A 114,496-nucleotide genomic window follows, 5' to 3' on the forward strand; every position below is an offset into this window, starting at 1 on the left:
CTCAGAAGTGAAACGATGCATCGCCGATGGTAGTGTGGGGTTTCCCCATGTGAGAGTAGGTCATCGTCAAGCACCTATACCCAAAACCCCCAGGCCTAACCGCCCGGGGGTTTTGCTTTTGCGGCAGAAAATAAAGAGACAGGCTGCTCTTTCCTGCGTGGCCTGCTGACTAATTTGATAAGACGGTATAGCAGCTGTATATACAGCTACTATACAAGGGCTTTCTATGGCTTTTCGGCTATGAATGTGGCGCGCAGTGGGGCTGGAAGACCTTCTATAGTGCGGCTCATATCAGTAGTATCAAGAAAGTCGGGCAAAGATTGAAATTTCATCCATTCAGTAGAGCGCTGCTCCTGAATAGAGGTTCTGCTGATATCCACCAGTCTTATATTTTTGAATCCCGCCCGACGCAGCCATAGTTCTAATGCTGCAGGCGAGGGCAGGAACCAGACATTTCTCATTTGAGCATAACGATCTTCTGGTACCAGTACAGTCTGCTCGTTTCCTTCTACAACTAATGTCTCGAGTACTAATTCACCTGATGAGCGCAGACATTCTTTAAGTGCTAGAAGATGATCAATAGGTGAGCGTCTATGGTAAAGCACGCCCATCGAGAAGACGGTATCGAACCCGTTGAGAGAAGAGGGAAGCTCTTCCAGCGTTAGTGGAAGACTCCAAACTGGCAGGTCAGGCAAATATTTTTTCATGGCCACAAACTGACATAAAAAGAGCCAGTTAGGATCAATCCCGATTACTGTATGAGCGCCGGCGCCTACCATGCGCCATGCGTAATAGCCGTTCCCGCAACCTACATCCAAGACAACCTTATTGTTTAGATCTAAGTATTTAGATACACGCTCCCACTTCCAGTCGGAACGCCATTCTGTGTCGATGTGAATACCGAAAACATCGAAAGGGCCTTTGCGCCATGGTGATAATTGAAGTAGCGCGTTTTTTAAGGTTTGTTGAGTCTCAACGTCTAAAGGCTTTTCTAGACAAAACTTATCCTTTAAAACAATCGAATCGGGCTTTAAGTCAGGCAGAGTCTTGAGAGCTGTTTGCCATCTCGCGAGGTCGCCATGACCTTTTTCAAGCTTTGCTGTGATCGCAGGTGGCAGACTGGCTAACCACTTTTCTAAGGGACCTTCACCCAAGCGATTGGCAAGGCCTTCAATATTTAGTGTATTGATCATGGAAGAGCTATAAACGAAGCGAAGTTTAAGCATTGAAACCAAGGGATAACCGAGCTAAAGCCAGCCTCTTTCAAGCGCGCACGATGTACTTCAATGGAGTCAATCATCATGACATTCTCCAAAGCGCTACGCTTTTGAGCGATTTCCATTTCGCTGTAGCCGTTAGCTCGCTTAAATGCGATGTGAAGGTCGTTAAGCAGTACTTGCTCTTCCTGAGATTCAAATCTGATCTTTTCCGATAGAAGCAAAGCGCCTTTTGGATGAAGGGTGCTGTGAATCTTACGCAATAGGCCTAGACGTTTTTCAGGGGCGATAAACTGCAAAGTGAAATTCAAAGCCACCACTGATGCGGGCTGAAAATCCAGCGAAAGGATATCCGTTTCAACAATATCAATAGGTAGCAGTTGCTCATACATTGAGCTTTGCGCAGTCATGTATTCACGGCAACGCTCAATCATGGCCGCTGAATTATCAACCGCAACAACCTTTGTCGATTCACTCTGAACGTGCCGTCTCAACGATTGGGACACCGCGCCTAGAGAGCAGCCTAGATCATAGAGAATCGTGTTAGGCTGAGCGAATTGTGCAGCAATAACGCCTATATTTTCGACGATAGTGGGATAGCCTGGTACTGAACGCTTGATCATGTCGGGGAAGACCCGAACGACATCTTCGTTAAACGCGAAGTCGGCAACAGTAGCCTGTGGCTTGGCAAATAAACGGTCTTGCTCACTCATTAAGAGGTACCACTAGAAAATGTAAATGGTGTAGCTGAGCGGTGAGTAGCTATTTTACTTCGATACGACAAGTAAAGGCCTTTTCGGGAGTGCTATCTGCGTCCCATGGCTGCTGATATTGCAGCTTAAGCTCAGTCGCTCCTAATTGAGTCGCTTGGAAGCGCCAGGAAGATAATCCTGCCGAGCCTATTCCATCTTCGCTTTCGTCAGAGGATGAAAATACCTCAGGCCCTAAGCTTTTCAACACGGAAGGAACCGTGTTTTCGAGCTTCCATCTATAGCCTGTTGTAGGGTCGCTGGGAAGTGAGAGGTGTAGCTCTTGACCTTGTGTTAGTAAAAGAGGTTTACAGCGCTTGCGCTCGTTGATAGCGACGGTATGCTCGGGGCTGCTTGCACAGCCGGTCATTAGCAGCGTTGTCAATAAAGCGCAAAGCGTAGCTGATTTTAACATTCGTATCTCCAACCAAACTCTTCAACCGGCTGCAAGGATAACGAAGTTAAGATAGGCAAGGGCAAGCTCGTACACAAACTGCCCTTGCTAATGGATTAAAAAAGGATTTTGGCTACATCTGCAAAACGCTTTGCAAAGTGGACAGTCAGCTCCTCCTTCAAGTACTCAGGAAGCTCTTCGAAGTCTCCTTTGTTAGCGTCTGGCAAAATAAGCTCAAATATTTTCTGCCGACGTGCTGCGATAACTTTTTCCCTGACGCCACCAATGGGCAAAACCTGGCCGGTTAAAGTCAGCTCGCCTGTCATGGCTACGTTTTTCTTGGGTGCCTGATTTCGTGCCAAAGATAACAAGGCGCTGGCCATGGTAATACCGGCACTTGGTCCGTCTTTAGGAGTAGCACCTTCTGGAACATGCAGATGTACAAAGGCTTGGTCGAAGAACGTAGGATCTCCCTTGAACTCCTTCAAGTGGGAGGTAACGTAGCTGTATGCAATTTCAGCAGACTCTTTCATGACCTCGCCCAATTGACCGGTCAGTTTGAATCCACGGTTTAAGGTGTGAATGCGCGTAGCTTCTACCGGTAAGGTAGCGCCTCCCATGCTGGTCCAGGCCAAGCCGGTGATAATGCCTACGCCGTTTAGAACCTGTTCTTTACGGAAAACAGGCTTCCCTAGATAACTTTCGATGTCACTCGCACCTACCTTGATCCGGAGCTCAGGTTCCTCAATGAGCCTTAGAACAGCCTTACGTACCAGCTTACCCAACTGTTTTTCAAGTTGGCGTACACCAGCCTCTCGAGCATAGCCTTCAACGATACTTTTCAATGCACTGTCGCTGATGATCAGGCGCTCTTTAGGCACACCGGCTTTTTCCAATTGCTTGGGCCACAAGTGGCGTTTGGCAATCGCTTGCTTTTCTTCCGAGATATAACCTGAGAGGCGAATGACTTCCATACGGTCCAGAAGAGGCCCAGGAATGGAGTCCATGGTATTTGCGGTACATACGAACAATACATTAGACAGATCTAGCCGCAGATCCAGATAGTGATCCAGGAAATCTACATTCTGTTCAGGGTCCAGCGTTTCCAGCAGGGCAGACGCAGGGTCACCTTGGTAGCTAGCTCCCATCTTGTCTATTTCATCTAGCATGATGACTGGATTCATCACTTTCACATCGCGCAAAGCCTGAACAAGCTTACCTGGCATGGCTCCGATATAGGTACGACGGTGCCCCTTGATCTCTGCCTCGTCTCGCATACCGCCCACGCTGAAGCGATAGAAGGGGCGGCCCAGTGATTCGGCAATCGACTTGCCGATACTGGTTTTACCTACGCCGGGAGGACCTACCAACAGCACGATGGAACCAGATACCTCTCCTTTGAACGCGCCAACAGCCAGAAATTCGAGAATGCGGCTTTTGATGTCATCAAGGCCGGCGTGGTGACGGTCTAATACCTTGCGCGCACGTTTCAGATCAAGGTTGTCCTTGCCCTGTATACCCCAGGGTAAATCGGTAGCCCAATCCAGATAATTGCGCGTGACACCATATTCAGGCGAACCGGTTTCAAGAATGGATAACTTATTGAGCTCGTCGTCGATGCGTTTACGTACCGGTTCCGGTAGGACTTTGCCCTCTAGGCGCTGCCTAAAGCTTTCGAGATCGCTGCTGCGGTCATCTTTCGTTATACCCAGCTCCTGCTGGATCAGTTTGAGCTGCTCTCGAAGGAAGAACTCTCGTTGCCGCTCATTGATTTTTCGGTTGACCTCAGCAGACAGTTCTTTTTGCAGGCGTCCGACCTCGACCTCTTTACGCAGCAATGGCAAAACCTTCTCCATGCGCTTAAGGATCGGGACGGTATCCAAAACCTGCTGCAGTTCCTGGCCTGGTGCGGTTGTCAGGGCGGCAGCGAAATCTGTTAAAGGCGAGGGGTCGTTGGGGCTGAAGCGGTTGAGATAGTTCTTTAGCTCTTCGCTATAGAGTGGATTGAGCGGAAGCAGCTCCTTGATGGCATTGATCAGCGCCATGCCATATGCCTTGACCTCATCGCTTGGGTCAGTCGGAGTCTTGGCATGCTCAACTTCAACAAGGTAAGGGTGCTTACGTCTCAGCCAACCGCTGATCCTGACGCGTGAAAGCCCCTGCGCTACGAATTGCAGCTTGCCGTTTTCCCGACTGGCATGATGGATACGAACCAGTGTGCCGTGCTCTGGCAGGTTATCAGGGTCGAAGCTGTTTCCATCCTCGGGAGGATTGTCCATATAGAACAATGCCAGACAGTGATGATCGGTTTTGGCCACCAGCTCCAACGTTTCGGCCCAAGGCTCTTCATTCACAATAACAGGCAATACCTGCGCTGGGAAAAAAGGCCGGTTATGGATGGGAATGATGTAAAGCTTGTCGGGAAGATTTTGTCCAGGCAGTGCAAGGCCGGTCTTTGAACCGTCGCCACTGATGATTTCGGGAGTATGTTCCTGATCGCTCATTGACTTACCTTAGAATGACTATTTGCGACCAACATGGGGAGGGCTTTGAAGCTTTTCAATGTGGTCGATGGCTACTCTAGACTTGACCGCAGATAAATAGGCAAGTGCGCTTCATTTGAGTAAGTGCACATAAACAAACTGGCTCCGTCCTATGTTGTTTGCTTGGCTATTATCTCTGGAAGGGCGAGGTAGAGAGCGTGCCGCCTGCAAGCCTGCACTGCTCTTGGCGAACGTGTTTATGCTTTTGCAAGGTTAGGCGATAACCAGACGTTGATTGTCTATCTTGATGAAGATGACATGACGGAAAACGTTTCTGATGTCATGGAAAGGTTGCGTGTTTTAGCGCGTTATCCTGCGCCGGACCCAGTTTTCAACACTTGGCAAGTCCCGCCAAGCCCTAGTTATTTCCATATCCAGTTTAGGACGTTACAGGCATGACGCCGTATTGATAGCTGTTGAAGGCTCGCCTGGGTTAGACGCTCCATCTGCTGCGCGAGACGGAGATACCCTTCAGGCGAGTAGCGGCCAGATGCGGCGTTTCCTGCCAGAGTACGTAAGGCTATTGGGCTTCGCCTTGGCTAGAGAGCGCTAGATTCCTTTACAAACATCATAGCGTCTCAACTATCCCGACACTGTGCCGATAAGGACGAGTAGGTAATTGCCAAGCCGTGTTCGAAGGATAACCTCATGTCTTCATCTATGATGCGTATAGCGCGGCGGCTAACCGGTGGGCTTATGGCGCTCTCTGTTCCGGTATGGGCCACTCAAGTGCATATCGCAGTTATCGAGGGACAGGATAATCCTTTAGCGGATGCGGTTGTTACGTTAAGCGGAGGCACTAATCTTGCTGTGCTCCAGCCTGCGGTCATGGATCAACGGGAACGTCGTTATGTGCCGCATGTACTGGCGGCTCATACCGGAACGCAGGTCAGTTTCCCTAATAGTGATAATGTTCATCATCAGGTGTATTCCTTTTCACCTGCCAAGCGATTCGACTTGCCTCTTTATCACGGCATTCCAGCTGATCCAGTAACATTCGACAGACCAGGCTTTGTCGTATTGGACTGCAATATTTATGACTGGATGGAGGGTTATATCGTTGTTACCGATGACCCATGGTTTGCTGTCAGTAACGAAAAAGGTGAAATAACGTTCGATTTGCCACCCGGCAAGTACCATGTCTCTTTATGGCATCCCTTTGCAAAGGCCAGACAGCTGACTCATGGAGGGGATCTGAGTGTATCGGTAGCTCGATACACTATTGAGATAACGCCTGGTAATGAATCTTCAGAGCCGGCGCCGAATGCGTTGGAGCAAGCCTTTCGGAGCGCTGCCGATGACGCTGCGAAATAGCTTTCAGGCGCGCATCGCTAGCGCCATGTTTATCCTGGCGTTGCTAACCATTGGAACGGTTTATTTTGCCGTAAAGGCTGCTACCCAATCATCTGTACGGGCCGAGTCGCTTTCACAGCTCAATACCGGCGCTCGGGTATTCGAGCGTCTTGTGGAGATGCGCGGACGGCAACTGCATGACACGGTACAGGTTCTGACATCCGATTTTGCTTTCAAAGGAGCTGTCGCTTCTGGAGATGGGTTAACGATAACTTCAGCGCTAGCTAATTATGGCGCTCGGATCGAGGCGGATGAGGTGTTGCTGCTTGACCTGACGGGAAGGGTAATCAGTAGTACCGTTTCGCTCTATACAGTTGGGTCGATATTTCACGAGGGTAACAAGGTCCAGGTAGACGGTGCGGCTGATCAAACGATGCGTATCGTTTCCCTGCAACGTGTTCCACATCTGATGGTAGAGGCTCCTGTACTTGCTCCTCTACCAGTTGCGCGCGTGGTAATGGGCTTTGCCATGGATCAGAGCCTGGCGAGCGAATTGCGCTCGCTAAGCGGCCTGGATGTGTCTTTTATTGCGCAAGAGGGGGGCGTTCCAGGTGAGCCGATCAGTACCCTTTCGGATCAAGCCGCTGACGAGCTGCTAAGCCATCCGGCCAGTGAAATCAGGCTAGGCAAACCTTTGCCGCTCAGATTGGATGGTCGTAACTATCTGACGGAGCGGCTGACGTTAACTGATGCAGATACCTTCAAGGTATCCGCTTTTCTGCATCGTCCGCTTGACGAAGCCATGAAAGCGTTTTCTCCTCTCATGCATCAGTTGTTCTGGATAGCCGTACTGACGCTTGTCCTGGCGCTGGGTCTGGCTTTACTTATTGCAAGAGGGGTTGCTGAGCCTGTTCGACGATTGGCGGCTGCTACCCAGCGGATCGGTAACGGCGATTACACCACGCCAATTGCCCTGGCGCGAAGTGATGAGTTTGGCCGGTTAGCCAGCACACTTGACACCATGCGGATCGGAATCGCCGAACGAGAACGGCAATTGAGTCATAACGCACTCCATGATGCGCTTACAGGGCTTCCCAATCGGGTGTTGGCCATGGAGCGACTGTCTCACGCCATTGCGGGAGAACAGTCTGTTGCGGTCATGTATCTGGGGCTTGAGCGTTTTCGGGAGGTCAATCAGAGCAGTGGTACTGCGGGTGGAGATGTGGTTCTGCAAACCATTGCAGATCGACTTAAACGTCTTGTAGGAAATGGAGATTGTGTTTCTCGTCTGGTTGGCGATGAGTTCCTGCTCCTGCTCAATCCAGGTACTCCTGATACTGCTCTGGCAGCCGCTGAAGAAATTCAGCAGGCAATTGCTTTGCCTATTGCTGTAGGGCTGAACGAATTCAAGATGAGCTGCCGCGTAGGAGTGGCTTGCTACCCTCAGGATGGTCATGAGGCCCATGAGTTGCTCCTGCGGGCCAGTATTGCAATGCGGGACGCAGGCAGCCAGGCCGGGCGTCTGCAGCTTTACGAGAATGGTCGGGATGATGCTTATTATCGTCAGATCAGTCTTATCAGAGATCTTCAGCATGCAGACTCAAGGGGTGAACTGCTCTTGCATTATCAGCCCAAGCTGAGTCTGGATGGACGGGGGCCTTTCATGGCTGAGGCGCTTCTACGTTGGCAGCATACTCAGTTCGGTATGGTATCGCCTGGGGAATTTATCCCGTTGGCTGAGCGTACCGGCAGCATCACCCTATTGACGATTTGGGTAGTCGAGGAGGTGTTTCGGCAGTTGGAAGAGTGGAACGAGCAAGGCCTTACTGCACGAGTGTCTCTCAATATATCCGCTGCCGACTTGGTTGATGGCGATCTCCCCAATCGTTTGGAGCGACTACTTAAAGGTTCGACTGTACGAGCAGACCAGCTTGTTCTGGAGGTAACGGAAAGTGCCATTATGCAGGATCCTGAGCGGGCAGTAAGCATTCTGCAACGTCTCCGGGATCAGGGTATCAGTCTGTCCGTAGATGACTATGGCACCGGCTATGCCTCATTGGCTCACTTGAAACGTCTGCCGGTAAGCGAGTTGAAGATCGATCAGTCGTTTATTCGCGACCTGAGTGATAACAGCGAGGACGCTGTGATTGTTCGCTCCACTATCGATATGGGGCATAACCTTGATATGAAGGTTGTTGCCGAAGGTGTGGAATATGCTCAGGCGCTGGAGTTGTTGACGCTATGGGGCTGCGACATGGTGCAGGGCTACCTGATCAGTCGTCCGCTGCCGGCGCAGGCGTTTGAACATTGGATGAATGACCGCCGTGTTCAGAACCCTGTTGAGGCGCTAGCACTGTGACGCGCTCATGGATCGCCGTGGTCGCGATACTACTTGTCATGAGCTTCCGACCCGCTTGGACGAATGATGGGTGTCTGCTGGCTACCCTGTTCCGACGTAAAACAGATTACTTGCGCGTCTTTCGCCTATGCGCAAAGACATTATTCATCAATGATAAGCGTGTGAGGCGCAACCAATCGGTTGCACCTGTCTCTTTCGTTGCTCAATCAATCCTGCTGACATAGAAGGTTAAGACCTTGTTTCAGGAAGCGTTTTTGATTGTCAGTGGCTATCCCAACTTGTTTGCCAATTCCGTAGAATGTTCATCCGGCTACGGTTGCACTTCGTCTGATGACGCTTTTGTCGTCTGGTAGCCCAAGGTAATACCTAGTTTGATCCAAACACGCCAGGAAACTGGTAGTTCCAGAAGACAGAATGGAACTCTGTCTGGTGCATACCTGATGGGTTGCCCAACGGTGACGGCATGTGCGTCGCCCTCTGCCAACGTGGGAGCGATGAGTAATTGATCCCACAACAACAAATAATGAGGGAATAATGAGCGTCAATACTCCAACGTTGATCACTTTCCTGATCTATATCGCTGCCATGGTCCTGATCGGCTTTCTGGCATGGCGATCTACAAAAAACTTCGACGATTACATCTTGGGGGGAAGAAGCCTCGGTAGTGTAGTGACAGCGTTGTCCGCCGGTGCTTCGGACATGAGCGGCTGGCTGTTGATGGGCCTGCCAGGCGCTATTTTTCTCGCCGGTATTTCTGAAAGCTGGATTGCCATTGGCCTGATAGCAGGTGCCTGGCTGAATTGGCTTCTGGTTGCAGGTCGGCTACGTGTCCATACCGAGCACAACAATAATGCTCTGACACTGCCAGACTATTTTACGCATCGCTTTGAGGATCACAGTCGTGTCCTGCGTATTTTCTCGGCAATCATCATCCTGGTTTTTTTCACCATCTACTGTGCTTCCGGTATTGTGGCTGGGGCTCGTCTGTTTGAAAGCACCTTTGGCCTCTCGTATGGGACAGCCTTGTGGGCGGGTGCACTGGCGACCATTCTCTATACCTTTGTAGGTGGCTTTCTGGCAGTAAGCTGGACGGATACTGTGCAGGCTACGCTCATGATCTTCGCCTTGATTCTGGCGCCAGTCATGATACTCAATGCCACAGGTGGTCTTGAGCCAGCATTTGCTGCCATCGAAAGCGTAAACCCCGCCCATTTCGACCTTTTCAAAGGGGCTACCTTCGTTGGCGTTATTTCATTACTGGCCTGGGGACTGGGTTATTTTGGCCAGCCTCATATCCTGGCACGCTTCATGGCTGCAGATTCGGTCAAGTCAATGCGCTCAGCACGTCGAATCGGTATGACCTGGATGATTCTGTGTCTGGTGGGTGCGGTGGGTGTAGGCTTCTTTGGAATTGCTTATTTTGCCGCGCATCCTGAGCAGGCTGGCGCAGTGACAGAAAACCCTGAGCGGGTTTTCATCGAGCTGGCGAAGCTGCTGTTCAATCCATGGGTGGCCGGTGTTCTGCTGTCAGCCATTCTGGCAGCTGTCATGAGTACACTAAGCTGTCAGCTGCTGGTCTGCTCAAGTGCGCTGACTGAAGACTTCTATAAGGCCTTCCTTCGCAAGCACGCATCCCAGAAAGAGTTGGTGTGGGTGGGACGTCTTATGGTTCTTCTCATTGCAGTCATTGCGATCGCAATCGCTTCCAATCCTGAAAACCGCGTATTGGGTCTGGTCTCCTACGCCTGGGCAGGTTTTGGTGCAGCCTTTGGTCCGGTTGTTCTCTTCTCGCTCCTATGGAAGGGGATGACACGTAACGGTGCATTGGCCGGCATGATCGTTGGTGCTGTGACTGTGGTGGTCTGGAAGCAGCTGGGATGGCTTGGCCTGTATGAAATTGTGCCTGGCTTTATTCTTGCGAGCCTAGCTATTGTTGTATTCAGCCGACTGGGTAGCGCTCCGAGCGCATCAATGAAGCAGTGCTTCGAGGTCGCGGAGCAGGAATACCGCAATAGCTGAGAGGAATGTCAGCTAAGCGTAAAGAATGGTGAGCTGGGGTAAAGTCGTTCGAGAAAGAACAATGTGCCGGGTAGTGTTGGCTTTACAGGCTCCTTTGAGGAGGAGCTTTTAAATAAGCTGATCGACCCACGAGGTAAACCATGCGTCATCGTGTTTTGCTAGCGACTACTTTAGCGGTCAGTTTGCTACTGAGCGGCTGCTGTGGATGGTGGGGGCCTCATGGAGGTCACCATGGAGGTCCCGGTGGGCCAGGGCCAGGATTTGAACAAGGGCATGGCCGCCCCTAAAAAAGCCGGAGCAATTGCTCCGGCTTTTTTATCGCTGCTTTGTAGCGTCAAACCTGGTACGTCATTTGCTAAACCGATGGTTATCGGTCAAGTATTTATCCAATAGTGTTCGGAGGATAATCATGCTATGGCTTTTTCGACATAGCCGCTGGACAACAGGCTTGTTGCTGATTGTGAGCCTAAGCGTAGCCGCAGCGCCTGCACCTTTCTTCAAATGGCGTAGCAAGTTCAACGGGCAGGTAGTATGTCAGAGGACATCGCCCGGCGATGGATGGGAACGACTGGCAGGGCCGTTTCGAGATATCGGCTGTCAGCAGTCTGGAGAGAAGCCGTTACAGCGATGGGACAGGGTAACTGCTTCCCCACGGTCCTGAGGAAGCAGTATTTATCAGGTCAAGGCGTCTCGTTGGTGTACAGGGCGGCCTTGATCAAGTCCTGCCCGATCTGTTTCTCGAAGTGCTGCCATACAGGTTGCATGGCTGCTCTCCAGCGCTGACGCTGATCATTGGTTAACGTGATGACTTCATTGTTACCAGCACTCACGATCTTGGCCTTGTCTTTCTGATTGAGTGCGTCTGCCTGTCGATTCACCTCATAGGTCACTTCGCCAAGAATAGTTTCCAGCTTGATGCGAACGTTAAAAGGAATCTGGCGCCAGAAGCTGGCGTTGGTAATGAGCATGTAATCCAGAGAGCCATGGTTGCTCTCGGTGATATAGCGCTGCTGCTCGTAAAGATGCTTGCTATAAAGGTTGGTCCAAGGGTTTTCTGCCGCGTTGATGGTCCCGTCAGCAAGTGCCTGGTTTACCTTGCTGAACGACAGCTTGACGGGCGTAGCACCCAACGACTGGAATTGAGACTCAAGGACGTCCGAATCCTGAATGCGAACCTTTAGGCCTCGCATGTCTTCCGGCTCACGCAGCGGCTTCTGAGCGGAAAGCTGCTTCATTCCGTTATGCCAGTAAGCCAGCCCTGCGATGTTCTGCTTTTCCATGGACAGGAGCAGCTGTTGTCCGGTTGGCTTGCTTTGGAACCGATCCAGTGCGGCCTGGCTGTCAAACAGGAAGGGTAGGTCAAACAGCTTCAGTTTGGGTGAATAAGTACCCAGTTTGGCCAACGCCACTGCCAGCATTTCTACCTTGCCATCTTGAAGCGCCTGAATTTCTTCCTTATCGCCATACAAGGATGAGTTAGGGTATACCTCTACCTTGACGGCCCCTCCCAGCTGTTCCTCTACCTTCCTCTGAAACAGTAGCGCACCCTGGCCTTTAGGCGTATCTGGCGCGGCAACATGCGAGAAACGGATAACGATAGGGTCGGCTGCCATGCTTATTACAGGAGAAAGCATGGTGAGCGTGCATACCAGGAGTTTGGAAAGAGAGCGGTACATGTAGAAGTCCTTGAGGCGCATCAAGTAATTGCCAGTTCCAGGTTTGGCGGGGGCGCCACTTTATCAGTGGGATTCGTCTCAATCGAGTGCCGACAGGCAGGCGACGTATGGTCATTCCGACCTTTTGACAGAACGCAAGACAAACACGGCGTCTAAGTTCAATAGACTTCAGGAGGATCGTTCATGACTTCTACCCCTTCGGCGGCACATGGTTTTGCCATTCCCTACCTTCGCTACCACGACGCACCCGCTGCCATTGACTGGTTGCGCCTGACGTTTGGGTTCGAGGTAAAAAGCTTGATCTCGAATGAAGACGGCAGTATCGAATATGCACAGCTTGTTTATGGACAGGGAATGCTCATCGTAACGTCCGTGCTGCATAACGATGTGGATGCTTATATGGTCCAGCCGGAACAGGCCAGAGGGGTGACTCAGGGAGTGTATCTGGTAACCGATGAACCTGATGTCTTATGCGAGCGTGCCAAGGCATCGGGTGCCGATGTGATCATTGATATCCGTGAGGCGCCTTATGGAGGCCGTTCCTTTACTTGCCGGGACCGTGAAGGGCATCTCTGGAGCTTTGGCAGTTTTAATCCGTGGAAGGATGAGCCTGCCAAAACATCGGGTAACGGGTATGCCACCGAAGGGTACACGTCATGAAAACAGTTCGTTTACCTGACGGCACAACTGTCCCTGCGCTTGGCCAAGGTACTTGGCATATGGGTGAGCAGGCATCAGCACGTGAAAGAGAAATACACGCTCTACGCCGTGGGATCGAGCTGGGTATGACCTTGATCGACACGGCTGAAATGTATGCCGAAGGAGGTGCTGAACATGTCGTTGGCGAAGCCATTCAAGGTCAGCGTGACAGTATTTTCCTAGTCAGCAAAGTCTATCCTCACAATGCGAATCGCGAGGGTGTTTTGCAGGCATGCGATCGCAGCCTCAGTCGTCTGCGTACAGATCGTATCGACTTGTATCTTTTGCATTGGCGGGGAAGAACACCGCTGAGCGAAACGGTAGAGGCATTCGAGACGCTGCGAGGACAAGGCAAGATTCTGCATTGGGGCGTGTCGAATTTTGACGTGGACGATATGCTTGACCTTGCGGACGATCGCTGTGCCGCGAATCAGGTCCTGTATAACCTGGAGGAGCGAGGCATTGAGTTTGACCTCCTGCCTTGGTGCCAGCGGCAGCAAATGCCTCTTATCGCTTATTGTCCGGTAGGGCAGGGTGGCGGCATGCTCCAGCATCCAGCTCTTCTGGCCGTCGCGGAGCGACTTGAGGTTACACCGGCTCAGGTAGCGTTGGCTTGGGTGCTTCGACAGCCTGGGGTGATCGCCATACCCAAGGCCGTCGGGCTTGATCATATCGAGCAAAATGCCAAATCTGCGACGCTTGAACTGTCGGAGCACGATCTGGCATTACTTGACGCGGCGTTTCCTCCGCCCCAGCGAAAGCAGCGGTTAGCGATGGTATGAGTATGTCATCAGGTTTGGCCCCTGATAACAGCTCTCAGAGGAAACCGGTTAGGGTGACAGGCCTCTGCTACGGCACGAGGTAATGGCAGTGGCTCATTGTTCAACCAAGCCGCCAACAGCTCGCCGGAAAGTGGCGCGGTGATCAGGCCGCGAGAACCGTGGCCTGCGTTGACAAACAGATTATTCAGCCAAGGTACCGGACTCTCCGGTACTTGCCGAGCATCTTTGCCGAGAATGGAATAAGTATGCGCAAAGGCGGCAGCATCAGCTATCGGGCCCACGACTGGAAGATAGTCAGGGGTCGTACAGCGAAACGCAGCCCGTCCTTCCAGTGTTGCTGGATCCAGTTGTTCGGCACCAAGTGCCTTGGCCAGCACGGGTGAGAGGGCATTAAGTAATGCAAGATTACCTTTATGTTCTTCAGTGCACAGCTCAAGATCGTCACGCTTGAAGTCGAAGCTGGCTCCCAATGTATGGAGATGATTCCGTGAAGGAGCAATGTACCCTTCACCGCAAACTACGCATTGCAGCGCCTGGCTTGCGCGTGTCGCTGGCAAATGAGTTATCTGGCCACGAATACGTTTGAGTGGTAGTTGGGCGTTCTCTATCAGTGTTGCCGTCTCAGTCGCGCTGGCCACCACAACAACAGACGCTTGAGCTAAAAGTGCTTCGTTGCCGTACACCTTCCATTGGGCGTGGTGACGCTCGAGCCGAATAGCCTCCTGATGGGTCATCAGCGTGATATTGGGATGCTGCAGTAAAAATCGACAGAGCGCAGGTGGATGAACCCAGCCCGACTCCGGAAAGTGAACTCCCCCTTGGGAAAGCTCAACCCCAGAAAGCTTTGAGGCTTCATCAGCATTGACTCGGCGCAGTAAAGCTGATGGCAACCGTTCTGCCAGTTGCTGCTGACGTTTGTCCTCGGCAGGGTCAGTAGCCAGTTGTATCGTACCGCACCCATCCCAGTTCAATGTTTTGTCCAGACCCTCCAGCAGACGACGGGTATAGCCAAAACCGCTTAAGGCTAAGCGGGTAAGCGGGGTGAAGTGAGGGGAGAGTTTAAGGTATAGAACGCCTTGCAGATTGCCGGATGCCTCTGCTGCAAAAGTTGCATGGCGCTCCAGAACCGTTACCTGCCAACCACGCGTTGCGAGACTGGCCGCTGTCGAAGCGCCTGCTAGCCCTGCACCTATTACTATGGCTGTTCTAGGGCCAATATGGAGCGGCGGCCGCTCAAACCATGGTTTGACAGAGCCAGGTACCGGCGCCACAAGACTGCCTTTGAGCATTTCCCGCTTATGTCCAAAGCCTTGTACTTTCTTCATTGCAAAGCCGGCCTCTGTCAGGCCGCGACGAACAAATCCGGCACAAGTAAACGTAGCGAGTGTTGCATCATCAGCCGACAGCCGGGATAGTTGTTTAAATAAAGCGCTTGTCCACATATCCGGGTTCTTGGCTGGAGCGAATCCGTCAAGAAACCAAGCATTACACCGAGCATCCAGCTCCGGCAGACAATTGAGTACATCCCCTATCAAAAGCGTTAGCGTAACTCGGCCATCATCTAGGGAGAAACGCTGAAAGCCAGCATGTACGGCAATGTATTGAGCCAACAGCGCGTCGGCGTAATCCACTAATTCAGGCCAAAGGGCCAGAGCTTTTTTCAGGTCCGAAGCACTCAGCGGGAATTTTTCAACACTAACGAAGTGCAGCCGGGCCTCAGCGGGTGCTGTCTGTATAAAGAGCTGCCAGGCACAAAGAAAATTGAGTCCCGTTCCAAACCCTGTCTCACCAATCGTAAAGACCTCACCTGCATGAAGCGCGGCGAAACGACGTGGAAGTTCATTTTGAGCCAGAAAAACGTAACGGGTTTCTTCAAGGCCACTCGCCTTGGAAAAATAGACATCGCCAAAGGAGCGGGAGATCGGTTGACCCTGATCGTCCCAGTCCAACTCGGCGTGAAAGGTATCTGACATCGACTGCACTGCTTATTTGGGCCAAGCAAAACGCAAGTCTAGCCGATCCGAACGCGGGATTTTAGAGGAATTAGCCAGCTCGCTTTTGAATTTCAGCGGCCTGGGTCATTCTAGAGATATACCGTCCGATCTGGTGCTCGGCCTCTTCACGGGTAAAAAAAGGTCCTTCGAGCGTACCTTCTCGCGTTGTGAAGAAATAATTGCCATTAACCCAGCTAATGCGCTCGCTGCGAAAGTGAGTGGCTGAATTACTATCTTCAGTGCGCTTACCAAACATGACTGATCTCCGAACCGATTTACTTTCTGACCACGCAAAACAGCGTTGGTTTGCTTTGCCGTCAACTATTTTGGCTATGGATATATTGCCAAGCGTTTCCAGAATGGCAGGGTTACAGCGCGAGTCGTATCACTAAAGGTGTAGGTGATAATTCGCTACCTGAAAAGCTTGAGGTATAACCGCTGAACATTAGAGTTCAGTTTTTAGGTATCTGTTGCATCCATTCATCCAGACACGGTTGATTGGTAGTCGCCTCGCTGTTATCTGTATATACATCCACCCTGTGTTCGAAAGACCTCCTTCATTCAACTACACAAAAACGGGTTTCTTTTGTTAAGGCCCGTAGCGGTACTGTGACTCTCCATGCACGCTACTCGAATTCTGGAAGATCCGTTTTATTACCTGAATAATTTCCACACGGTACTGGCCTGGACCGGCGAGCGTTACAATGATCTTCTGAATGAGACGGAGAGGGTGTTTCTCCAGGTTTTTCCTTCGCTTCCTAAAGCCTCGCAGGCCCTGTTGGTTAGAATGGTCATGCGCAAAGGGGCGCTGTTCCGAGGCAGCAAGCTGTGCTACCAGGAGATTGGCTGCCCCCATCAAGCAGTGTTGCCACTGGTTGAGCTGGGCTGGGTATCGGATAGGCCGGTACTTTCTCTAGAGCAACTGTTCGGTTTGCTGAAAAAGGCAGAATTGGCTCAGGTCTTTCCTGAGCAGTTATCTCGCTCATCTTTAAAGAAGTCAGAGCAGCTTGAAGTGCTCAAGGCTGACTTTAATGATCCGAGGCTGCTGACGGAATGGTGCAGCTCGCTGGATGACCACGTCTATGAAATTACCGTCACAAACATATGTGACCGATTAAGGCTTATGTTTTTCGGTAATTTACATCAGGACTGGAGCGAGTTCGTCTTATCGGATCTCGGAATTTTCCGTTATGAAAAGGTGGAATTTTCTGATTCATCACGGGGCTTCCGTGTCCGCAAAGACATCGATGATTACGTAGCACTGTATGACTGTCGTGAGCGCTTTCGTGACGGAACTGCATTGGACGACATTCTAGATGTGCTCCCCAGATTACCGTTAGATAATGATTGGCTGGAGGCACGCAGAGGTAAACTGACTTATGAGGTTGCCTACTGCTGTGAACAGCAGGGCAACTTTACTGCCGCCCTGGAGCTTTACCAAAGTTGCCGGCATCCTGGCGCAAGAATTCGCGCTATCCGTGTACTCGAAAAAACCGAGCAGTATAAAGCCGCTTTTGAACTGGCCTGCCAGGCAGAGCGAGCTCCAGAAAGTGACAGTGAAGCCCAGCTATTGGCCCGTATGTTACCCCGGCTGCGGCGTAAGCTGAGTATGCCCAAGTTGCCCAAGCGCATCGAACGCTGCGTTGAGCGTATCGACCTGACGTTACATCGTCTGGATGCTTGTCGTCCTGTTGAGTTATGTGTTCAAGAGCATCTGTCGGAACCTGATGCGCCGGTCTTTTATGTTGAAAATATCCTGATCAATGCGCTACTTGGTCTTTTATGCTGGGACGCAATTTTTGTTCCTTTGCCTGGAGCCTTCTTTCATCCTTTTCATCGCGCTCCTGCCGACATTCATATGCCGCAATTCGCAACCAGGCGTGCACAGCAATTTGAAGCATGCCTGTCTCAGCTCGAAAGTGGCTGTTATAAGGAAACCATCAAACGCAACTTCCTGGAAAAGCAGGGTATCCAGGCCCCTTTTATTGCATGGGGAGCCGTAACGGCAGAAGTATTGGAGCTAGCATTGCAGTGCTTGCCTCCCCAGCATTTACGCGTGTGGTTCGAGCGAATACTTCAAGATGTAAAGGTCAACCGGACAGGATTTCCAGACTTGATCCAGTTCTGGCCCCACGAGCGACGGTACCGCATGATCGAAGTGAAGGGACCGGGCGATCGTCTCCAAGATAATCAGGTTCGCTGGTTGGATTACTGTATGGCTCATGAAATGCCGGTATGTGTGTGTTATGTGCAATGGAAGGAGTCTGTTGCGTGCAGTACAGCGTTGCTGTAAGGGCTCTGTGTGAGTTTGTTGCTAAGCAGGGAGACCTTGATCTGCGTTTCACGCCATCACCGACAGCCCTTGAGGGCATTCAAGGACATGGCATCGTTACCGCGCGTCGAAAGCAGTCTTACCAGCGGGAGGTAGCGCTGGAGGGTGAGTACAGGCATCTTCGCGTCAAAGGGCGGGCCGATGGATACGACCCGGAGCTGAACCGGCTCGAGGAAATAAAAACTTACCGGGGCGACCTGACTCACATGCCGCCCAATCATCGTCACCTGCATTGGGCACAAGCGAAAATATATGGATGGCTGTTCTGCCAAAAATTGTCGCTTCATGAGCTCGAGCTGGCGTTGGTGTATTTTGACGTAGGCAGTCAGAAGGAAACTACTCTGCTTGAGCGGTTTACATCTGGAGTGCTTAAAGAGTACTTCGAACGGCAGTGCAGCCTGTTTCTGGACTGGGCTGAGCAGGAACTGACTCATCGCGAGCACCGCCAGCGTTGCCTGGAGGCGTTACCCTTTCCACATGCCTCCTTTCGTACGGGGCAGCGTGATCTTGCCGAGGCTGTCTATAAAGCGGCCCATGTAGGCTGTAGCCTCATGATCCAGGCGCCCACGGGGATAGGCAAAACCATTGGCACCTTGTTTCCATTGCTCAAGGCTATGTCCCGGCAAAATCTGGACAGAGTCTTTTTTCTTACCGCAAAGAATTCTGGTCGTCAGTTGGCTTTCAATGCGATGGGCGCTATCACCCAGGCCGCACCAGAGCTTTCGCTGCGTATTCTGGAACTGAGGGCACGCGACAAGGCATGTGAGCACACGGATAAAGCATGCCATGGTGAATCCTGTCCTCTGGCCAAGGGGTTCTATGACCGTTTGCCCCAAGCCCGGCAAGCCGCCTTGAGGGAAAAGGTACTGGATTATGACTCGCTACGCACCATAGCGCTTGGATGGCAGGTTTGTCCTTATTACCTGAGTCAGGAGATGGCGCGCTGGTGCGATGTCATTGTAGGGGATTACAACTACTACTTTGACAGCAGCGCTATGCTTTTTGCCTTAAAGGAGCAGAGCCAATGGCGGATCGGAATCCTCGTTGATGAAGCTCATAATCTATTGGAGCGTGCGCGGGGAATGTATACCGCCTCTCTGGATCATGCTGTGGTAGCGTCACTTCGCAAAGAGAGACCTCCAGTGCTGAAGCAACCACTGGATCGGATCAATCGTTGCTGGAATGCCTTAATCAAGGAACAACCTTCAACCTATCAGGCATACAACGAAATTCCCGCGAAGTTGTTATCCGCGCTGCAAAAAGCGATTTCAGCTATAAACGATCTGCTTAGCGAGACGCTGGCTCCACTGGATGCCACGCTTCAGCGTTTCTATTTTGATGCAATTCAATTCGTTCGGATGGCTGAAAGTTTTGGTGAGCACTCACTGTTCGAATTACTGAAAAAAAATGAGCTGGCACGTAAACCAGCCGTGCAACAGTCCGTTGTAACCATACGGAATGTAGTCCCGGCACCTTTTATCGGCCCGCGATTCAACGCAACCCATGCCGCTATTCTTTTTTCCGCGACCTTAAGTCCGCCTCACTTCTTGCGGGATACGCTTGGGCTTGCAGCGGGTACACCTTGGGTTAACGTAAAGTCCCCGTTTGCGGCTGAACAGTTATCGGTTCGCCTCGTAGACAACATTTCGACGCGTTATCAACACCGAGAGCAATCCCTGCGGCCCATTGCAGAGTTAATGGCTTGGCAGTACAGACAGGAGCCAGGAAATTATCTGGCTTTCTTTAGTAGCTTCGACTATCTCGAAAAGACTGCATCGTTATTTTCCAATCTTTTCCCGGATATTCCGCTTTGGCTCCAGGCACGGCAGATGAATGAGGCAGACAAGGCCCAGTTTCTGCAACGGTTTACAAACACCAGCAGCGGTGTTGGTTTCGTAGTGCTAGGGGGGAGTTTTGGCGAGGGTGTCGACCTGCCAGGGCAGCGGCTGATAGGAGCTTTTATCGCAACACTTGGCCTTCCTCAGATCAATCCTGCCAATGAACAGATCAGGACGAAGCTCGACCGACAATTTGGTACTGGTTATGACTATGCCTACTTTTATCCAGGTATGCATAAGGTCATTCAGGCAGCAGGCCGGGTCATAAGGACAACCTCTGATCGTGGTGTGCTGTACCTGATTGATGACCGTTTTGCTCAGTCCAAGGTCAGACGGCTATTGCCTGAGTGGTGGAAGGCGCAGACCTTTCGATGGCCTCACAGCGTTAACCGAAAATAAGTCTGAAGGAAAAAGCGTCGGCTGGAGAGGCGGTAGTAGGGGGAGGGGACTCAGGACCTGAACGAGTTGTCCAGGCCCTGAGGTGAGGCACTGTTAGCGAGCCATCGCTACCAGTACTTCAGAGGCAGGAACATTGAAGTCTACCGACATCATCACGCTCAGCGCAGTGATCGTAACGATGGAGAAGACGAACAATTTTCTTGCCCAGGCATTGTCATCGTTGGTCTTGTAGCCCATTAGAGCCATGCGCAACCAATAAACGCCCATGGCTGCTGCAACCACCAAGTACTTATAACCGGCGTAGCCCCCAATCGTGAGCGCTAGCGTAGCGGCCAGAAAGGCCAGGATATAGACCGTAATATGGCGCTTGGTTACAGGGATACCCTTCATGACTGGCAATACCGGAATTGAAGCTGCCCGATAGTCGTTCAGTCTGAATATTGCAATGGCGTAGGAGTGCGGCATTTGCCAGAGGCAGAAAATCAGCAGAAGGATAGCGGCACCCATATCGAACTCATTGCTAACGGCGCAATAGCCGATTACAGGAGGAGCCGCACCCGACAGGCTACCCACTAAGGTGCCATACACAGATTTACGCTTCAGGCACAGGCTGTATAGACCCACATACACAACGAATCCCATGAGCCCAAAGGCTGCGGATAGCGCATTTACTTTGAAGTAAAGAAGCGCGATACCTGCAATGCCCAAGAGCGTGGCATAGGACAATGTGACACTTGGAGAGATAAGTCCTTGGACGAGGACACGATTTTTCGTCCGTTCCATGACCTTATCAATGTCACGGTCAATATAGTTATTGAAGACGCAGCCGGAAGCGATGACCAGAGACACCCCTACTGCGGTAGCTAAGAAAAGTGCTAAGTCGATGCTTCCTTTCGAAGCAAGGAAAAAACCTCCGGCAACCGAGATCAGGTTGCCGAAGATAATGCCTGGCTTCGTTATAAGTAGGTATTTCTTGATCATCGAAGCGACTCTTAGTGGGCCAGCATGTTGCTATGCATGCCGTGAATGATCCACAGCGAGCCCGCGACCACGATAACAGTAATCAGAATAGTGAAAGCAAAAGCGATCACATTCCAACGCTGCTCGGACGACGTGTTCATGTGCAGGAAGAACACTAAGTGTACAAAGATCTGCACAAGTGCCATCACCCAGATCACTATCAGCGTAGCCGACTGTGATAACACAGGGTTCATGACAATGCCGAATGGGATCACGGTCAGGATGACAGACAGAACGAAGCCGATAATGTAAGACTTCACAGTGCCGTGGCTAGAGCCCGCATGGACGATATGTCCGTGTTCGTGAGCCATTACATAACCCCCATCAGATATACAACGGTAAACACGCAGATCCAGACGATGTCCAGGAAGTGCCAGAAGAGGCTCAGGCACATCAGGCGGGTCTGGTTGGTCGCAGTCAGACCTTTCTGGCTAACCTGAATCATCAGGATTGCCATCCAGATCAGACCGGATGTGACGTGCAGACCGTGAGTACCGACCAGGGTAAAGAACGCAGATAGAAACGCGCTACGCTGAGGGCCAAAGCCTTCAGCAATCAGATGATGGAATTCGTTGATTTCCATCACGATGAAGCCAAGGCCGAGCAGGAAGGTAACAGCCAGCCAGCCCAGCGCCTTGCTCTTTTGCTCCTTGTGTGCAGCGATCATGGCAAAGCCATACGTGATACTACTGAACAGCAGCAGGAAGGTTTCTACCAGAACATAAGGCAGTTCAAAAATTTCTTTACCGGTAGGACCGCCGGCAAAGCTACCGCTTAGGACAGCATAGGATGCGAAGATAGTCGCAAACAGAATGCAGTCCGTCATCAGGTACAGCCAGAAACCGAATACAGTCATGGATCCGGCATCGTGGTGCCCATGCTCCTCAGCATGGGCAACTTGGTTGTGAAGAACTTGACTAGACATAAGTTTAAGCCTGACTCGCTGCTAGTTTCTGGAGATGTTCATTCTCGATACGTGCCACTTCAGCGGCAGGTACGTAGTAGTCGATGTCATCGTCGAAGCTGCGAACGATAAAGGTAGCGATCATGCCGACGAATCCAACAGCAGCTAGCCACCAGATGTGCCAGATAAGAGCAAAGCCGAGGGCTAAGCTGAACATACCCATGATGAATCCAACGCCTGTGTTGCGCGGCATGTGAATGTCTTTGTAGTCAGCAGCTTTACGCTCAGCCAGACCTTTTTCCTTAGCTCCCCAGTACGCGTCGATATCATCAACAACCGGCTGTTCTGCGAAGTTATAGAAAGGTGGCGGAGAAGAAGTAGACCATTCCAGTGTACGGCCACCCCATGGATCACCGGTTACGTCCTGGTTCAGTTTACGGTCACGGATGCTGACATAGTACTGAAGCAACTGGCATAGGACGCCGCACAGGATGATAGCTGTACCAATAGCCGCCACGATTAGCCAAGGATGCCAGTCCGGGTTGTCATAGTGGTTCAGACGACGAGTCATACCCATGAAGCCCAGTACATACAGCGGCATGAAAGCTACATAGAAGCCCACCAACCAGCACCAGAAGGCGTATTTACCCAGTCTTTCATTAAGCGTGAAACCGAAGGCTTTCGGGAACCAGTAGGCAACACCTGCAAAGTAACCGAATACAGCGCCACCAATGATCACGTTGTGGAAGTGAGCGATCAGGAACAGGCTGTTGTGCAGAACGAAGTCGGCACCTGGAACAGCCAGCAGAACGCCGGTCATACCACCGATACTGAAAGTGACAATAAAGCCAATCGTCCACAACATGGGAGTAGTGAAGCGGATACGGCCTTTATACATGGTGAAGAGCCAGGTAAAGATCTTCACACCGGTTGGGATGGCAATAATTGTCGTAGCGATACCGAAGAACGCATTGACGTTAGCGCCGGAGCCCATGGTAAAGAAGTGGTGCAGCCATACAATGAAGGACAGTACAGTAATGGCCAGCGTTGCCCATACCATGGACACGTAGCCGAACATGCGCTTGCCACTGAATGTAGACGCTACCTCAGAGAACACGCCAAAGGCGGGCAGAATGAGGATATATACTTCCGGGTGACCCCACGCCCAAATCAGGTTGACGTACATCATGGGGTTGCCACCAAGCTCATTGGTGAAGAAGTGCATGCCCAGATAACGGTCAAGCGAGAGCATAGCCAATGTGGCGGTCAGAATCGGGAAGGCTGCAACGATCAGAATACTGGTGCACAGGGCGTTCCAGGTGAAGATCGGCATTCTCATTAGAGTCATGCCAGTGGTACGCATTTTTAAAATGGTTACCACAAAGTTCACACCTGTTAACAACGTACCCAGGCCCGAAAGCTGCAATGCCCAGATGTAGTAATCTACCCCTACGCCCGGGCTATATTGAATACCCGATAGTGGTGGATAGGCTACCCAGCCGGTTGCTGCGAATTCACCTATGGCTAGAGACAGGTTGATGAGGATCGCACCTACCGCGAACACCCAGAAGCTGAAGGAGTTCAGGAAGGGGAAGGCAACGTCCCGCGCGCCGATTTGTAGCGGCACGACAAGGTTCATCAGGCCAGTCACCATCGGCATGGCCACGAAGAAGATCATGATCGTGCCGTGTGCGGTAAAGATCTGGTCGTAGTGATGTGGAGGCAGATAGCCTTCTGCACCGCCGGCTGCGATAGCCTGCTGTGCACGCATCATAATGGCGTCGGAGAAGCCGCGGAGCAGCATGATGAGCGCCACCAGGATGTACATCACCCCGATTTTCTTGTGGTCAACTGTCGTGATCCATTCGGACCACAGGTAACCCCATTTCTTGAAATAGGTGAGGCCGATAAATACGGCTATCACACCCAGAATCATGGCACCGACCGCACCTACGATGATCGGTTCATGATAAGGAATGTCTGCGAGACTTAATTTTCCGAACATGATTTACTCCGCCGCACCTTCGTGCGCACTCTTATTCATTGCCTGATCCATTACCTGATCTACACGCTTGCTGTAATCGCCTTTCAAGTATTTATCGATGATGTCCTGGAAAAGGTGAGGAGCCACGGATGAGTAATACTCGATCGGGTGCTTCTCGCTGGGCATGGCCAAGTCTGCATAGACCTCAGAGCTCAGTGTCTTAGGAGAAGCCTTGACCTTGTCAACCCACGCGTTGAACTCTTCAGGTGTCGTAGCGTGTGCGATGAACTTCATATCCGAGAAGCCAGCGCCGCTGTAGTTGGCCGAGCCACCGCCATACTGGCCAGTTTCATGAGCCATCAAATGCAGTTGGGTCTGCATGCCACCCATGGCGTAGACCATGCTGCCCAAGGCCGGAATAAACAGAGTGTTCATGACGGTATCGGAGGTGATGCGAAAGTTAACCGGCGTGTTGGCCGGGAATGCAATCTCGTTGACCGTAGCGATGCCCTGTTCCGGATAAACGAAAACCCACTTCCAATCGGTAGCAATAGCTTCGATGGTAATCGGCTTGACGTCAGAGTCGAGTGGCCTGAAAGGGTCAAGAGAGTGGCTGGTCTTCCAGATGAGCACGGCCAGAATAGCCACGATCACTAGCGGAACACCCCACACCACCACTTCAATCTTGGTCGAGTGCGCCCAATTGGGTGCGTAATCGGCATCCTTATTGGAGGCGCGATATTTGATTGAGAAAAGGATCGCCATGACGATGACTGGGATAACGACAATCAACATCAGGCCAGTGGCAGTCAATATAAGGTGTTTTGATTCTAAACCTACTGGGCCTTTAGGGTCTAAAAGCGTCATGTTACAACCACTGAGTAAACCAGTGGCACCTAAAGCCAATAGGCTAGAAAAAATACTATGTTTCTTTTTTCTCATCTCACGACCTCGGTTGAGGGGCACTCTTCGTTTCAGGGGGATAGCCAGTAATCGGTACCATCACTTATTTAAGTGCGGCGCAGAAATAGGTCAGGCTGATGAAGCTTTGGGTGTCGCGGTCATTACAAACGTGTCGATGACGTCGTGCGTCATTGAGTCACATGTAAGGATATGTTACGACCGAAATCCATTTGAGCCAAGCTGAGCCAGTCTTGGGCCTACGTCTGGATTGCACGTTTCACCAGTCCTCCTTACCTAGCCTGCGTAGAGTGCGGGCTTGTTCGGGCCTTAATGTTGAAATCGATCGCAACTGGAAAACAGGACTCTCCCAGACAGGCTACGCGCTCGTGGTATTACCAAGCATAGCAGGGGATACATTTAAGGCTTGGCCGTGCCATGAATCTTATTCACGTCAGTGCCGTGTACCAAAAAATAACGCTGCAACTTGGGTAGCGTAAGCTGTACCAATAAGCACGAGGCCTATGCGGACGCGCTAATGGGCAGCATCCGGACCAATCTCGCTTGCTTACCAACCCGGTGGACTTGAAGCCATCTGCTTGCGAGCGAGCATATTGTTGCAAGTTGAAAATTCACCCTGCCTTATGTAGGCATATTGCTATCAATCAGGTGTTTTTTCTCTCTCTCAAGAGCGCTTCAAGGCACGCCTTATTGGGCCGTGCGCAGTTTAAGTTCATCTAGGGTTCACGTCTATCATTGAGTCGCTTTTAGGCGATACAAGGAGCTAGCTAAGTCCTTGATTTTTCAATACCTGCTTCAATATGTCGCACCTTGGTTGAGAGATTGTTGATTGTAGGGAATTGACAGCAGGCAAGTACTACAAAAAGAAGCGGAAAAGGAGTCGAAGCGAGAGTGCTAAAAATAAAGATTGTTACATATTATGAAATTATGTTTTGTCATGAAAGTGCGCTTACAAGCATACGCCAGCGCAACTCAAATAAGGTTTGGTTTCTACGAAGTCAGTTTTGTTATGCATATTGGGGCTTTCTTATTTAAAAGACTATTTATTAAGTTCAGGTAATTAATTTAGCAGCATACCTTTCAATAAAGGTTTCTAGTTCAAGTTTGACCCCATTCTTTGCACATCTTGAAGCCATCTCAATCGTTGTTCCTCGCTACTTGCTCTTATTGGTGCGAATTCCAGATGTTCACGAATCTGTATGCCACACACATCCAAGGCCTCTCGCATCATGAGACGATGCGGAGAAAGTCCTCTCAGGCGCTTCCAGGGAGTAGGCAGGCTGTCAGCAGTGACGATAAGGTCAGCGCTTCGGCCTGATAGAAGTTGTTCACCTCCCCAGATCTGATCGCGATAAGCGAATGCAAAGCCTGGCAAGAAAACACGCTCGATAAATCCGCTTAAAAGGGCAGGTAGACCACCCCACCAGATGGGGTAAACAAATAGAAGATGTTCTGCCCAATGAATCAGTCGTTGAGCTTCCAGCAAATCTTCTTCAAGAATCTGGCTCTTATCGTAGCCTTCTCGAAGTACCGGGTCGAAACTAAGCTCTCCCAGTCGTAATTCACGTACTACATGATTATGTTGGCGAGCCCCTTGTATATAGGCTGCGCTCAGCGCATGACAGAAGCTTTCGCTCTTGGGCGAGCCCTGGATAACCAGGACTCGCTTGCCATCGCCCTCTAGAGGTGTTGCGCCCGTTCTTGGCTCAGCCATGGCTGCCTGCTTCCAGCATGGTTTCAGGCCTTACCCACTCATCGAACTGCGCCTCGTTCAGATGACCAAGCTCAAGGGCTGCTGTTCTGAGGGTCTTATTTTCGGCATAAGCCTTCTTCGCAATTTCAGCGGCCTTGTCATAACCAATGTGGGGGTTCAAGGCTGTTACAAGCATCAGACCTTGCTCAAGGTGAGCTGCCATTTTCTCGGCGTCAGGTTCCATGCCGGCTACGCAATGTTTGTTGAAATTGCGGCAGCCGTCGGCCAGTAAACGAATGGATCCAAGAATGTTATAGGCAATGACGGGCTTGAAAACGTTCAGCTGCAGATGCCCCTGGCTGGCAGCGAAAGTGATGGTGGTATCGTTCCCCATTACCTGGCAGGCCAGCATGGTTAAGGCTTCCGCCTGGGTTGGATTGACCTTGCCGGGCATAATGGAGCTGCCAGGTTCATTGGCTGGTAGCTTGACCTCGGCAAAGCCTGCCCTGGGGCCAGAGCCTAGCAAGCGCAGGTCGTTACCAATCTTCATGAGGGCTACGGCCAGCGTTTTCAGTGCGCCTGACAGTGCGGTAAGTGGTTCGTGACCTGCCAGGGCAGCAAACTTGTTGGGTGCAGTGACAAAGGGTAGGCCGGTAAGTGATGCAATTTCTTTTGCAATCGCCTCGTCGAAGCCTTTGGGAGAGTTGAGGCCAGTTCCTACTGCCGTTCCGCCCTGAGCAAGTTCATAAATGGCTGGAAGGGCTGCACGAATGGCGCTCTGAGCGATGTCGAGCTGAGCGACGTAGGCCGACACTTCCTGACCGAAAGTAATAGGTGTTGCGTCCATCATATGGGTACGGCCAGTTTTGACCAGACTCATATGACGTGCGGCCTGCTGGGCCAGACCTCCGGAAAGCTCATCGATAGCAGGCAGCAGATCTCCCAGTACGGCTTGTGCAGTTGCGATGTGCATGGCAGTCGGGAAGCAGTCGTTGGAGCTTTGGCCGCGGTTGACATGGTCGTTAGGGTGCACAGGCTTCTTGCCGCCCTTGCCCTGGCCTGCAAGTTCATTGGCGCGCCCCGCAATCACTTCATTGACGTTCATATTGCTTTGGGTGCCGCTGCCGGTTTGCCAGACAACCAAGGGAAACTGATCATCATGACGCCCTTCAAGCACCTCATTGCTTGATTGCTCAATAAGGTCCGCTATCTCTTGCGGCAATTCGCCTAGCCCTGCATTCACCCGAGCCGCTGCTTTCTTGATCAGCGTAAGTGCATGCACGATCGCCAGCGGCATTTTCTGGCCACCAATGGCGAAGTTTTCCATGGAGCGCTGTGTCTGAGCTCCCCAATAGGCATTTTCGTCGACTTCTACAGGACCTAGGCTGTCGGTTTCGGTACGGCTCATGATGCTCTCCTGCATGCAGATTTGGGTGGTCGGCGCGCTGGCCAATGAAAGGCTTTAAAGCAGTGATGGGAAACCAATAGAGCCAAGGCTAGCGCTTATCGGTGATTAGTCTATTCAGATGTAGGGTGGGTTCCGAAAACATCAGGCGGGTCAGATTTCAGCTAGATTTACCATTGAAGATGCTGAAGCTTGCCTGAACGGAGCCGGAATACGACTTGAGTCATCGGGAAACACGTGGGCAGAATACGGATCTTTTAGCTATCGCTATTCATGTTTAAAGGATGTCCGATGAAGACTTTTCGTGCTGTCTGCACCGCTGTGATGCTCTCTGGTGTCAGTGGCCTGGCCCTGGCTGATGCGGCTAGCCATGCTGCCCAAGCCGAGCGGTTTCTAAAGCTGGCCAACGCCGACAAGCTCACTACACCGGTTTATGCCCAAGTGCATGAATTGTTTGATCAGCATTTCGCCCAAGCCAAGGCTCCGAGCAAGAAGGCTGTTCTTGAAAGCTACGTTGCGCGTGCTAATGCAACACTGGACAAGTCGATTGGCTGGGACAAGGTTAAGCCTGATCTGGTCAAGCTCTATACTCAGAACTTCAGTGAAGCCGAGCTGAAAGACCTGATCGACTTCTACCAGTCTCCACTGGGTAAGAAAATGATGAACACGCTACCGCAGATCTCCATGCAGTCTGCCCAGCTGACCCAGGGCAAGCTCGAGCAGGCCGTTCCTCAGGTCAACAAGCTGCTGAGTGATATGGATAAAGAGCTGGGTGTTAAGCCACAAGCTGCTCCTGACGGTAGCGGTTCTAAGAAATAAGCGAGACCTATCCATGAGTATGCGCGACCGTATTCTTTCAACGTTAAGCATGCTGCAGCCGCAGCATCTTGATGTTGTTGACGAAAGCCACATGCACAGCCGTGGTCAGGAAACCCATTACAAGGCTGTAGTGGTCAGTGAACAATTTGAAGGGTTGAATGCCGTTAAGCGGCATCAGAAGGTCTACGGGGCGCTGGGTGGGCTGATGGGTGAGTTTCATGCCCTGGCGCTTCATACTTACACACCCGAAGAGTGGGCCAGACAAGGAATGGCACCTGAGTCGCCGACATGTCGCGGTGGCAGCAAGCATGACGGACTGCACGACTAGAAATGGCTGTGATCCGCTTGAGGGCTCTGTTCAAGCCCGTCGCGCTTCCTTAGACTTGTCGCTCCAGCGCCGGCCTTTGCCGGCGTTGTGCATTAACCGGTCCGTCCCTTACGAGGACGACCACTGGAGAAGTCGACATGTCTGGTTCTATTGTTGTAGCTGCACTGTATAAATTTGTCACCCTTGAAGATTACGTCGAGCGCCGTGAGCCCTTGCTTACTGTCATGTTGGACAATGAGGTAAAGGGCACCCTGCTACTGGCGGAAGAGGGTATCAATGGCACCATTGCCGGCTCTCGGGCCGGAATTGATGCGGTTCTGGCTTTTTTGAAGGCAGACTCGCGTCTGGTTGATCTTGAGCACAAGGAATCCTATTGCGATGAGCAGCCGTTCTATCGGACTAAGGTCAAGCTCAAGAAGGAAATTGTTACCTTGGGCGTGCCGGGTGTCGATCCCAACAAGAAGGTTGGAACCTACGTAGATCCGAAAGACTGGAATGCGCTTATTTCAGACCCTGATGTTGTATTGATTGATACGCGCAATGATTACGAGGTCGGTATCGGGACCTTTACCAATGCGGTGGATCCCAAGACCAAATCCTTCCGCGAGTTTCCTCAGTATGTCAGGCAGAATTTTGATCCTTCCCGTCATAAAAAAGTGGCCATGTTCTGCACTGGTGGTATCCGCTGCGAGAAAGCATCGAGCTTCATGCTCAATGAGGGCTTTGAAGAGGTCTATCATCTTAAGGGTGGTATTCTGAAATATCTGGAAGAGGTGCCGCAGGAAGACAGTCTTTGGCAGGGCGACTGTTTTGTGTTCGATAACCGTGTAACGGTCAGGCACGATCTGAGTAAAGGGGAGTATGATCAGTGTCATGCTTGCCGGACGCCCATATCAGCTGCAGATCGGGAATCTGAGCACTACGTGCCTGGCATTAGCTGTCCTCATTGCTGGGACTCATTGCCAGAAAAAACACGTATCAGCGCACGTGAGCGTCAGAAGCAAATTGAACTGGCCAGGCAGCGGAATCAGCCGCATCCCATTGGTCGGGATCCCCGACAGGTTTCCAAGCTATCGCAGGAGGCTTGACCTATGAAGGCGCGATTGCTCTATGTGATGGATCCTATGTGTTCCTGGTGCTGGGGGTTCGCGCCTGTCATGGAGGCACTGGCTGAGCAGGCACGTCTCTATGGCGTGCCTATGCATCTTGTTGTAGGTGGGCTGCGTAGAGAGCGAGTCGCCATGGACGCCGCCGCTCGTGTACGTACCCTGTCCTATTGGCAGGCAGTCGAAGAAGCTACAGGTCAACCCTTCACAATTGACAATGCACTGCCTGAAGGCTTTGTCTACGATACAGAGCCAGCCTGTCGTGCGCTGGTTGTAGCCAGAGGATTGGATGAGCAGGCGGTATGGCCGCTGGCAAAGCTTATCCAGCGTGCTTTTTATGTGGAAAACAGCGATGTTACCCAGCCGGCTGTTCTTGTTGAGCTGGCAGAGAAGGCAGGACTGCCTCGCATTGAGTTTGCTCCGGCTTTCGATGCCCCAGAAACAAGAGCCGCAACCCAGGCGGACTTTGACTGGGCTCTCAATTTAGGCATTGCAGGCTTCCCAACCTTGCTGGCGGAGCGTGAGGGTCAGCTAGCGCTTGTCACCAATGGTTATCAGCCCCTCGATAACCTCTCCGAGCTTTTGGGCATGTGGTTGGTGCGCGGTACTGAGTTCTAGTCCGTCTATTGTCTTTAAACCCTCATGATTCCTTGAGGTCTATCAAGGTACGTCCTTGCCTATGGCTGCATATCAATGATTAGTATATCTAATACTGTTTCCCTGCCAGATACTGAAGTGGAATTGACGGCGGTGCGTGCTCAGGGGGCGGGCGGCCAAAATGTAAACAAGGTATCCAGCGCCATTCATTTGCGTTTCGATATCCGGGCTTCGTCGCTCCCGGATTTTTATAAAGAAAGGCTGCTGGCTCTGCAGGACACGCGTATTACGCGTGAAGGTGTTGTGGTACTCAAGGCGCAGCAATACAGAACGCAGGAGCAGAACCGTGAAGATGCATTAACGCGTCTTGCTGAGCTTATTCAGAGTGTTACCCGCGTTCAAAAAACACGTCGTCCAACCAAGCCAACGCTGGCGTCCAAAAAGAGACGACTCGAAGGAAAGACCAAGCGCAGTGCAGTCAAGGCAGGGCGTGGCCGGGTTGATTTTTCATAGAGGAGTTTGTACGGACATTTGATTTGTCTGCAGTGTTTCCTGAGCATGACTCCCTTCTTTTGATGTAAGCCTGCCTTTTTGATGGTAATCAGATTATCTGGCGCCTCGGCTGTCTTTCACCGGGACATCAGCGATTTGCGTTCCTGTCCATGATCAAGCGACATCAGTACTGAGATAGCCGTTAAGACCTTTGTCGAATAGTTACCAAGGCGCTCAGCCAGTAAAACGGAACTACAAAAACAACAAACTTCTCCGTTGAGGTAACCGCCATGAGTGCCGCATCCCTCTATCCCGTACGTCCTGAAGTAGCCGCCCTGACGCTGACTGATGACGCTAGCTATAAGGCTCTATATCAGAAGTCCGTGATTAATCCAGACGGATTCTGGCGGGAGCAGGCCCAGCGGATCAGCTGGACAAAGCCATTTACTCGCGTCAAACAAACTTCATTTGACGATCACCATGTCGATATCAAGTGGTTTGCCGATGGAACGTTGAACGCGTCTTACAATTGCCTTGATCGCCATCTCGAAACGCGGGGTGATCAGTTGGCTATTATCTGGGAGGGCGATGATCCTTCCGAGCATCGTCACATTACCTATCGTGAATTGCACGAAGAGGTCTCCAAGTTTGCCAACGCACTGCGTGGCCAGGATGTACACCGTGGTGACGTAGTCACCATCTATATGCCGATGATTCCAGAAGCAGTGATGGCCATGTTGGCGTGCGCTCGCATCGGTGCGGTGCATTCTGTCGTCTTCGGCGGCTTTTCTCCCGAGTCATTAGCGGGTCGTATCAGTGACTGTCGCTCTAAAGTCATTATCACTGCGGACGAGGGTGTCCGAGGCGGCAAGAAAACACCTCTGAAAGCCAACGTTGACGAGGCCTTGACCAATCCGGATACATGCTGTGTCCGTAAGGTCATTGTATGCAAGCGCACGGGTGCCCCCATTGCCTGGCATGCGCACCGCGACGTCTGGTATCACGACGTAACTCAGGTTGCCTCCGCGCACTGCGAGCCCAAGGAGATGGATGCCGAGGCGCCACTGTTCATCCTGTATACCTCAGGCTCTACCGGTAAACCCAAGGGCGTCATGCATACTACTGGCGGCTATATGGTTTATGCGTCACTCACGCATGAGCGGGTGTTCGACTATAAGCCAGGCGAGGTTTATTGGTGTACGGCTGATGTAGGCTGGATTACCGGTCATAGCTACATTGTCTACGGGCCTTTAGCCAATGGGGCTACCACATTATTGTTCGAAGGGGTCCCCAACTACCCGGACGTAACCCGTGTCGCCCAGGTTATCGACAAGCATCAGGTAAATATTCTGTATACCGCTCCGACAGCTATCCGGGCGATGATGGCCCAGGGGGATGCGGCTGTTCGAGGGGCCGATGGTAAGAGTCTGCGCCTGCTGGGGTCAGTAGGTGAGCCGATCAACCCTGAGGCGTGGCACTGGTACTACAAAACCGTAGGACAAGAGCGCTGCCCGGTTGTTGATACCTGGTGGCAGACCGAGACGGGCGGAATTCTGATCAGTCCATTGCCTGGCGCTACGGCCTTGAAGCCTGGCTCCGCCACACGGCCTTTCTTTGGTGTTCAGCCAGCACTTGTTGATAATGAAGGCAATATCATTGAAGGGGCTGCGGAGGGCAATCTGGTTATTCTGGATTCCTGGCCGGGACAGGCGCGCACGATCTACGGTGACCACGATCGTTTCGTGGATACCTATTTCAAGACATTCAAGGGTATGTATTTCACCGGGGACGGCGCCCGTCGTGACGAGGATGGTTATTATTGGATTACCGGTCGCGTTGATGATGTCCTTAATGTTTCGGGACACCGCATGGGTACGGCAGAGATTGAAAGCTCAATGGTTGCACATCCCAAGGTGGCCGAAGCTGCTGTGGTAGGAATGCCTCACGATCTCAAAGGGCAGGGGATCTATGTTTACGTTACCCTCAACTCAGGTGAAGAGCCTTCGGAAGCGTTACGTCAAGAGCTCAAGCAGTGGGTGCGTAAGGATATAGGGCCTATTGCAACGCCTGACATCATTCAGTGGGCGCCGGGGCTGCCCAAAACACGCTCCGGAAAAATCATGCGTCGGATCCTGCGCAAGATTGCTGTAGGTGAGTATGACGCGTTGGGCGACATTTCAACCTTAGCCGATCCAGGTGTTGTTCAGCAGCTTGTTGATACCCATCGTGGCATGACTCAGGCTGTAGCATGAGTACGTAACAACGGATGCGCCGAAATGAGGCCATGAGTAACATCTAGGCTTCATTTCGGCGCATTCTCTCTTCCCTGGCTCTACACGAATTGAGCTAAGCAGCGGTTTCATAAGGAAATATTGTCCTTGGGCGCGCTTATTGCTTCGTATATCTATTTTTAATTTTTTTCAAGCATGCTATCGTATAGCCTGTCAAGACTGTTTAGGTCTGTCTAAAACCCTTCTGTAATTACTTGTCGCATAGACGAAATAACCCTTACTAGGCTGCCGCTAGAATGCCGCTACCCACGCTGCTGCATTGCTGGTGCCATGCATGTGCATAGAGTATTGCCATGCGTATTGGTAGCCTGGGCTATTAACTAACGTCCGCAGCCCATTCCTTCGTAGGAGCTTGCATGAAAAAGCTGGCATTGCTTGGCGCTCTCGCGCTGTCTGTCCTCACCAACGTATCTGTAGCGGCCGATGGCAAGCCGGTTCGCATCGGAATTGAAGCAGCGTATCCGCCCTTTGCCTCGAAAGCAGCCGACGGCAGCATCGTGGGTTTTGACTATGACATCGGTAACGCGCTGTGTGCTGAAATGAAGGTCAAGTGCCAGTGGGTTGAGCAGGAGTTTGATGGTCTTATCCCTGCACTCAAAGTACGCAAGATCGACATGATCCTGTCATCGATGTCCATCACCGATGAACGTAAGCGTTCCGTTGACTTCACCAATAAGTATTACAATTCGCCAGCCAAGCTGGTGATGAAGGAAGGCGCTCAGGTCAACGATATCAAGACTGACCTGAAGGGTAAGAAGCTAGGTGTACAGCGTGGCAGTATTCATGACCGCTTTGCTACCGAGGTACTGGAGCCTGCCGGCGTGAGCATCACCCGCTATAGCTCTCAGAATGAAATCTATCTTGATCTGACTGCGGGCCGTCTCGACGGCACATTGGCCGATGCTACCTTGCTGGACGACGGCTTCCTGAAAACCGATGCAGGCAAAGGGTTTGCCTTTACCGGGCCTGACTTCAATGATTCCAAGTATTTTGGCGAAGGTATCGGTATCGCTGTACGCAAGAACGACGGTGAGCTGAAAGAAAAGCTGAACACTGCAATCAGCACCATTCGCGAGAACGGTACGTATAAGAAAATTCAGGACAAATACTTTAATTTCAATATTTACGGAAATTAACGAATCCTGATGAGGCGTGGTGGCTTCACTGCCATCGCGCCTGTTTTGTATCTGGGCGCTTGATTTTGTTGCGCTGAGGAGTTGTCCACTATGCTCAACGGCTACGGGGCGAATATTGTCGATGGTGCCTGGCTTACCATACAGCTGGCCCTGATATCCATGGTGTTGGCCTGCGGCTTGGGTCTGGCTGGCGCTGCCTTTCGCCTTTCACCGGTACGCTGGCTGGCTTGGCTGGGCGATCTGTATTCGACAGTCATTCGGGGAATTCCCGACCTGGTATTGATTCTGCTGATCTTCTACGGTGGTCAGGATTTGATCAATCGTCTGGCTCCTATGGTGGGGTATGACGATTACATAGATATCAATCCGTTTGCAGCAGGTGTTTTTACCCTGGGTTTCATCTTCGGCGCATATTTGTCCGAAACCTTTCGAGGCGCTTTTTTGGGTATTCCAAAAGGGCAGGCTGAAGCGGGTGTTGCCTATGGCATGAGCGGCATCCAGGTATTTTTCCGAATTCTTGTCCCGCAAATGATTCGACTGGCCATCCCTGGATTTACCAATAATTGGTTAGTACTGACCAAGGCAACCGCGCTGATCTCTCTGGTGGGACTGCAGGACATGATGTTCAAGGCCAAGCAGGCGGCCGATGCTACCCGCGAGCCCTTCACGTTTTACGTGGCTGTTGCGGCGCTTTATCTGATTATCACCAGCGTATCGCTTCTGTTGTTGAGGCTGGTTGAAAGACGTTATTCCGCAGGCGTTAAGGTGGCTGACCTATGATCTTTGACTACAACGTCATCTGGGAAAATTTGCCGCTTTATTTTAACGGGCTTCTGGTTACCTTGAAGTTGCTGGCCGTTTCTCTGGTCATTGGGCTGGCTGCTGCCATCCCGCTGGCGTTTATGCGGGTATCCAAGCGTATTCTGATCAATTTCCCTGCCTGGCTTTACACGTATGTAATTCGAGGAACACCAGGCTTGGTGCAGCTTTTCCTGATCTATTACGGCTTGGCTCAATTCGAGGTGATAAGGGAAAGCTGGCTCTGGCCTTGGCTCTCGAACGCCACGTTTTGTGCATGCCTGGCCTTTGCCATCAACACGAGCGCTTATACCGCCGAGATCATTGCGGGTAGCTTGAAGGCAACGCCGCACGGTGAGATCGAGGCGGCTCAGGCGATGGGAATGTCCCGTTCGCTCATGTATCGGCGGATCGTATTACCTTCTGCATTGCGTCGCGCACTGCCTCAGTACAGCAATGAGGTCATCATGATGCTGCAGACGACTAGTCTGGCCTCGATCGTAACCCTGGTCGACATTACCGGCGCAGCCCGTACAGTCAATTCCCAGTTTTATCTGCCTTTCGAGGCCTATGTCACCGCCGGCGTGTTCTACCTTGCGCTGACGTTTATTCTGGTCCGGCTATTCAAACTGGCCGAGCGGCACTGGCTCGCCTATCTGGCGCCTCGTAAACATTAAATATCGAGTACGAGCCGGGGCCTGTGCACTGGCTAGACTAATCAAGGCTTTGAAACCATGTTCAAACTTGAAATACAGGATCTACACAAGCGTTACGGTGATCATGAGGTGATCAAGGGGGTTTCGCTTGCGGCCAAGGCCGGCGATGTCATCAGTATCATCGGCTCCAGCGGTTCGGGTAAATCGACGTTGCTACGTTGCATCAATATGCTGGAACAGCCCCATGCGGGCAAAATCCTGCTTAATGGTGAAGAGCTCAAGCTGCAGTCTACCAAGCAGGGTGCGCTCAAGGCGGCAGATCCCAAGCAGCTGCAGAAGATGCGCTCGCGCTTGGCGATGGTGTTTCAGCATTTCAATCTATGGTCACATATGACGGTGATGCAGAACGTGATCGAGGCGCCAATTCATGTATTGGGTGTTCCCAAGGCTAAAGCCATCGAGCGAGCTGAGCGTTATCTGGCCAAGGTCGGGGTATCTCATCGTAAGGATGCATACCCTGCCCATATGTCGGGAGGCGAGCAGCAACGTGTAGCAATAGCTCGCGCGCTGGCCATGGAGCCTGAAGTCATGCTGTTTGATGAACCTACCTCTGCGCTGGATCCTGAGCTGGTAGGAGAGGTGCTCAAGGTGATGCGTGATCTGGCGCTTGAAGGGCGTACCATGGTGGTGGTTACCCATGAGATGGGCTTTGCCAGAGAGGTCTCCAATCAGGTTATCTTTCTGCATCAGGGGCGCGTCGAGGAGTCTGGCAATCCTCGTGAAGTCCTGGCTAATCCGAGCAGTGTGCGACTACAACAATTCCTGTCTGGCAGCTTGAAATAACATATGGCCATTCGTATAGGCTTTTTGATTTGGCCCGAAACCCGCCCTTTGACGGTAGCCCTGGCCGAAGAAGCCTTTCGAGTGGCTAGACGGCAGCAGGCCAGCGCTGAATACGTGCTTGAATTGATACGCATCGATCAGGCCGAGCAGCGCTTGACGCATATCTCCTGGCCCGCTCAACTGGAGCACTTCCAAAGAGTGTTTTTGTTGGCGGATGAGATTCCGCAATCACTCTCGGTCCCGCTGAGTACGGCGCTAAAGCAGTGCGCTCGATCCGGAGTGCAGGTAGGGGCTATTTCAGCAGGCGTATTTCCGCTGGCGCAGTCAGGTCTGCTTGACGGGTACCGCGCTGCGGTGCACTGGCGCTGGCTGGATGATTTCACAGAGCAGTATCCCAAGGTTATCGCAACTAATCATCTGTTTGAGTGGGACCGTGACCGGCTCTCTGCCTGTGGCGGTCTGGCTATCCTGGACATGGTCTTGGCCATGCTGAGCCATGACCATGGGGCGGACCTGGCTGGTGTTGTTTCGGAAGAGCTGGTTGTCGAGCGAATCCGCGAGGGTAATGAACGCCAGCGAATCCCACTGAAAAACCGGCTGGGCTCCAGTCATCCGAAGCTGACCCAGGCAGTGATGCTCATGGAGGCTAATATTGAAGAGCCGCTTACCACTGATGAAATCGCACAGCATGTCTGCGTGTCACGTCGTCAGCTCGAGCGCATTTTCAAGCAGTACCTGTCACGTGTGCCAAGCCAATACTATTTGGAGCTTCGGCTGAATCGGGCACGCAAGATGCTGATGCAGACCAGCAAATCCATTATTCAAATTGGGCTGTCGTGCGGTTTTTCGTCGGGGCCTCATTTCTCCAGCGCCTATCGAAATTTCTTTGGTGTGACGCCGCGTGATGATCGTAATCAGCGGCGTGGTGCAGGACCGGATGTCGCGGTTGTTACCGAACGTTGAACCGGGGCTTGGGCTTGCTCAGACAAACAGTAGAGACAGTTCATGCGCAGGTAATGCCTTGCTGAAATGAAAGCCCTGTACCTCGTCGCAGGCATCGCCACGTAGGTGCTCAAGTTGCTCTGCTGTTTCTACGCCTTCAGCCGTAACCGTCATGCCAAGGGATTGGCCTAACGTAATGATGGCCTGGACGATAGCGCGATCGTCTGGGTTCGTACCGATACCAGCGACAAAGCTGCGGTCTATCTTGATGCCATCAAAGGGGTAGCTGCGCAGGTATCCCAGAGAAGAAAAGCCTGTACCAAAATCGTCCATGTGGAGACGTATCCCGAGGGCCTTCAGGCTGTTGAGTGTCTCCAGCGCTCCGTCAGCATCGTCCAGCATAACGCGCTCGGTAATTTCCAGTTCAAGTCTGGAAGGGTCTAGCCTACTCTCGGTCAGCGCATTTTGTACCTGATTGATCAGATCGTGGCGACCAAACTGCCGGGGCGAGAGATTCACAGAAATACCCACCGGTTGTGGCCAGTTGACAGCTACGTGGCAGGCACGTTTCAGTACCCAGTTTCCGATGGGAACGATAAGGCCGGTGTCTTCTGCCAGTGCAATGAAACTATCGGGTAGCAGCATGCCATGTTCAGGATGCTGCCAGCGTAATAGCGCTTCGAACCCGGTCAGCCGATTTCCCGTAAGCGAATAACGTGGCTGAAAATGGAGGCTCAATTCTTCTCTTTCCAACGCCTGACGGAGATCGTTCTCCAAGCGTCGACGGCTGGTAATCAGCTCGTTCATTTCGTGGGAGTAGAAGCGCCATGTATTACGGCCCGCAGCCTTGGACTGATAAAGCGCAATATCGGCGAGCCGCAGAAGCTCCTCTGCGTTATTTGTATCAGAGGGCGCTAGTGCAACGCCTATGCTTCCTCCGATAAACACGGTCTGGTCATCCACTCGGATAGGCTGATGGAGCTGATCAATGATTCGTGAGCTCAGTGCAGAAATTTCTTCATGGTTCTGAAGGCGGGTCATCACGACAATAAACTCATCACCACCGACCCGCGCGACTAGATCGGCTTCTCGAATGCAATTACGCAGGCGCTTGGCCACTTCCCTGAGCACTCTGTCGCCCGCTGCATGACCCAGCGCATCGTTGACCGGTTTGAAGCGATCCAGATCCACACTTAACAAGGCCACAGGGGCAACGCGTGTTGATGGGCCTACATGCTTTTTTAGAAACTCGTTCAAACGGTTGCGATTGGGCAGATCGGTTAAGGGATCATGCAGAGACAGGTGCCTTACCTGAGCTAGCGCCTTGACCTCGTCGGTAATATCGCTGGCCGTGCCGCGAAACCCTTGCGTGCCGTCTTTTATCGGTCGCGCCGAGACGCGGCAGGTCCGCTGCTTACCTTGTCGGTCATGATAATGACAGACGAGTGGAGTAGATGTAGAGGCGTTCCTTCGATGGTTCAGCCATGTTGTTAATGACTCATGGTCTGCTGTCAGCAGTTCATCAAGGTTTTTACCAAGCCACTGCTCAGGTGTAGTGCCTGTAACTTCCTCGAAGCGCCCTGAAAGATAGGTCAGGCAGTACTGAGCATCGATTTCCCACAGCCAGTCCGACGCGGCTTCTGCTACGTCTCTAAAGCGCTCCTCGCTAACCGCTAAAGCTTCCTTGCTCTGAGTCAATTCAACGTAATGAGCCTCCATGAGTCGTGCGGTAGAAAGTGCATTACGCAGGACTAGCCAGGTTGACGCGATCAGCATGAGGCCCGCGATACCGAAGTAGGGAAGAATCGAGTCAAGCAGCGCCTGGCCATGACGGGGCGGGTCCCAGGCCAAGTAGCTATCAGCGGCAGGTGCTAGACGAAGCGTGGACGAGCCTTCAATCTGAGGCGTCTGTGTAGTCCGCAGATTGATTAATCCATATTGCGTACCCAGCGCCTTGAGCTTGTCTGGTGTAAGGATATCGACGAAGAGAAGTACTGAGCGGGTACCGGGCCGCTCTTTAACGGTTGGGTCTTTTCCTGGCGTGATGGATCCAGCCGCAACGATGGCAGGTACTGAGTCGACTTTCAGGAGCTCACTGACTACCTCTTCCTTATTTTCAGGCGCGCGTGCCTTCTTCAGCAGAGCGTCAAAATCGCCTTGTAGCCATTGCCGGGCATCAAGAGGGGTTTGCTCACCTTCAAACAGTGAATAGACGGTTTTGTCCTGCGCATCTAAAACAAGTAATCCCTGAAAGCCATAGAGCTCATAAATCGATTCGCCCAGGTTTTCTCCGTCATACGCCCAGCTGATGTTGAGCTTAAGGTGCATGTTCTTGTAAAGCTCACCCCATTTGGAATAGTCAGATATGTCCTTTTTTATGCTTGTATTCAGGTCTTCAAGGGCTTTTTGAGCGGCGTATAAGGTGTCTGCCTGAGCCTGTTGATCCTGGCTACGAGCGTTGTGGATCAACAGCCCACATGCGAGCGAAAACATCAGGAACAGCAATACTGTAACCAGAGGGAATACGCGACGGGTAAAAGTAGTACTGAGCATAGTAGGCAAAGGCGGCGCAGAGTGGACTTGAAATATAGGCATTGATGGCAGATGGCCACTCTTGAGGAGGGGAGGCATCCTATAAGATGTCGACTGATGTGTGAAATAATTCAGCTAAAACAGATATTAAACTAGCAGGCCTAGTGAGCTTGGCGAAATAGATATTCGTCTGATGTAAGGCGGGCGCCCATGAGGCAGTAAACGAAGAACCTTGGATAAGAGACTTTCATTGCCAATGCGTGCTGTTTGAGGCTTAGTAACAGCACGCAGGACTGGATTTCTTTAATGGGTGTCAGTAGCACCGCCATAGTGCGCGCAGCCTGACATGCTCTTGCCATTGACACGCAGCTCCGCCTGAAGGGATTGAACCGTACCAGTGCTTTCATCAACACAGCGCTGCGGACTGACCCATAGCTCGACACGCTCGCCGTTGGCTTCGGTAGACAGGCTACGACTACCGTCGGGTAGTTGCTCCTGCAAATATGGAAGAGCCTGCTGGCTGCGATCGGTCGAGGCTATAACCATGCCTTGGCCACTTACTACCACATTCCATTCTGGAGTATGACCGGCTGCGCGAAGCGTCAGGCGCTTGAAATTAGGGTCTGAACAGCCGGGCCCGGTGTACTGCATGCGATACACTTCGGAAACGGCAAATACGCCATCGCTTCCAGCCGGCCCTCCAGATTTCATCTTTCCGCGTAAATCTGCGAATAGGCTGCTGGCACCGCTATCGGCCGTCAACTCATGAGCATCGTTGATAATAGACGTGTTGGCCGCATCGTCTATTTGAAAGTAGCGATGCTCCTGACAGGGGCGAAAGAGTAACTGGTCATTCGCTAACCGCAAATCACCTTGCAGGCGTACGCCTTGAGACGCCTTGGACGAAGCGATGCTATCGCTCGGGGTGCTATGGCAGCCTGCCAGCAACGTGGCCAGCAAGGTCAGGGGCAGCAGCAAGCGTGGCGCTAACATCTAGAGCTCTCCATTGAAACAAGGGTGGCAACGTTACTGAGCTATATCCGTTAGGACAAGGCTGAAATGAACTTGTGCGCTCTTTTTGAACGGAGCGCACAAGCGATCCTTTAGCCTCCCAGGTAGGCCTTGCGTACGTCAGGGTTGGCCAATAGGGCTTCGCCGGTATCCTGCATGACGATATGACCATTTTCTAGAACGTAGCCACGGTCTGCTAGTCTGAGCGCCTGGTTGGCGTTCTGCTCGACCAGAAATACCGTTACGCCATCCTCGCGCAGTTGTTCGATGATATCGAAAATCTGCTGAATGATGATGGGGGCTAAACCCAGTGAGGGCTCGTCAAGCAGCAGGAGATGCGGATGACTCATCATCGCACGACCGATGGCCAGCATCTGTTGCTCCCCACCGGACATCGTGCCTCCGCGCTGGTGATAGCGCTCCTTCAAGCGAGGAAACAGGCCAAGAACCTTTTCAAGCTGACGATCATAGTCATGCTTGTCGGTAAAAAAACCGCCCATGGCGAGGTTTTCCTCGACAGTCAGGCGAGCAAAGACGCGGCGACCCTCAGGAACCACGGCGATACCCTTGCGCATGATTTCGGAGGAGTCTTTCCCGACCAGCTCTTCACCTTCGTAACGAATACTACCGCCAGCTGCCTTAGGAGAGCCGCATAGCGTCATCAGGAGGGTAGATTTGCCAGCGCCATTGGCGCCGATGAGTGTCACGATCTCCCCTTTGTTGACGGACAGGCTGACCCCATGCAGCGCCTGGATCTTGCCATAGAAAGTCGAAACGTTTTCGAACTGCAGCATCACGCTTCTCCCAAATAGGCTTTGATCACGTCAGGGTTATTACGGATTTGCTCCGGCTTACCATCGGCCAGGGGGGTGCCCTGATTGATAACGACAATATGATCCGAGATGCTCATGACCAGGTGCATGTCGTGCTCAATGAGCAGAACAGTTACGCCGTGCTCGTCTCGCAGCAGGGAAATCAGCGCTTTCAGGTCTTCCGTCTCGCGAGGATTAAGGCCGGCGGCAGGTTCATCAAGCATGAGGAGTTGAGGGCGTGTCATCATGCAGCGAGCAATCTCAAGACGGCGCTGTTGGCCATAGGCCAGATTGCCGGCAGGTCGGTTGGCGACCTCGGTGAGGTTGACCTGCTCAAGCCAGTGGCGGGCAAAGTCCATGGCTTCAGATTCTGCGCGGCGAAAGTCGGGAGTTTTGAAAAGGCCAGCTAGAAAATTCGTATTCAGATGGCGGTGTTGAGCAACCAGCAGATTTTCAACCGCGGTCATTTCCTTGAACAACCGAACATTCTGGAAAGTGCGTACGATGCCGCGTCGGGCGATCTGGTGACCCGGCAAGCCATGAATGGGCGTACCTCTAAGTAGAATTTCGCCTCCTGTTGGTTGATAGAAACCGGTCAGGCAGTTGAACACGGTCGTCTTGCCGGCGCCGTTCGGTCCTATCAGGGAAACGACCTGCTTTTCCTCGACGCTGATATTGACGCCATTGACTGCCAAGAGGCCGCCAAAACGCATGGTCAGGTCTTTAGCTTGAAGAATAGGTTGGCTCATTTGCGCAGCTCCAAATGGGGGCGCTGCATCGGGAGCAGGCCTTGCGGCCGCCAGATCATCATCAGGACCATCATGGCGCCAAACATCAACATGCGATATTCACTGAACTCACGCATCAGCTCTGGAAGCAGAATCATGACAATGGCTGCCAGAATGATGCCCAATTGTGAGCCCATTCCACCCAGAACAACGATCGCCAAGATGATGGCTGACTCAATGAAGGTGAACGATTCCGGCGACACCAGCCCTTGGCGAGCCGCAAAGAAGCTGCCCGCGAAACCTGCAAAGCAGGCACCCAGCGTAAAAGCGGAGAGTTTGATAAGGGTCGGATTCAAGCCTAATGCACGGCAGGCGATCTCATCTTCACGTAAGGCTTCCCAGGCGCGACCGATGGGCATGCGCAGTAATCGATTGATCACGAAAAGCGTAAGCAGGACGAGCAGTAACGCAACCAGATAAAGAAATATCACCTTGTAGTTCGAGTTGTAGGCGATGCCAAAAAACTCATGGAATGTCTGCATGCCTTCGGGGGCACGCCGCTCAAACGTCAGGTTGAATAGCGTAGGCTTGTCGATTCCGCTAATGCCGTTGGGGCCGCCGGTGATGCTGGTAAGGTTGCGTAGCAGAATGCGGATGATCTCGCCGAAACCGAGCGTTACGATGGCGAGATAGTCACCTCGCAGGCGCAGCACGGGAAAGCCCAGCAAAAAGCCGAATAGCGCAGCCATCAAACCGGCAATGGGCAGGCAGATCCAGAATCCAAGGCCGTAATAGTGGGAGAGCAGGGCGTAACTGTATGCCCCTACGGCGTAAAAGCCGACGTAGCCCAGATCAAGAAGACCCGCCAGGCCGACCACAATATTCAGACCAAGCCCCAGCATCACATAGATGAGAATCAGCGTAGCGATATCCACGGCTCCCCGTGAGCCGAAGAATGGCCAGACTAGCGCGACAAGAACCAGCCCAAGGATGACCCAGCGTTGAACAGATGGCTCGGTGAGCTGGGTGCCTAGTTTGGTCAGTGGTGAGGTGTGGGTGCCCCTGGTTCGGCGCGGCATGGGAATGCGATCACGTACCAACTGCCATACGAACATAAGGGCGGCCGCCCCAAAAATGATCGTCAGGGTGGTTGGGCTGGCACCATGGACTTCGAGCCCGATACCCACTGTGGTCAGTTTTAGCCCCAAAACAGGGTAGGCCACTGCGAGTACGAGAAGCGCACTGAAAAAAGCCGTTTTAAGCTGTTTGTTGAAAGGGGTACTGCTCATACTTTTTCTACCTCCGGACGGCCCAGAATGCCGGTCGGCCGGAACAACAAAACGAGGACAAGAAGCGTGAACGCCACGACATCCTTGTACTGATCACCAAAAATATCGGCTCCGAACGCTTCGGCTACCCCTAGCACCAGTCCGCCCAGCATGGCGCCTGGAATACTGCCGATCCCGCCCAGTACTGCGGCAGTAAACGCCTTGATACCTGCTAGAAAGCCCAGGCTCGGATTAATGACGCCGTATTGCATACCGAGCAGAACAGCCGCGATGGCTGCTAGGGATGCGCCGATAACAAAGGTCAGGGCGATAATGTTGTTGGTGTTGATGCCAAGCAGGTTGGCCATCTTGATGTCTTCGGCGCAGGCTCGGCAGGCGCGGCCGAGACGCGAACGTGAGATGAACAGTGTCAATCCGAGCATGGCCAGAAACGTGACCACGAAGATCAGAATCTGCATGTACGAAATGACGACTCCACTCATGGCATCATTGCCAAATATGATGTTGCCAGGCAGCAGGCTGGGAATGGCCTTGTCCTTGGAGTCCTGTGCCAATAGCACTTCGTTTTGCAGGAAGATGGACATGCCGATGGCTGAGATCAGCGGAATCAGGCGATTACTGCCACGTAGCGGACGGTAGGCAATACGCTCAATACTGTAGCCATAGGCACTGGCAACAATAATGCTGGCAGCAAAGGCCGCAATCATGATGATCGGCAGACTATGAATGCCCATGAGTGCTAATCCGGCGATGACAATGAAGGCTACATAGGAGCCAATCATGTATACCTCGCCATGGGCGAAGTTGATCATGCCAATAATGCCGTAGACCATGGTGTAACCAATGGCTATCAAGGCGTAGGTGCTGCCAACGGTCAAACCGTTTACCAGCTGTTGAAGATAGTGGTAGAGCTCAGGCATTACTTTCTCCTGAATAGCGGCCACAGTGCTTTTGGCGTCTTGGCACGCCTACTCATTTGGAATGAACAAAGCCCACGGAGGATACCGTGGGCTTTTGAGGACGTTTGCCAGACAACGTGCTGGCAAGTTCCTGCTTAACGGTTACTTGGCTTCGGTCTTGGTGCCGTCGGCGTGCCACTCATAGACGACAAATTCGAAGTTCTTCAGGTCGCCTTTTTCGTCAAACGCCAGGTCGCCTGTAGGTGTGCTGAACGTATTGCTGCGCAGGGCCTCTGCTACAGCATCGGTTTCAGTGTTGCCTGCCTTCTTGATGCCATCAGCAATAACTTGCACGGCTGCGTAGGAGGGGAAGACGAACGGGCCGCTCGGATCCTGCTTCTTGGCTTTGAATGCTTCAACCAGGGCTTTGTTTTTCGGATCCTGATCGAAAGAGCGGGGAAGGGTTACAAGCATGCCCTCTGAGGATTTGCCTGCAATGGCGGAAATTTCAGAGTTACCCACACCTTCCGGTCCCATGAAGCGAACTTTCAAGCCTTTTTCCTGTGACTGGCGCATCAGAAGGCCGAGCTCCGGGTGGTAGCCGCCGTAATAGACGAAATCCACACCCGCCTGCTTCAGCTTGGAGATCAGAGAAGAAAAGTCCTTGTCGCCGGCATTGATACCTTCGAATACGGCAACTTTGACATTGGCGCCTTCAAGTGTCTGCTTGACGGCCGTGGCAATGCCTTCACCGTACTGCTGCTTGTCGTGGATGATGGCGACTGTCTTGGGCTTGATATGCTCGGCTATATATTTGCCGGCAGTAGGGCCTTGCATGTTGTCAAGACCAATGGTGCGGAAGATCAGTTTATGTCCGCGTGCCGTGAGATCAGGGCTGGTTGATGCTGGGGTGATCATCAGGATGCCTTCGTCCTCGTAGATATCGGACGCCGGCTGGGTGGAGCTGGAGCACAGGTGGCCAACCACGAATTTCACTTCGTCGTTGACGATCTTGTTGGCAACGGCAACCGCTTGCTTGGGGTCACACGCATCGTCATAGACTACGCCTTCGAGCTGCTGGCCATTGACGCCGCCAGCCTTATTGATTTGCTCGATAGCCATTTTGGCGCCGACAAATTCCATTTCCCCATATTGCGCTACAGGACCGGTAACCGGGCCGGCCAAAGCGATTTTTATTGTATCGGCAGCGACGCTGTAGCTGGTGAGTCCAGCCAGGGCCATGGCGGCGAATAGTCGGGAAAGACGCTGAGTTGCCTTATTCATAGTGCTCCACTCGAAATGCTTATTGGTTTTGGCAGATCACAAACGTTTATTGCAGTATTTATTCTTATTGCTGGCTTTCTTGTTATGACGATAAATCGGCATCGCAACGTGCGGAGTGTAGAGTGCCGATCACGGAATTGAAAAGTGGCACATCGACTGTATCGATACACTTTGTCGCATCATGTATCGGATACGAGCCGAAACCGGGCTGAAGACATGTCAATCCTGTCGACAATAAGCGGCAGCCGCTATCATGTCGCTTTATTTTTAGGGGTGACGTGATGTCCGAAACCAGCACTCTGTACGCTACGCTGTTGGGCCAGACCGCTGAAATCACATGGCAAGAGTTACAGCCGCACTTTGCCAAGGGTTCGTTGCTTCGGGTGGATGCCGAGATAGACTTGATAGAGGCGGCAGAAGCCATTGTTCAGGACAATACAGGCAAGGTTTCTGCCTGGCTGACGTCCGGGCAAATGGCCAAGGTGACCGAGGATGAAGCACGTGGTTTTCTGGTAAGCGATCCAACCTTTTGGGCGGTGGTCGTTGCGCCCTGGGTGCTTATACAGGCTAGAAACGGTAACAGCGGCGAGGCATGAGACCGCCAGGGTGAATCAATGACTGATCCACCGCTGCCGAATCCAGGCACTGAAAGCGTCTACCAGCAGTACCAGGATCAACATGGCCAGGATAATGGTTGCAGCCTGAGCGAGCTGAAACAGGCTGAGGCTGATCTGAAGCATTTGTCCTAGGCCGCCAGCGCCCACGAATCCCAATATCGTCGCCATGCGGATATTGTTTTCCCAGCGATAGAGAATATAGGCAAGCAGCTGAGGCCAGACGCTTGGAAGAATGCCATAGGCGAAGGCGGCAAGGCGTCCGCCGCCAGCCAGTCTGATCGCATCGCTGGGGGCGGACGGAGTGTTTTCCAGCGCCTCGGCAAACAGGCGACCCAGTACACCCGCCGTATGCAGTGCTAATGCAAGTGTGCCGGCATTGGGTCCTAGCCCTGCAGCCAGTACCATCAGTGCCGCCCACACCAGTTCCGGGACGGCGCGGAGGGCATTTAGCAATAACCGCGCAACTGCTTTGAATAAAGTACCGAGTCGGCCTGCCGCAGGCAGGGCCAGTATTATGCCAAGCAGGGCTGCCAATAAGGTTCCCATGGCTGACATGGCCAGTGTTTCCAGGCAGGCCCAAGCGATGGCGTATAGGTGACCGCGGGAGAAGTCCGGGGTAAGAAATCCGTTGGCAAACTTCGCCATTTGCGCAAGAGAGGTCCGCGAAAACAGCTCGATAAAATTCGTCTCAAGGTAAGCAAAGGACGAGGCAATGGCGGCTAGTACTACGATAACGGCGGCAAGACCCTTGATTTTCATCGTTACGGCTCTCGCAGCAAGCGGCTGATCAGGTCGGCCAGCATGACCAGTATCAGAAAGGTCAGCATCAGGCTGGCAACTTCTCCGCCAGCAAACATTCGCAGGGACAGATCGACCTGTTGCCCCAGCCCGCCAGCGCCGACAAATCCCATGACGACCGATGCACGGATAGCACACTCCCAGCGGTAGATCGTATAGGAGATCATTTCGCCGCTGGCGGCCGGTAGCAGTCCATATGCGAATGCCTGAAGTCGCGAGCTGCCACCCAAGAGCAATGCTCGCGTCGCGTCAGCAGGTACGGATTCGAAAATCTCGGCGTACACCTTGCCCAGCATGCCACCGTACGTGATGGCAATGGCCAGGACGCCCGCAGTTGGACCCAGGCCTACCGCTCGTATAAATAACAAGGCCCAGACAATTTCAGGAATGCTGCGCAGAATTACAAGAACGATACGTACCGTATTGCGAGTCGTCTGACCCAGCCACGAAGGGCGTCCTTGCCGATGAAGCGCGGAGATGGAAAGCGAGCGGGTTGCCAGCAGGGCTGCTGGAAAGGCGATCACCCAGGCGAGCGTCATGCCGGCCGTGGCAATGGCCAGGGTTTCCAGCGTGGCTTTGCCAACTATCGAGAGAAACTCCGAATCGTAGGCTAGCGGCCAGAATCCTGCCAGAAAGCTACCCATGATTCTGGCGTTCTCGCCGGTGAGCAAACCAAGAATATCCAGCTCGGACAGGTGAAGCCCAGGCCAGAGCAGTAAGAGTGCCAGCAGGCTGATGCCTAGACGAGGCAGGGCGGCAGGATCACGCGAGGGGGCAATCAGCATCGCGGTGGTGTGGCAGGCATGAAATAAACACTGGATGAGTTCTCTGGTGCCAATTGCTCATTGGCATACAACTGCTCCAGATCATCGGAGGTAACGGCTTGCGTTGCTTTGTCGAATACAATAACGCCTTGGCGTAGCCCAATGATTCGCGGAAAGTGTTTGAGCGCCAGCTCTACACTGTGCAGGCTGGCGATCAGCGTTGCGCTTCGTGTTTCGGCCTCACGAGCGAGAATGGTTAGTGTATGGCTGGCAAGTACCGGATCCATGGCGGAGACAGGCTCATCCGCCAGTATCAGCTCAGGCGCCTGGTATAACACGCGGGCAATGCCGACGCGCTGGAGCTGGCCCCCCGAGAGCTGATCGCAACGCTGATACAGCTTTTCTGACAGGTCCAGCTTTGCCAGAGCCTGTTGGGCGCCCGGACGATCCAGTGGATAGACAAGGCTGACCAGGCTCTTCCATAAAGGCCATTGGCCCAGGCGCCCAGCCAGTACCGCCGTTACGACGCGTTGCCGCGCCGGGAGGGGAGGTGCCTGGTGAATCAGACCGATATGTGCACGAAGCGACTTCAATCGGGACACGCTCAATGACCACGGATCGGTCTGCAACACGGTGAGTTGTCCTGCCGTTGGCTTGTGGCTTGTCGCCATCAGGCGGAGCAAGCTGGTCTTGCCTGCTCCAGAAGGGCCAATCAGTGCTACGCGTTCACCTTTGGTGATCTTCAGGTCAAGCTTTGAAAGCGCGCGATGCCCATTGGCGTGAAGAAGCTCCACGCCAGCTAACTGGACGCTCACTTCAACAGACCGGCCGCACGTGCAGAGCCTTCGATGCCCTTATAGTTTTCAGGAGAAGTTTCTACAAAACGACTGGCTGCCTGTAGATCCAGAATGGCTTTGTCTTCAGGCTTCGAAGGATCCAATGCAAGAAAGGCCGCCTTGATTTTGGCCGCCAGTTGCGGATCCAGATTGCCTCTGACGGTCCAGTTGTAATCGTAATAGGGCGGAGTGGTCGCGAAGACCTTGACCTTGCTTGTGTCTACTTTCTTGGCATCAACCAGCTTCTGCCAGACCGAAGCGTTCAAAACGCCTCCATCCACTTTTCCAGCCTGTACCCAGGCGGCAGTTGCATCATGGGCTCCAGAATAGGCTACACGTGAGAAAAACTGCTCCGGTATTACCCCTTCCTGCTGCATGAAGTAACGGGGCATCAGGCTGCCGGAGGTCGAAGAGATCGAGCCAAAGGCGAACGTTTTGCCTTTTAGGTCTTGAACCGATTTGACGTTTGGATCAGCTGTAATGAATTTGCTGGTGAATTTCTGATCTTCTTCCCGTTGTACCAGCGGATTCATGGGCGCTTTGAGTTGGGCCTGGACAAAGGTAAAGCCACCCAACCATGCCATGTCCAGTCTGTCAGAGGCCAGCGCTTCGACCACGCCTGCATAATCGGAGACCGGCACGAAGGTAACAGGCATGCCAATCTGCTTTTCCAGGTACTCTCCCAGCGGTTTGAACTTGCGAAGCAATTCGGTAGGTGCTTCATCCGGGATAGCCGAGACGCGTAGTGCATCTGCTGCCTGGGTAAGAAGGGAAGTGGCGCACAGGGTAAGACCGGCCACGAGGGCCAGGGAACGCTTCAACATGAGTTTCTCCGGTTCAATAGCGGAAAAAATAGAGCCGCGAAGTATACGGAGATTGACGAAATTTCACAGCCGCTTAATGGCACCCTGGTGTGGCGACGTGTAACGAGGCAGGAGCTGCAAAGCTATTGCAGCTCCTGCTTAAGTCATCAAGTTTCGTCAAAGAAGCGTTCGTGCCACTCTACCAGTGGCTGAGGCGTATTGAGTTTTTGGCCGTAGATGACCGCATACGCTAGCACGTTTTGGACATATTGACGGGTTTCGTCAAACGGAATGGTTTCTACCCAGACATCGAACGCCAAGTGCCGGGCGTCCTTCAGCCATCTTTTTACACGTCCGGGACCGGCGTTATAAGCCGCTGAGGCTAGAACACGGTTACCGTTGAATTGTGCATGAACCATGCTCAGGTAAGCGGTGCCCAGCTGGATGTTTGTGTCCGGTTGCAGGGCTGATTGAGGGCTGGCCAATGGAATAGAAAACTTGCTGGCAGTATGTTTTGCCGTCGCAGGCATCAACTGCATCAAGCCCATGGCTCCCACGCCTGAACGGGCATCGGCCATGAAGCCGCTCTCTTGCCGGGTAATAGCGAAGACCCAGCTGCTATGCAAGCCTCGCTGGCGCGCTTCACGAACGAAACTGTCGCGGTAGGCGATAGGGAAGCGGATGTCCAGATCGTCCCAGTACTTGGCTTGGCTAATTGAGCGAATAGCCGGGAAATACCATTGCATGTCGTAGGCCATGCGGGCCTGGGCAACCAATTCGTCCCGGTTGAAGCTGCGGCTGACATGAAACCACTCGCGCCGCGCATTTACAAATTCACCACGTGCATAGAACTCGAGCGCGCGCTGAATACCAGGCGTGGTGCGTACGCGGTTGCGAAGGCTATTGCTCAGTACGAGCGGACGATTGTTCAGCTGATAAGGCGCCTTGATGCGGTCGGCTGCTAGAAAGCCGTAGAAATCGCGCTCACGCGAGACTGGCTGGTAATCAGCCAGTACGCTTGAGCTTTGCGGCTGAGACAGCTCCAAGGTACGGGCGCGCCAGTATTGCCAGCGGTTGGTTTCCAGAAGCGATGGGGGAAACCGCTGGATTAACTGGTAAGTCTCTTTCCAGCGGGCCAGACGCAGTAGAAGGCGCGCACGCCATTCGCTGACCGTGTCATCACGGAGTTCCGGATCGTAACGCTCCATGAGCGGAAGGGCTCGTGGGTCAAAGTTCTTGGCCAGGGTCAGCCCGATCTCACGCGCAATGGATACTTTTTCGTCGCGCGAAAAGGGCAGGCGCTGACTATAGGTATCGAGTAGGCCCAATGCTTTCTCGGGATCCTGTTTGGCAAGGCGTCGCAAACCCAGACCAACCACATCGGCCATGGGCTCGCTGGCAGGTGTGAAGCGCTGCACATCGGCTAGCTGTTGGGGTTTCTGAGCGATATCGCTCATCAGGTTGGCAAGTGAGCCCAGGGTGGGCATCTGCTGTCCCAAATGGGTGACTAGCCCGTAATTACGCGCTTCGGCCGCCAGCTTGGCACGTTTCCAAACCATGCTTTCAGGCATCTGGCCGCGAGCAGCCCAGGCACTGAAAAGGCCATCACAGGCGGCTGGTTGTGACTTGCCTACCAGCCAGAGCTTTTCCGCTGTCTTGAAGGGTTGTGTTGTCTGGCCTTCCTGAATCTGGTGCTGGGCATTCAGGCAATCCAGTTCGGTAAAGTTGAGCTTGGAGTCATAGTAGCGGTCAAAGGTACTCCAATCGCCGCGCTCGGAGAGCCAGCGCAGCCAGCGCAGCTTCATCCAGTTTGCCTGCGGGAGATCGCCATGCTCGGCAAGAAAGGCCTCTATTTCTGTATTGCTGGCGTTCTTGAGGCGTGCGGTCAGCTCGTCATATTGCAGGTAGGGCTCCAGGGGATACCCTTGCAACGCATTGCGTGACTGCAAATAGAGACTGGCATCTCCTTTGGCCAGCGCTGCCTTGGCTTGGTCGTATAGGAGACGTTGTTGCTCAATGGGGGCCGCGTGAGCGGTTTCCAATCCAATGAGAGAAGCAAAGACACAGGTCAACAGCTTGAACAGACGGCCGCGCATGAGATTCCCGGAGAAGACTGCTGGTACATGCGGCTCGGCCGCACAAAGGCGATTACTTTAGCTTGTCGGCTATTACGACGAAAGCGTATGAGCTACCAACGGTCAGGCTAATAATCTTGTCGTCATATGTTCGAAAACATTGAGTGCCGTCGGTAGGAAAACATGCAGTTCGTGCGGATGGGCACTAGAATGCACATCCTTTTTCTTGGAGATGCCTATGACCTTGCTCAAATTCACCGGCGTATCTCTGGCTTTCGGTGCCATGCCATTGCTGGACGGAGTGTCCTGGCAGATTGCTCGGGGTGAGAGAGTCTGCGTGATCGGGCGCAACGGTACTGGCAAGTCCAGCATGCTGCGCCTGGTCAAGGGCGAGCAGATGCCAGACGATGGCGAGATCTGGCGTGCTCCGGCGCTGAAGATCGGAGAGTTGCCCCAGGAGCTGCCTCGGGCAGATGATCGTACCGTATTCGATGTTGTGGCCGAGGGATTGACTGGCGTAGGGGAGTTGCTGGCGGAGTATCATCGCCTGTCCCAGAACATTCACACTGACGAAGACCTGACGCGTCTGATGCGCGTTCAGCAGGATTTGGAAGCCAAGGATGGCTGGCGACTGCAGCAGCTGGTCGAGAGCACGCTGAGCCGCCTTCAGTTGCCTGCAGAAAAGACCCTTGCAGAGCTTTCCGGTGGCTGGCGTCGACGTGTGCTATTGGCGCAGGCCCTGGTGGCCGAGCCTGACTTGCTATTGCTCGATGAGCCAACCAACCATCTGGATATCGGGGCTATTGCCTGGTTGGAAGAGGCCTTGAGTCAATATCCGGGTGCGATTCTGTTCATCACCCACGACCGAGCCTTCTTGCAAGCCCTGGCGACACGTATTCTTGAGTTGGATCGAGGCCATCTCATCGACTGGCAGGGCGATTACGCCAGTTTTCTGGTGCATAAAGAGCAGCAGCTTGCAGCGGAAGAGACCGCCAACGCATTGTTCGATAAGCGTCTGGCTCAGGAAGAGGTCTGGATTCGTCAAGGCATCAAGGCTCGACGTACCCGCAACGAAGGGCGAGTGCGTGCATTGAAGGCCATGCGCTTTGAACGCAGCGAACGACGCGAACGCCAGGGTAAGGCAAATCTGCAGCTGGAAACCGCCGACAAGTCTGGAAAACAGGTCATTGTTGTCGAGCACGTGGATTACGCCCATCCAGGCAGCGAACCCATTATCCGTGATTTTTCCCTAGTGGTGCAGCGAGGCGACCGGATGGGCTTGTTAGGCCCCAACGGCTCTGGAAAGACAACGCTGCTCAAACTGCTGCTGGGTGACCTTGAGCCGACGGCAGGAAAAATCGTGCATGGCACCAAGCTTGAAGTGGCCTATTTCGATCAGTTGCGACATGCGCTTGAGCCTGAAAAAACCGTCATCGACAATATGGCTGAAGGACGTGAAATCATCACGATCAACGGTCAGGATCGTCATGTCCTCAGTTATCTGGGGGACTTCCTGTTTAGCCCACAGCGTGCCCGGACGCCCGTGAAAGCGCTTTCAGGTGGCGAACGTGCCCGACTGCTGCTAGCGAAGCTGTTCAGCAAGCCGGCCAATCTGCTGGTGCTCGACGAACCTACCAACGATCTGGATGTGGAGACGCTGGAACTGCTGGAGGAAGTGCTTCTGAGCTTTGAGGGCACCGTGCTGATGGTCAGTCACGATCGGGCGTTTCTCGATAACGTCGTGACCAGCACCCTGGTATTTGAAGGCGAGGGCCTCGTGCGCGAGTACGTCGGAGGCTATCAGGATTGGCTACGTCAAGGTGGATCGCCTCGCTTGTTAGGTGCGACAGGGTCGAAAATGGAGGCCAAGTCGGATGCGGCGGCCACTCAAGAGACACCCGTAGAAGCATCCAAGGTAGCAGCGCAGCAGGCGCCGGCCCGTAAAAAGCTCAGTTATAAGGATCAACGCGAGCTGGATGCCTTGCCGACACAGATCGAGGCGACGGAAAACGAGCTGGCGAGACTGCAAAGCCAGATTTCCGATCCGGCGTTCTACCAGCAGCCGCTTGAAACGACGCGTGTCGTTGTTGAGCGCTTCGAGGCTTTACAGCGTGAGCTCGATCAGCTGCTGGAGCGATGGGCTGAACTGGAAGAATGAAAAAAGGGCTCCTGAGGGAGCCCTTTTTAGTATTACTTCCGGGTCAGGGAGACCGCTAAGGTGTCACACGGGGCACCATGTAACAGGTCATTGGCGGTCGAGCCCAGAAGAAGGGCAAGGCCATGGCGGCCGTGGCTGCCCACAACGATCAGATCACAGGCATTTTCGCGAGCAAAGCGGTGGATTTCCTGGCGAGGCTGCCCATAGGCCAACTGGCACTGACCCTCCAGAAGACTGTATTGCGCAACAAAGCTGTCCAGGCGTTCACGGGACTGTTCGATCTGCTGTTGTTGAAGGGAGGAAAGGTCCATGGGCACGTCACCGCCGAACGCCATAGCCATTGGTTCGACCACATGGACCAGGGAAACCTTGCTTTGGAGGCCGGTAGCCAGATCGACAGCACGACGGATTACGGCATGGCATTCATCAGTCAGGTCGATGGCTACCAGAATGTGTTTATAAGACATTTTATTTCTCCTCCTTAAGGATGGCGAACATTTCAAGTATGGCCTGTCTGGTGCGGCTCGCACCTGCTATCCAGATACCGTTTGGACCGCATTTCGCGGTACTTGCTCCTTGCTGCGGGTGTTGCGCCTCGCTGTTGTTAACAGATCGCTGCGCCAATTGCACCTATCCTTTGTAGAGATTGATGATTTTTCAGTCCCATGCCGTCCGGGCTCAATGGGTTGTTATGCCACGTTAACGCATGGGCCGAATTGACATAACGCAGGTTTTGAATGATCGTGTAGGGGCTGTCAAACACTTGTATGAATCAGATGTTTGTCTTGCGGGCCCTGTAGTGCTCGGGCAGAGAAGAGAAGGTTGCCGCAAGGTATAGCTTTCGCGTTCCGCCCGGGCTTAACGAATCCTAGTATCACGCCATGCAGTTGGCTGCCTGCCTGAATGGGCAACAAGGCTTGGATGTGAGTGTTCCGCTTCCACGTATGGAGATCAGTTGATGATTTACGAAGGTAAAGCCATCACGGTTAAGGCTCTAGAAAACGGTATCGCCGAGTTAAAGCTTGATCTTACTGGCGAGTCGGTCAATAAATTTAATCGCCTGACCTTGAACGAGCTGCGCCAGGCTGTCGATGCCCTCAAGGCCGACGCTTCGGTCAAGGCCGTCATTCTCAGTAGCGGAAAGGATGTTTTCCTCGTAGGGGCAGACATCACCGAGTTTGTCGAAAGTTTCCGTATGCCAGACGAGGATCTGCTGGCAGGGAACCTCGAGATCAATCAGATCTTCAATGACTTTGAAGACCTCAACGTCCCTACCGTAGCGGCAATTAACGGCATCGCGCTTGGCGGTGGCCTTGAAATCGCCATGGCTGCCGACTTCCGGGTCATGAGCGAGACCGCAAAGGTTGGTCTGCCAGAAGTAAAACTGGGCATTTATCCCGGTTTTGGCGGGACTGTTCGGTTGCCTCGCCTGATCGGTAGCGACAATGCCATCGAGTGGATTGCTTCGGGCAAGGAGAACTCTGCTGCCGAGGCGCTCAAGGTCGGTGTCGTGGATGCAGTTGTTGCACCCGACAAGTTGCAGGCCGCGGCGTTGGATCTGGCACGTCGAGCCATTTCTGGCGAGCTTGACCACAAGGCCCGTCGTCAGCCCAAGCTTGAAAAGCTCAAGCTAAACCCCATTGAAGCCATGATGGCATTCGAGTCGGCCAAAGGCTACGTTGCAGGTCAGGCGGGTCCGAATTATCCCGCGCCAGTAGAAGCGATCAAGACCATCCAGAAGGCCGCTAATTTCGGGCGAGAGAAGGCGCTTGAGGTCGAAGCCAAAGGCTTCGTGAAGCTCGCCAAGACAACTGTTTCGCAAAGCCTGATCGGTCTGTTCCTGAATGATCAGCTGCTCAAGAAAAAGGCTAAGGTTTACGATCAGCAGGCGGGTGAGATCAAACAGGCCAGCGTCTTGGGGGCAGGTATCATGGGCGGTGGTATCGCCTATCAGTCTGCGCTCAAAGGCACGCCGATTCTCATGAAGGATATCCGTGAGGAAGCCATTCAGCTCGGTCTTGATGAAGCGAGCAAGCTTCTCAACAAGCGTGTCGAGAAGGGCCGTCTCGAGCCGGTGAAAATGGCTGAAGCGCTCAATCGTATTCGCCCCACTTTGTCCTATGGCGACTTCAAGTCGGTGGATATCGTGGTTGAGGCTGTTGTTGAGAATCCCAAGATCAAGCAGGCTGTGCTGGCAGAGGTCGAAGATCAGGTTGGTGAAGAAGCCATTCTGGCGTCCAATACCTCGACCATCTCGATCAGCTTGCTTGCACAAGCCCTGAAGCGTCCTGAAAATTTCTGCGGTATGCACTTCTTCAATCCGGTGCACATGATGCCTCTGGTTGAAGTAATCCGCGGCGAAAAGACCAGCGAAAAAACGATTGCGACCACTGTGGCCTATGCCAAAAAAATGGGTAAGAACCCTATCGTGGTCAATGATTGTCCGGGCTTTCTGGTCAATCGGGTGCTGTTCCCTTATTTCGGTGGTTTTGCTGGCCTGATCGGGCAGGGCGCTGATTTCCAGCGTATCGACAAGCTCATGGAAAAGTTTGGCTGGCCTATGGGGCCGGCTTACTTGATGGATGTTGTAGGGATGGATACGGCGCATCATGCCCGTGATGTGATGGCGGAAGGCTTCCCTGACCGGATGAAAGAGTCCCGCAAGACCGCTGTTGATGCGCTGTACGAGGCTAAACGTCTTGGACAGAAGAACGGCAAAGGGTTCTATGTGTACGAGACCGATAAAAAGGGCAAGCCAAAGAAAGTCGCTGATGCAGAGACCTACGCCTTGCTCAAGCCTGTCGTGTATGAGCAGCGCGATTTCACGGATGATGAAATCGTTCAGCGCATGATGATTCCGCTGTGCCTGGAAACGGTTCGTTGCCTGGAAGATGGCATTGTCGAGTCGGCTGCAGAGGCGGACATGGGATTGATCTATGGCATTGGCTTCCCTCCCTTCCGAGGCGGTGCGCTGCGTTATATCGATTCCCTGGGCGTTGCCGAGTTCGTGGCACTGGCCGACCAGTATGCAGACCTGGGGCCACTGTATCACCCGACTGAAAAGCTGCGCGAAATGGCCCGTAACGGCCAGTCCTTCTTTGGTTAACGCAGACAGTACAGAGCGAGAATTCTTATGAGCCTGAATCCAAGAGACGTTGTTATCGTCGACTTTGGCCGCACACCGATGGGTCGCTCCAAGGGTGGCATGCACCGTAATACCCGGGCAGAAAACATGTCTGCCCATCTGATTACCCAGCTTCTGGCACGCAATCCGCAAATCAACCCGGCAGAAGTGGAAGATGTGATCTGGGGGTGCGTAAACCAGACGCTCGAGCAAGGCTGGAACATTGCGCGAATGGCGTCCTTGATGACGCCCATCCCTCATACTAGCGCAGGGCAGACCGTAAGCCGGCTCTGCGGGTCTTCGATGAGCGCACTGCATACAGCGGCGCAGGCCATCATGACCGGTAATGGGGATGTGTTCGTGGTAGGTGGCGTCGAGCATATGGGACACGTCAGCATGATGCATGGCGTTGACCCTAACCCGCATCTGTCGCTTTATGCTGCAAAGGCCTCTGGCATGATGGGGCTCACAGCAGAGCTGCTGGGCAAGATGCACGGCATTACCCGGGAAGCACAGGATAAATTCGGCTACCGTTCGCACCAGTTGGCTTGGAAGGCCACTCAGGAAGGTGCGTTCAAGAACGAAATCATCCCCATGGAAGGACATGATGAAAATGGCTTCCTGAAGATGTTTGACTATGACGAGACCATCCGTCCTGATACAACTGTGGAAGGCCTAGCTGAACTCAGACCTGCGTTTAATCCAAAGGATGGTACAGTAACTGCAGGTACGTCATCCCAGATCACCGACGGCGCCTCCTGTATGATTGTGATGTCTGGTCAGCGGGCAATGGACCTTGGCCTGCAGCCACTGGCACGTATTCGGGCCATGGCGGTTGCCGGAGTAGACCCTGCTATCATGGGCTATGGTCCTGTTCCGGCTACCCAGAAGGCCCTCAAGCGTGCAGGGCTGTCGATGGACGACATTGACTATGTCGAACTCAATGAGGCTTTCGCAGCCCAAGCATTACCGGTGCTGAAAGACCTCAAGCTCCTCGACAAGATGGATGAAAAGGTCAATCTTCATGGTGGGGCCATCGCGTTAGGTCATCCCTTTGGTTGCTCTGGAGCCCGTATTTCCGGCACGCTATTAAATGTCATGAAACAAAAGGGTGGTGCACTGGGCGTAGCAACCATGTGTATCGGCCTGGGCCAAGGCATTACGACGGTGTTCGAACGCGTCTGAGAATGGCGTTTATGCTACCGAAACCGGGGCCTGGCCCCGGTTTTTCTTTCTGGAGGGAACATGTCCTTACAACCTGGGCTCTATCGGCATTACAAGGGGCAGGAGTACCGTGTCCTGGGCGTAGCCAAACATTCTGAAACGGAAGAGGAGCTTGTTTTTTACCAGGCGTTGTATGGTGAATACGGCCTCTGGGCGCGTCCGCTTAGCATGTTTCTGGAAAGCGTCGAGGTGGACAGCGAGCGTGTTCCCCGCTTTGCTTTAGTAAAGGTTGAGGAGAATCCGTTAGGGCTTGCCGATAACGCGCAGCCTTGACCTTGCTCCAATAGCCACTATATATAGCGGGGCCGTACAGCCACGCTGTCATGGTTCGTCAGTCACTGCCTCACTGCCAAATGTCTGTCAGACTGTCTCGCCTTTCTCTTTACATCTTTTAATAACGCAGGAATCAACCGATACATGGGCAAATCGCTGGTCATCGTGGAATCCCCGGCCAAGGCCAAGACCATCAACAAGTATTTGGGCAACCAGTACGTGGTGAAGTCGAGTATCGGCCATATCCGTGACCTGCCTACCAGTGGGTCGGCAGGCGCGTCAAAAGAGTCCGCCACGAAAGGACGCAAGTCTGCTGCCGAAGCTCCAGCCCTTTCTCCAAAGGAAAAGGCCAAGCGCCAGCTTATCGCTCGCATGGGGGTCGACCCTGAGCATGGCTGGAAGGCGCACTACGAGATCCTGCCTGGAAAGGAAAAGGTGATCGAAGAGCTCAAGCGTCTGGCTAAGGAAGCTGACACTGTTTATCTCGCAACCGACTTGGACCGCGAAGGGGAAGCCATTGCCTGGCATCTTCGTGAGGCCATCGGAGGAGACGAAAGCCGATTCAAGCGGGTCGTCTTCAACGAAATCACTAAAAAAGCTATTCAGGATGCGTTCTCCAAGCCGGGCGAGCTGGATATCAATCGAGTCAATGCCCAGCAGGCTAGGCGCTTTCTGGACCGTGTAGTGGGCTACATGGTCTCGCCTCTGCTATGGCAGAAGATCGCACGAGGGCTTTCGGCCGGACGTGTTCAGTCCGTTGCGGTCAAGCTGCTTGTGGAGCGTGAGCGGGAAATTCGTGCCTTCGTTCCTGAAGAGTACTGGGAGGTTCACGCCGATTTGGCGAACCCCAAGAATGCCAAGGCGCGTTTTGAGGTCGTCCGGCAAAACGGCGAAGCATTCAAGCCGTTGAACGAGGCGCAGGCAAGTGCTGCCGTCGAGAAGTTAAAGGTTTCCAGCTACAGCATTAGCAAGCGTGAAGACAAGCCTACCAGCAGCCGACCTTCCGCTCCGTTCATTACATCGACTTTACAACAGGCTGCCAGCAATCGGCTGGGCTTTGGTGTAAAGAAAACCATGATGATGGCCCAGCGTCTTTACGAGGCGGGTTATATCACTTACATGCGTACCGATTCGACGAACCTGTCCAACGATGCCATTACCATGGCTCGGGCGTTTATCGAAAATGAATTCGGCGACAAATACTTACCGGCCAAGCCTAATTTCTACAGTAGCAAAGAAGGTGCGCAGGAGGCTCACGAAGCAATTCGTCCGTCTGACGTAAACACGCGTCCTGACCAGCTGTCTGGCATGGAGCGAGACGCCGAACGCTTGTACGATTTGATCTGGCGTCAGTTCATTGCCTGTCAGATGCCTCCTGCGGAATATCTTTCTACGACCGTTACGGCAAAGGCCGGTGAGTTTGAATTGCGCGCCAAAGGGCGAATCCTCAAGTTCGATGGCTTTACCCGAGTTCTGTCGCAACAGAGCAAGCCTGGCGAAGACGACGTACTGCCCGAAATGAACCAGGGCGATGCCATGAAGCTGCTGAAGCTGGATCCCACTCAGCACTTTACCAAGCCGCCGGCACGTTTCTCCGAGGCCAGTTTGGTCAAGGAGCTGGAAAAGCGCGGTATTGGTCGTCCGTCTACCTATGCAGCCATTATTTCCACGATTCAGGATCGCGGCTATGCCACTGTGCATAATCGCCGTTTCTACGCGGAAAAGATGGGTGACATTGTTACTGACCGGCTGGGCGAGAGCTTCTCTGACCTCATGGATTATGGTTTTACCGCCAGCATGGAAGGTGATCTCGATACCGTAGCGCAGGGCGAGCTTGACTGGAAAAACCTGCTGGATGAGTTCTATAGCGATTTCAAGAAAAAGCTAGAAGCCGCCGAGAGCGCTGAAGGGGGGATGCGTGCAAATGTGCCGACTCTCACGGATATCCCTTGTCCGACGTGTAGCCGGCCGATGATGATTCGTACCGCTTCAACGGGTGTATTCCTTGGATGCTCGGGTTATAGCCTGCCGCCCAAAGAGCGTTGCAAAGGAACGATCAACCTTGTTCCGGGTGATGAAATTGCTGAGGACGACGAAGGCGAGTCGGAATCGCGTGTGCTGCGCGGCAAGCACCGCTGCGATATTTGCGGAACCGCGATGGATGCTTACCTGATTGACGAGCATCGCAAGCTCCACATCTGTGGCAATAACCCAGATTGCTCGGGTTATGAAGTTGAAACCGGTAACTATCGCATCAAGGGCTATGAAGGGCCCTCACTGGAGTGTGACAAGTGCGGCAGTGAAATGCAGCTCAAGACGGGTCGTTTCGGCAAATTCTTTGGATGTACCAATCCTGAGTGCAAGAATACGCGCAAGCTGCTGAAGAACGGCGAGCCGGCTCCGCCCAAGATGGATGCCATTGCAATGCCTGAGCTCAAGTGCGAGAAAGTCAACGATACGTATGTATTGCGAGACGGAGCTTCAGGTCTGTTCCTGGCGGCCAGCCAGTTTCCAAAGAATCGCGAGACTCGCGCACCGTTGGTCAGCGAGCTGTTGCCGCACAAGGATGAAATCGATCCGAAATACCATTATCTATTAAGTGCACCGGCCAAAGACCCGGACGGCCGCTCTGCTGTTATTCGCTTTAGTCGCAAGACGAAGGAGCAATACGTACAGACAGAAGAGAATGGTAAGCCGACCGGTTGGAAAGCCTATTTCGATAATGGGAAGTGGAAGGTAGAAGACAAGCGTAGCTGATGCGCTGTATCTGGTTGCCAGGCCTGCAAGCCTGGCAATCGGTGTCTGTGTAGCGGGGCAGCTGGCACCACTTTGCCTTGGGAGGATTCAGGCATGTCTCATGAGATCTATACTCGTACCAACCAGAAGTTGTACTTCGCCGGTTTAAGCCTTGAATCGTGGCGCAGGGCGGAGCACGAGCAGAGCATGAATGCCCAGGGGCAGATTCAGGCCGAGCGAGAGGCGACGTTGTTTCATTTGTATGGTGCTGTTTTGGGGTTGTGTCACGAAGTGGCAGGTTATTACCGCCTGCCTAACGCCCAGGCTGCCTCAATCGATCAGTTTTTAAATCCACAAGCTTTGAAAGATTCGCCAAGTCCTGAGTTGGCTGAATTGTTTGAGTTGGCAAGTCATCAGCAAACATGGCTGGCTCAATTGCTGGATGGGTTCTCCGCATTGCAAAAACCACCGCAGCCTATCAAGCAAGCTAAGGTTGATCCTAGTCTGCCGCTGATTGAGTCGGTTACGCTTGATGAAGAGAAGAGGCTGCTGAGCCATACTGAGCTCGAGGCCTGGAGAAAAAACATCAAGGAGTTGGCGCTGCGCTTTCGTGGTTCATTGACCGAATGGTGAGGCACAGACGCCAAAAATGTGTAGATTTTCTTGATTGAAGAGCTGTCTTGCAACATTTTAGTCTTTATTGCATTACGTTAATCGATAGAGCCTAGGGAAGGGCAGGTGCGACTGCTACAATGCCAGCGCCTGCTGGAGATGCACATATGTCTACGTCTTATCTTGAAATTGTCGAACTGGCTGATGGCCGTATCGTTCTTCGCCGTGCCGATGGTGAAGAGGCACTGGTGACATTGGAGTTTTCTTCCGATGCAAAGGATTTTCTGCATGGCCAGCAAGTTGAAGTGGCTAAAGCCATGTTCAATTTGGGTGTGCAGATGGCGGGGCGTCTAGCCGAAGGAGATATGATAGAACGCGAAGATACTCCCCGCGTTCTTCATTGATCAGCCCAAGCGAATGTTAAGGCTTTGGGCGTTGCCTGTCTGAGCGGCCAAAGCCAGCTTTTTCTTCTCGGAAGTCTTCATGCCGTAGAGCCAGCTCACCACGGTATGGCTTCTTCCTGAGCGTAAGGCTTCACAAGCAAGCTCTAGTGTCTGCATGCTCTGACGCGGTTGCAGTAGCAGGATTCTATTCAGATTTAAATCCCTTGAGCGCAGCCACTTTGTCGTCAGCAGCGTCGGAGGTGCTATCAGTGTCAGCCACCGGGGATCCTGTTCGTCACTCAACTCCCGCAGCATGGGTGCTAGCAAATGCAGGCAATGGTCTTGAGCGCCGTTTAGAGTCACTTCACTAAAGCAATCAGGCAGAGTCGCCGCCTGAATAGGTCCAGCCAAAAAAGGATTGAGCGACGGTTGAACCAGTGCGTCGTGAAACAACGGCAACTGTCCATGATCCGGCGGCAATAAAGATTGCACTGAACACCTCCTTATCGATACGTTGACTCGTTAACGCCTGATCACACCTACGCTCAGGCCTTCGATTACTAGATCCTGCTTATTGAGGTCCACCTCAATAGGCTGGAAATCCGGGTTTTCAGCAATCAGCCAAACCTTGTTGCCCTCACGTTTGAAACGCTTGACCGTAACTTCTTCTCCGACACGAGCAACCACGACTTGCCCGTTGCGCGCCTCACGAGTGACGTGAACCGCCAGAAGGTCACCATCAAGAATACCAATGTTCTTCATGCTCATGCCTTCTACCTTGAGAAGGTAATCTGCACGTGGTTGGAAGAAGTCAGGGTTAATATTGCAATTTTCTTCCACGTGCTGCTGGGCCAGGATTGGCGCGCCTGCAGCGACACGACCGATGACAGGGAGCTCACTGTCAGAAGGTTTCTGTGTTTCCAGTCCAGGAATACGGATTCCGCGAGAGGCACCAGGCGTCATTTCAATAGCGCCTTTACGTGCAAGCGCCTTGAGGTGCTCCTCTGCCGCATTCGGGGATTTGAAGCCAAGCTCCTGAGCGATTTCCGCACGGGTGGGCGGGAATCCATTTTCTTCAAGGCAGCGCTTGATGAAGCTCAGGATTTCAGACTGTCTCGGAGTTAGTTTTAGCATGATAGGTGTCTGGCTTTATATACAGTTCCTGGGATTATATACAGTATTGATTTGAGGGCAACCGACTTTTTATCAGCCAAATGCCATTACGGCACTTAGCTATCCCAGGCATTGACTCAGAAATGTTTTAAACATATGTTTAAAACATTTTATGATCAGGTAGTTAAGCGATGGCTCAATCTGAAACGGTCGAGCGGATATTGGATGCCGCTGAACAACTTTTTGCTGAGCGTGGCTTTGCTGAAACATCGCTCCGCCTGATAACCAGCAAGGCGAATGTAAACCTTGCAGCAGTGAATTATCACTTCGGCTCGAAGAAATCCCTTATCCAGGCGGTATTCTCTCGTTTTCTGGACCCTTATTGCGCGTGTTTGGAAAATGAGCTGGACCGACGGTACGGCAAGTCTGGGACCAAGGCAGACCTTGAGGAGCTTCTTTATCTGCTGGTAGATCAGGCGTTAGCCATCAAACCGCGTCACGGTAATGATCTTTCCATTTTCATGCGGCTTTTAGGGCTGGCATTCAGTGAGAGCCAGGGGCATCTGAAGAAATACCTCGAAGAGGCATACGGACGCGTTTTTCGTCGCTACATGGAGCTGGTTGCTGTGGCCGCGCCTGACATTCCTCCGCTGGAGCTGTTCTGGCGCGCTCACTTCATGATAGGGGTGGCTGCATTCAGCATGTCAGGTATCAAGGCTTTGAAGGCCATGGCTGACAATGATTTTGGTGTACATACGTCAACGGAGCAGGTATTGCGTTTGATGGTGCCTTTCATGGCCAGTGGCATGCTGGCGGAGAGTGCGATGACGGATCAGACTCTGGCATCTGCGCAATTCAAGCCCCGCAAGCCTGTCAGTCAGGATGCTCAGCGCTTCTGAGTGAGGATATGCCAGCGCTTTCAGCAAAGGCATTACTGACACATTGATTGAAACGAGTTGAAAGGGCACCATGCCTCACTTGTTTTCTGTGCCTCAGGAATGCCTATGCAAGGCTCATTAATGGTGGACATTGGCGGCACATGGCTGACCGCTGAAGACCGACATCTCCTGCGCCAGCCCGAAGTGGGTGGGCTCATTCTTTTTGCTCGCAATATCGAGCATCCTCGCCAAGTGCGTGAGCTATGTGAAGCCATACGCGCCGAGCGGCCGGAGTTGCTATTGGCTGTCGACCAGGAGGGCGGCCGCGTCCAGCGACTTCGACAGGGCTTTGTACGTCTGCCTGCCATGCGGCGATTTGCCGATCATCGAGAGGCCGACCGCCTTGCCGAGGCATGCGGATGGATAATGGCAACCGAAGTGCTGGCCGTCGGGCTCGACTTCAGCTTTGCTCCGGTTCTGGATCTTGATCATGGCCGTAGCGCGGTAATCGGTCAGCGGGCCTTCGAGGGGGCGCCGGACAGGGCGACCGATCTGGCGGGCGCCTTCGTTCGCGGCATGCATGCTGCTGGCATGGCTGCAACCGGCAAGCATTTCCCGGGGCATGGATGGGCAGAAGCCGACTCGCATGTGGCCATTCCCCGTGATGAGCGCAGCCTGGAAGACATCAAGGCCGTCGACCTTGTACCTTTCAAGCGCTTGAGTGGGCAGTTGGAGGCGATCATGCCTGCTCATGTGATCTATCCCTGCGTAGATGAGCAGCCAGCCGGGTTTTCGTGGCGGTGGCTGCAGGACGTGCTTCGCGGCGAGTTGGGTTTCAAGGGTGTTATTTTTAGCGACGATCTATCCATGGCCGGTGCGCATGTTGCCGGTGACGCGGCAGGACGCATAGAGGCTGCCTTGAGTGCTGGCTGTGACATGGGGCTCGTTTGTAATGACCGTGCCGCGGCTGAGCTGGCGCTAACCGCGCTGCAGCGCTTGAAAGCCAAGCCTTCGCAGCGGTTGAAACGCATGAGTGCAAAAGCATTTCCGCCCATTGAATACCGTCAGCATCCTCGCTGGCTTGCGGCTTTATCTACTCTGCGCCAAGCAGGTTTGATTGATTAAGGAGTTTATATGACCGTTTACGCCATTATTGGCGGGACTGGCCTGACGCAGCTGGAAGGTCTGACGCTGGATGAGTCCCTCAGAATAAACACGCCCTATGGCGCGCCTTCGGCGGACATTCTCAAGGGCCATTATGCAGGGCGCGAAGTATTGTTCCTGGCGCGCCATGGTCATCCGCATCGCATCCCGCCTCATCAGGTCAATTATCGGGCCAATATATGGGCGCTCAAGCATGCCGGTGCAGAAGCAATCCTGGCCGTTAATGCGGTAGGCGGTATCCATTCAGCAATGGGTAGCGGGCATCTATGTGTGCCTCACCAGATCGTCGACTATACATGGGGTCGTGAACACACCTTTTTTGAGGGGGCTCTAGAAGCGGTAACCCATATCGATTTCAGCTACCCCTATGATGAGGTGCTTCGCCAGCAATTGATCAGTGCGCTTCGTCAACACGGCTATGCCCACAGTGATCAGGGCGTCTATGCCTGTACACAAGGGCCGCGCCTGGAAACGGCAGGAGAGATCGTTCGCCTGGAGCGTGATGGATGTGACATCGTGGGGATGACAGCCATGCCAGAAGCCGCACTGGCTCGGGAGCAGGATTTGGCTTATGCCTGTCTGGCGTTGGTCGTTAATCCAGCTGCAGGTAAGGTAACTGGCGTTATCACCATGGCTGAAATAGAGCAGGCGCTGCATGAGGGTATAGGCAGGGTTAAAGCTGTACTGGCAACAGTACTGGCAGGTTAAGCCCGACTGGCCGGGCACCTCCTGAGTGCCCGGCCGGTTACCTGGACTAGACGTTTTCCGGGGTCAAGCGCTCGAAAAGTGCCTCAGTGATATTGAAACGCTCTTCAGGACGCTCCATCGGTACCTGGAATTTAAAGATGGTTGCACCCTCAAGGCGATACTTGTTGGGCTGGCTTTGTATCATTTTGACCAGTACCAACGGATCAACCTTCGTATCATGAGTGAACTCGATGCGACCGCCTTGCGGGCCGGCATCAACCTTCACAACACCTAGGGCTTCTGCCTTGATCTTCATAAGTGTCAGGCGGACCAGGTTTTTGACGGCATTGGGCAAAAGGCCAAAGCGGTCAATCATCTCGACCTGTAGCTCCTTGAGTGCATCTTCATCGGCTGCAGAGGCAATACGCTTGTACAGAATCAGACGAGTATGGACGTCTGGTAGATAGTCCTCAGGAATGAGCGCAGGTACCCGCAGGTTGATGTCTGGACCACCGCCAAGGGGCTGTTCCAGGTTCGGTTGTTCACCTTTGCGAATAGCCTTGACCGCCCGTTCCAGCATTTCCATGTACAGCGTAAAGCCTACAGCCTGGATCTGGCCGCTTTGACCTTCGCCCAGGAGTTCGCCGGCGCCCCGTATTTCAAGGTCATGGGTGGCCAGAATGAAGCCTGCGCCCAGGTCCTGCGCACCAGCAATCGCCTCAAGACGTTTTTCAGCATCAGGTGTCATGCTTTTTCGTGGCGGTGTTAGCAGGTAGGCATACGCCTGGTGGTGACTTCGTCCCACGCGTCCACGCAACTGATGCAGTTGCGCCAGGCCAAACTTGTCTGCACGCTCGATAATGATGGTATTGGCGCTGGGCACGTCGATACCGGTCTCGATAATAGTTGACGCTACCAGCACGTTGAAGCGCTTGTGGTAGAAGTCGCTCATGACCTGTTCCAGTTCCCGTTCGCGCATCTGTCCATGACCAATGCCAATACGGGCCTCCGGCACCAGCTCCGCAAGGTCCCGGGCGCACTTTTCAATGGTCTTTACTTCGTTGTGAAGGTAGTAGACCTGTCCGCCGCGTAGCAGCTCGCGAAGAAGGGCTTCCTTGATAACCGCGTTCTGCTGCTCCATGACGAACGTCCGGACCGACAAACGTCGAGCCGGCGGAGTGGCGATGATGGACAGATCGCGCATACCTGCAACAGCCATGTTGAGCGTGCGCGGAATCGGTGTGGCCGTAAGGGTCAGAATATCGACTTCGCTACGTAGCGCTTTGAATTGCTCCTTCTGGCGCACGCCGAATCGGTGCTCCTCATCAATGATGACGAGTCCCAGATTCTTGAGCTTCACGTCGTCCTGCAGCAGTTTGTGTGTGCCGATAATAATGTCGATATTACCGTCAGCTAATTCCTGTACGGCCTTTTCAACATCCTTGGCAGACTTGAAACGAGACATCACCTCGACGCGCACAGGCCAGTCGGCAAAGCGGTCGCGAAAGCTGTTGTAATGCTGCTGCGCCAATAGGGTTGTAGGGACCAGAACGGCCACCTGCTTGCCGCTGTGTACCGCTACAAACGCCGCCCGCATGGCGACTTCGGTCTTGCCAAAGCCTACATCGCCGCAGACCAGACGATCCATGGGCTTGCCTGACAGCATATCCTTGAGTACAGCATCGATAGTAACTTGCTGGTCAGGTGTTTCTTCAAACGGAAAGCCTGCTGCGAAGGTTTCGTAATCCGCCTTGGGATCAGTAAACGCAAATCCTTCCCGAGCGGCTCGACGGGCATATACATCCAGCAGTTCGGCGGCAACATCGCGCACCTGTTCAGCTGCCTTGCGTTTGGCTTTCTGCCAGGTTTCAGAACCTAGTTTGTGCAGTGGAGCAAGCGCGTCGTCAGCGCCTGAATAACGGGCAATCAGGTGCAGGTTGGCAACCGGAACATAGAGCTTCGCTTCGTCTGCATATTCCAATAGTAGAAATTCTTGCGCTTGGCCCTCCAACTCAAGCGTTACCAAACCCATATAACGGCCAACGCCGTGGTCAATATGCACGACCGGCGCGCCCTCGCGTAGCTCGGTCAGGTTCTTGACGACGTTGTCACCATGCTCGTTGCGCTTTTCCCGGCGGCGACGCTGCATGATGCGCTGACCAAACAACGGACTTTCGGCAATGAGGGCTACATCGGGTTTTTCGAGTAGCAAGCCTTCGTCGAGCGGCGCGACTGTAATCGACAGGCGCTCGTCAGTTTCCTGAAAATCTTCCCATCCCTCGACCGATGTAGGACGCAGGTTGATACGTGCCAGCAACTCAAGCAGCACCTCCCGACGGCCGGCGGATTCTGCTGTAAATAGGATGCGCCCATCAAACTCAGCCAGGAAGTTCTGCAAGGCCGCCAATGGCTGATTAGCCTTGGCCTCAATGGCAAGATTGGGCAGAGGCCGCGCTGAAAAACGCTCACGACCCACACCCGGCTCGATATCATCGCCACTGATAACAATGCGTGGCCATTGCTTGAGACGAGCGAAGCACTCTTCTACCGGGAGGAAAACTTCAGCCGGTGGTAATAGAGGACGCTCCGGGTCAACGCGACGGTCCTCGTAACGGGTCCGTACGTCCGTCCAGAACTGTTCAGATGCCTGCTCGATGCCTGGTAACGAAAAAACCTGTGCGCTCTGAGGCAGGTAGTCAAACAGCGTTGACGTCTCATCAAAGAACAGCGGCAGGTAATACTCGATGCCTGCGGGCGTCAGGCCACTGGCCAGATCCTGATAAAGAGGGCTGCGGCGATAATCCACATCAAAACGCTCTCGAAAGCGTGCCCTGAACCCTGTGACGGCTTCTTTATGCAGCGGAAATTCTCGAGCAGGAAGCAGTCGGATCGAATCTACCTTGTCGATTGATCGCTGCGTCTCTGGATCAAATGTGCGTAATGTCTCAATTTCGTCATCGAATAAGTCGATTCGGTACGGGAGACTACTGCCCATCGGAAAGAGATCAATCAGTGCTCCACGGACTGTAAATTCGCCATGCTCGTAGACGGTATCGACATAGCGGTATCCGGCTGCCTCCAGGCGAGCCCGCGTAGCCTCTACATCTAGACGTTGTCCCACATCCAGCACAAGACTGCTGCCTAACAGGAAGCGTGTAGGTGCCATACGATGTAGGGCTGTTGCGATAGGCACTACCAAAATGCCGTGATCAAGCTCTGGTAGACGATAGAGCGCCGCTACACGTTGGGAAATAATGTCTTGATGCGGCGAGAAAATATCGTAAGGCAACGTTTCCCAATCAGGGAAATGCAGTACGGGAAGCCTCGGGGCAAAGAAGCGCAGTTCTTGCTCCAGGCGTTCGGCGCTCTGGCTGTCCGGCGTTAAAAGTAGGGTGAAACGTTGGCTGGCAGCGCTTGCAGCCTCGGCAATAGCCAGACTTAGCGCGGCTCCGGGGAGATTTCCCCAATGCTGTCGTCCGGCGGTATCAGGAATTGATGGAATGCGCAAAACGGGCACGCTGGTTAGGCTCCGTTGAAAAAAATCTGAGTTGGGATTGTAACGACGGTCTCGTCTCGCTGTCAGTGCATCGACGCGCGAAGATTGCCGGTTCAGGCAGGTGCGGTCATAATGTAGTTCCTTTTGTTAGCCCCTACATATGGAAGGTATCACCGTGAGTCAGAACTCCGACCAGTGTCTTGGTGAATGGATCGATCGTGAGGCGATTGCGGAGGCAATGATTCCGCTGATCGGTCAGCTCTACCGTAATAATAATGTTGTGACCTCTATATATGGGCGTGGTTTGGTTAATCGTTCAGTGATCGCCATTCTCAAGGCGCATCGCTTTGCACGTCAGGTCGATGATGTCGCATTGTCTGTACACGATACCTATCCGCTGCTTAAGGCTATTAGTGAACTTGAACTAGGTGCCGCCTCCATTGATTTGGCGCGTCTGAGCTTGAAATTCAAGCAGGCGGGGGCAGGGCGTGATCTAAAAGAGTTCCTGCGCGAAGAACTGGCTGCCGTTGTAGGTAAGCAGGGCACCGAAAAGCGCCAGGGAACCGATGTGGTTCTGTATGGCTTTGGCCGTATCGGACGTTTGCTTGCACGTATCCTTATCGAGCACTCTGGAAGCGGCGATGGCCTGCGCCTGCGTGCCATCGTAGTACGCAAGGGCGCTGAAAACGATCTGGTCAAGCGTGCCAGCCTATTGCGTCGCGACTCGGTACATGGTTCCTTCGAAGGCACCATTACTGTCGACGAGACCAACAACACAATTTGTGCAAATGGCACCCTGATTCAGGTGATTTATTCCAACGATCCGACCACGGTCGACTACACCCAGTACGGTATTAATAATGCGATCATTGTTGATAACACCGGTAAATGGCGTGATGCAGAAGGCCTGTCGCAACACCTGAAGTGCCCGGGTGCTGCACGTGTTGTGCTGACGGCGCCTGGCAAGGGTTCGCTCAAGAATATCGTTCACGGTATCAACCACAACACCATCAGCCCGGAAGACACTATTGTTACGGCTGCTTCTTGTACCACCAATGCCATTGTACCGGTGCTGAAGGCTGTCAATGACAAGTACGGCATTATCAACGGTCATGTCGAAACGGTTCACTCTTTTACCAATGACCAGAACCTGATCGATAACTTCCACAAAGGTGATCGTCGCGGTCGTAGCGCGCCGTTGAACATGGTGATTACCGAGACGGGTGCTGCCAAGGCGGTTGCCAAGGCGCTGCCAGAGCTGGCCGGCAAGCTGACAGGTAATGCCATTCGCGTTCCAACGCCCAACGTGTCGATGGCCATCCTGAACCTGAACCTTGAAAAAGGCACCAGCAAGGAAGAGATCAACGATTATCTGCGTTATATGGCGCTGCACTCTGATCTTCACAAGCAGATCGATTTCGTCAACTCGCCTGAAGTGGTATCCAGCGACTTCGTTGGCTCTCGTCATGCTGGCATAGTAGACGCAGGTGCTACCATTTGCAGTGATAACCGTGTCGTTCTCTATGTGTGGTACGACAACGAGTTCGGCTATAGCTGCCAGGTCGTTCGTGTGCTTGAGGAAATGGCTGGTGTAAACCCACCGGCTTATCCAGCGGTTTAAACATTGTTCATATGAAGACGGGAGCTTAGGCTCCCGTTTTTATTTATCGCTTTAAATTGAAAAGATTTTCTAGTGTGACGAAAGGTCGCAACGAGAGGATAGGTGTAACCTATATAGAGATCATCGCTTAAATCGGGTTGCCGTAGAGCCGGTGATGATGTGCTCGACGCTCATGAGCGATCGGTTCGTTTTTTCGAGGAGTAATCATGGCTGTCTATAACTATGACGTAGTGGTGCTGGGATCGGGCCCGGCAGGCGAGGGGGCTGCAATCAATGCAGCCAAGCACGGACGCAAGGTGGCGGTCGTGGACAGTCGCCAGGTCATCGGTGGAAATTGCATTCACCTTGGCACCATTCCGTCAAAGGCTCTGCGTAACTCAGTCAAGCAGATCATCCATTTCAACAATAATCCGATGTTCCGCACGATTGGCGAGCCTCGCTGGTTTTCCTTTCCTGACGTGCTCAAGAGTGCTGAGCGCGTCATTGGAAAGCAGGTTAATTCACACACATCCTATTTTGCTCGTAACCGGGTCGATGTGTACTTCGGAACCGCAAGCTTTATCGACGAGCACACGATCAACGTCATAAATCCCAATGGCGGTACCGAACAACTGGTTGGCAAGCAGGTGGTTATTGCAACGGGCTCGCGTCCTTATCGCCCGGCTGATGTTGATTTCTCCCACCCGCGTGTCTATGACAGCGATACCATCCTGACCTTGAGCCATACACCACGGCGCCTGATCATTTATGGAGCAGGTGTCATTGGGTGTGAATACGCCTCCATCTTCAGTGGCCTGGGTGTGCTCGTCGATCTGATCGATACGCGCGATCAGCTGCTGAGCTTCCTGGATGATGAAATCTCCGATGCGCTTAGCTACCACTTACGCACCAATAATGTGCTCATTCGTCACAATGAAGAGTATGAGCGTATTGAAGGGCTGGAGCATGGGGTCGTTCTTCACCTTAAGTCAGGCAAGAAGCTGCGAGCTGACGCGCTTCTGTGGTGTAACGGGCGCACCGGCAATACCGACCAGCTGGCGTTGGAGAATGTTGGTATCGAGGTGAACAGCCGCGGCCAAATTAACGTGGATGAGAATTACCGCACCAGTTGCCCCAATATCCTGGCGGCTGGAGATGTCATTGGTTGGCCTAGCCTCGCCAGTGCAGCGTTTGACCAAGGTCGTTCAGCTGCCGGTAATATTCTGGATGATGATTCAGCGCGCTATGTCGATGATATTCCTACTGGAATTTATACCATTCCCGAAATCAGTTCTTTGGGTAAAAACGAGCGCGATTTGACGCAGGCCAGAGTACCCTACGAAGTTGGCAAAGCGTTCTTCAAAAGCATGGCGCGAGCACAGATTTCAGGCGAGCCGGTAGGCATGCTCAAAATCTTGTTCCATCGCGAGACTCTGGAAGTCCTTGGGGTTCACTGCTTTGGCGATCAGGCGTCCGAGATTCTTCACATCGGACAAGCCATCATGAACCAGAAAGGTCCTGGCAATAACATCAAGTATTTCATCAATACGACGTTTAATTATCCCACCATGGCTGAGGCGTACCGCGTAGCTGCCTTTGATGGGTTGAACCGGCTTTTCTAAGCCGGCTTAGCCTGTGGTTTGTGATCATCCAGCACGGTTCTAGCCAGTGCTGGATAATCCGTAATTAAACTGTCTGCACCGAAGTCGATTAGGCGTCGCATCAAGGAAGGCTCATTTACCGTCCATACCGATACATGCAGGCCTTGGCGCTGGGCCTTCAAGAGTCGCTCAGGGGTGCACAGCGTCCAATTGAGCGCAAGTAAATGGCAGCCGTAGTTAGCAGCCACTTTCAGCGGATCCAGCCAGGCGTATTCTGCCACTAGCCCACGTTGAAGCCAGGGAGTGTCACGGTTAAGCGCCCTTAATACTTCCCGTGAGCTGGACGTTACCGTAATGCGATCGCTGAGATTGAAGCGTTTCGCTAGCTCATCAATGGCTTTGATGGTGCGTGCAGCCCGGACGCGTGAAGCGCTTTTGACTTCAAGCTGCCAATGCTCGAAATCCACTTGCTCGAAAAGATCCTCAAGGCGTGGAATAGGGCAGGGTCGAGGCCATGAGGGACCTGCCAAGCGTGCGTCATAGGTAACCAGCGTATCGGCAGGCAACTCGGCAACCTTACCTCGACGTCCCGTAGTACGCTTGAGGGTAGGGTCGTGAATGACCATTAATTCTCCATCACTGGACAGGTGGAGGTCCAGCTCGCAGCGGGTTACGCCCACCTGCAGGCACTGCTCAAAACTGGCTAGCGTGTTTTCCGGGGCCTCGCCTTTGGCTCCTCGATGGCCGTAGATGACTGTCATGGCGTTTCCCTGCGATTAAGTGGCTGATGGTCACGAACCGCATCGATGACACGGTCATTCTCAAAATAGACGCTGAAGTCGCGATAGTCCCAGCGAGTAATGGGCGGCTTACCTACGGCTGGATGTTCTTCGTCCGGCAAACCAAAGCGATTCAGCACCTCGGTGCGAAGTTGCCCAGGTTGGGGCAGGGCCGTGTGGGTGTCACCTTGACCACTAATAGGGATCGAGAGCGTATCGGCGAAAACAGCTGTTGGGCCGAGCACCAGTAAAAAACTCAGCCAGTAGTTCACTATTGCTCACCCTTGGGCTGTGCTCTGAGCGTACGGCGCTCATGGGCCTGCTTCTTGAAGATATGCCGAGCAAGCAGCTGGCGTTGTGCATCGCTGATGTCTACGAAGCTGGTGCCTATCTCATAACTGTCTGGCGTAGCCGGCTGGCAGTGAATCACTTCAGCTTTCAATTCAAGGCCCAGTGCCTGAGGCATCAGTATCATGCGCAGGCTTAGCTGGCTACCCAGTGAAAACGCCTCTGAATGCTGAAAGCTGATGCCACCCTCGGACAGCACGACAGGTCTGGGTTCTCCGACTTCATGAATCAAATTCCAGGTCAGTGCCTGACCCAGTAAATCGATTCGCTTGTTGAGCAGCTTTATACAGGCGGCAATTGGGCGGTCACGCTCATTGACGCTGCGCAAAAGGTGCTGTGATTCGAACTCCAGAAGATGCATTTCACTTAGCAGATCGAACAAAGGTGACACATTAGGCGTGGCGGATTGTTCTGTACCGGCAAGTGGGGTGATTTCCAGTGCGATCGAGTCTGTGATGCGATAGTATTCGCGGCGTTCATCCGCGTCTGGTGCGGTCATGGTAAACCCACGGCGATGATCGAAGCGTTGAGTGTAATGCCTGCTGATGGGGGCTTGCCAGTCTGTAAGCTGGCGCTTCGTCAGGGCTGTGAAGCAACAGGGATTCGCTCCGCCTGAAGTGGCGAACGCTACATATATGAGTGTAGTCGAGCTTGGGACTATAACGGCCAGTTCTGTATTGTTTGCCGTTTCCCTTGTCCATAAGGACTCGCTTGCGTCCCATTCCTGCTTAAGCCTGGATATGTTTAGACCACTACCTATCTACATCGGCATGCGTTATGTGCGTGCCAAGCGAAGAAATCACTTCGTTTCATTTATTTCCCTGACCTCCATGGTTGGGCTGGCGCTGGGTGTGCTGGTCATGATCGTAGTGCTTTCGGTCATGAATGGATTCGACCGTGAAATGCGCGACCGCGTCCTGGGGATGATTCCCCATGCCACTATAGAGTCCTACCAGCCGATTAATGATTGGCGGACTATTGCCGATCAGGCCAGAAAAAATCCTCAAGTGGCCGCGGTTGCGCCGTTTACCCAGCTGCAAGGCATGCTGACCCAGGACAAGGCCGTTCAGACCGTACTTCTCAACGCCATTGATCCGGATGAGGAGCCGAAGGTTTCGATCATCAGTGACTTCATGCGTGAAGGTAAGCTGACGGATCTCAAACCGGGCGGTTTCGGCGTTATTATCGGAACGCTGGCTGCGCAGAAACTGGGCGTTAAAGTGGGTGATAAGGTTACCTATATCGCCCCGGAAGTAGCCGTGACGCCTGCCGGTATGTTTCCCCGGATGAAGCGGCTTACCGTCGTAGGTATTTTTAGCGTCGGGGCCGGAGAGCTGGATGGTTCGGTGGGTCTGATCCATGTTGAGGATGCGGCGCGCCTGCAGCGGTGGCAGCCCAGTCAGGTCCAGGGCATCCGCCTGAAACTGCACGATCTGTTCAAGGCACCCCAGGTCTCATGGGATATTGTCCGGTCGCTGGCAAGTGACAATGAAGACTTCTATGCACGTGATTGGACTCGCACCCATGGCAACCTGTATCAAGCCATCGGTATGGAGAAGACCATGATTGGCCTTCTCCTTCTTCTGATCGTGGCGGTAGCTGCCTTCAATATCATCTCGACATTGGTCATGGTGGTAACTGACAAGACGTCCGACATTGCCATTTTACGGACGTTGGGTGCCACGCCTCGCCAGATCATGTTTGTTTTCATGGTTCAGGGTACTTTCATCGGCGTAATCGGAACCCTGCTTGGCTGCGCCTTGGGAGTTGTCGCTGCGCTTAATGTCAGCGGCTTCATTGCTTGGCTGGAACGTACGACAGGACATCAGTTCCTGAACGCTCAGGTGTATTTCATCAATTATTTGCCGTCCCAGTTGCAGCTCAATGATGTCTTGTGGGTGTGTGGTGCCTCGCTGCTGCTGAGTTTCCTTGCCACCCTGTACCCTTCCTGGAGTGCTGCTCGCACCCAGCCTGCCGAGGCGTTGCGTTATGAGTGATAAAGCCGTACTGCGTTGCCAGAACCTGGGCAAGCGCTACGAAGAGGGACCGCAAACGGTCGACGTCCTGACCGGCGTAGAGTTGGAGCTGCTTCCAGGCGAGCGTGTTTCGATCGTAGGCAGTTCCGGTTCAGGAAAAACGACGTTGCTGAACCTGTTGGGCGGACTGGACACCCCAAGTCAGGGCAGTGTATGGCTGGATGGGGAGGAGCTTTCGGCGCTCAATGAGAAGGCACGCGGCCTGTTGCGTAACCGTGCCATGGGCTTCGTTTATCAATTTCATCACTTGCTCCCTGAGTTCAGCGCACTGGAAAACGTCTGCATGCCATTGCTTATCGGTCGAACGTCAATAGCTGAAGCCCGCAGGAAAGCTTCTGCATTGCTGGAGCGGGTGGGGCTGGGACATCGACTAAGCCATAAGCCGGCTGAGTTATCCGGAGGCGAGCGCCAGCGGGTAGCCATCGCACGTGCATTGGTCAATGAGCCCAAGCTGGTTTTGCTGGATGAGCCTACAGGCAATCTGGATCAGCACACGGCCCATGGAATTCAGCAAATGATGCTTGAGCTTTCAACGTCCTTGCGTACGTCCTTTCTTGTAGTAACCCACGACCAGTCGCTGGCCGCTCAGATGGATCGTACGCTGCGCCTGGAAGATGGCCGCCTGGTTCCGGCCTGACGGCCATTCTTCTCCTGAAACAGTGTAAGGCGAAATGTTCAGACCTTTATCTCTTTTCATTGGATTGCGATATACACGGGCAAAGCGCCGTAAATCGTTTATCTCATTCTTCTCGCTGGTCTCCATGATCGGGCTGACGCTGGGCGTATTGGCCATGATTCTGGTGCTATCAGTCATGAACGGCTTTCAGCGGGAGATGCGTACCCGAATCCTGGGAATGGTGCCTCACGCAACCATTAATGCAGAGCAGCCATTCTCGGACTGGAAAAGCGTAGCGGACAAGGCGGTGCAGCAGCCTCATGTATTGGCTGCGGTTCCCTACACCCAGCTGCAGGGCATGCTATCCCAGCGCGGACGCATGCAGCCGCTGTTGGTGGATGGCGTTGATCCTGAGCTGGAGCCCAAGGTCTCGATCATCGGTGATCGCATGGTTCAAGGGCAGCTGGATAACCTGAGGGCAGGTGAGTTTGGCATCGTTATTGGCGAGATCACAGCTCATCGCTTCCAGCTGGGTATGGGTGACAAGGTCACCGTTATCGTCCCTGAGGTAACCTCTGCGGCAGGCAACATCACGCCACGGATGCGTCGCTTTACTGTGGTAGGTATCTTCAAGGTCGGTGCAGAGCTTGATGGTTCCCTAGGGATTATCAATGTAGCGGACGCCGCTCCATTGAAAGGATGGGAGCCAGGGCTCGTTCAGAGCGTTCGTCTGGCATTCGATGATCTGTTCAAGGCGCCACAGTATTCCCGTCAAGTAGCTAATGCCATGGGGCCGGGTTATCAGGCGCAGGACTGGACCAGTACTCAGGGAAGTCTGTTCCAGGCAATGAACATGGAAAAGACCATGATTGGTCTGCTGCTTCTACTGATCGTAGCGGTAGCGGCCTTTAACATCATCGCCACGCTGATCATGGTTGTTGCCGACAAGAAGGCAGATATTGCGATCTTGCGTACATTGGGTGCTACGCCTCGCCAGATCATGTTTGTTTTCATGGTGCAAGGGACGGTGATTGGAGTTATCGGCACGCTTGTTGGCGGTGTCCTGGGTGTTATTGCTGCGCTTAATGTAAGCCAGTGGATTTCAGCCCTTGAACGTATTGTCGGGCATAAGGTATTTGGCTCTGACATGTACTTCATCAGTAACCTGCCGTCTGAGCTCCAGCTAGAAGATGTAGCGCTAATCTGTTGCGCCGCGTTGTGCATGAGTTTTTTGGCTACGCTTTACCCTGCCTGGCGTGCGTCGCGCACAGAGCCTGCCGAGGCATTGCGATATGATTAACGAGGCCGTGCTGCGTTGCGTTGATCTGGGCAAACGCTATGTCGAAGGCCCTGAGACCGTCGAGGTTCTTTCAGGGGTCAATCTGGACCTTCAGCCAGGTGAGCGCATTTCCATTGTAGGCAGCTCTGGTTCAGGCAAAACCACATTACTGAACCTATTAGGTGGCCTGGATACACCGTCTCAGGGCGGTGTTTGGTTGACAGGCGAAGAGCTTTCCCGACTGGGTGAGAAAGCGCGCGGTTTATTGCGCAATCGTGCCATGGGCTTCGTTTATCAGTTTCATCACTTGCTCCCGGAATTCAGTGCATTGGAAAACGTCTGCATGCCGCTGCTTATTGGCGCTACGCCGATCTCGGAGGCGCGGGAGCGTGCCGCTCAACTGCTTAAGCGGGTGGGGCTGGGGCATCGGTTGAGTCACAAGCCTACTGAATTATCGGGTGGTGAAAGGCAGCGGGTCGCGATAGCCAGGGCCCTTGTCAATCAGCCCAAGGTTGTTTTGCTGGACGAGCCTACAGGCAATCTGGATCAGCATACTGCACACAGTATCCAGGAGTTGATGCTTGAGTTGAGTGACTCGCTGAACACAGCCTTCCTCATAGTGACGCATGATTTGGCGCTCGCAGCGCAGATGGATCGGTGTTTGAAATTGGCTGACGGACAATTGGCTGACGTATAAGGTTGAACCCGGCAGAATGCCGGGTTGTTGTTCTTGGGCTTCGATGGAGCGGAGTCATGCGCACAGGGATCGTTGCGTTCATTGCAGGCCTATTGGTGCTGCGCTTTCTACCCGAATTGCCTGATCGAGAGGTTCTTGTTGCCTGCTTGATAGTGGCATTCGGTCTGATGTTCCTGCCCCGTGTCTACGTGGCAGGTGCCTTCTTGATAGGCTTTGGCTGGGCCTGCCTGTCAGCTCATTGGGCGCTGGATGAGCGACTGGATGATGGTCTGGACGGGCGAATAGTCTGGCTTGAGGGAACAGTTGTAGGGCTTCCTGAGTTGCGCGAAGGTTCGACGCGTTTTCTTTTGGAAAATGCGCAGAGCCGTCGAGGGGCTTTACCAAGCCGTATCCGGGTCTCCTGGTCAAATGCGCCAGCCGTACGATCAGGTGAGCAATGGCGTCTCGCTGTAGAATTGCAAAAGCCGGGCGGGCTCCACAATCTCCGGGGAATGGATGGCGAAGCCTGGATGCTGGCTCATCGAATCGGTGCAAGCGGTGTCGTTAAGGCAGGGCAACGACTTTCCCGTCAGGCCACCTTGGATGCCTGGCGAGACGCATTAAGACAGCGGTTATTGCATCTTGACGCCTTTCAGCGAAACGGTGGGCTGGCTGCTTTGGTTCTGGGCGACGGCTCAGGCGTTTCGACTCAGGATTGGCAGCTTTTACAGGCCACAGGCACCACGCATCTGATGGTTATTTCCGGTCAGCACATTACGCTGCTTTCGGGATTTGTATTTGCGCTGATCGCCGGATTGGCGCGTCTAGGCTACTGGCCTGTCCGGATACCGTGGTTTCCTGTTGCTTGCCTGTCTGCGCTTGTATCGGCGGTAGGATACGGATTTCTGGCAGGCTTTGACGTTCCTGTAAGACGAGCCTGCGTCATGATCGCGCTGATTACACTATGGCGATTACGGTTTCGTCACCTGGGGGCATGGGTACCGGTAGGTATTGCCTTGGCGGCTGTGCTGGTGGCTGAGCCGCTGGCAAGCCTTACGGCAGGCTTTTGGTTGTCCTTTATCGCTGTGGGTCTCTTGATATGGATCTTTGGCGGCCGTTTGGGTCAATGGAGTCCTTGGCGCAGTTGGGGGCGGGCCCAATGGATGATGGCAGTCGGGCTAGCGCCGGTTTTACTGGCTCTGGATCTGTCTGTAAGTCTGTCGGGGCCAATCGCTAACCTTGTTGCCGTGCCTTGGGTAGACTTTTTAGTGGTGCCAGCCGCCTTGCTGGGTACCGTGTTTCTTCTGATCATTCCTCCCCTAGGCGAGTTGCTACTGTGGTGTTCAGGCGCGACCCTTGATGGTTTATTCGCATTTCTCGGGTACGTGTCGGCACTGGTTCCTGTGTGGCAGGGAGCATGGGTGCCTGCGTGGGCTGTCGTTTTAGGCATGCTGGGTGTGTTGCTATGGCTGGCTCCCGATGGGGTGCCGGTCAGGCCTTTGGCAGTATTTCTGCTGATTCCGTTGTTCTGGCCGCCAGTGACCCGACCAGCGTCAGGACTGGCAAAGGTAACCGTGCTCGACGTCGGACAGGGGTTGTCTGTATTCATACAGACCAAAGGCCACGCCATGCTATACGACGCTGGGCCGCTTAGCGGAAGCTATGATGCTGGCGAAAGGGTGGTAGTCCCCAACCTGAAAGCTACAGGCGTCAGTCATCTAGACATGATGTTGATCAGTCATGGGGATGCAGATCATGCAGGAGGCGCCGCTGCTGTTTTCAGCGCCTTGAAGGTGGACAAGGTGGTGAGCGGGGAAGTGAAGCGGCTTCCTCCTGGCTTGCATCCGACACCCTGCGAAGATAATCAGCGCTGGGTGTGGGAGGGAGTCTTATTTACTGTCTGGCAGCCTAGCCCCTTGATGAAGGGAAACGCTGCATCGTGCGTGCTGATGGTAGAAGCAGCAGGCGAGCGCCTTTTGCTAACCGGTGATATAGACGAAAAGGCCGAGCGTCGCCTCGTTGAATCTGGGCGGGATATACGGGCTCAATGGTTATTGGCACCTCATCATGGCAGTCGAACGGCTTCGAGCGAGCGTTTCGTCAGTCTGGTAAAACCTGAATATGCCTTGATCTCGAGGGGAATTCACAACAACTTTGGCCATCCACATGCACAAGTGATCAGTCGTTATGAGCGTCATGGCGTCCGGATTTACGATACAGCCTTGAACGGTGCAATATCATTTACCCTCGGTAAGCATGATTTGCCGCAAGGCGCTCGTCAGAAGCGTTATTTCTGGCAAGAAAAATAATTGGCGCTTCATGATAGAGTTGCGCACTTTTAAGGAAAGGGTTCAGGGCGTGTTCGAACTGGTCAAAGCAGGCGGCTGGATGATGCTGCCAATTATTCTGAGTTCTATTGTAGGCATGGCTATCGTAGCCGAGCGGTTATGGACACTGCGCCGTGCACGTGTCGTTCCGCCGCAACTGTTGGCTCAGGTATGGAAGTGGCTGCAAGATAATTCGCTCACAAGCGAGAAGCTTAAGGAGTTGCGCGCCAATTCGCCTTTGGGTGAGGTAATGGCTGCAGGGCTTGCCAATTCCCGTCATGGCCGTGAAGTCATGAAAGAGGCCATCGAAGAGGCTGGTAGCCGCATCGTGCATGATCTGGAGCGCTATCTGAATACCCTGGGTACGATTGCTGCCATGGCACCCTTGATGGGACTGCTAGGCACGGTGTTTGGCATGATCGAGATCTTCAGCTCTTTCATGGAAAGCGGTCTGGCCAACGCTCCGGTTCTGGCTGGCGGTATTTCCAAGGCCTTGCTGACCACGGCGGCTGGTCTGATCGTGGCTATTCCTGCCGTATTCTTCCATCGCTTCCTGCTGCGTCGTGTCGATGAACTGATTGTCTCTATGGAACAAGAGTCCATCAAGCTGGTTGAAGTCGTTCAGGGTGATCGTGAAGTAGACTTCGTCACGGAAGGTACCAAAGCGTGAAGTTTCGGCGTAGATCAGGCGGGGCAGCTAGAGACGAGGCCTACGTCAACCTGACATCACTGATCGATGTTGTATTCGTGTTGCTGCTGTTCTTTGTCGTAACCACCACCTTCAACAAGCCGAGCCAGTTGAAACTGGAGCTGCCTGAGGCGCAAAGTGCAGAACCTGCCGAAGCAGCTGCCAAGGACTTGGAAATCAGCATTTCAGCAGACGGCGTCTTTTCACTGAACGATCAAACGTTGGCTAAAGGTGATCTGACTTCGCTCATGACTGCATTGCAGCGTGAGTCGGGTGGGGATAACAGCGTGCCACTGATCATCTCTGCTGATGGCCGCACGCCTCACCAATCAGTGGTGACGGCAATGGATGCCGCTGGAAAGCTGGGCTTTTCACGAATCCGCATCACAACGGTTGAGGCTCAGGCAGACAAACAGTGAGTATTTCCTCACGGCTTCTCAGGGCTTGGTATCGTGATCATCCGGCCCTGAATGTACTGAAACCCTTGGAGGCCCTGTATTGTCACGTTGCTCGACGAAAGCGTAGGCGCTTTCTGGAGAGCGACAAGGGTGTTTTCGTTTCACCTGTTCCTGTGCTGGTCGTGGGAAACCTCACAATAGGTGGAACGGGCAAAACTCCGATGATCCTTTGGCTCATCGAGCACTGCCGCGGTCGTGGATTGCGAGTCGGTGTGGTGAGCCGGGGCTATGGTGCAAAACCTCCACATTTTCCCTGGCGGGTAATGCCGGACCAGCTGCCTGCGGTAACGGGTGATGAGCCTTTGCTTATTGTTCAACGGACCCGGGTTCCGCTTGTCATCGCTCCAAATCGTCCTGCTGCGGTTCAGGAGTTGCTGCGAACCGAGTCGCTGGATCTCATCCTCAGTGATGACGGTCTACAACACTATGCGCTTGCACGTGACCTTGAGCTTGTCATGGTTGACGCGGCAAGGGGCTTTGGCAACAAGCGCTGTCTTCCGGCGGGGCCACTTAGAGAGCCTATTGAGCGACTGCTGAGCGTTGACGCCATTCTTTATAATGGTGGCACCAGCGATACGGAAGATGGCTACTCGGTTCAATTGAAACCAACGGCCTTGATCAATCTAGTATCAGGTGAGCGCCGGCCTCTCAATTATTTTTCTCCTGGCCAGGAGGTTCACGCACTGGCTGGGATTGGTAATCCTGATCGTTTCTTCAAGACGCTCGAAGCATTGCAGTGGCGACCCATTGCCCACCCATTCGCCGACCATGCAATTTATACCCCTGAGCGACTACGCTTTCAGCCGGCTTTACCATTGATCATGACTGAGAAAGATGCCGTCAAATGCAGAGCCTTTGCCGCTCCTGATTGGTGGTATCTTGCGGTTGATGCTCAGCCTTCAGCAGCTTTTGTTTCGTGGCTGGACAGACGGCTAGACCTGTTACAGGCTCAATAACTTATTTACCCAACAAGGATTCCTTATGGATCTCAAGCTTCTCGACATCCTGGCTTGTCCTATTACCAAAAGTCCGCTCAAGCTAAGCGAAGACAAGACCGAGTTGATTAGCAAGGCCGCAGGGCTTGCGTATCCTATCCGGGATGGCATCCCGGTCATGCTGGAAAGCGAAGCCCGTGTCCTCAGCGTTGATGAGCGCCTGGATAAATGACTGTCGTCTATACCGTAGTTATTCCTGCGCGCTTTGCTTCAAGCCGTTTGCCCGGTAAGCCTTTGCAGGATATTGCAGGCAAGCCCATGATTCAGCATGTATGGGAACAGGCCAGTAAGAGCGCAGCCGGTCAGGTGGTTGTGGCTACAGATCATTCCGACATCATGGCAGCCTGCGAGCGTTTCGGTGCACATGCGCTGCTGACGCGTACTGATCACGCTTCAGGTACGGACAGGCTGGCAGAGGTAGCCGAACTTATTGGCCTCCCGGACGATGCCATTATCGTGAATGTTCAGGGGGATGAGCCGCTTGTTCCGCCTGCCATTATCGATCAGGTTGCTCAGAATCTTGCTGCTCATTCCGAGGCGAGCATAGCCACATTGGCTGAGCCCATTCATGATATCGCCACGTTATTCAACCCGAATGTTGTTAAGGTTGTCAGCGACAAGAATGGTCTGGCCTTGTCATTTAGTCGAGCGCCTATGCCTTGGGCGCGTGATGCGTTTGTCACAAGCCGCGATATCTTGCCCTCAAGCGTGCCGTACCGACGTCATATCGGTATCTATGCCTATCGAGTAGCATTTCTGAAGGACTTTGTGCGCTGGGGTGCATGCTGGCTTGAAAATACTGAAGCCTTGGAGCAGCTACGTGCACTTTGGCATGGCGTGCGTATCCATGTAGCAGATGCCATTGAGTCACCAGAGGCCGGAGTAGATACAGCTGAAGATCTGGAGCGGGTTCGCCGAGTCTTGGGAGGCGAATAATGCGTGTTCTGTTTGTCTGCATGGGCAACATTTGCCGCTCCCCTACGGCCGAGGCCATCTTTCGCGACAAGCTTGTCAAGGCTGGCCTACTTGACCGTATTGTTGTCGACTCGGCGGGAACAGGCGACTGGCATGTCGGTAAAGCCCCCGATCCTCGCTCGATCCAGGAAGGTGCTAAGCGAGGATATGATCTTTCAGGCCTGCGGGCTCGACAGATTACGGCTGAAGATTTTCGCTTATTTGACCTTATCTTAGCGATGGACCATGAGAACATGGCCTTTTTGTCCAGGCTTCGTCCTTCCAACGCTTCAGCTGAAGTGGATCTTTTGCTTCGCCGTTATGGTCTTGAGCAGGATGAAGTGCCGGATCCCTATTTTGGCGGAGTTGCTGGTTTCAAGTATGTTATTGACTTGCTTGAAAAGGCATGTGAAGCGCTTGTGCATGAGGTAAGGGGGCCACTTGAGCCTTACTGTACGTGAGTGGGTTTGTCTTAAACCTTTTAATACATTTGGTTTCGATGTGCGGGCACGCTTCTATGCAGAGGCTTACACGGATAATGATGTTCGTGAGGCTATGGCGTTTGCCGACAAGCAGGATGTGCCGCTCTATATCTTGGGCGGGGGCAGCAATCTGGTACTCGCGGAGGATGTTCAGGCTCTAGTGCTGCACATGCGTAGCCAAGGAATTCGTCTTTTGGAAGAGGACTCCTCAGGCAGTGTGATCGTTGAGGCTGAGGCAGGTGAGTCATGGCATGGGCTGGTCGAGGCCTCATTAAGCATGGGGCTGAGCGGGCTGGAGAACCTGAGTCTCATACCGGGTACTGTGGGCGCCTCTCCCATGCAGAATATCGGTGCCTATGGTGTTGAGCTAAAGGATGTGTTTCATGGCTTAACGGCATTGGATCGCAAAACTGGCCAGACTTGCGAGTTTACCCTTGAAGAGTGCTGTTTTGGGTATCGAGAAAGCCGATTCAAGCAGGAGCCTGGCCGTTGGGTCATATTGCGGGTTCGTTTCAATTTAAATCGACACGGTACTTTGCGTCTGGATTACGGTCCTGTTCGCCATCGCTTGGTGGAACAGGGCGTTGATGAACCGTCTCCCCAAGCAGTAAGCAAGGTCATTATTAGTATTCGACGGGAAAAACTGCCTGACCCTGCCATGTTGGGCAATGCGGGCAGTTTCTTTAAAAATCCTGTGGTTTCAAATCAATTGGCTACAAGACTTAAGGAGCGCTATCGCGATCTGGTCGTTTACCCTGTCACGGATGACCAGGTAAAGCTTGCAGCGGGTTGGTTAATTGATAAGGCTGGCTGGAAGGGCTTTCGGAAAGGGGACGCAGGCGTTCATGCGCAGCAGGCGCTTGTCCTGGTTAATTACGGTACAGCGTCGGGTAAGGATATTCTTGATCTTGCTCAGCAAATTCGCACTGATATTGAGAGCCGGTTTTCTGTCCTGTTGGAGATGGAGCCCGGAGCGCTGAATTAGGGGTAACGGCATAATAAAAAGGGATGCATATGCATCCCTTTTTATTTGTTGAGGTATCAGGGCTGCGGTTTAGGCGCCTGCTTTTCCTCTTCGCTTTCAGATGGTTTTTGCTCTTCTACAGCATCCTGCTGAGGTTGTTGCTGCTCTACTGTTGGCTTTGGCAGGGCAGGCTCTGCAGGAATTTCGGCAGACTCAACCCTCTGTGCTGGCAGCTGATTCAAGCTTTCCGAGCTTGGCATAACAATCTCAGCCGTCATGGCGGGCTGGTTTTCTTTCGAAGGCTCATCCAGCGGTTTTTCCACGTTTACACTCTCCAGGCGTTTCTGCGCATGAGTAATGCCAGAGGTGGGAACAGGTTCTGAATCGGCCGCCAGGACTGGGGAAGCATGCTCTTCGATCGCTGGGATTTCAGCAGGCGAGGAGGTAGCCGGAGCCGTCGGGCTGACAGATGTTGCAGCCTGTGCCACTGCAGCTTCCTCCTGCTCGCGCGCCAAGCGCTCGGCCTCACGCTGACGACGGCGACGCTCACGAGGATCGTTAGGCGCACGACCAACGGCCGGTGGCGTTAATTTAGGCTGCGCCTCAGTATCAGGCGTGCTTTCGCTTGCCTGAGCGAGTGGCTGAGCCTCGGAAGAAGCTTCCACCGGTGATACGGCTTTTTCTTTCTGCACGGGTGCCGTTTCAGTGGCTACCTGGGTGGGCTCCTCGGCTTGAAGAGCTTTGGCCTCTACTACCGCTACCGTCTGACGAGTTTCCACAGTTGTCTCGTATGAGACAACTTCAACAATAGGCTGCTGCTCTTCAGTGCGGCTAGGCGCAGGGGTGTGCTGGGCGACTGCCTCTGCTTTCGCTTCGGCCTGGCTTGCCTGCTTTGGCTCGTTTCTTTCCGTTACGGTTGTAACTTCAGCTGCCTGGGCATTGACCACTTCGGCAACCACAGCGGCATTGACAAGAGAGTCAGTGTTTGACTCTTCCGTCAAGGCAACTGATTCGTTGTCGTTTGACTCGCCATGAGTGTCGCGCTGACGTTCGCGGCGATTGCTGCGACGACGTTGACCGCGAGAGCGGCGACGTGGGCGCTCATCGCTGTCTTGATCGTCAGTCTGATCATTCAACTCTTCATCGTTCAGTTGCTCGGCGTCAACGGTCGCATCCTGGCGTGTTTCGACCTCTTCTCTGGCCTGACGGCGTTCGGCGCGGGAAGGGCGTTCGCTGCGGTTGGGCTGTTCCTCACGGGCAGGACGCTCGTCCTTGTTTGCGCGCTCTTCATGGACAAGGCGCTCTTCACGTGCCGGGCGCTCTTCGCGGATGGGACGCTCTTCACGTGGCTGACGTTCCTCACGTGCAGGACGTTCTTCACGGCTCTGGCGCTCCGCTCGCGGCTGACGCTCTTCACGTGGTTGGCGTTCTTCGCGGGCAGGACGCTCTTCTCGAGCGGCTTGGCGCTCTTCGCGTGCAGGGCGTTCGGTACGAGGTTGGCGTTCTTCGCGAGTCGGACGTTCTTCGCGATTGTCGCGAGCCTGAGGCTGACGTTCTTCGCGAGGCTTGCGTTCTTCATCACGACGGTTATCACGGCGACGATTCTGCTGACGACCATTGCGACGCTCATCAGTACGACGTGCTTCGCCATTGGGCTGGGTAGTTTCGGCTACAGCGGCAGGCTCTTCCGTCTTGCCGGCAAACAGACTGACCAGGGAGCGCACCAGGCCCTTAAAGAGGCTTGGCTCCGGCTGATGAGCAGGTTTGCTAGGTGCTTCGACCTGAGGCGCGGGAGTGCGCTCGGGTGCGACCTTGACTGCAGCTTCTTGGCGAACAAGGGTTCGTGTAGCGCTTGCAGGCTGGATCTCTTCAGCCTCGCTGTGCGTCATTTCATAGCTGGACTGGCCGTTCAGAAGATCCGGGTTGTCATCACGCAGGCGTATCACTTCAAAATGCGGGGTTTCGATGTGATCATCCGGCAGGATGATGATGCGAACCCGTGTACGTAGTTCAATCTTGGTGATGCTGTTGCGCTTTTCATTCAATAGGAACGAGGCGACCTGTAAGGGTACGCGTGCTCGAACCTCTGCTGTCCGATCCTTGAGTGCTTCTTCTTCAATCAGACGCAGGATGGCAAGCGACAAGGACTCGACGTCTCGGATAATGCCCTGGCCGTTACAGCGTGGGCAGACGATGCCGCTCGTCTCGCGCAGAGAGGGGCGCAGCCGCTGGCGAGACATCTCCAGAAGGCCAAATCGAGAAATGCGACCGATCTGCACTCGAGCACGATCGGCCTCAAGCGCCTCCCGCATGCGATCTTCAACAGCGCGCTGATTTTTCACCGGTGTCATGTCGATGAAGTCGATAACGATCAAGCCGCCGATATCCCGTAAACGCAACTGGCGAGCGATTTCCTCGGCTGCTTCCAGGTTCGTTTGCAGCGCTGTCTCTTCAATATCACCACCCTTGGTAGCGCGTGCAGAGTTGATATCGATCGAAACGAGTGCTTCAGTGGGATCGATTACAATCGAGCCGCCAGAGGGCAGTTTTACTTCACGTTGAAAAGCAGTTTCGATCTGACTTTCGATCTGGAATCGATTGAACAGCGGTACGCTGTCCTGATAGAGCTTGATCTTGCTCTGGTACTGAGGCATGACCTGGCGAATGAAACTCAGCGCTTCTTCCTGAGCTTCTACGCTATCAATAAGCACTTCGCCGATATCTTGGCGAAGATAATCACGAATGGCTCGAATGATGACGTTGCTTTCCTGATATATCAGGAAAGGCGCACTACGCTCGACAGAGGCTTCCTTGATAGCGGACCAGAGCTGCAGTAGGTAGTCCAGATCCCACTGCAGCTCTTCAGTGCTGCGGCCAAGGCCCGCTGTGCGGACAATCAGCCCCATGTCGGCTGGGGCATCCAGTCCATTCAGGGCTTCGCGCAGCTCATTGCGCTCTTCACCCTCGATGCGGCGGGAAATGCCACCTGCACGTGGGTTGTTCGGCATCAGAACCAGATAGCGACCAGCCAGGCTGATAAAGGTAGTTAACGCAGCGCCCTTGTTGCCACGCTCTTCCTTTTCAACCTGAACAATGACTTCCTGCCCTTCGGACAGAACTTCCTTGATGTTGATGCGACCTTCTGGCGCTTTCTTGAAGTATTCGCGAGAGATTTCTTTGAGAGGGAGAAAGCCGTGACGCTCTGAACCGAAGTCGACAAATGCGGCCTCGAGGCTGGGCTCGATACGAGTGATGCGGCCTTTATAGATATTGGCCTTTTTCTGTTCACGAGCCCCTGACTCGATATCCAGATCAAATAGTTTTTGGCCATCTACTAACGCAACACGTAGCTCTTCAGGCTGCGTGGCATTGATGAGCATTCTTTTCATGTAATACCGTCGGTTTCCGGGCTACCGGAAACGGCGTTCGGCACACACGACTCGCCGAGGGTCGGTGCTTGGGGTCGTATCAAAGGCGGAGCCATCCGCCTTCGTGTCCAGCAGTACTCGGTTGTATGCCGAGCCGCGACTACGTCTCCTGCTTGCTGTCGTAACAGCAGCAACGTCAAACAGTCAGGAGGAGGAATAAGCTGTCAAAAGCGGACGAATAAGCGTCTAAGCCAGGCATTACCGGCTACACAGTTCAACAGCGGTACATCTCCACCCTTCACGTATCCTTCAGGAATCCTGGTGCCGCTCGCAGAATCCGGAGCGGTTGTTTTTTGCGCTCACCTTCAACAGTGGGCACGGTGTTTTTATAAGGCTTTTGTTTTAAGTGGCACGTGTACTGCTCATAGCCATACGAACCACTCGAAGGACGGCCTGACGTCCACTGAACATGTTTATGACAGGGAGCGTATTTACAAGCGCTGTGTCATGCCAGGGTTATTGGCTTCCGGGACTATAACAGCAACCATTAAGTGCTTCAATTAAGTGGAAATTGCTATTATGTAGCGATGACTAATCCTACTTCTTCCAACAATGGCGTGCAGCTCTTTGAAGTTTCTTCAGAGCTGGCGGGCCAACGTATCGATAACTATCTGCGTACCTTGCTCAAAGGTGCGCCGAAAACCCTCATTTATAGAATACTTCGCAAGGGTGAAGTTCGTGTTAACAAGGGGCGTATAAAGCCGGATTATCGGCTGCAGGCCGGCGATATCATTCGTATCCCCCCGATGCGTTTACCTGAAAAAGATGAACCTGCACCTGTCTCCCAGGCGCTTGCTGAGTTGATGGAGGCTGCGATTGTCTATGAAGACAAGACGCTGATCGTTATCAATAAACCTGCCGGTATTGCCGTTCACGGAGGGAGTGGTGTCAGCCTGGGTGTTATAGAGGTCTTTCGTCAGATTCGTCCAGATGCCAAAGACCTTGAGCTGGTTCATCGCCTGGATCGGGATACCTCGGGTCTGCTTATGATTGCCAAGAGGCGCAGCATGCTGCGTCATTTGCATGAGGCCTTGCGTGGAGATGGGGTCGACAAACGCTACCATGCGCTGGTTCGTGGTCACTGGCCTGCAGCAAAAAAACAGATTCGAGCGCCTTTGATGAAAAACAACTTGCGTTCCGGTGAGCGGATGGTTGAAGTCAATGTAGAAGGTAAGGACGCTCTCACAGAGTTTCGGGTACTCAGACGCTATGGTGATTTCGCTACTCTAGTAGAGGCAAAGCCGGTCACGGGGCGTACTCACCAGATTCGTGTTCATGCCAAGCACGCAGGTCATTCCATTGCAGGGGATCCTAAGTACGGTGATGAGGCGTTTTCCAGGGAGATTCGGGATTTGGGCGGTAAACGGCTGTTTCTTCATGCTGCCAGTCTTAATGTACCGCTCCCCGATGGGGAAACATTGCAACTGACTGCTCCTGTTGATGAGACCTGGGCGGCTACATTGAGTCGACTGGATGCCTGATTACGACTTGCTGATATTTGACTGGGACGGGACGCTCTCTGACTCCGTTGGTCGTATCGTGGAGGTTATGCAGGCGGCTGCCGCCGACCTTCGGCTCCCTGTTCGAAGCGATCGATCGATTAAGTCCATTATTGGGCTGGGCTTGCCAGAAGCCATCCAGACGCTTTACCCAGAGATGACGCCAGGAGCTGTGGAGCGTTTTCGTCAGTGTTATAGCGATCATTTCGTTATGCGTGAGCAAGAGCCTTCCTCGTTTTTCGAGGGTGTGGCTGAAGGTTTGGCAGCGTTTCGGCGCAAAGGCTATCGTTTGGCTGTTGCTACTGGTAAAAGTCGAAGAGGTTTGGACCGGGTGCTTGCAGCGAAGGGCTTGACTGATTTCTTTGACGTAACGCGTTGCGCTGATGAAACGGCCAGCAAGCCGGATCCGTTAATGCTCAACGAGATCCTGACGCATTGTCAGGTGCATCCGTCAAAAGCATTGATGATCGGGGATGCGCCATTTGACCTGGAAATGGCTCGCAGGGCGCAAATAGCCTCGGTTGCAGTCAGTTATGGCGCTCAGTCAGTTGATGTGCTGCGTAACTACGAGCCAACGCTTGTGATTGATTGTTTTGAGGAGTTGCGTGTCTGGTTGGATGCGTAACGATTAATTGAACCAAGCAGGACTACCAATGGCAGATGATTGGAAAGCGTCGGATCGTCCGGCGGATGAAAAAAGCTGGAAGCTCATCGAAAAGGCGATGCTGGCCAGCGTGCATGAGCAAAGAAGGGCACGTCGTTGGGGAATCTTTTTTAAATTCCTAACGTTTACTTATCTTTTTATCATGCTGGCGCTCTTTGTTCCTTTTTCCGGGCTCAAGGGAGAAGCCTCGCGTGAAAGCTCCCATACGGCGCTTATTGAGGTGAAGGGAGCCATTGCGGCTGATGAGAAGGCGAGTGCCGACAATATTGTTGGAGCACTGCGCGATGCCTTCAAAGACGAAGGTACTAAAGCCGTTATCCTTCGTATCAATAGCCCAGGTGGCAGTCCTGTGCAGTCAGGTTATGTCTATGACGAGATCAAGCGTCTGCGTGGATTGCATCCTGATATCAAGCTTTATGCCGTGATTTCTGATCTGGGAGCTTCGGGCGCCTATTACATCGCCAGTGCTGCCGATGCCATCTATGCTGACAAGGCCAGTCTTGTGGGCTCAATCGGCGTAACGGCAGCATCCTTTGGCTTTGTCGGAACCATGGATAAGCTAGGCGTTGAGCGTCGCGTTTACACATCCGGTGAGCACAAGGCCTTTTTGGACCCCTTCCAACCTGCTAAAGAAGAGGAGACCCGCTTCTGGCAACAGGTACTCGATACTACACATCAGCAGTTTATCGACAGCGTGAAAAAGGGGCGTGGTGATCGCTTGAAGGTCGAGGGTCATCCTGAGTTGTTTTCCGGGCTCGTGTGGTCTGGAGAACAAGCGCTTGGGCTGGGGCTAATCGATGGCCTGGGCAGTGCCAGCTTTGTGGCTCGGGAGGTGGTTGGTGAAGAAAAGATTGTGGATTACACCGTTCAGGAAAGCCCATTCGACCGCTTTGCCAAGCGCCTAGGGACCAGTGTGGCGGAGCGCCTGGCATTGCTGGTAGGGTGGCAGGGGCCTGTGTTGCGATAAGTTGAGGGGCTGATGCTAGGGTACTGCCACGCCCTCATTGAGTAGTAGATCGGTCAGCCGAATAAGCGGCAGGCCGATCAAGCTGGTCACGTCCTCTCCTTCGGTAGAGCGAAAAAGGGTAATTCCCAGTCCCTCGACTTTAAAGCTTCCGGCGCAGTCATAGGGTTGTTCAATATTGAGGTAACGCTCGATTTGATCGCTTTCCAGCGTACGGAAATGAACGGTAAACGGTACGCAATCCAGCTGGCAGGTTCCGGTTTGGGTATTGAGCAGCGCGAGCCCGGTCATGAACGTCACGCTTTTTCCGCTGGCATTCGACAGTTGCTTATGGGCGCGCTCGTATGTCAGAGACTTGCCAAGTATCTGGCCGTCAAGCGAGGCGGTTTGATCGGAGCCAATAATCAGATGGTTGGGGTAATTAGGCGCCAGCGCGCGGGCCTTGGCTTCAGCCAGTCGCATAGCCAAGTGACGAGCGCTTTCGCCTGGATGAGAGCTTTCGTCTATATTAGGTGAAGCGTATGTAAAGTTTAATTTCAGGCGAGCCAGTAGTTCGCGTCGATAGGGTGAGCTTGAAGCGAGCAGTAACGGAAGCATTATAATGAGTCTCTGTGAACGCAGAATCGTCGGTCTAACCGACCAAAAGTCAGCAAAGGATACTATCCTTTGCCTAATTTCCTTTGACAGGCCTGAGGTCGTCTCTATAATGGCGCGCTTATGTTGAATGGGCCACTTCCACCTCACGTAGATCCACGCAAACTGGCTGATCGCGGTGTCACGCTTCGGGGTGAACTGCCGGTATCTAGTTTGCCACGTCTTTGCGAGCAGCTGTCGAGCACTGAGGGAACGGTGAAGGCCGTCCTCGAGTTCTTCCGTGATGAGCAAAGGCTTGTCGTCATTCATGGCGCACTGGATACTGAAGTGCAAATGGTATGTCAGCGATGCCTGGAGCCGGGCGCGTTTTCTGTACACGGCGAGTATGATTACGCAGTGCTATGGGAAGGGCAGTCGGCGGATGCGTTGCCAAAAGGTTATGACGCACTGGAAATCGGTGAAGAGCCTTTGGATCTGATTGGTTTGATTGAGGATGAGCTTTTGCTTGCCTTGCCAATCATTCCAACTCATGAGCCCGGCATCTGCCATCATCCAGCAGGATTCGAAGCGCCTGAAGCGCCCGAAGAAAGCGCGGACGAGGAAAAGCGAGCCAACCCGTTCAGCGTACTGGCGCAGTTGAAGCGTGACCCAAACGTTTAGGAGTTAATGAGTTATGGCTGTTCAGCAGAACAAAAAATCCCGTTCCGCCCGTGATATGCGTCGCTCCCACGATGCGCTCGAGCCGAATGCATTGTCTGTAGAAAAGAGCACTGGTGAAGTTCACCTGCGTCACCATGTGTCTCCGGACGGTTTTTACCGTGGTCGTAAAGTGATCGACAAGGGTTCCGACGAGTAATCCTTGTCGTCACCTGTCATCGCTATCGATGCAATGGGCGGGGACTTCGGTCCCCGCTGCATTGTGCCTGCCTGTATTTCCTTCCTCGCTAGTCATCCTGCCGTTACGTTGATCCTTGTTGGTGATCCTGATGTCATCCAAGGCCATGTCGGTCAGTTCTCATTTGATGATTCTCGTCTGCGTATCCATGTAGCCACTCAGGCCGTTGATATGGCGGAAAAGCCTTCTTATGCCCTTCGTAACAAGCCTGACTCTTCCATGAAGGTTGCGCTGGGGCTGGTTGCCAGTGGCGAGGCTGACGCATGCGTTAGTGCAGGTAATACTGGCGCCCTGATGGCCTTTGCTCGACAGACGCTGGATACGCTTCCTTGGATAGAGAGGCCGGCCATCTATACCCATCTGCCTATAATGGGTCGTCAATGTGTATTGGTGGATCTTGGCGCTAATCTCGACTGTTCTGCTCTCAATCTTTACCAGTTTGCATGCCTGGGGGCCGCTGCTGCTAAAGCAAAAGGGATACATGAACCCCGAGTCGCTCTTTTGAATGTAGGTGTTGAGCCGGGTAAGGGTAATAGTGTCGTCCAGCAAGCATCAATGCTGCTGGAGAAGTCCAGGCGCCTTAACTATGTCGGCTTCATCGAGGCGAACGCAGTGTTCCGTTCTGAAGCGGATGTGGTGGTGTGTGACGGCTTTGCCGGCAATGTCCTGCTTAAAGGAAGCGAGGGGCTTATTTCTATGCTTTTCAAGCAGTTGGAAGGGGCGCCTGTTTTTCTAAGGCTCCTGGCTGCTCCCCTGTTATATCGTCTGCGAAAAGAGATGATGCCTGCCCGCCATAACGGTGCCGGTTTTCTCGGGTTGCGTGGACTGGTTATTAAAAGTCATGGCAGTGCTGATGAGTTCGGCTTTCAGCGTGCGATAGAGCAAGCGGTGCAGGCAATAGAACTTCGCCTGGATGCCTTGATAAAGGCGAATTTTCTGGACCTTTATGAGGATTCAGTGCCTAAGTGTGACTGACCTCGGTTGCCTGACATCAAACCAAGAACCTGCTGCGGCATGCTGTTAGGCTGTGGCTTTTGATGAGACTAAAAAGAGATCGACTATGTCTGCTTCTTTCGCTTTCGTATTTCCAGGCCAAGGCTCACAGTCCTTGGGTATGCTGGCCGATATTGGAGCTCAACATTCGCAGATACGCGATACGTTTGCTGAGGCTTCTGATGCGCTTGGCTACGATATCTGGTCACTGGTTCAGCAAGGTCCGGAAGAGCAGTTGAATCAAACGGACAAGACTCAGCCCGCCATTCTGACGGTGTCTATTGCCTTGTGGCGACTGTGGGAGGCAAGGGGAGGCGTACGTCCTTCTTATGTGGCAGGTCATAGTCTTGGCGAATATTCCGCTCTGGTTGCTGCAGGTGCTCTGGCCTTTACTGACGCTGTAAGGCTCGTTGAGCGCCGTGGACAGCTGATGCAGGAGGCTGTGCCAGCGGGCGAGGGCGCAATGGCCGCTATCCTGGGGCTAGAAGATGCAGATATCGTTAACGCCTGTGCTGAAGCGGCCCAGGGTGATGTTGTGAGCGCAGTGAATTATAATGCGCCTGGGCAGGTGGTCATTGCAGGTAACGCAGCTGCAGTGATGCGAGCTGTCGAGCTATGCAAGGCGTGTGGCGCAAAACGTGCGGTTCCGCTTCCGGTAAGTGTGCCCTCCCATTGTGAGTTGATGCGTCCGGCAGCGGAGCGCTTTGCCGAGGCTGTTAACGCAATCCAATGGCAGCAGCCCTCCATTCCGGTCGTTCAGAATGTAAACGCCGGAGTCAGTGCAGATCTTGCAGCGCTGAAGCAGAACCTGCTAGCGCAACTGTACAGTCCGGTGCGCTGGGTTGAGTCCGTTCAACTGCTTGCGGACAAAGGGGTTACTCAACTGGTAGAGTGCGGGCCCGGAAAAGTCCTGGCAGGTTTGAACAAGCGGTGTGTCAAAGGTATAGAGACCTATAGTCTTGACGCGCCTGATGCTTTTGCTGCTACCCAAGCAGCATTGGCTTGATTTAAGGAGAAAACATGAGCCTCCAAGGTAAAGTCGCATTGGTAACCGGTGCAACACGTGGCATCGGACAGGCCATTGCTCTTGAGCTCGGACGCCTCGGGGCTACCGTGATCGGTACGGCTACCAGCGAAAGCGGTGCCTTCCGTATCAGCGAAAGCCTGAAGGCCAATGGTATAGAGGGCACCGGACTGGTGCTGAACGTTGCAGACAACGCTTCGGTGACGGCGGCGTTGGAGCAGATTCAGCAGCAATATGGTGCGCCTGCTATTCTGGTCAATAATGCGGGCATCACGCGAGATAATCTGATGCTGCGCATGAAAGACGACGAGTGGTTCGATGTAATCGATACCAACCTGAACAGCCTGTTCCGTTTGTCGAAAGCCGTATTGCGTGGGATGACCAAAGCTCGTTGGGGGCGCATCATCAGCATAGGCTCTGTTGTCGGGGCTATGGGTAATGTTGGCCAGGCCAATTATGCTGCCGCCAAGGCCGGTCTTGAGGGGTTTACTCGGGCGTTGGCCCGTGAAGTAGGTTCCAGAGCGATCACGGTAAATGCCGTGGCTCCAGGGTTTATTGATACTGATATGACGCGTGAGCTGCCAGACGCTCAGCGTGAAGCGCTTCTGACTCAAATTCCACTGGGTCGATTAGGGCAAGCTGAAGAAATTGCAAAAGTTGTCGCCTTTTTAGCAACGGACAGTGCTGCGTACGTTACAGGTGCTACTGTTCCAGTTAACGGCGGAATGTATATGAGTTAAGCGATTTTTGACGGGTTGAACGACTTTTTGTGAATTTTCAAGACTAGCAAAAAGTCAGTTCAGAGGTCAGGATGTCGCGTCAGCTTGAAATATTGAAAACCCTTTCTATACACTTACGCGCAGTCCGGCTGCACGGATTATTCCATAGGAGTGAAAACACGGTATGAGCACCATCGAAGAACGCGTTAAGAAGATCGTCGCTGAACAACTCGGCGTGAAAGAAGAGGAAGTAACCAACAGCGCTTCCTTCGTCGAGGATCTGGGCGCCGACTCCCTTGACACCGTTGAGCTGGTGATGGCTCTGGAAGAGGAATTCGAAACTGAAATCCCGGACGAACAAGCCGAAAAGATCACCACTGTTCAGGAAGCTATCGACTACATCGTTGCTCACCAGCAATAAGTCGGTTCTTCTGTAGAACACGAAAGCCGCACGCCTGTCCAGGCGTGCGGCTTTTCTATATAACGGTCATCAATGTAATAACTTTAGATGATCGAACAAACGAGCTATGAGGAAATCGTTGTGTCACGTAGACGCGTCGTGATCACGGGCATGGGCATGGTGTCGCCGCTGGGCGGGGACGTGCAAAGCAGCTGGGAAGGCATTCTTGCTGGTCGCAGCGGTATTGCCCCGATTGAACACATGGACGTTTCTGCCTTTGCTACCCGCTTTGGGGGATCAGTCAAAGGATTCAACGTAGAAGATTATCTCTCTGCGAAAGAAGCTCGGAAACTCGACCTCTTTATTCAATATGGCCTGGCGGCTAGCTTCCAGGCTATGCGTGATTCCGGACTTGAAGTGACAGATGCCAATCGGGATCGAATTGGTGTCGCCATGGGGTCTGGTATTGGTGGTCTCTCCAATATCGAGAACAACTGCAAGGCCTTGTTTGATCAAGGTCCACGCCGTATTTCGCCATTTTTTGTCCCTGGCTCGATCATTAACATGGTCTCCGGCTTCCTTTCCATCCACTTGGGATTGAAAGGGCCTAATTATGCAATCGCTACAGCATGTACAACCTCCACGCATTGTGTAGGTGTGGCTGCACGTAACATTGCCTATGGTGATGCTGATGTCATGGTGGCTGGCGGTGCCGAAATGGCTACCTGCGGGCTAGGGTTGGGTGGTTTTGGTGCTGCACGGGCACTTTCTACCCGAAATGAAGAGCCTACTAAGGCCAGCAGACCTTGGGATCGTCAGCGAGACGGCTTTGTGCTGTCTGATGGCGCGGGTGCATTGATTCTGGAAGAGCTAGAGCATGCTCAAGCGCGTGGCGCCCATATTTATGCTGAGCTTATTGGGTTTGGCATGAGCGCTGATGCGTTTCATATGACGGCCCCCCCTGAAGATGGCGCTGGCGCAGCACAGTGCATGAGCAATGCACTGAAAGATGCGCGAATCGATCCATCCCAGGTCGATTACATCAATGCGCACGGTACGTCCACGCCTGCTGGTGATATGGCAGAGGCTTCTGCGGTCAAGCGGATCTTTGGTGAGCATGCCTACAAATTGTCGGTGAGCTCTACCAAGTCAATGACTGGGCATCTGTTAGGGGCTGCCGGGGCTGTTGAAGCCATTTTCAGCATCCTGGCCATTCGTGACCAACTGGCGCCACCTACCATCAACCTGGATGATCCGGATGATGGCTGTGATCTGGACTTTGTGCCGCATAAGCCAAAGGCAATGCCTATCGAGATCAGCCTGTCCAACTCCTTCGGCTTCGGTGGTACTAATGGTAGTTTGATCTTCCGTCGCTTTTCTGAGTGATGAAAGACTGGGTTAATGGTCAGCCGGATGAGGCTGGCCTTTCCTTCCGGGATCGTGGTTTGGCATATGGCCATGGGCTTTTCGAAACGATAGGCGTCCATAACGGCCAACCACGATTCCTTGATGATCACCTGATGCGGCTGCTTGATGGATGTCGTCGTCTGGCAATTCCCTTGGAGCTTGATGCAGTCAGGCTTGAAATTCTTGAGTATGCTGCGTTGTTACGCAACGGTGTAGCCAAGCTGATCATTACGGCCGGCCTCGGTGAACGGGGTTATGCGGCTCCGTCGAATCCACTTCCGCAACGTCTTCTGCTGGCCTCTCCTGTGCCTCGCTATTCATCTGAGAATGCTGAGCAGGGGATCCGTCTGTTTCCCTGCCAGACACGTCTGGCTTGCCAACCGCTATTGGCCGGACTCAAGCACCTGAACCGCCTTGAACAGGTATTGGCGCGGGGAGAGTGGCAGGGAACAAACTATGCTGAAGGCCTCATGTGTGATGCGTTTGGGCACGTTGTGGAAGGTGTTTTCAGTAACCTTTTTATCGTGTCCAGGAACACATTGATAACGCCTGTGCTTGATAAATGTGGTGTTGCTGGTGTGATGCGCTCCTATCTTCTTCGCTGTGCGGATGGGCTTGGCGTCATGACCGAAATCAGGCCGGTGACGTTGAGTGAGTTCATGGCCGCTGATGAGGTATTTATGTGCAACAGTCAGTATGGTGTTTGGCCAGTATGTACGTATGCTGAGCATGAATGGCCAATAGGCCCGTTGACACGTCAACTTCAACAGATTGCCTCGAAGGCTCTGGATTCGTAATGCGAAAATTATTGGTTCTGCTCGAGGGCGGCTTGCTCTTGATGGGGCTGGCGCTAGCCGGAATGGGCTGGTTGCAACACAAGGCACTCGAGCAGCCTGTGGCGGTTGGCCAGGAACAGCTTGTCGAAATACCCAAGGGCGCTACGCCGGGCGGTATGCTCCGGCATCTTGAGGAGGAGAAGTTACTGAGCGGATCCTTCTGGTTGCGTTTGTATTGGCGTTTCAATCTTTCCGGACAGGCTCTGCACAGCGGTGAGTACCGAGTAACGCCAGGGATGAGTGTTCGTGAATTACTTGCCCTCTGGCAAAAAGGCGAGGTGGTCCAATACAACGTTACGCTCGTTGAAGGCTGGAACTTCCATCAGGTTCGGGATGCCTTGGCTCGTCAGGAAAAGCTGGAGCAAACATTGGCTGGACTGAGTGACGAAGACGCCATGGTACGTTTAGGCAAGCCTGGTATGCATCCCGAGGGACGTTTCTTTCCCGACACCTATCGTTATGTAAAGGGAATGCGCGACGTCGAAATTCTGAAGCAGGCCAGTCAACGTTTGGAGCAGGTTCTTGCCGAGGAGTGGGAGGCGCGCGCCCCGGATGTGCCCTATCAAGAGCCGTATCAGGCTCTGATCATGGCCTCTTTAGTGGAGAAGGAAACCGGGGTTCCGCATGAGCGACCTCAGATAGCAGGCGTTTTTGTTCGCCGTCTAGCGTTGAATATGCTCTTGCAGACAGATCCTACGGTTATCTACGGGCTGGGTGACAACTACAAGGGCAAGTTGACCCGAGAGCACCTGCGCCAACCTACGCCTTACAATACCTATGTGAACCCTGGTTTGCCGCCTACGCCTATCTCCATGGTAGGGCGGGAGGCGATTCATGCTGCGCTGCACCCCGAACCAGGTAAAAGTCTTTACTTCGTAGCGCGCGGAGACGGAACGCATGTGTTCTCCGATGATATCGATGCCCATAACCGCGCTGTTCGTGAGTATCAACTTAAACGCCGAGCCGATTACCGTTCGAGTCCGGCACCTATTACCAAGGAGTCTGAGTGAGCGGGTTGTTTATTACGCTGGAGGGGCCGGAAGGGGCAGGTAAAAGCACTAACCGTGATTATCTGGCAAGGCAATTACAATCGCATGGCCTTGAAGTGGTGCTGACACGTGAGCCTGGTGGAACGCCATTGGCCGAGCGCATCCGCGGACTTTTGCTCGACCCCTGCGATGAGGGCATGCATGCGGATACTGAGCTGCTGCTTGTGTTTGCTGCACGTGCACAGCATTTAAACACTGTAATTAAGCCTGCGCTTGATCGTGGTGCGGTTGTCCTGTGTGATCGATTCACTGATGCGACCTACGCGTATCAGGGCGGGGGGCGTGGGCTTTCGGAAGCACGCATTGCCACCTTGGAGCACTTTGTTCAGTCAGGCCTGCAGCCTGATCTTACCTTGGTGTTCGATTTACCTATCGAAATAGGACTTGAAAGAGCAGCCAAACGAGGTCGCCTCGACCGGTTTGAGCGGGAACAACACAGCTTTTTCGAGGCCGTAAGGCAGACTTATCTCTCCCGTGCCGCGGCTGGTACCGACCGCTATCGGGTGATTGACGCAGCCCAGTCGCTTGCCGATGTACAGCAACAACTTGATCAGCTTGTGCCTGAGTTGTTGGAGCGCGCCCGTGGTTGAGCGGTACCCGTGGCAATCGGAACTATGGGAGCGGCTGACTCATCGTGAACGGCATGCCCATGCTTATCTATTTCATGGGCCAGCGGGTATTGGCAAGCGGGCGCTGGCCGAGCGGCTTGTAGGGCGTTTGCTTTGCCAGAACGTAGCAGCAGGGGAGGCATGCGGCCAGTGTAAGGCTTGTCTTTTGTTAAGGGCTGGAACGCATCCTGACTATTTTCTTGTAGAGCCGGAAGAGGTGGAAAAGCCTATCCGCGTTGATCAAATCAGGAGCCTGGTCGACTTCGTTGCCCAAACCGCACAGTTGGGCGGCCGCAAGGTTATTCTGCTGGAACCAGCTGAAGCGATGAACCTCAATGCCTCAAATGCTTTACTGAAAAGCCTGGAAGAACCTTCCGGTGACACGCTCCTGGTGTTGATCAGTCATCAGCCGAGTCGACTATTGCCTACCATCAAAAGTCGTTGTGTGCAGCAGGCCTGCCCCGTACCTCGTCCAGAAGAAAGCCTGGCTTGGCTAGCACAGGCCTTGCCCGATCTCTCCTCGGAAGATCTCAATGATGTGCTGACGCTGGCTGGTGGTTCGCCTTTAACGGCTGCTCGTTTGCATGCGATGGGCGTTCAGGCTTACCGGTCACATGTTGTAGACGGCTTGAAAAAGCTCTTGAAGCGGCAGATCGCGCCAAGTCCATTAGCCGAAAGCTGGAACAGCATTCCGTTACTGCTATTGATGGACTGGTTCTGTGAGTGGGCATTGTTGATCCTGCGCTATCAAATGACTCGGGATCAAGCGGTGACCGGTTTGGCCGATATGAGCAAAGTAATCCAGTATCTGGGTGATAAGGCCGATTCTACCCAGGTCATAAATCTGCAGAACTGGCTGCTCGAGCAGCGGCAGAAAGTAATGGGTAAGGCTAATCTGAATCGCGTGCTGCTACTTGAAGCGCTGTTGATACGGTGGGCAAGCCTACCGCAGCAGGACTAGAATTCACTTAATAATGGCTGAGTGCTGTCGTATGAGTTTGCCTCCGAATCTGGGTCCTCGAAACGGAATTCTGTCCCTTACGATCAAGGACAAATCAGTACTGTATGCCGCCTATATGCCTTTCATCCGTAATGGTGGCCTGTTTATTCCAACAAACAAGTCATACAAGCTAGGGGATGAAGTATTCATGCTGCTCAACCTGATGGATGAGCCTGAAAAAATCCCTGTTGCCGGAAAAGTCGTCTGGATAACGCCCCGGGGCGCACAGGGAAATCGTGCTGCTGGGGTTGGCGTTCAATTCAATGACGGCGATAACACGGCTCGAAACAAGATCGAGACCTATCTGGCGGGTACGCTCAAGTCGGACCGCCCTACGCATACCATGTAATTCTTTCTTTCGTGCAAGCATGGCCTTGCTGAAAGCGCACGTTTTTACCAGGAAAACCCATGAAACTGATCGACTCCCATTGTCATCTAGATCGCCTTGATCTAACGGCTCATAATGGATCGCTGGACGCGGCACTTGAGGCGGCAAGGGAGAGAGGCGTAGGGCACTTTCTATGCATTGGTGTAAGCGCCGAAAATGCTGCCGATGTGAAGACTGTTGCCGAGCGTTACCCGGACGTGCATTGCTCTGTTGGAATTCATCCATTGGATGTTTCTGCTGAAAAGGAGCCTGCGCTGGAGTGGCTGTTGCGCGAGCTGGATCATCCTCGTGTGGTCGCCATCGGAGAAACTGGGCTGGACTATCATTACGAGCCTGAAAGCGCTGAGCTGCAGAAGCAGTCCTTTCGGTTGCATCTTGAGGCGGGGCGGATTACCGGTAAACCTGTCATTGTGCATACCCGTGAAGCCAGAGCTGACACGTTGGCCTTGCTCAGAGAGGCTGATCTGACTGCTGCAGGGGTATTGCACTGTTTTACCGAGGACTGGGAAATGGCCAAGGCTGCCCTGGACCTGGGTTTTTATATCTCTCTTTCAGGAATCGTGACGTTCCGAAATGCCGAGGCATTGCGTGAAGTGGCTCGTCAGGTGCCAGCCAATCGGCTTCTTGTGGAAACCGATTCGCCTTATCTGGCACCTATTCCTTATCGTGGCAAGCCGAACCTCCCTCAATATGTTCGTGAGGTGGCTGAGTTTTTAGCTTCGGTTCGTGGTGTCGAGCTGGAAGCACTGGCCGAGCAAACTACAGAAAATTTCTACCGGCTCTTTCCTCTGGCAAAAGCTGTATAAAACCAATAGTCAAAAAAAACCCGGTTTTTGCTAACCGGGCCAAGACCATTAGGAGTTTAACGGGATGCACCAATAGCGATGTATCCCACCGATAACGCCTCGGGGGAGTGGCGCTGCCGGTAAGTAAAAGTATTGATCAGTCATGGGGAACATCCAGTCGGGATTGATCATTTTTTAAACAGATTTGGAATAGGCAACCTTTCATTGAGCACTTATCGCGACAACTTCCGGATGATGTCCAGCGTCTCATCCAGTACCTGTTGCGGTGTGTAAAAGTGTGGCGAAAGACGGATGCCAGCACCGCGTTGAGCGCAGATAATGTTCTCGCGCTTCAGGCCTTCAAAAAGAGTCGTATTGTCTTTGCCATCCAGCGTAAACGTTAGAATACCAGCTCTGCGATTGGGATCTGTCGCGCTGTGGACATGAGCGCCGGGAAGTGCTTTCAGTCCTTCAATCAACATGTGCATTCTGGTATGTAATTCCTGCGCAACTTGCACCATGCCTACCTCATCGAGCAATGAGAGACTGGCCTTCAAGGCGACAGCGCCGAGCATGTTGGGGCTACCGCATTCGAAGCGGCGGGCGGTGCGTGCAGGTTTCCATTCCCGACTATTATAATCACCAGCATTATCGAGCATATGCCAGCCATATTCGTTTAGCGTCAGCTGCTCTCTAAGATCACTCCGACAATAAAAAACGCCAAGCCCCTCTGGGCCTAGCATCCATTTATGCCCGTCCGCCATGGCAAAGGCGCACTCGCAGGCTTGTACGTCCAGAGGAAGTGCGCCTAGCTGTTGAATTGCATCAACACACAACAGTACGCCGTTCTGGCGGCAGCCCTGGCCTAATTTGACCAAGTCCAGGCGTAGGCCGCTTGCATATTGCACTGCGCTGATCGCCAGCAGGCGTGTCCGGGACGTACAGGCCTCTAGCAGCGCCTGTTCAGGATTTGTCCCAGCTAGACTGACCTCAATGACTTCGACTCCAAAGCGGGACAGTGCCTCCCAAACGATTCGGTTCGATGGGAATTCTTCATTGCTGATGACCACTTGATCGCCGGCCCGCCAGTCCAGACCAAACGCAACAAATGACAGAGCCTCTGACGTATTCTTGACCAAGGCTATATCTGCCGTGCTGGGCGCGTTAAGCAGCTTCATCAGAAGCGCTCTCAATTGCTGCTCGATTTCAAGCCAGGCGGGGTAATCCTTGGCTCCCTGGATAACGTTTTCCTGTGCAAACGCCGCTACGGCCTGCGATGCACGCGCTGGCCAAGGCGCTACTGCGGCATGGTTGAGGTAGCGCAGGGTTTCATGATGCGGAAACTCGTTCATCCAGGTGTTCATAAGAGGCTCATCCATACAAAAATATGTATTTTTAGGCATAATGCCGTAATCAATGTGACATCGCCTGTCAGATGCGTATCGTCCATCTCGCGTTGTGCCAGCCGATGGTAATAGCTTCCCCTACCGATACCTTCCGCATTCAGACTCTAAAAAGAAACTTATTTCTATGCAGAAAGAACCTCGAAAGGTCCGTGAATTTCGCCGCCGTGAGCAGGAGATTCTAGACACAGCCCTCAAGCTTTTCCTGGAAGAAGGGGAGGACAGTGTTACTGTAGAGATGATCGCTGACGCGGTCGGGATTGGAAAAGGAACGATTTATAAACATTTCCGATCCAAAGCCGAGATCTATCTTCGCCTGATGCTGGATTACGAGCGAGACCTGGCTTCGCTGTTTCACTCGGAAGACGTGGCACGTGATCGGGAAGCGCTGTCCCGGGACTACTTTGAGTTTCGTATGCGCGACCCTCAGCGCTACAGGCTTTTTGACCGGCTGGAAGAAAAGGTGGTCAAAGCTAATCAGGTTCCTGAGTTGGTCGAACAATTGCATAAGATCAGAGCGTCAAACTTCGATCGTTTGACTCAGCTGATCAAGGGACGAATCGCTGAAGGGAAGCTGGAAGATGTTCCTCCTTATTTTCACTATTGCGCTGCCTGGGCGCTGGTGCACGGGGCGGTAGCCTTGTATCACTCTCCCTTCTGGCGAGATGTCATTGAAGATCAGGACGGATTTTTTCAGTTTCTCATGGACATTGGCGTGCGTATGGGTAACCGCCGTAAGCGAGACACGGAAATACCGGCTTCCCGGTGAGGTCCGAAAGTCTGAGCTTGAATAAAACGTTCTCGACCCAGATATCTTTTTTCTCTGTTAAGCAGTTGGAGTTCAAGCATGATCGTTGACCGTCAGGGTCGAGCCTTTCGCAACCTACGGATCAGCTTAACCGCTGCATGCAATTATGCATGTACATATTGTGTTCCCAATGGGAAACGCCTCGTAGCGGCTCAAGATGAGTTATCGGCTGATGCCATGGCTCGTGGTGTTGAATACCTTATTGAGGCTGCAGGCATCGAGCGTCTGCGTATTACTGGTGGTGAGCCACTGGTCACTCCCAAGTTCGAGCCTTTCTTGCAGGCGGTTTCCGCCTTAAAGCTCAAAGACATTAGTCTTACCACTAACGGCCAGCTGCTGGCTAAAAAGCTGCCCATCATCATCGACAACGGGGTTCGCCGTCTGAACGTCTCTCTGGATACGCTCGATGCGGAAGCCTTCCCTGTACTCGCGCGGGGAGGCGACCTGAAGACGGTGCTTGCAGGTCTTGAAGAAGCCCGTCAGGCAGGACTTAAAATCAAGGTCAATATGGTCCCATTGCGTGGCCAGAATCTTGATCAGATATTGCCGCTGCTCGAATACTGTCTCGAGCGCGGCTTCGAGTTACGGTTTATCGAGCTGATGAGGATGGGGCATCTCGCGCGTGATCCCAACGGCTTCCAGCAGCAGTTCGTACGGTTGGCAGAGCTTTTAGAGATCATCGGTGCGGTCCATCCCTTTGTACAGGCTGATGCGCCTGTAGACGCCACTGCCTTGCGTTATCAGGTAGAGGGTGGGGGCTACTTCGGCGTTATTGCGAATGAAAGCGTACCTTTCTGCCGTAGCTGTTCGCGTCTACGCTTGTCTTCAACAGGTTGGCTGCATGGCTGCTTGTCATCCAGTAATCGCCACTTTGTTGGTGATTTGCTGGATAAGCCCCGTCATTTAGCGCTTCCGGCGCTACAGCGGTTGCTGGTCAAGGCCTTGGGCGATAAGCAGGACGTTGCGTTCTCTGGTGGTGTAACGGTGATGAAGATCATCGGGGGCTAGCGTATAGATTGGCCTGGAAACTGCTAGACGCGTGTCAGCGCCGGTTTTTCGTCGCCGGTTCAGGAGAAAGAGATGCGTCGTTTCCTCGCCATTTGTGCGATTGTATTGTTGTCCGGTTGTATGAATGTCAGCGATATGGCTGCTGGTACTACTTATCACCTACGGGATGCTGGGTTTCTTGACTACAGCCATACACAGCGATTGAACAACTTCCGGTTGCAGCCGGACTCTTATATCTATATCGCACAAGGTGCGTTCGTGCCGCCAGGGCATCCCTATGCCAGGCCCAATGTCGTAGCGGAACAGGCCTTTAATGGTTTCGTGGAATATTTTCCACGGGTACGTCGTGCCAAAGGGCCCATTGGATTGGACGAAGCCATACTCGAGGCACGTAACCTGGGGGCTCACTATCTGCTGTATACCCGCTTTGCAGCCGCTGATGATGCCATTGGCAACTGGCAGGAGTGGGAAGATCAGGAAGCGTTGGATCGAGTAGGTCGGGACCGCAGTGTGGTTCAGGTCATGCTGATCGAAACGGCAACTTATTATCTGGTCGATACGGCCCGTATTCGCAGCCGGGGCGGTTTCCTGACATTTTACAATGAGAAACCCGAAGACCTGCTAGCGCCTCCGCTTGCGGAGTATGCTCAGCATCTGTTGGGTTTGACGCGATAAGGAGTGTTCATGAGTGAGTCGCATAAGGTTGATGACCTGATCGCCCAGTTACCGAACGGGGAGGGTAAGGCATTGCCGCCGGTTCATTCATGGAATCCCCCCTTCTGTGGCGATATCGACATGCGTATCGCGCGCGATGGCACTTGGTTTTACCAAGGCTCTGCTATAAATCGACCTGCCATGGTCCGGCTGTTTTCAACCATCCTGCGTAAGGATGAGCAAGGCTATGTGTTAGTGACGCCTGTTGAAAAGGTAGGTATTCAGGTTGAGGATGCTCCCTTTGTGGCCATTGATTGTGATGTACAAGGTCAAAGGCAAAATCAGGTTTTGTGCTTTACAACCCAAGTAGGCGATACGGTGGAAGCCAATGCTGATCATCCCTTGCGCGTGGTCATTGATCCTAGTACGCAAGAGCCTTCGCCATACGTGCTTGTAAGGGATCGCCTCGAAGCCTTGATTCATCGCAATGTCTTCTATCGGCTCGTCGAATGTATGTCGCTGGAACATTATGAGGGGGCGATGTGGCAGGGCCTATGGAGTGGCGGGGCGTTTTTTCCGGTGGCTCGGCAGGACTGAAATAAGAAAGGGCTCCCTGGGGAGCCCTTTTTGTTACATGTTAGGGTAGTTGGGGCCGCCAGTGCCTTCTGGCGGTACCCAGGTGATGTTTTGGGAAGGATCCTTGATATCACATGTCTTACAATGCACACAGTTTTGGGCATTGATCTGGAAGCGTTTCTTGCCGTCTTCCTGCGTCACAACTTCGTATACACCAGCTGGGCAATAACGTTGCGCAGGCTCGTCGTAGAGCGGAAGATTGCGGTCGATCGGAATGGACGGGTCCTTGAGCTTCAGGTGAACAGGTTGGTCCTCTTCATGGTTGGTATTGGAGAGAAACACCGAGGACAGTTTGTCGAAGCTGATTTTGCCATCAGGCTTGGGATAATCGATCCGTTTGGATTCAGACGCCTTTTTCAGGCAGGCATAATCAGGCGTTGTGTCATGCAGCGTAACGGGTAACTTGCCGCCAAACAGGTTCTGCTCGATAAAATTAAAGGCGTTGCCCTTTATTGCTCCATATTTATGGATGGCAGCGCCGAAGTTGCGGCTCTTGTAGAGCTCCTCGTACACCCAACTGTTCTTAAACGTATCCAGATAACGGGTCAGCTCATCGGCTTCACGCCCGGCTACCAGGGCTTCGGCAATGGCTTCAGCGGCCAGCATACCGGTTTTCATCGCCGTGTGGCTGCCCTTGATCTTCGAGAAGTTGAGCGTACCGCCGTCACAACCGATCAATGCACCGCCTGGGAACGTCAGTTTGGGAAGTGAGTTCAGGCCGCCCTTAGTGATGGCGCGAGCGCCATAAGATACACGCTTGCCGCCCTCCAAATATTGCTTGATTACCGGGTGATGCTTGTAGCGCTGAAATTCATCAAAGGGCGAGAGGTAAGGGTTGCTGTAGGACAGATCCACGATCAGGCCCACTACGACCTGGTTGTTTTCCAGGTGATAGAGGAATGAGCCACCCGGGTTATCATCGTCTAGCGGCCAGCCTGCTGTATGCACAACAAGGCCCTGCTCATGCTTGGCAGGGTCGACATCCCAGATTTCCTTGATGCCTATCGCGTAGTGCTGCACATCGGCATGGGCGCCCAGGTTGAAACGCTGACTTAATTGCTTGCCAATATGCCCACGGCTACCTTCGGCGAATAGGGTGTATTTGGCACGTAGTTCCATGCCGGGCGTATAGTAGCCTTCCTTGGGGTTTCCTTCGCGGTCTACGCCCAGGTCGCCGGTTACGATACCTCGCACGATGCCGTTCTCATCAATCAGGGCCTCCTGCGCAGCGAAGCCTGGATAGATTTCTACACCCAGTCCTTCAGCCTGCTGGGCTAGCCAGCGGCACAGGTTCCCAAGGGAAATGATGTAGTTGCCTTGGTTGTGCATGGTCTTGGGGACAAGAAAGTCGGGCAGCTTCCTAGCACGTTCGGCGTCCTTGAGCAGGTAGATATCGTCGCGCTTGACTGGCGTATTCAGCGGGGCACCCAGTTCCTTCCAGTTGGGGAACAGTTCATCGAGTGCGCGCGGCTCGAACACGGCGCCAGAGAGAATATGAGCACCGACCTCGGAGCCTTTCTCTACAACGCAGACGCTGATTTCCTGACCGGTCTCAGCCGCCTTTTGCTTCAATCGGCAGGCAGCGGAAAGGCCTGCCGGGCCGGCGCCGACAATAACAACGTCGAACTCCATAAATTCGCGTTCCACGGACAGTCTCCTCAAGGCATTGATGCTAGTTATATTTTGGCGGCTGTAATAAAGAAAAACATTATATAGGGGTCTTTCCAGAGGTCCAATACAAACGTTTGTTTGAATTTTCTCTCGGACTGGTACATTCTGCTTGTGCTGCCTCCAGAAGCGGCTAGGGTTATGTCGGGTAACTGCCTGTTTGCATTATGGCTTGGTTAAAAAAGCGTTCGGACGGCCTTTGCTAAAGGCAAGTACCCTTTAACTGTGATGCCTTTAGCCTATCGCATTTCCTTCTGGCAGCACGCCGACTTGCCTTGGAGCGTTGACCCTCTCGACTGATGCAGTCAACATACGGCGGTTAATGGTTATTTGTAAGCCGAGAGCCGTTATTTGGTCGATTCGATCGGCTAGGCCTGCCTGGCTACCGTATTTATTCACTACAGAATAATGAGGAACTCATGAAGGTTCTTGTAGCTGTAAAAAGAGTGGTGGACTACAACGTCAAGGTCCGCGTCAAACCCGATAACTCCGGTGTTGACCTGGCCAACGTCAAGATGTCCATGAACCCCTTCTGTGAGATCGCCGTTGAAGAAGCGGTGCGCCTGAAGGAAAAAGGTATCGCTACCGAAATCGTGGCCGTGTCTGTAGGTCCGACTACTGCACAGGAGCAATTGCGTACGGCGTTGGCTCTGGGAGCGGACCGTGCCGTTCTGGTCGAGACCAATGAAGAGTTGAGCTCGCTGGCGATTGCGAAGCTGCTCAAGGCGGTTGTCGACAAAGAACAACCCCAGCTGGTTATCATGGGCAAGCAGGCTATTGACAGTGATAACAACCAGACGGGTCAGATGCTGGGTGCACTCACCGGCTTTGCCCAGGGAACCTTCGCTTCCAAGGTCGAGCGTGACGGTGACGTATTGAACGTGACCCGCGAAATCGATGGAGGGCTGCAGACCGTTGCTCTGAACCTGCCTGCTATCGTGACCACTGACCTGCGCTTGAACGAGCCGCGTTATGCCTCGCTGCCAAACATCATGAAGGCCAAGAAAAAGCCGCTGGATGTTTTAACGCCGGACGCTCTGGGTGTTAGCACGGCTTCGACTGTCAAGACGCTGAAGGTGGAAGCACCGGCTGGCCGTCAGGCAGGTATCAAGGTGAAGTCGGTTGCTGAACTGGTCGAAAAACTCAAGAACGAAGCGAAGGTGATCTGATGGCTATTCTGGTCATTGCCGAACACAGTAATGCTGCGCTCAATGGCGCAACGCTCAATACCGTGGCTGCAGCCAAAGCCATCGGTGGTGATATTCATGTTCTGATCGCCGGTCAGAGCTGCGGTGGTGCGGCTGAAGCTGCTGCCAAAGCCGAGGGCGTTTCCAAGGTGCTGGTTGCCGATAATGCTGCTTACGCCTACCAGTTGCCAGAAAACGTGGCGCCGTTGGTTGTTGAGCTGGTTAAAGGCAATGGGTACACCCACGTACTATCGCCAGCCGGTTCGAACGGCAAGAATTTCATGCCACGTATTGCTGCGCTACTAGACGTGGATCAGATTTCCGAGATCATTTCGGTAGAAAGTCCGGATACCTTCAAGCGGCCCATCTATGCCGGTAATGCGATCGCAACCGTGCAGTCATCCGCTCCGGTAAAAGTTATTACCGTGCGCGCTACTGGTTTTGATCCGGTTGCTGCCGAAGGTGGTTCTGCCGCTATCGAAGCGGTTTCTTCCGTACAGGATGCAGGTATTTCCCGCTTCGTGAACGAAGAATTGGCCACGACAGGTCGCCCGGACTTGGGCGCTGCGAAAGTGGTGGTATCGGGCGGTCGTGGTTTGCAGAACGGTGATAATTTCAAAATTCTGTACTCCCTGGCAGACAAGTTGGGTGCTGCCGTAGGCGCTTCTCGCGCAGCGGTGGACGCAGGCTTCGTACCCAACGACATGCAGGTTGGTCAAACGGGCAAGATCGTTGCGCCGCAGTTGTACATTGCGGTAGGCATCTCCGGTGCGATTCAGCACCTGGCCGGTATGAAAGACTCGAAAGTCATTGTGGCCATCAACAAGGATGAAGAGGCGCCAATCTTCCAGGTGGCTGATTATGGACTGGTAGGTGACCTGTTCGAGTTAATCCCTGAGCTTGAAAAGTCGATATAAGCAATAGCCTCCTAAAAACCCGCTCGATCGAGCGGGTTTTTTATTGGGTAGATTTTTGTTGACGGACAAATGCCTTTCAACATGACAAAATTCTGGTTTTAGGCAGCGTCATAGAGCTGTCGCCTGACTCTGCAGGAAACCAGATAGTGAAAAAATCTTATTGTTGGGCAGCTTCTGTTTTGGCCCTTTTGCTTGCCGGGTGCGCCAACGATCCCGCACCATCCGAGCAAATGAAACTAACCATCCAGGCATTCGACCAAGCCCATAACATTGGGGCGGATGACTCCATTCCTGAATACAGCCTCGCCAACGACAAGCTTGAACGGGCCCGAAAAGCCATGCGGGTTGAAGATTACAAAAAAGCTCGTGTATTGGCGGAACAGGCTGAACTCGACGCTCGCCTGGCCGAGGCCAAGGTACTCAATAGCAAGAGCCAGACACATGTGGATGAACTCAACAAGCAGATCGCCCGATTACAAAAGCGTTTGGAGAGTACGCCATGATGCGTTCGATACTGTCGGTGGCTGGACTTGCGCTGGCGTTTTCAATGATCACAGGGTGTACGAGCAGCAGCACCACTACTCGGCAGGCGTTACAGGACGCCAAATCCCGATATGCCACGGTCAAGACTGATTCTGACGTGCTGCGTAGCGCACCCAAGGATGTAAAAAGAGCAGAGGAAACCCTGGACAAGGCGGAGCAGCTGGCTGGCTATTGGGGAAGCAGCAAAGATGTACGCCACTTTGCCTACCTGAGCCAACGCTACAGCGATATCGCCCGAGAGCATGCAAGCCTTCGCTTGAGCCAGGACAAGGCGACCCAGTTACAACTGCAGATCGAACGCCTGCAATTGCAGTTGCGGGAAAAAGAACTCCGTTCTGCACGAGAGCGTAACGTATGGCTTACCGATCAGCTGTTTAACCTGGGTACGACTCAGACAGAGCGCGGTCTCGTCATGACGCTGGGCGATGTGTTGTTTGCTCCGGGGCGATCACAACTCAATCCAACGGCTAATGAAACGGTTCTCAAGCTTGCCCAGTTTCTTCAAATCAACCCCAAGCGGGAGATCCGAATCGAAGGCTACACGGATAACTCCGGTGATGAGGATCGCAATCTTTCCCTCTCCAAACAGCGTGCCCATGCCGTCGCCAGGGCCTTGAGTGCATTAGGTGTAGAGGCAGGCCGCCTTCAGGTCATTGGATATGGCGAGGATTATCCGGTGACATCCAACGGGACGGCCGAGGGCCGCGCCAAAAATCGCCGGGTCGAAGTGGTGTTTTCTGACGAAAACGGTAATTTCATACCGGCACGTTGAGCGTAAACGGCAGGTTTAAACGGCCCGCCTGTCGCGCTCATGCTTAAAAGCGGCATCCCTTGTTTCATTGCCGACTGATTATCCGTTAGCACTGGCTGTATTGTCCTAAATTTACCAAGCTGTACCGGTGCAATCTGGTAAGACGATGCTACTGTTTCGGTTCAGTGACCAAGGGAATGCGTGCCATGACGAATCTGTTGCTCTATCAACGTATCGCTCATCAGTTGGCTGAAGATATTCGCCGGGGTGTCTACCAACCGGGCGAGCGCGTTCCCTCTGTTCGCAAGATGAGTCAGCAGTTGGGCGTCAGTCACGCAAGTGTTTTACAAGCTTATGCCACACTGGAAGACCAAGGGCTTATCCGGGCTCGTCCCCAGTCAGGGTTTTACGTACACCAGACGCCTGCCTTGACAGCGCCTACACCTGAAATCGGCAGGGTAGAGCGGCCAACCCTGGTCACTCGCGGTGACATTATCAATCAAGTGCTTCTGGAGTCCCGACGAGATGACGTGGTTCCTTTCGGGGCTGCCATTCCTAATGTGGATTTTCTACCTATCCGGGCCCTGCATCAGCAGATCAGCAAGGTGACGCGCTTTCACAGTCAGCGTGCGTTCAGCTATATGTACAGCCCGGGTTACGAGCCCTTGCGCCGCCAGGTTGCGATCCGTATGCGGGATGCCGGGGTCTCGGTAGCGCCTTCTGAGGTTGTTATTACCCATGGCTGTGTGGATGCCTTGCAGATGTCCCTGCGTGTGCTGACCAAACCAGGTGATCTGATCGCTACCGAATCGCCTACCTATTACGGCTTGCTGCAATTGGCTGATGTGCTAGGTCTCAAGGTGGTCGAGATTCCCTGTGACCCACAGACCGGTCTAAGCGTAGAGGCATTGCAGCTGGCCGCGCGGCAGTGGCCTGTAAAGGCGCTGGTCATGACCTCCCGGCTGAGCAATCCCCTAGGCAGTACAATGCCTGAGGCGCGTCAAAAGCAGCTGCTAAGGCTTGCCAATGAGCGAGACTTCATGATCATTGAGGACGATATCTACGGTGAATTGTTCTATGAGGTCGGTGCGACGAAGGCGTTGAAAGCCCATGATCGGAACGGCAGGGTGGTCTATTGTTCAAGTTTTTCCAAGACGATCTCACCTGGTGTGCGTATCGGTTGGGTCATTGCCAATCAATACCAGTCGGACATTCAGCGCTTACAGACCTTTACCACCCACTCTGCCTGTAGTCTCACGCAAATGGGTGTAGCGGCTTATCTTGAAAATGGCGGGTATGACCGTCATCTACGCTCCATCAGGCAGGAGTACCGCAAGAAT

106 protein-coding genes and 1 pseudogene (1 of these 107 cut by a window edge) are annotated in these 114,496 nt (G+C 53.3%); 70 read left to right on the forward strand and 37 right to left on the reverse strand.

All coding sequences use genetic code 11. The annotated features are described in order from the left end of the window. Positions 1 to 224: 224 nt before the first annotated feature. The 4 genes from cmoB to lon form a co-directional block, all read right to left on the reverse strand. Entirely contained in the window at positions 225 to 1,193 is a 969-nt protein-coding gene (gene cmoB / locus QWJ10_RS18235) for a tRNA 5-methoxyuridine(34)/uridine 5-oxyacetic acid(34) synthase CmoB (protein WP_289928729.1), read from the reverse strand. After that, complete coding sequence (cmoA, locus tag QWJ10_RS18240) at positions 1,190 to 1,930, reverse strand: carboxy-S-adenosyl-L-methionine synthase CmoA (RefSeq protein ID WP_289928731.1); 741 nt, start codon at positions 1,928 to 1,930, stop codon at positions 1,190 to 1,192. The genes cmoB and cmoA overlap by 4 nt, the downstream gene beginning before the upstream one ends. A gap of 49 nt (positions 1,931 to 1,979) precedes the next feature. After that, entirely contained in the window at positions 1,980 to 2,381 is a 402-nt protein-coding gene (locus QWJ10_RS18245) for a protease inhibitor I42 family protein (RefSeq protein WP_289928733.1), read from the reverse strand. Positions 2,382 to 2,476: 95 nt separating this feature from the next. Continuing rightward, on the reverse strand, positions 2,477 to 4,864 hold the full coding sequence (gene lon, locus QWJ10_RS18250; protein WP_125888997.1) for an endopeptidase La: 2,388 nt from the start codon (positions 4,862 to 4,864) through the stop codon (positions 2,477 to 2,479). Positions 4,865 to 5,599: 735 nt separating this feature from the next. On the opposite strand from lon, the gene QWJ10_RS18255 reads away from it, so the two are divergent. The 5 genes from QWJ10_RS18255 (at position 5,600) to QWJ10_RS18275 (ending at position 11,235) form a co-directional block, all read left to right on the forward strand. Continuing rightward, a complete protein-coding gene (locus QWJ10_RS18255) occupies positions 5,600 to 6,217 on the forward strand; it encodes a methylamine utilization protein (RefSeq protein ID WP_289929130.1) in 618 nt (205 codons plus the stop codon). Beyond that, on the forward strand, positions 6,201 to 8,555 hold the full coding sequence (locus QWJ10_RS18260) for an EAL domain-containing protein (protein ID WP_289928737.1): 2,355 nt from the start codon (positions 6,201 to 6,203) through the stop codon (positions 8,553 to 8,555). The genes QWJ10_RS18255 and QWJ10_RS18260 overlap by 17 nt, the downstream gene beginning before the upstream one ends. Positions 8,556 to 9,089: 534 nt before the next feature. Next, positions 9,090 to 10,574 carry a sodium/proline symporter PutP gene (putP, locus tag QWJ10_RS18265; protein ID WP_289928738.1) on the forward strand — a complete coding sequence of 495 codons (1,485 nt, stop codon included), beginning with the start codon at positions 9,090 to 9,092 and terminating at the stop codon, positions 10,572 to 10,574. 231 nt (positions 10,575 to 10,805) lie between these two features. Next, entirely contained in the window at positions 10,806 to 10,967 is a 162-nt protein-coding gene (locus QWJ10_RS18270) for a hypothetical protein (RefSeq protein ID WP_185749722.1), read from the forward strand. A gap of 16 nt (positions 10,968 to 10,983) precedes the next feature. Next, complete coding sequence (locus QWJ10_RS18275; RefSeq protein WP_125888994.1) at positions 10,984 to 11,235, forward strand: hypothetical protein; 252 nt, start codon at positions 10,984 to 10,986, stop codon at positions 11,233 to 11,235. Positions 11,236 to 11,254: 19 nt separating this feature from the next. Here QWJ10_RS18275 and QWJ10_RS18280 read toward each other — a convergent pair whose 3' ends face one another. Then, positions 11,255 to 12,250, reverse strand: a complete 996-nt coding sequence (locus tag QWJ10_RS18280; protein WP_125888993.1) for a DctP family TRAP transporter solute-binding subunit — start codon at positions 12,248 to 12,250, stop codon at positions 11,255 to 11,257. Positions 12,251 to 12,433: 183 nt separating this feature from the next. Between QWJ10_RS18280 and QWJ10_RS18285 the strand changes: the two genes are divergently transcribed. Continuing rightward, positions 12,434 to 12,910, forward strand: coding sequence for a VOC family protein (locus QWJ10_RS18285; protein WP_019365874.1), 477 nt, complete (start codon positions 12,434 to 12,436; stop codon positions 12,908 to 12,910). Next, complete coding sequence (locus tag QWJ10_RS18290) at positions 12,907 to 13,731, forward strand: aldo/keto reductase (RefSeq protein ID WP_125888991.1); 825 nt, start codon at positions 12,907 to 12,909, stop codon at positions 13,729 to 13,731. Before QWJ10_RS18285 ends, QWJ10_RS18290 begins: the two co-directional genes overlap by 4 nt. A gap of 8 nt (positions 13,732 to 13,739) precedes the next feature. Here QWJ10_RS18290 and mnmC read toward each other — a convergent pair whose 3' ends face one another. Further along, positions 13,740 to 15,704: a bifunctional tRNA (5-methylaminomethyl-2-thiouridine)(34)-methyltransferase MnmD/FAD-dependent 5-carboxymethylaminomethyl-2-thiouridine(34) oxidoreductase MnmC gene (mnmC, locus tag QWJ10_RS18295; protein WP_289928749.1), complete on the reverse strand. Its 1,965-nt coding sequence runs from the start codon at positions 15,702 to 15,704 to the stop codon at positions 13,740 to 13,742. Between the two features lie 70 nt (positions 15,705 to 15,774). After that, positions 15,775 to 15,981: a DUF6316 family protein gene (locus QWJ10_RS18300; RefSeq protein ID WP_122043098.1), complete on the reverse strand. Its 207-nt coding sequence runs from the start codon at positions 15,979 to 15,981 to the stop codon at positions 15,775 to 15,777. A 363-nt stretch (positions 15,982 to 16,344) separates the two neighbouring features. Between QWJ10_RS18300 and QWJ10_RS18305 the strand changes: the two genes are divergently transcribed. Then, entirely contained in the window at positions 16,345 to 18,018 is a 1,674-nt protein-coding gene (locus QWJ10_RS18305; RefSeq protein ID WP_289928752.1) for a VRR-NUC domain-containing protein, read from the forward strand. After that, entirely contained in the window at positions 17,979 to 20,294 is a 2,316-nt protein-coding gene (locus QWJ10_RS18310) for an ATP-dependent DNA helicase (RefSeq protein WP_289929133.1), read from the forward strand. Before QWJ10_RS18305 ends, QWJ10_RS18310 begins: the two co-directional genes overlap by 40 nt. Before the next feature lie 93 nt (positions 20,295 to 20,387). Here QWJ10_RS18310 and cyoE read toward each other — a convergent pair whose 3' ends face one another. From cyoE to QWJ10_RS18345, 7 genes and pseudogenes are all read right to left on the reverse strand, one after another. After that, positions 20,388 to 21,275: a heme o synthase gene (cyoE, locus tag QWJ10_RS18315; RefSeq protein ID WP_010797660.1), complete on the reverse strand. Its 888-nt coding sequence runs from the start codon at positions 21,273 to 21,275 to the stop codon at positions 20,388 to 20,390. An 11-nt stretch (positions 21,276 to 21,286) separates the two neighbouring features. Further along, the gene (gene cyoD / locus QWJ10_RS18320; RefSeq protein ID WP_010797661.1) at positions 21,287 to 21,625 is read right to left on the reverse strand and encodes a cytochrome o ubiquinol oxidase subunit IV; all 339 of its coding nucleotides are present in this window, start codon (positions 21,623 to 21,625) and stop codon (positions 21,287 to 21,289) included. Continuing rightward, positions 21,625 to 22,239, reverse strand: coding sequence for a cytochrome o ubiquinol oxidase subunit III (locus QWJ10_RS18325; protein WP_010797662.1), 615 nt, complete (start codon positions 22,237 to 22,239; stop codon positions 21,625 to 21,627). The genes cyoD and QWJ10_RS18325 overlap by 1 nt, the downstream gene beginning before the upstream one ends. A gap of 4 nt (positions 22,240 to 22,243) precedes the next feature. Further along, positions 22,244 to 24,223: a cytochrome o ubiquinol oxidase subunit I gene (gene cyoB, locus QWJ10_RS18330; protein ID WP_010797663.1), complete on the reverse strand. Its 1,980-nt coding sequence runs from the start codon at positions 24,221 to 24,223 to the stop codon at positions 22,244 to 22,246. An 87-nt stretch (positions 24,224 to 24,310) separates the two neighbouring features. After that, positions 24,311 to 25,144, reverse strand: a pseudogene (cyoA, locus tag QWJ10_RS18335) (ubiquinol oxidase subunit II); the annotation flags it as partial. 1,072 nt (positions 25,145 to 26,216) lie between these two features. Next, entirely contained in the window at positions 26,217 to 26,837 is a 621-nt protein-coding gene (locus QWJ10_RS18340) for an NAD(P)H-dependent oxidoreductase (RefSeq protein ID WP_289928757.1), read from the reverse strand. Then, a complete protein-coding gene (locus QWJ10_RS18345) occupies positions 26,830 to 28,224 on the reverse strand; it encodes a class II fumarate hydratase (RefSeq protein WP_289928758.1) in 1,395 nt (464 codons plus the stop codon). The genes QWJ10_RS18340 and QWJ10_RS18345 overlap by 8 nt, the downstream gene beginning before the upstream one ends. Before the next feature lie 288 nt (positions 28,225 to 28,512). On the opposite strand from QWJ10_RS18345, the gene QWJ10_RS18350 reads away from it, so the two are divergent. The 11 genes from QWJ10_RS18350 (at position 28,513) to QWJ10_RS18400 (ending at position 38,250) form a co-directional block, all read left to right on the forward strand. Next, complete coding sequence (locus QWJ10_RS18350) at positions 28,513 to 29,040, forward strand: DUF2059 domain-containing protein (protein ID WP_197873059.1); 528 nt, start codon at positions 28,513 to 28,515, stop codon at positions 29,038 to 29,040. A 13-nt stretch (positions 29,041 to 29,053) separates the two neighbouring features. Next, positions 29,054 to 29,368: a BolA family protein gene (locus QWJ10_RS18355; RefSeq protein WP_010797668.1), complete on the forward strand. Its 315-nt coding sequence runs from the start codon at positions 29,054 to 29,056 to the stop codon at positions 29,366 to 29,368. A gap of 137 nt (positions 29,369 to 29,505) precedes the next feature. Beyond that, positions 29,506 to 30,456, forward strand: coding sequence for a rhodanese-related sulfurtransferase (locus QWJ10_RS18360; RefSeq protein WP_289928760.1), 951 nt, complete (start codon positions 29,506 to 29,508; stop codon positions 30,454 to 30,456). 3 nt (positions 30,457 to 30,459) lie between these two features. Next, a complete protein-coding gene (locus QWJ10_RS18365) occupies positions 30,460 to 31,092 on the forward strand; it encodes a DsbA family protein (RefSeq protein WP_122043091.1) in 633 nt (210 codons plus the stop codon). Between the two features lie 75 nt (positions 31,093 to 31,167). Then, entirely contained in the window at positions 31,168 to 31,584 is a 417-nt protein-coding gene (gene arfB, locus QWJ10_RS18370) for an alternative ribosome rescue aminoacyl-tRNA hydrolase ArfB (RefSeq protein ID WP_074827520.1), read from the forward strand. A gap of 269 nt (positions 31,585 to 31,853) precedes the next feature. Beyond that, a complete protein-coding gene (acs, locus tag QWJ10_RS18375; RefSeq protein WP_289928763.1) occupies positions 31,854 to 33,815 on the forward strand; it encodes an acetate--CoA ligase in 1,962 nt (653 codons plus the stop codon). A 395-nt stretch (positions 33,816 to 34,210) separates the two neighbouring features. Further along, positions 34,211 to 34,990 carry an ABC transporter substrate-binding protein gene (locus tag QWJ10_RS18380; protein WP_074827516.1) on the forward strand — a complete coding sequence of 260 codons (780 nt, stop codon included), beginning with the start codon at positions 34,211 to 34,213 and terminating at the stop codon, positions 34,988 to 34,990. 90 nt (positions 34,991 to 35,080) lie between these two features. Continuing rightward, the gene (locus QWJ10_RS18385; RefSeq protein WP_010797674.1) at positions 35,081 to 35,770 is read left to right on the forward strand and encodes an ABC transporter permease; all 690 of its coding nucleotides are present in this window, start codon (positions 35,081 to 35,083) and stop codon (positions 35,768 to 35,770) included. Then, the gene (locus tag QWJ10_RS18390; RefSeq protein WP_010797675.1) at positions 35,767 to 36,465 is read left to right on the forward strand and encodes an ABC transporter permease; all 699 of its coding nucleotides are present in this window, start codon (positions 35,767 to 35,769) and stop codon (positions 36,463 to 36,465) included. The genes QWJ10_RS18385 and QWJ10_RS18390 overlap by 4 nt, the downstream gene beginning before the upstream one ends. A gap of 57 nt (positions 36,466 to 36,522) precedes the next feature. After that, complete coding sequence (locus QWJ10_RS18395) at positions 36,523 to 37,287, forward strand: ATP-binding cassette domain-containing protein (RefSeq protein ID WP_010797676.1); 765 nt, start codon at positions 36,523 to 36,525, stop codon at positions 37,285 to 37,287. Positions 37,288 to 37,290: 3 nt separating this feature from the next. Next, positions 37,291 to 38,250, forward strand: a complete 960-nt coding sequence (locus tag QWJ10_RS18400) for a GlxA family transcriptional regulator (protein WP_019365888.1) — start codon at positions 37,291 to 37,293, stop codon at positions 38,248 to 38,250. 18 nt (positions 38,251 to 38,268) lie between these two features. Here QWJ10_RS18400 and QWJ10_RS18405 read toward each other — a convergent pair whose 3' ends face one another. The 7 genes from QWJ10_RS18405 to QWJ10_RS18435 form a co-directional block, all read right to left on the reverse strand. Continuing rightward, positions 38,269 to 40,782, reverse strand: a complete 2,514-nt coding sequence (locus QWJ10_RS18405) for an EAL domain-containing protein (protein WP_197873061.1) — start codon at positions 40,780 to 40,782, stop codon at positions 38,269 to 38,271. Positions 40,783 to 41,064: 282 nt separating this feature from the next. After that, positions 41,065 to 41,754, reverse strand: coding sequence for a hypothetical protein (locus QWJ10_RS18410; protein WP_010797680.1), 690 nt, complete (start codon positions 41,752 to 41,754; stop codon positions 41,065 to 41,067). 110 nt (positions 41,755 to 41,864) lie between these two features. Further along, a complete protein-coding gene (locus tag QWJ10_RS18415) occupies positions 41,865 to 42,566 on the reverse strand; it encodes an ATP-binding cassette domain-containing protein (protein ID WP_197873062.1) in 702 nt (233 codons plus the stop codon). Further along, positions 42,566 to 43,333 (reverse strand): high-affinity branched-chain amino acid ABC transporter ATP-binding protein LivG, encoded by a 768-nt coding sequence (gene livG, locus QWJ10_RS18420; RefSeq protein ID WP_074827509.1) that lies wholly within the window; start codon positions 43,331 to 43,333, stop codon positions 42,566 to 42,568. Before livG ends, QWJ10_RS18415 begins: the two co-directional genes overlap by 1 nt. After that, positions 43,330 to 44,601 carry a high-affinity branched-chain amino acid ABC transporter permease LivM gene (locus QWJ10_RS18425; protein WP_289928772.1) on the reverse strand — a complete coding sequence of 424 codons (1,272 nt, stop codon included), beginning with the start codon at positions 44,599 to 44,601 and terminating at the stop codon, positions 43,330 to 43,332. The genes livG and QWJ10_RS18425 overlap by 4 nt, the downstream gene beginning before the upstream one ends. Continuing rightward, positions 44,598 to 45,521: a high-affinity branched-chain amino acid ABC transporter permease LivH gene (livH, locus tag QWJ10_RS18430; RefSeq protein WP_010797684.1), complete on the reverse strand. Its 924-nt coding sequence runs from the start codon at positions 45,519 to 45,521 to the stop codon at positions 44,598 to 44,600. The genes QWJ10_RS18425 and livH overlap by 4 nt, the downstream gene beginning before the upstream one ends. A 141-nt stretch (positions 45,522 to 45,662) precedes the next feature. Continuing rightward, positions 45,663 to 46,784, reverse strand: a complete 1,122-nt coding sequence (locus QWJ10_RS18435; protein ID WP_074827508.1) for a branched-chain amino acid ABC transporter substrate-binding protein — start codon at positions 46,782 to 46,784, stop codon at positions 45,663 to 45,665. Between the two features lie 278 nt (positions 46,785 to 47,062). Between QWJ10_RS18435 and QWJ10_RS18440 the strand changes: the two genes are divergently transcribed. After that, positions 47,063 to 47,380: a DUF2288 domain-containing protein gene (locus tag QWJ10_RS18440; RefSeq protein ID WP_100217741.1), complete on the forward strand. Its 318-nt coding sequence runs from the start codon at positions 47,063 to 47,065 to the stop codon at positions 47,378 to 47,380. 15 nt (positions 47,381 to 47,395) lie between these two features. On the opposite strand, the gene phnE is transcribed toward QWJ10_RS18440, so the two are convergent. The 5 genes from phnE to QWJ10_RS18465 all read right to left on the reverse strand — a co-directional run bounded on the left by phnE (position 47,396) and on the right by QWJ10_RS18465 (position 52,698). Further along, positions 47,396 to 48,160: a phosphonate ABC transporter, permease protein PhnE gene (gene phnE / locus QWJ10_RS18445; protein ID WP_122043083.1), complete on the reverse strand. Its 765-nt coding sequence runs from the start codon at positions 48,158 to 48,160 to the stop codon at positions 47,396 to 47,398. Positions 48,161 to 48,162: 2 nt separating this feature from the next. Continuing rightward, complete coding sequence (locus QWJ10_RS18450; RefSeq protein WP_289928782.1) at positions 48,163 to 48,984, reverse strand: ABC transporter permease; 822 nt, start codon at positions 48,982 to 48,984, stop codon at positions 48,163 to 48,165. Beyond that, positions 48,978 to 49,778 carry a phosphonate ABC transporter ATP-binding protein gene (locus QWJ10_RS18455; RefSeq protein WP_019365897.1) on the reverse strand — a complete coding sequence of 267 codons (801 nt, stop codon included), beginning with the start codon at positions 49,776 to 49,778 and terminating at the stop codon, positions 48,978 to 48,980. Before QWJ10_RS18455 ends, QWJ10_RS18450 begins: the two co-directional genes overlap by 7 nt. After that, entirely contained in the window at positions 49,775 to 50,623 is an 849-nt protein-coding gene (locus QWJ10_RS18460) for a putative selenate ABC transporter substrate-binding protein (protein ID WP_010797690.1), read from the reverse strand. The genes QWJ10_RS18455 and QWJ10_RS18460 overlap by 4 nt, the downstream gene beginning before the upstream one ends. A gap of 146 nt (positions 50,624 to 50,769) precedes the next feature. Further along, positions 50,770 to 52,698, reverse strand: coding sequence for a transglycosylase SLT domain-containing protein (locus QWJ10_RS18465; RefSeq protein ID WP_010797691.1), 1,929 nt, complete (start codon positions 52,696 to 52,698; stop codon positions 50,770 to 50,772). Positions 52,699 to 52,915: 217 nt separating this feature from the next. Here QWJ10_RS18465 and QWJ10_RS18470 point away from each other — a divergent pair, with 217 nt between their 5' ends. Continuing rightward, a complete protein-coding gene (locus QWJ10_RS18470; RefSeq protein ID WP_122043078.1) occupies positions 52,916 to 54,835 on the forward strand; it encodes an ATP-binding cassette domain-containing protein in 1,920 nt (639 codons plus the stop codon). 32 nt (positions 54,836 to 54,867) lie between these two features. On the opposite strand, the gene QWJ10_RS18475 is transcribed toward QWJ10_RS18470, so the two are convergent. After that, positions 54,868 to 55,302 carry a universal stress protein gene (locus QWJ10_RS18475; protein WP_010797693.1) on the reverse strand — a complete coding sequence of 145 codons (435 nt, stop codon included), beginning with the start codon at positions 55,300 to 55,302 and terminating at the stop codon, positions 54,868 to 54,870. Positions 55,303 to 55,793: 491 nt separating this feature from the next. On the opposite strand from QWJ10_RS18475, the gene fadB reads away from it, so the two are divergent. The 6 genes from fadB (at position 55,794) to QWJ10_RS18505 (ending at position 63,208) form a co-directional block, all read left to right on the forward strand. Then, positions 55,794 to 57,941, forward strand: a complete 2,148-nt coding sequence (gene fadB, locus QWJ10_RS18480) for a fatty acid oxidation complex subunit alpha FadB (protein ID WP_019365902.1) — start codon at positions 55,794 to 55,796, stop codon at positions 57,939 to 57,941. 27 nt (positions 57,942 to 57,968) lie between these two features. Next, on the forward strand, positions 57,969 to 59,144 hold the full coding sequence (gene fadA, locus QWJ10_RS18485) for an acetyl-CoA C-acyltransferase FadA (protein WP_289928794.1): 1,176 nt from the start codon (positions 57,969 to 57,971) through the stop codon (positions 59,142 to 59,144). A 60-nt stretch (positions 59,145 to 59,204) separates the two neighbouring features. After that, on the forward strand, positions 59,205 to 59,456 hold the full coding sequence (locus QWJ10_RS18490) for a DUF1653 domain-containing protein (RefSeq protein ID WP_010797696.1): 252 nt from the start codon (positions 59,205 to 59,207) through the stop codon (positions 59,454 to 59,456). Between the two features lie 144 nt (positions 59,457 to 59,600). Beyond that, a complete protein-coding gene (topA, locus tag QWJ10_RS18495) occupies positions 59,601 to 62,213 on the forward strand; it encodes a type I DNA topoisomerase (RefSeq protein ID WP_289928798.1) in 2,613 nt (870 codons plus the stop codon). A 93-nt stretch (positions 62,214 to 62,306) separates the two neighbouring features. Next, the gene (locus QWJ10_RS18500; RefSeq protein WP_074827491.1) at positions 62,307 to 62,825 is read left to right on the forward strand and encodes a DUF6586 family protein; all 519 of its coding nucleotides are present in this window, start codon (positions 62,307 to 62,309) and stop codon (positions 62,823 to 62,825) included. Positions 62,826 to 62,971: 146 nt separating this feature from the next. After that, positions 62,972 to 63,208 (forward strand): hypothetical protein, encoded by a 237-nt coding sequence (locus QWJ10_RS18505; protein WP_010797699.1) that lies wholly within the window; start codon positions 62,972 to 62,974, stop codon positions 63,206 to 63,208. On the opposite strand, the gene sulA is transcribed toward QWJ10_RS18505, so the two are convergent. Both sulA and lexA read right to left on the reverse strand, forming a co-directional pair. Beyond that, on the reverse strand, positions 63,209 to 63,679 hold the full coding sequence (gene sulA, locus QWJ10_RS18510) for an SOS-induced cell division inhibitor SulA (RefSeq protein ID WP_289928805.1): 471 nt from the start codon (positions 63,677 to 63,679) through the stop codon (positions 63,209 to 63,211). Between the two features lie 30 nt (positions 63,680 to 63,709). Beyond that, complete coding sequence (lexA, locus tag QWJ10_RS18515; protein ID WP_010797701.1) at positions 63,710 to 64,321, reverse strand: transcriptional repressor LexA; 612 nt, start codon at positions 64,319 to 64,321, stop codon at positions 63,710 to 63,712. 170 nt (positions 64,322 to 64,491) lie between these two features. On the opposite strand from lexA, the gene QWJ10_RS18520 reads away from it, so the two are divergent. The 3 genes from QWJ10_RS18520 (at position 64,492) to QWJ10_RS18530 (ending at position 67,050) form a co-directional block, all read left to right on the forward strand. Further along, positions 64,492 to 65,199, forward strand: a complete 708-nt coding sequence (locus QWJ10_RS18520; protein ID WP_125888968.1) for a TetR/AcrR family transcriptional regulator — start codon at positions 64,492 to 64,494, stop codon at positions 65,197 to 65,199. 105 nt (positions 65,200 to 65,304) lie between these two features. After that, the gene (nagZ, locus tag QWJ10_RS18525) at positions 65,305 to 66,303 is read left to right on the forward strand and encodes a beta-N-acetylhexosaminidase (RefSeq protein WP_289928808.1); all 999 of its coding nucleotides are present in this window, start codon (positions 65,305 to 65,307) and stop codon (positions 66,301 to 66,303) included. A 9-nt stretch (positions 66,304 to 66,312) separates the two neighbouring features. After that, the gene (locus QWJ10_RS18530) at positions 66,313 to 67,050 is read left to right on the forward strand and encodes an S-methyl-5'-thioinosine phosphorylase (protein WP_289928810.1); all 738 of its coding nucleotides are present in this window, start codon (positions 66,313 to 66,315) and stop codon (positions 67,048 to 67,050) included. A 46-nt stretch (positions 67,051 to 67,096) separates the two neighbouring features. Here QWJ10_RS18530 and mfd read toward each other — a convergent pair whose 3' ends face one another. After that, on the reverse strand, positions 67,097 to 70,546 hold the full coding sequence (gene mfd, locus QWJ10_RS18535; protein ID WP_289928812.1) for a transcription-repair coupling factor: 3,450 nt from the start codon (positions 70,544 to 70,546) through the stop codon (positions 67,097 to 67,099). Between the two features lie 154 nt (positions 70,547 to 70,700). Here mfd and QWJ10_RS18540 point away from each other — a divergent pair, with 154 nt between their 5' ends. Then, positions 70,701 to 72,146, forward strand: a complete 1,446-nt coding sequence (locus tag QWJ10_RS18540) for a glyceraldehyde-3-phosphate dehydrogenase (RefSeq protein WP_026003962.1) — start codon at positions 70,701 to 70,703, stop codon at positions 72,144 to 72,146. A gap of 206 nt (positions 72,147 to 72,352) precedes the next feature. Continuing rightward, entirely contained in the window at positions 72,353 to 73,747 is a 1,395-nt protein-coding gene (gene sthA, locus QWJ10_RS18545; protein ID WP_010797707.1) for a Si-specific NAD(P)(+) transhydrogenase, read from the forward strand. Here sthA and QWJ10_RS18550 read toward each other — a convergent pair. The 3 genes from QWJ10_RS18550 to QWJ10_RS18560 are packed head-to-tail and all read right to left on the reverse strand — an operon-like array spanning position 73,744 to position 75,352. After that, a complete protein-coding gene (locus QWJ10_RS18550) occupies positions 73,744 to 74,487 on the reverse strand; it encodes a glycerophosphodiester phosphodiesterase (protein ID WP_019365911.1) in 744 nt (247 codons plus the stop codon). The two genes, sthA and QWJ10_RS18550, sit on opposite strands and share 4 nt — an antisense overlap. Further along, on the reverse strand, positions 74,484 to 74,777 hold the full coding sequence (locus QWJ10_RS18555; protein ID WP_019365912.1) for a hypothetical protein: 294 nt from the start codon (positions 74,775 to 74,777) through the stop codon (positions 74,484 to 74,486). Before QWJ10_RS18555 ends, QWJ10_RS18550 begins: the two co-directional genes overlap by 4 nt. Next, positions 74,777 to 75,352, reverse strand: coding sequence for a PilZ domain-containing protein (locus QWJ10_RS18560; RefSeq protein ID WP_010797710.1), 576 nt, complete (start codon positions 75,350 to 75,352; stop codon positions 74,777 to 74,779). Before QWJ10_RS18560 ends, QWJ10_RS18555 begins: the two co-directional genes overlap by 1 nt. Positions 75,353 to 75,593: 241 nt before the next feature. Between QWJ10_RS18560 and QWJ10_RS18565 the strand changes: the two genes are divergently transcribed. The 12 genes from QWJ10_RS18565 to murB are packed head-to-tail and all read left to right on the forward strand — an operon-like array spanning position 75,594 to position 86,349. Further along, positions 75,594 to 76,850 (forward strand): lipoprotein-releasing ABC transporter permease subunit, encoded by a 1,257-nt coding sequence (locus QWJ10_RS18565; protein ID WP_289928819.1) that lies wholly within the window; start codon positions 75,594 to 75,596, stop codon positions 76,848 to 76,850. After that, positions 76,843 to 77,526: a lipoprotein-releasing ABC transporter ATP-binding protein LolD gene (gene lolD, locus QWJ10_RS18570; protein ID WP_019365915.1), complete on the forward strand. Its 684-nt coding sequence runs from the start codon at positions 76,843 to 76,845 to the stop codon at positions 77,524 to 77,526. Before QWJ10_RS18565 ends, lolD (QWJ10_RS18570) begins: the two co-directional genes overlap by 8 nt. A gap of 34 nt (positions 77,527 to 77,560) precedes the next feature. Beyond that, a complete protein-coding gene (locus tag QWJ10_RS18575) occupies positions 77,561 to 78,805 on the forward strand; it encodes a lipoprotein-releasing ABC transporter permease subunit (RefSeq protein WP_289928823.1) in 1,245 nt (414 codons plus the stop codon). After that, the gene (lolD, locus tag QWJ10_RS18580) at positions 78,798 to 79,481 is read left to right on the forward strand and encodes a lipoprotein-releasing ABC transporter ATP-binding protein LolD (protein WP_289928825.1); all 684 of its coding nucleotides are present in this window, start codon (positions 78,798 to 78,800) and stop codon (positions 79,479 to 79,481) included. The genes QWJ10_RS18575 and lolD (QWJ10_RS18580) overlap by 8 nt, the downstream gene beginning before the upstream one ends. Positions 79,482 to 79,537: 56 nt before the next feature. Continuing rightward, positions 79,538 to 81,769, forward strand: a complete 2,232-nt coding sequence (locus QWJ10_RS18585; RefSeq protein ID WP_289928828.1) for a DNA internalization-related competence protein ComEC/Rec2 — start codon at positions 79,538 to 79,540, stop codon at positions 81,767 to 81,769. 49 nt (positions 81,770 to 81,818) lie between these two features. Beyond that, entirely contained in the window at positions 81,819 to 82,457 is a 639-nt protein-coding gene (locus QWJ10_RS18590) for a MotA/TolQ/ExbB proton channel family protein (RefSeq protein ID WP_019365918.1), read from the forward strand. After that, positions 82,454 to 82,894 carry a biopolymer transporter ExbD gene (locus QWJ10_RS18595; protein ID WP_010797717.1) on the forward strand — a complete coding sequence of 147 codons (441 nt, stop codon included), beginning with the start codon at positions 82,454 to 82,456 and terminating at the stop codon, positions 82,892 to 82,894. The genes QWJ10_RS18590 and QWJ10_RS18595 overlap by 4 nt, the downstream gene beginning before the upstream one ends. Next, on the forward strand, positions 82,891 to 83,889 hold the full coding sequence (gene lpxK, locus QWJ10_RS18600) for a tetraacyldisaccharide 4'-kinase (protein ID WP_197873077.1): 999 nt from the start codon (positions 82,891 to 82,893) through the stop codon (positions 83,887 to 83,889). The genes QWJ10_RS18595 and lpxK overlap by 4 nt, the downstream gene beginning before the upstream one ends. A gap of 25 nt (positions 83,890 to 83,914) precedes the next feature. After that, positions 83,915 to 84,100, forward strand: a complete 186-nt coding sequence (locus tag QWJ10_RS18605; RefSeq protein WP_010797719.1) for a Trm112 family protein — start codon at positions 83,915 to 83,917, stop codon at positions 84,098 to 84,100. Continuing rightward, positions 84,097 to 84,864 carry a 3-deoxy-manno-octulosonate cytidylyltransferase gene (gene kdsB, locus QWJ10_RS18610; protein WP_197873078.1) on the forward strand — a complete coding sequence of 256 codons (768 nt, stop codon included), beginning with the start codon at positions 84,097 to 84,099 and terminating at the stop codon, positions 84,862 to 84,864. Before QWJ10_RS18605 ends, kdsB begins: the two co-directional genes overlap by 4 nt. Then, a complete protein-coding gene (locus QWJ10_RS18615) occupies positions 84,864 to 85,343 on the forward strand; it encodes a low molecular weight protein-tyrosine-phosphatase (protein WP_289928839.1) in 480 nt (159 codons plus the stop codon). The genes kdsB and QWJ10_RS18615 overlap by 1 nt, the downstream gene beginning before the upstream one ends. Beyond that, on the forward strand, positions 85,324 to 86,349 hold the full coding sequence (murB, locus tag QWJ10_RS18620) for a UDP-N-acetylmuramate dehydrogenase (RefSeq protein ID WP_197873080.1): 1,026 nt from the start codon (positions 85,324 to 85,326) through the stop codon (positions 86,347 to 86,349). Before QWJ10_RS18615 ends, murB begins: the two co-directional genes overlap by 20 nt. Positions 86,350 to 86,405: 56 nt before the next feature. On the opposite strand, the gene rne is transcribed toward murB, so the two are convergent. Further along, positions 86,406 to 89,717 (reverse strand): ribonuclease E, encoded by a 3,312-nt coding sequence (gene rne, locus QWJ10_RS18625; protein WP_289928842.1) that lies wholly within the window; start codon positions 89,715 to 89,717, stop codon positions 86,406 to 86,408. Between the two features lie 566 nt (positions 89,718 to 90,283). On the opposite strand from rne, the gene rluC reads away from it, so the two are divergent. From rluC to QWJ10_RS18640, 3 genes are read left to right on the forward strand one after another with little or no spacing between them, the layout of a single operon-like run. Further along, positions 90,284 to 91,237, forward strand: a complete 954-nt coding sequence (rluC, locus tag QWJ10_RS18630) for a 23S rRNA pseudouridine(955/2504/2580) synthase RluC (protein ID WP_125888954.1) — start codon at positions 90,284 to 90,286, stop codon at positions 91,235 to 91,237. Beyond that, positions 91,230 to 91,880 carry an HAD-IA family hydrolase gene (locus QWJ10_RS18635; RefSeq protein WP_289928845.1) on the forward strand — a complete coding sequence of 217 codons (651 nt, stop codon included), beginning with the start codon at positions 91,230 to 91,232 and terminating at the stop codon, positions 91,878 to 91,880. The genes rluC and QWJ10_RS18635 overlap by 8 nt, the downstream gene beginning before the upstream one ends. Positions 91,881 to 91,908: 28 nt before the next feature. Then, complete coding sequence (locus QWJ10_RS18640; RefSeq protein WP_289928847.1) at positions 91,909 to 92,886, forward strand: S49 family peptidase; 978 nt, start codon at positions 91,909 to 91,911, stop codon at positions 92,884 to 92,886. Between the two features lie 15 nt (positions 92,887 to 92,901). On the opposite strand, the gene QWJ10_RS18645 is transcribed toward QWJ10_RS18640, so the two are convergent. Further along, positions 92,902 to 93,480, reverse strand: a complete 579-nt coding sequence (locus QWJ10_RS18645; RefSeq protein ID WP_019365926.1) for a nucleoside triphosphate pyrophosphatase — start codon at positions 93,478 to 93,480, stop codon at positions 92,902 to 92,904. Between the two features lie 120 nt (positions 93,481 to 93,600). Between QWJ10_RS18645 and QWJ10_RS18650 the strand changes: the two genes are divergently transcribed. From QWJ10_RS18650 to QWJ10_RS18710, 13 genes are all read left to right on the forward strand, one after another. Further along, complete coding sequence (locus QWJ10_RS18650; RefSeq protein WP_019365927.1) at positions 93,601 to 94,137, forward strand: YceD family protein; 537 nt, start codon at positions 93,601 to 93,603, stop codon at positions 94,135 to 94,137. Between the two features lie 13 nt (positions 94,138 to 94,150). Further along, complete coding sequence (gene rpmF, locus QWJ10_RS18655; protein WP_010797729.1) at positions 94,151 to 94,333, forward strand: 50S ribosomal protein L32; 183 nt, start codon at positions 94,151 to 94,153, stop codon at positions 94,331 to 94,333. 3 nt (positions 94,334 to 94,336) lie between these two features. After that, positions 94,337 to 95,347 (forward strand): phosphate acyltransferase PlsX, encoded by a 1,011-nt coding sequence (gene plsX, locus QWJ10_RS18660; protein WP_289928855.1) that lies wholly within the window; start codon positions 94,337 to 94,339, stop codon positions 95,345 to 95,347. 85 nt (positions 95,348 to 95,432) lie between these two features. Beyond that, positions 95,433 to 96,371, forward strand: coding sequence for an ACP S-malonyltransferase (gene fabD / locus QWJ10_RS18665; RefSeq protein WP_289928857.1), 939 nt, complete (start codon positions 95,433 to 95,435; stop codon positions 96,369 to 96,371). 14 nt (positions 96,372 to 96,385) lie between these two features. After that, entirely contained in the window at positions 96,386 to 97,129 is a 744-nt protein-coding gene (gene fabG, locus QWJ10_RS18670) for a 3-oxoacyl-ACP reductase FabG (protein ID WP_074827461.1), read from the forward strand. A 163-nt stretch (positions 97,130 to 97,292) separates the two neighbouring features. Then, positions 97,293 to 97,529 carry an acyl carrier protein gene (gene acpP, locus QWJ10_RS18675; RefSeq protein WP_007160597.1) on the forward strand — a complete coding sequence of 79 codons (237 nt, stop codon included), beginning with the start codon at positions 97,293 to 97,295 and terminating at the stop codon, positions 97,527 to 97,529. Between the two features lie 120 nt (positions 97,530 to 97,649). Beyond that, a complete protein-coding gene (gene fabF / locus QWJ10_RS18680) occupies positions 97,650 to 98,894 on the forward strand; it encodes a beta-ketoacyl-ACP synthase II (RefSeq protein WP_026003965.1) in 1,245 nt (414 codons plus the stop codon). Next, positions 98,894 to 99,712 (forward strand): aminodeoxychorismate lyase, encoded by an 819-nt coding sequence (gene pabC / locus QWJ10_RS18685; protein ID WP_289928897.1) that lies wholly within the window; start codon positions 98,894 to 98,896, stop codon positions 99,710 to 99,712. The genes fabF and pabC overlap by 1 nt, the downstream gene beginning before the upstream one ends. Next, a complete protein-coding gene (mltG, locus tag QWJ10_RS18690) occupies positions 99,712 to 100,761 on the forward strand; it encodes an endolytic transglycosylase MltG (protein WP_289928899.1) in 1,050 nt (349 codons plus the stop codon). Before pabC ends, mltG begins: the two co-directional genes overlap by 1 nt. Continuing rightward, positions 100,758 to 101,390 (forward strand): dTMP kinase, encoded by a 633-nt coding sequence (tmk, locus tag QWJ10_RS18695; protein ID WP_289928901.1) that lies wholly within the window; start codon positions 100,758 to 100,760, stop codon positions 101,388 to 101,390. The genes mltG and tmk overlap by 4 nt, the downstream gene beginning before the upstream one ends. Further along, positions 101,383 to 102,369 (forward strand): DNA polymerase III subunit delta', encoded by a 987-nt coding sequence (locus tag QWJ10_RS18700; RefSeq protein WP_289928903.1) that lies wholly within the window; start codon positions 101,383 to 101,385, stop codon positions 102,367 to 102,369. Before tmk ends, QWJ10_RS18700 begins: the two co-directional genes overlap by 8 nt. A 31-nt stretch (positions 102,370 to 102,400) precedes the next feature. Continuing rightward, a complete protein-coding gene (locus QWJ10_RS18705) occupies positions 102,401 to 102,757 on the forward strand; it encodes a PilZ domain-containing protein (RefSeq protein WP_010797738.1) in 357 nt (118 codons plus the stop codon). A gap of 59 nt (positions 102,758 to 102,816) precedes the next feature. Further along, positions 102,817 to 103,602 (forward strand): TatD family hydrolase, encoded by a 786-nt coding sequence (locus QWJ10_RS18710; RefSeq protein WP_074827453.1) that lies wholly within the window; start codon positions 102,817 to 102,819, stop codon positions 103,600 to 103,602. A 212-nt stretch (positions 103,603 to 103,814) separates the two neighbouring features. Here the strand turns inward: QWJ10_RS18710 and QWJ10_RS18715 are convergent, their stop codons facing one another. Next, complete coding sequence (locus QWJ10_RS18715) at positions 103,815 to 104,945, reverse strand: aminotransferase class V-fold PLP-dependent enzyme (RefSeq protein WP_289928909.1); 1,131 nt, start codon at positions 104,943 to 104,945, stop codon at positions 103,815 to 103,817. Between the two features lie 166 nt (positions 104,946 to 105,111). On the opposite strand from QWJ10_RS18715, the gene QWJ10_RS18720 reads away from it, so the two are divergent. The 4 genes from QWJ10_RS18720 to QWJ10_RS18735 all read left to right on the forward strand — a co-directional run bounded on the left by QWJ10_RS18720 (position 105,112) and on the right by QWJ10_RS18735 (position 108,051). Continuing rightward, entirely contained in the window at positions 105,112 to 105,753 is a 642-nt protein-coding gene (locus QWJ10_RS18720; protein ID WP_010797741.1) for a TetR/AcrR family transcriptional regulator, read from the forward strand. A gap of 78 nt (positions 105,754 to 105,831) precedes the next feature. Next, positions 105,832 to 106,800 (forward strand): radical SAM protein, encoded by a 969-nt coding sequence (locus QWJ10_RS18725; protein ID WP_010797742.1) that lies wholly within the window; start codon positions 105,832 to 105,834, stop codon positions 106,798 to 106,800. Positions 106,801 to 106,872: 72 nt separating this feature from the next. Then, on the forward strand, positions 106,873 to 107,475 hold the full coding sequence (locus QWJ10_RS18730; RefSeq protein ID WP_074827447.1) for a DUF4823 domain-containing protein: 603 nt from the start codon (positions 106,873 to 106,875) through the stop codon (positions 107,473 to 107,475). Between the two features lie 9 nt (positions 107,476 to 107,484). Continuing rightward, positions 107,485 to 108,051 (forward strand): DUF1285 domain-containing protein, encoded by a 567-nt coding sequence (locus tag QWJ10_RS18735; protein WP_122043044.1) that lies wholly within the window; start codon positions 107,485 to 107,487, stop codon positions 108,049 to 108,051. Between the two features lie 33 nt (positions 108,052 to 108,084). On the opposite strand, the gene QWJ10_RS18740 is transcribed toward QWJ10_RS18735, so the two are convergent. Beyond that, the gene (locus QWJ10_RS18740; protein WP_289928916.1) at positions 108,085 to 109,737 is read right to left on the reverse strand and encodes an electron transfer flavoprotein-ubiquinone oxidoreductase; all 1,653 of its coding nucleotides are present in this window, start codon (positions 109,735 to 109,737) and stop codon (positions 108,085 to 108,087) included. Positions 109,738 to 110,177: 440 nt separating this feature from the next. Here QWJ10_RS18740 and QWJ10_RS18745 point away from each other — a divergent pair, with 440 nt between their 5' ends. From QWJ10_RS18745 to QWJ10_RS18765, 5 genes are all read left to right on the forward strand, one after another. Continuing rightward, positions 110,178 to 110,927 carry an electron transfer flavoprotein subunit beta/FixA family protein gene (locus QWJ10_RS18745; RefSeq protein ID WP_289928917.1) on the forward strand — a complete coding sequence of 250 codons (750 nt, stop codon included), beginning with the start codon at positions 110,178 to 110,180 and terminating at the stop codon, positions 110,925 to 110,927. Next, on the forward strand, positions 110,927 to 111,862 hold the full coding sequence (locus QWJ10_RS18750; protein WP_010797747.1) for an FAD-binding protein: 936 nt from the start codon (positions 110,927 to 110,929) through the stop codon (positions 111,860 to 111,862). Before QWJ10_RS18745 ends, QWJ10_RS18750 begins: the two co-directional genes overlap by 1 nt. Before the next feature lie 146 nt (positions 111,863 to 112,008). Further along, a complete protein-coding gene (locus tag QWJ10_RS18755) occupies positions 112,009 to 112,365 on the forward strand; it encodes a DUF4398 domain-containing protein (RefSeq protein ID WP_289928921.1) in 357 nt (118 codons plus the stop codon). Beyond that, entirely contained in the window at positions 112,362 to 113,177 is an 816-nt protein-coding gene (locus QWJ10_RS18760) for an OmpA family protein (RefSeq protein ID WP_289928924.1), read from the forward strand. Before QWJ10_RS18755 ends, QWJ10_RS18760 begins: the two co-directional genes overlap by 4 nt. Before the next feature lie 185 nt (positions 113,178 to 113,362). Continuing rightward, positions 113,363 to 114,496: the 5' portion of a PLP-dependent aminotransferase family protein gene (locus QWJ10_RS18765; RefSeq protein WP_010797750.1), read on the forward strand. 306 nt of this gene lie beyond the right edge of the window; 1,134 of the gene's 1,440 nt are visible here — the first part of the coding sequence; its start codon is at positions 113,363 to 113,365; its stop codon lies beyond the right edge, outside the window.

The sequence above is a fragment of the Pseudomonas sp. WAC2 genome (genome assembly GCF_030403525.1).
GTDB classification, from domain to species: Bacteria; Pseudomonadota; Gammaproteobacteria; order Pseudomonadales; family Pseudomonadaceae; genus Chryseomonas; species Chryseomonas luteola.

What these genes read in the sequence shown, in the direction of transcription:
- cmoB (WP_289928729.1), bottom strand. Translation starts at nt 1,193, where the DNA reads ATGATCAATACACTAAATATTGAAGGCCTTGCCAATCGCTTGGGTGAA.
- cmoA (WP_289928731.1), bottom strand. Translation starts at nt 1,930, where the DNA reads ATGAGTGAGCAAGACCGTTTATTTGCCAAGCCACAGGCTACTGTTGCC.
- QWJ10_RS18245 (WP_289928733.1), bottom strand. Translation starts at nt 2,381, where the DNA reads ATGTTAAAATCAGCTACGCTTTGCGCTTTATTGACAACGCTGCTAATG.
- lon (WP_125888997.1), bottom strand. Translation starts at nt 4,864, where the DNA reads ATGAGCGATCAGGAACATACTCCCGAAATCATCAGTGGCGACGGTTCA.
- QWJ10_RS18255 (WP_289929130.1), top strand. Translation starts at nt 5,600, where the DNA reads ATGGCGCTCTCTGTTCCGGTATGGGCCACTCAAGTGCATATCGCAGTT.
- QWJ10_RS18260 (WP_289928737.1), top strand. Translation starts at nt 6,201, where the DNA reads ATGACGCTGCGAAATAGCTTTCAGGCGCGCATCGCTAGCGCCATGTTT.
- putP (WP_289928738.1), top strand. Translation starts at nt 9,090, where the DNA reads ATGAGCGTCAATACTCCAACGTTGATCACTTTCCTGATCTATATCGCT.
- QWJ10_RS18270 (WP_185749722.1), top strand. Translation starts at nt 10,806, where the DNA reads ATGGAGGTCCCGGTGGGCCAGGGCCAGGATTTGAACAAGGGCATGGCC.
- QWJ10_RS18275 (WP_125888994.1), top strand. Translation starts at nt 10,984, where the DNA reads ATGCTATGGCTTTTTCGACATAGCCGCTGGACAACAGGCTTGTTGCTG.
- QWJ10_RS18280 (WP_125888993.1), bottom strand. Translation starts at nt 12,250, where the DNA reads ATGTACCGCTCTCTTTCCAAACTCCTGGTATGCACGCTCACCATGCTT.
- QWJ10_RS18285 (WP_019365874.1), top strand. Translation starts at nt 12,434, where the DNA reads ATGACTTCTACCCCTTCGGCGGCACATGGTTTTGCCATTCCCTACCTT.
- QWJ10_RS18290 (WP_125888991.1), top strand. Translation starts at nt 12,907, where the DNA reads ATGAAAACAGTTCGTTTACCTGACGGCACAACTGTCCCTGCGCTTGGC.
- mnmC (WP_289928749.1), bottom strand. Translation starts at nt 15,704, where the DNA reads ATGTCAGATACCTTTCACGCCGAGTTGGACTGGGACGATCAGGGTCAA.
- QWJ10_RS18300 (WP_122043098.1), bottom strand. Translation starts at nt 15,981, where the DNA reads ATGTTTGGTAAGCGCACTGAAGATAGTAATTCAGCCACTCACTTTCGC.
- QWJ10_RS18305 (WP_289928752.1), top strand. Translation starts at nt 16,345, where the DNA reads ATGCACGCTACTCGAATTCTGGAAGATCCGTTTTATTACCTGAATAAT.
- QWJ10_RS18310 (WP_289929133.1), top strand. Translation starts at nt 17,979, where the DNA reads ATGGAAGGAGTCTGTTGCGTGCAGTACAGCGTTGCTGTAAGGGCTCTG.
- cyoE (WP_010797660.1), bottom strand. Translation starts at nt 21,275, where the DNA reads ATGATCAAGAAATACCTACTTATAACGAAGCCAGGCATTATCTTCGGC.
- cyoD (WP_010797661.1), bottom strand. Translation starts at nt 21,625, where the DNA reads ATGGCTCACGAACACGGACATATCGTCCATGCGGGCTCTAGCCACGGC.
- QWJ10_RS18325 (WP_010797662.1), bottom strand. Translation starts at nt 22,239, where the DNA reads ATGTCTAGTCAAGTTCTTCACAACCAAGTTGCCCATGCTGAGGAGCAT.
- cyoB (WP_010797663.1), bottom strand. Translation starts at nt 24,223, where the DNA reads ATGTTCGGAAAATTAAGTCTCGCAGACATTCCTTATCATGAACCGATC.
- QWJ10_RS18340 (WP_289928757.1), bottom strand. Translation starts at nt 26,837, where the DNA reads ATGGCTGAGCCAAGAACGGGCGCAACACCTCTAGAGGGCGATGGCAAG.
- QWJ10_RS18345 (WP_289928758.1), bottom strand. Translation starts at nt 28,224, where the DNA reads ATGAGCCGTACCGAAACCGACAGCCTAGGTCCTGTAGAAGTCGACGAA.
- QWJ10_RS18350 (WP_197873059.1), top strand. Translation starts at nt 28,513, where the DNA reads ATGAAGACTTTTCGTGCTGTCTGCACCGCTGTGATGCTCTCTGGTGTC.
- QWJ10_RS18355 (WP_010797668.1), top strand. Translation starts at nt 29,054, where the DNA reads ATGAGTATGCGCGACCGTATTCTTTCAACGTTAAGCATGCTGCAGCCG.
- QWJ10_RS18360 (WP_289928760.1), top strand. Translation starts at nt 29,506, where the DNA reads ATGTCTGGTTCTATTGTTGTAGCTGCACTGTATAAATTTGTCACCCTT.
- QWJ10_RS18365 (WP_122043091.1), top strand. Translation starts at nt 30,460, where the DNA reads ATGAAGGCGCGATTGCTCTATGTGATGGATCCTATGTGTTCCTGGTGC.
- arfB (WP_074827520.1), top strand. Translation starts at nt 31,168, where the DNA reads ATGATTAGTATATCTAATACTGTTTCCCTGCCAGATACTGAAGTGGAA.
- acs (WP_289928763.1), top strand. Translation starts at nt 31,854, where the DNA reads ATGAGTGCCGCATCCCTCTATCCCGTACGTCCTGAAGTAGCCGCCCTG.
- QWJ10_RS18380 (WP_074827516.1), top strand. Translation starts at nt 34,211, where the DNA reads ATGAAAAAGCTGGCATTGCTTGGCGCTCTCGCGCTGTCTGTCCTCACC.
- QWJ10_RS18385 (WP_010797674.1), top strand. Translation starts at nt 35,081, where the DNA reads ATGCTCAACGGCTACGGGGCGAATATTGTCGATGGTGCCTGGCTTACC.
- QWJ10_RS18390 (WP_010797675.1), top strand. Translation starts at nt 35,767, where the DNA reads ATGATCTTTGACTACAACGTCATCTGGGAAAATTTGCCGCTTTATTTT.
- QWJ10_RS18395 (WP_010797676.1), top strand. Translation starts at nt 36,523, where the DNA reads ATGTTCAAACTTGAAATACAGGATCTACACAAGCGTTACGGTGATCAT.
- QWJ10_RS18400 (WP_019365888.1), top strand. Translation starts at nt 37,291, where the DNA reads ATGGCCATTCGTATAGGCTTTTTGATTTGGCCCGAAACCCGCCCTTTG.
- QWJ10_RS18405 (WP_197873061.1), bottom strand. Translation starts at nt 40,782, where the DNA reads ATGCTCAGTACTACTTTTACCCGTCGCGTATTCCCTCTGGTTACAGTA.
- QWJ10_RS18410 (WP_010797680.1), bottom strand. Translation starts at nt 41,754, where the DNA reads ATGTTAGCGCCACGCTTGCTGCTGCCCCTGACCTTGCTGGCCACGTTG.
- QWJ10_RS18415 (WP_197873062.1), bottom strand. Translation starts at nt 42,566, where the DNA reads ATGCTGCAGTTCGAAAACGTTTCGACTTTCTATGGCAAGATCCAGGCG.
- livG (WP_074827509.1), bottom strand. Translation starts at nt 43,333, where the DNA reads ATGAGCCAACCTATTCTTCAAGCTAAAGACCTGACCATGCGTTTTGGC.
- QWJ10_RS18425 (WP_289928772.1), bottom strand. Translation starts at nt 44,601, where the DNA reads ATGAGCAGTACCCCTTTCAACAAACAGCTTAAAACGGCTTTTTTCAGT.
- livH (WP_010797684.1), bottom strand. Translation starts at nt 45,521, where the DNA reads ATGCCTGAGCTCTACCACTATCTTCAACAGCTGGTAAACGGTTTGACC.
- QWJ10_RS18435 (WP_074827508.1), bottom strand. Translation starts at nt 46,784, where the DNA reads ATGAATAAGGCAACTCAGCGTCTTTCCCGACTATTCGCCGCCATGGCC.
- phnE (WP_122043083.1), bottom strand. Translation starts at nt 48,160, where the DNA reads ATGAAAATCAAGGGTCTTGCCGCCGTTATCGTAGTACTAGCCGCCATT.
- QWJ10_RS18450 (WP_289928782.1), bottom strand. Translation starts at nt 48,984, where the DNA reads ATGCTGATTGCCCCCTCGCGTGATCCTGCCGCCCTGCCTCGTCTAGGC.
- QWJ10_RS18460 (WP_010797690.1), bottom strand. Translation starts at nt 50,623, where the DNA reads ATGTTGAAGCGTTCCCTGGCCCTCGTGGCCGGTCTTACCCTGTGCGCC.
- QWJ10_RS18465 (WP_010797691.1), bottom strand. Translation starts at nt 52,698, where the DNA reads ATGCGCGGCCGTCTGTTCAAGCTGTTGACCTGTGTCTTTGCTTCTCTC.
- QWJ10_RS18470 (WP_122043078.1), top strand. Translation starts at nt 52,916, where the DNA reads ATGACCTTGCTCAAATTCACCGGCGTATCTCTGGCTTTCGGTGCCATG.
- QWJ10_RS18475 (WP_010797693.1), bottom strand. Translation starts at nt 55,302, where the DNA reads ATGTCTTATAAACACATTCTGGTAGCCATCGACCTGACTGATGAATGC.
- fadB (WP_019365902.1), top strand. Translation starts at nt 55,794, where the DNA reads ATGATTTACGAAGGTAAAGCCATCACGGTTAAGGCTCTAGAAAACGGT.
- fadA (WP_289928794.1), top strand. Translation starts at nt 57,969, where the DNA reads ATGAGCCTGAATCCAAGAGACGTTGTTATCGTCGACTTTGGCCGCACA.
- QWJ10_RS18490 (WP_010797696.1), top strand. Translation starts at nt 59,205, where the DNA reads ATGTCCTTACAACCTGGGCTCTATCGGCATTACAAGGGGCAGGAGTAC.
- topA (WP_289928798.1), top strand. Translation starts at nt 59,601, where the DNA reads ATGGGCAAATCGCTGGTCATCGTGGAATCCCCGGCCAAGGCCAAGACC.
- QWJ10_RS18500 (WP_074827491.1), top strand. Translation starts at nt 62,307, where the DNA reads ATGTCTCATGAGATCTATACTCGTACCAACCAGAAGTTGTACTTCGCC.
- QWJ10_RS18505 (WP_010797699.1), top strand. Translation starts at nt 62,972, where the DNA reads ATGTCTACGTCTTATCTTGAAATTGTCGAACTGGCTGATGGCCGTATC.
- lexA (WP_010797701.1), bottom strand. Translation starts at nt 64,321, where the DNA reads ATGCTAAAACTAACTCCGAGACAGTCTGAAATCCTGAGCTTCATCAAG.
- QWJ10_RS18520 (WP_125888968.1), top strand. Translation starts at nt 64,492, where the DNA reads ATGGCTCAATCTGAAACGGTCGAGCGGATATTGGATGCCGCTGAACAA.
- nagZ (WP_289928808.1), top strand. Translation starts at nt 65,305, where the DNA reads ATGCAAGGCTCATTAATGGTGGACATTGGCGGCACATGGCTGACCGCT.
- QWJ10_RS18530 (WP_289928810.1), top strand. Translation starts at nt 66,313, where the DNA reads ATGACCGTTTACGCCATTATTGGCGGGACTGGCCTGACGCAGCTGGAA.
- sthA (WP_010797707.1), top strand. Translation starts at nt 72,353, where the DNA reads ATGGCTGTCTATAACTATGACGTAGTGGTGCTGGGATCGGGCCCGGCA.
- QWJ10_RS18550 (WP_019365911.1), bottom strand. Translation starts at nt 74,487, where the DNA reads ATGACAGTCATCTACGGCCATCGAGGAGCCAAAGGCGAGGCCCCGGAA.
- QWJ10_RS18560 (WP_010797710.1), bottom strand. Translation starts at nt 75,352, where the DNA reads ATGACCGCACCAGACGCGGATGAACGCCGCGAATACTATCGCATCACA.
- QWJ10_RS18565 (WP_289928819.1), top strand. Translation starts at nt 75,594, where the DNA reads ATGTTTAGACCACTACCTATCTACATCGGCATGCGTTATGTGCGTGCC.
- lolD (WP_019365915.1), top strand. Translation starts at nt 76,843, where the DNA reads ATGAGTGATAAAGCCGTACTGCGTTGCCAGAACCTGGGCAAGCGCTAC.
- QWJ10_RS18575 (WP_289928823.1), top strand. Translation starts at nt 77,561, where the DNA reads ATGTTCAGACCTTTATCTCTTTTCATTGGATTGCGATATACACGGGCA.
- lolD (WP_289928825.1), top strand. Translation starts at nt 78,798, where the DNA reads ATGATTAACGAGGCCGTGCTGCGTTGCGTTGATCTGGGCAAACGCTAT.
- QWJ10_RS18585 (WP_289928828.1), top strand. Translation starts at nt 79,538, where the DNA reads ATGCGCACAGGGATCGTTGCGTTCATTGCAGGCCTATTGGTGCTGCGC.
- QWJ10_RS18605 (WP_010797719.1), top strand. Translation starts at nt 83,915, where the DNA reads ATGGATCTCAAGCTTCTCGACATCCTGGCTTGTCCTATTACCAAAAGT.
- kdsB (WP_197873078.1), top strand. Translation starts at nt 84,097, where the DNA reads ATGACTGTCGTCTATACCGTAGTTATTCCTGCGCGCTTTGCTTCAAGC.
- QWJ10_RS18615 (WP_289928839.1), top strand. Translation starts at nt 84,864, where the DNA reads ATGCGTGTTCTGTTTGTCTGCATGGGCAACATTTGCCGCTCCCCTACG.
- rne (WP_289928842.1), bottom strand. Translation starts at nt 89,717, where the DNA reads ATGAAAAGAATGCTCATCAATGCCACGCAGCCTGAAGAGCTACGTGTT.
- rluC (WP_125888954.1), top strand. Translation starts at nt 90,284, where the DNA reads ATGACTAATCCTACTTCTTCCAACAATGGCGTGCAGCTCTTTGAAGTT.
- QWJ10_RS18635 (WP_289928845.1), top strand. Translation starts at nt 91,230, where the DNA reads ATGCCTGATTACGACTTGCTGATATTTGACTGGGACGGGACGCTCTCT.
- QWJ10_RS18640 (WP_289928847.1), top strand. Translation starts at nt 91,909, where the DNA reads ATGGCAGATGATTGGAAAGCGTCGGATCGTCCGGCGGATGAAAAAAGC.
- QWJ10_RS18645 (WP_019365926.1), bottom strand. Translation starts at nt 93,480, where the DNA reads ATGCTTCCGTTACTGCTCGCTTCAAGCTCACCCTATCGACGCGAACTA.
- QWJ10_RS18650 (WP_019365927.1), top strand. Translation starts at nt 93,601, where the DNA reads ATGTTGAATGGGCCACTTCCACCTCACGTAGATCCACGCAAACTGGCT.
- rpmF (WP_010797729.1), top strand. Translation starts at nt 94,151, where the DNA reads ATGGCTGTTCAGCAGAACAAAAAATCCCGTTCCGCCCGTGATATGCGT.
- fabD (WP_289928857.1), top strand. Translation starts at nt 95,433, where the DNA reads ATGTCTGCTTCTTTCGCTTTCGTATTTCCAGGCCAAGGCTCACAGTCC.
- fabG (WP_074827461.1), top strand. Translation starts at nt 96,386, where the DNA reads ATGAGCCTCCAAGGTAAAGTCGCATTGGTAACCGGTGCAACACGTGGC.
- acpP (WP_007160597.1), top strand. Translation starts at nt 97,293, where the DNA reads ATGAGCACCATCGAAGAACGCGTTAAGAAGATCGTCGCTGAACAACTC.
- pabC (WP_289928897.1), top strand. Translation starts at nt 98,894, where the DNA reads ATGAAAGACTGGGTTAATGGTCAGCCGGATGAGGCTGGCCTTTCCTTC.
- mltG (WP_289928899.1), top strand. Translation starts at nt 99,712, where the DNA reads ATGCGAAAATTATTGGTTCTGCTCGAGGGCGGCTTGCTCTTGATGGGG.
- QWJ10_RS18705 (WP_010797738.1), top strand. Translation starts at nt 102,401, where the DNA reads ATGAGTTTGCCTCCGAATCTGGGTCCTCGAAACGGAATTCTGTCCCTT.
- QWJ10_RS18710 (WP_074827453.1), top strand. Translation starts at nt 102,817, where the DNA reads ATGAAACTGATCGACTCCCATTGTCATCTAGATCGCCTTGATCTAACG.
- QWJ10_RS18715 (WP_289928909.1), bottom strand. Translation starts at nt 104,945, where the DNA reads ATGAACACCTGGATGAACGAGTTTCCGCATCATGAAACCCTGCGCTAC.
- QWJ10_RS18720 (WP_010797741.1), top strand. Translation starts at nt 105,112, where the DNA reads ATGCAGAAAGAACCTCGAAAGGTCCGTGAATTTCGCCGCCGTGAGCAG.
- QWJ10_RS18725 (WP_010797742.1), top strand. Translation starts at nt 105,832, where the DNA reads ATGATCGTTGACCGTCAGGGTCGAGCCTTTCGCAACCTACGGATCAGC.
- QWJ10_RS18730 (WP_074827447.1), top strand. Translation starts at nt 106,873, where the DNA reads ATGCGTCGTTTCCTCGCCATTTGTGCGATTGTATTGTTGTCCGGTTGT.
- QWJ10_RS18735 (WP_122043044.1), top strand. Translation starts at nt 107,485, where the DNA reads ATGAGTGAGTCGCATAAGGTTGATGACCTGATCGCCCAGTTACCGAAC.
- QWJ10_RS18745 (WP_289928917.1), top strand. Translation starts at nt 110,178, where the DNA reads ATGAAGGTTCTTGTAGCTGTAAAAAGAGTGGTGGACTACAACGTCAAG.
- QWJ10_RS18750 (WP_010797747.1), top strand. Translation starts at nt 110,927, where the DNA reads ATGGCTATTCTGGTCATTGCCGAACACAGTAATGCTGCGCTCAATGGC.
- QWJ10_RS18760 (WP_289928924.1), top strand. Translation starts at nt 112,362, where the DNA reads ATGATGCGTTCGATACTGTCGGTGGCTGGACTTGCGCTGGCGTTTTCA.